Raw genomic sequence first — 115,343 nt, forward strand, 5'->3', positions numbered from 1 at the left:
TCCGCAGATCGGCGACTTCGAGGTGGATGTCCTGAGGAACGCGTCCACGCAGGAAATGAAGGAGTGCATCGAAGGCTTCCTCCTCTCCGACCGCGGCCGTGACGACCAGCTGGTGTTGCACTTCTCCTGCCACGGGATCAAGAGCGAATCCGGCGAACTGTACTTCGCGGCCAGCAACACCAAGCCCCGGCTCCTCGACTCCACGGGCGTCTCCGCCGATTTCGTTCAGCGGTGCATGTCCCGCACACGGGCGGGCTGCACCGTGCTGTTCCTCGACTGCTGCTACGGAGGTGCCTTCTCCCGGGGTGCGTCCGTACGCGCCTCACGGGACATGCACGTGCTGGACGCCTTCGCGGGCGAGAAGCCGAGCGGGGGGCGGGGCTGGGCCGTCATCACGGCGTCGAACTCCATGGAATACGCCTTCGAGGACGCCGAACTCACCGAGGGCAGCACCGCGCGACCGTCGGTGTTCACCCACGCGGTGGTGGAGGGCCTGGAAACCGGTGATGCCGACCGCGACGAAGACGGTGAGGTCTCGCTCGACGACCTGTACGAGTACGTCTACGACCGCGTGCGGGACCAGAACCCGAACCAGAACCCGAGCAAGACCGTCCAGATGCAGGGGACCATGCAGTTGGCGCACGGTCGGCGGCGCCGTATCAGAATCGAGCCCGAGCCCGTCCCGCGCGCCGTGCAGGACGCTCTGCGGAGCCGGAACATCTTCACCCGCCTCGGCGCCGTCGCGGAGGTGCGCTCCCGCATGGCAAGCCCGGCGCTCTCCATGGCCGAAGGGGCGCGCCAGGCCTTGGAGGCCGTGGTCCGCAACGACACCCAGCAGGTCGCGGACGAGGCGCGGCGCGCCCTGGACGACGTCAGCCTCAAGCCCGCCCCGGCCCGTCTGGACTTCGGCCGGGTACCCCGGGACACCGCCGTTCCGCAGCAGACGGTGACGCTGCAGGGCATCCCCCTGGCCCGCCATTGCGTGGCCCAGCCCGCGGGCAAGTGGCTACGGGTCGAGGAGTCCTCGGAGGGTCTGGCCGTCGGTGTCGACACGTCAGCCGAAGGGCGTCTGACCGGTGACATCATGCTGAAGGGGGTCGCCGACGACGCCGTGGTGCGTGTCGAGGCCGAGGTGGTGCCGCCGCCGCCCGACAAGCCCCCCGACACCCCCACGGACAGCGAGGGGAAGGGGCCGACCGCCACACACCGGCCGCCGTCCAGACCCGTGCGTGCGCCCGCAATGGCGGCAGCCACGCTGGCTCTCGCCGTCATCTCGGTGATCATGTTGATCGTGGCCGCCGACAAGGCGGTCAGGGCCTCGATCGACCTGGGGCAGGTAGGAATGACCGGCGAATTCGAGGACTCCGCCGGCAAGTTCTCCCTGCTCCCTCCCCTTATCGTCTCCTTGGTCACCGCGGTGGCGGCGCTCTCCGTCGGCGCCCTCGCCCGGCAAGAACTGCGTTCGAGGCGTCGGCGCTACACGCAGGGAGCGAGGAGCGCCACGCGTGCCCTGGTCTCGCTGGCGAGGCTCTGCGCGATCCCGGTCGTCGTCCTGGGCGCACTCATGAGCATCGCCTACCCCATCGTGATCACCATCTGGTGAGCACGCCGACTACTTGAGCAGCCGCGACAACCTGCGGTCCGCCAGTGGCTTGCCGCCCGTCTGGCAGGTCGGGCAGTACTGCAGCGCGGAGTCGCTGAAGGAGACCTCGCGGATGGTGTCGCCGCAGACCGGGCAGGGCTCGCCCGCCCTGCCGTGCACCCGCAGTCCGCTCTTCTTCTCCGCCTTCAGACGTCCGGCGGCCAGCCCGCGGGAGCGCTCGACGGCCTCGGCGAGCGTGGCGCGCAGCGCCTCGTACAGGCGTCGTGTCTCCTCGGGTGTCAGCGAGGAGGCGAGCTTGAAGGGCGACATCTTGGCTGCGTGCAGGATCTCGTCGCTGTACGCGTTCCCCACGCCGGCGATCAGGCTCTGGTCGCGCAGGGCGCCCTTCAACTGGCGCCGCTCCCCCTCCAGCAACTTGGCGAACCGCACCTCGTCGAAGTCGTCGGCGAGTGGATCGGGGCCGAGGCGGGCCACGCCGGGGATCTCCGCCGGGTCCCGCACCACGTACACGGCGAGCCGCTTCTGGGTGCCCGCCTCGGTGAGGTCGAAGCCCTCCCCGGTCTCCAGCGCGACACGCAGCGCGAGCGGGCCCTTGCCGGGGCGGGGCGGGCCGTCGGGCAGCGTGTCCCGCCAGTGCAGCCAGCCCGCGCGGGCCAGGTGCGTCACGAAGTGCAGGCCGTCCGCCTCGATGTCGAGGAACTTGCCGTGCCGGTGCACAGCCGTGACCTCGCGCCCCTCGAAGGCGGTGACGGGCGGGTCGTAGGTCTTCAGGACACTGATGGCGACGGGCAGCACGCGCACGACCTCGCGTCCGACGAGATGGTCGGTCAGGAAGTCCTTGAGCGCTTCGACCTCGGGCAGTTCCGGCATGGGTCCAGAGTGCCACCCGGCACCGACAACACCATCCGGAATCCCGACGACCCACTGCGCACCGCTGGTCAGTCCCGCTCCGGAACGATGAACTCGCACCACACGCACTTGCCGCCGCCGCGGGCCTCCACGCCCCAGACGTCGGTCAGCCGGTCGACGAGGAGGAGGCCGCGGCCCGATACGCCGGACTCGCCCGCCTCGCGGCGGCGCGGCAGGGCGCTGGAGGAGTCCTCGACCTCGGCGCGCAGCCTGCGGTCGGAGCCGGCGAGGACGCGCAGGGTGACGATGGCGGAGCCCTCGGTGTGCATCAGGGCGTTGGTGATCAGTTCGTCGGCGACCAGCTCGATCTCGTCGGCGCGCTCACGGGCGCCCCAGGCACGGACCGCGGCGCGGATCATGTGGCGCGCCCCGGTGAGCGCCTCTGGGTCACCCGGGGCGACATGCTGCTGGAGCCGTCCTCCGGCCTGTGTGGTGGGGCCCCGGCGGCGCATGAGCAGCAGCGCCACATCGTCTTCGCCGCCGCGCTCCTCGGCCACGTCGATGAGCCGGTCGGCGAGGTCGCAGACGTCCTCGGGGCCCGAGTGGATGAGCCCCTTCAGGATGTGCATGCCCTCGTCGAGGTCGATGCCGGGCTGTTCCACGAGCCCATCGGTGCACAGCAGCAGGGTCTGGCCCGGATCCAGCTCGACCGTATCGACCGGGTACTCGAGGCGGCCGAACTCGGCGGACAGCCCGAGCGGCAGGCCCCCCTCGACGGTGACTCGGCGGCAGGTGCCGTCGCTCTGCCGGATCAGTGGGTCGATGTGGCCGGCGCGGACCAGCTGGACCACTCCGGTGGACAGGTCGGCCTCGGCGTACAGGCAGGTCGCGAAGCGGTCGGTGTCGAGTTCGTCGAGGAACACCGAGGCGCGGGCCATCACGGTGGCAGGGGTGTGGCCCTCGGCGGCGTAGGCGCGCAGCACGATCCGCAGCTGGCCCATGACGGCCGCAGCGTGTGTGTCGTGGCCCTGGACGTCCCCGATGACGGCGCCGACCCGGCCGCCCGGCAGCGGGATCACGTCGTACCAGTCGCCGCCGATGTCCCGCCCGAGCGAGGCGGAGCGATAGCGGACGGCGATGTCGGCGTCGGGGACGCTCGGGATGGAGCGCGGCAGCATGGCCTGCTGGAGGCCCTGCGCGAGATCCTTCTCCTGCTCGTAGAACATGGCACGCTGGAGGCTCTGCGCGATGCTGCTGCCGAGCGCCACGAGGACATTGCGCTCCTCCGCCGAGAAGCCCCGCCGGTCGTTGTAGAGCAGGCCTATCGCGCCGATGGGTCTGGCCTGCACGATGAGCGGCAGATACGCGGCCGAGGTGATGTTCAGATCGGTGATGTTCGGCCACAGCAGCGGGTACGACGCCGAGAACTCCTCCGGCGACTCGATGAAGTGCGGCGCGAGGCTCCGTACGACCTCGTTCATCGGGTACTTCGCGTCGAGGCGGGTGACCCGGGTGCCGGGTACGTAGCTGTTCGCGGGGCCCGTGGCGACCAGGCGGATGCGACCGGCCTCCACCAGGCCCATGACCAGGCTCGTCGCCCCGAGATGGGTGACGCCGTGGGTGTCCTCCAGGACGTCGATGACGTCCTGGACGGTGCTGGCGTGCGCGAGCGCCGCCGTGGTGATCTGGACGACGTTCGTCTGCTGGCGCCGGGCCTCGTCCAGGGCGGCCTGCTCGCGGCGCGCCGCGCTCTCGCTCAGCTCGTCCGTGGCGTCGCGGACTATGCCGATGATCCGGCGCGGCTTGCCGGTCTCATCACGACGTATGTAGCCCTGGGTGTGGGTCCAGCGCATGGAACCGTCGCGGCGGCGGACGCGGAAGTACGCGCCGTAGTTCTCGCTGCCGTCCTTCATGGCCTGGGACACCACAGCGTCGAGACGGTAGCCCTCCACCCGAGGCACCCGTACGGTCAGGCTCTCGGGGTAGCCGTCGTACTCCTCGGGGCGCAGGTCGAAGATCTCGTGGGCCTGGGCGTCCATGTGGAACAGGCCGGTGTCCAGATCCCAGTCGAAGCTGCCCATGCGGTTGAGCGCCAGGATCGGATCCGGGTGGGCGGGCCAGTCGTCCGGGAGTGACAGGGCGCTCGCTCCCCGATGAACCATGGGGCCACCTTGCCAGGGTTTGTCCGATTATTCGAGTGGGGATCCCGTTTTCGAGCCCCTCCCGCCGTGCGGGAGTTCAGCTGTCGAAGACGTCGGTCGGGGCGTCGAAGATGCTGTCCGGGGGCGGCGACTCGTCGGGGATCAGGCCACCGCCATCGGGGACGTCGGGGCCGTCCGGGACAGTGTCGGGACCGAGGTCCTCGCTCGACGGGTCGAGTGGCGACGCGGGCTCCTCGGACGCGGACCGGTCAGGTGCGGCCGTAGGCGACCGAGGAGCGGCGCTCTCGCCCGACGGAGTCCGGTCCGAGGGGGCCGGTACGCTCTCCGGCGCCGTCGTCGGCGGCGCCGTGGCGGTACCAGTGGGGCACTTCGAGTGCTCTGCCGCCGGGTCCCCCGAAGCGTCGGCCGGCGGCCTGAGCCTCGCCGCGTCGAACGGCGGATCCTCGGAGTCGCCGGTCACGCCCGGGGCAGTCTCGGTCGCGCTCGGCGTGACGGACACCGTCGCCGTGGGCGTGACACAGTCGGGCTCCGACGCGTGGGGCCGTGGGCTCTTCCCGGTCGGCGAGGCGCTGGGCCACGGGTCGTCCGGCTGCCGGGGCCGCGTCCAGTCGTCGGACGGCGGTACGGCGTGGTCGTGGTGGCCGTCGTCGCCGATCCTGCGCTCGATCCAGGCGTTGTCGACGATGTTGATGATCGTGATCTTGGTGATCGCGGTGGGCGCCGGGGTCACCACGACCACCTGAGTGGGTTGATATCCGGACCAGGGCCGGCCCCGAGTACCCGGGTTTCCCCGGAGCACGGCCGGTGGGTTCAGCGGGTTGCCGCAGGCGCAGCGGACACGGGGCACGCCCCGGTTGTCGACGAGGACGGCGGTGCCCACCTGGAGCACGGACTGATAGTCGGTCGCCCGTCCGTCGCTGAACCCGTGGTTCGTGACCCGCGTGTCGGCGCGCAGGACGACCGAGGTCAGACCGCGCAGGTAGTCCGGGATGAAGGCCTGGGAGATGCCGGAAGCCTGGGCGAAGGCACGGGCCTTGTCCCGGTCCGCGGCGAGAAACCGGATCTGCTTCTCGACATCACAGCTGCCGACGCTCCGGGTGCCGCCGTAGAGGCCCGGCGTGGAACCCGAGAGGGAGCGCACGCCCTGCGCGGAGCCGTTCCCGGTGGGCTGCGGCATTCGGGTGACGGGCGGCGGGGTCGCCGTGGAGTCGGTGAAGGGGTCGGGCCCCTGCGCCCCGACGGGCTGGAGGAAGATCTCGCCGCCCGATCCGCCGGACGCCACCTGGCTCCTCTCGTTGTCGCCGCCGCACCCAGTGACGAGCAGCGCCGCCAAGAGCGCAAAGGCCGTAACGAGGGTCCTGGTGGGTATGTGCACCACTGTTCTGGCGGGTATGTGCACCACTGTTCTGGCGGGTATGCGCACCACGTTCTCCCGTTCATCCCGGGCAATTCATCCACTATTGTCTGCGTCGCCCAGTTGGCTAACGCAAGCGGAGGCGGTCACCCAGCGTCACAATGGGAGGGAGAGGAGTACCGCCGTGGAGTGGTTCACCGCCCCCGAGTACTGGCTGAGCCGGTTGGTCTTCCAACGGGCCCTGGCCGTCGTGTACCTCGCCGCGTTCCTGGGCGCGGCGCTGCAGTTCCGCGCGTTGATCGGGGAGCGCGGGATGCTGCCGGTTCCCCGCTTCGTGGAGCGCGTGCTGTTCCGCCACGCGCCGAGCGTGTTCCATCTGCGCTACTCGGACCGCTTCTTCTCGGCCTGGGCCTGGACGGGCTGCGCGGTGTCGGTGGGGCTGATCGCGGGCCTGGACTCGCAACTGCCACTGTGGGGCGGGATGTTGCTGTGGCTCGTCCCATGGGCGCTGTATCTGTCGATCGTCAACGTCGGCCAGACCTGGTACTCGTTCGGCTGGGAGTCCCTGCTGCTGGAGGTGGGCTTCCTCGCGGTCTTCCTCGGCAACGACGAGGTGGCCCCGCCGATCGTCGTCCTCTTCCTGCTGCGCTGGGTGCTGTTCCGCGTCGAGTTCGGCGCCGGGCTGATCAAGATGCGGGGCGACGCGTGCTGGCGGAAGCTGACCTGCCTGTACTACCACCACGAGACACAGCCGATGCCGGGCCCGCTGAGCTGGTTCTTCCACCATCTCCCGAAGCCGTTCCACCGGGCGGAGGTGGCCGCCAACCACGTCACCCAACTCGTCGTGCCGATCCTGCTGTTCACCCCGCAGCCGATCGCGACGGCCGCCGCCTCGCTGATGATCCTCACCCAGCTGTGGCTGGTGCTGTCCGGCAATTTCTCCTGGCTGAACTGGATCACCATCGTGGTGGCCCTGTCGGCGGTCGAGTTCCCCACCACTGCCCCGCACGTGGCCGGCCCACCGCTCTGGTACGAGGTCGTGGTCCTCGCCGTGGCCACGGGCCTGTTGGCCCTCAGCTACCGCCCGGCGCGCAATCTGCTCTCCCGGCGGCAGGTCATGAACCGCTCCTTCGACCCGCTCCATCTGGTCAACACCTACGGGGCGTTCGGCAGCATCAGCCGGGTGCGATACGAGGTGATCCTCGAAGGCACGGCGGCTGCGATGCCGTACGAGGAAGCGGAGTGGCGGGAGTACGAGTTCAAGGGCAAGCCGGGCGACCCACGGTACTGGCCGCGCCAGTTCGCTCCGTACCATCTGCGACTCGACTGGCTGATGTGGTTCGTGGCACTCTCCCCGGCGTACGCCGGTTCGTGGTTCACGGCTCTGGTGGAGCGGCTCCTGGAGAACGACCGCGACACGCTGCGACTGCTGCGCCGCTCCCCGTTCCCCGCCGACGCCCCGCCGCACTACGTCCGCGCGCGTCTCTTCCGTTATCGGTACACGACCTGGCGCGAGCTGCGGGAGACGGGTGCGTGCTGGCACCGGACGTACGTGCGCGACTTCCTGCCGCCGACGCGGCTGGAGACGGAGGCCGAGCGTCGCATTCCGTACTAGACGGAACCCTGGGGGTCCACGTACCGCCGGGCACGGGTCGCCCCTTCGGGATTGCCGCGCGTCCACGTCTTCATTCCGCCGATGAGCGACATCGGGGCGGCTCGTCCACCGTCGGGGAATTCCGTCGCTCGCGCGGGTGACCACTCCGTTTTCCGCCATCGCGCGGCCCCGTCCCGGAGGCGTGCGGAGTGACCCGGTGCACGCGTCGCCGCGCGGCGCGCCGCCGCCCTCGCCGTCTGCGGCATGGCAGGGGCGGCAGAGGGACGAGGGTCAGATGCTGTAGACGCGGGTGGCGGTGCCGGAGAAGACGGCCTCCCTGTCGGCGTCATCGAGACCGGCCGTCAACTCCTCGGCGATGCGGACGACTTGGCCGTACGTCGCCGCCGGCGTACACACCGGCCAGTCGGAGCCGAACATCAGACGGTCCGGGCCGAAGGCCTCCAGGACCGTGTCGGCATACGGGCGCAGGGTGTCGGTCGTCCATACGACGGGGGCGGCCTCGGTGACCATGCCCGAGAGTTTGCACACGGTGTTGGGGAGTGCGGCGAGCTCCCTGAGGTCCGACGCCCACGGATCGAGGTCACCCGACGCGATCGGCGGCTTGCCCACGTGGTCGAGGACGAAGGTGAGTCCGGGCAGGGCGGCGGCCGCCTTGGCGCAGGCAGGCAGCTGGTGCGGCACGACGATCAGGTCGTAGACGAGCCCTGCCTCGGCCACGGCGGTCAGCCCCCGTCGTACGTCCGGGCGCAGCAGCCACGCGGGGTCCGGCTCGCCCTGGACCTGGTGGCGGATGCCCTTGAGGTACTCGCCACCCGGCAGCTCCCGCAGCCGTGCCAGCTCGTCGGCCACCTCCGGGCGGGTCAGATCGGTCCACCCCACCACTCCCGCCACCAGCTCGCTCTCCGCCGCGAGGGCGAGGAACTCGGGGGTCTCCTCCGGGATGGTGATCGTCTGCACCAGGACCGTGCGGTCGACCCCGGCTTCCCGCGCCTGCGGTTCGAGCTCCGCCAGCGTGAAATCCCGTCGTAGCGGCCGGAGTTCGGGCCCGGTGATCCACGGCTGGTCGCGGACGGAGAGGTCCCACACATGGTGGTGCGCGTCCACCTTCACGGCAGCTCCCACACAACGGGCAGACCGGCGTCCGCGCCCTCGTCGGAGTAGTCGTGGACGACGTCGAGGAGTTCGGCCATGCGGGCCTGCCAGGCGATGTTGACCGGCAGCTTCTCCAGTTCGGCGAGCATCCGCCCGTAGTCCTCGCACTCCAGGACGTGGAAGAGATCGGTCCCGCTGCGCCAGATGGTCCACGCGGTGGCTCCTGCCGCGCGGATCGCGGCGGTCAGCTCGGCCGGGACCTCGCGGTGCGCGGCCTCGTACTCGGCGACGCGGTCCGCCCGGACCTTGGTGTGCAACGCGATTCTCATGACGGCTCCTGTACGGGTACGGGGGCAGTGGCGGGCAGCAGTCCTTCCGCGAGCAGTTCCCGCCAGAACTCCGAGGGCACCGGTGTCGCGAACTGCCGCACACAATCGCGGGCTTCGTCCGCCGAGCGGGCGCCGACCAGCACGCTCGCGACGGCCGGATGGGCGGCGGGGAAGGTCAGGGCGGCGGCGCGCAGCGTGGTGCCGTGCCGCTCGGCGACGGCCTTCAGACGCAGGGCCCGGTCGAGCAACTCGGTCGGCGCGGCGCTGTAGTTGTACGTTGCCCCGGGCCGTGGGTCGGCCAGCAGCCCGGAGTTGAAGGCACCGCCGATCACGACGGACGTACCGCGCTCCTGGGCGTCGGGCATCAGCTCGGTCAGCGCCCGGTGGTCGAGCAGTGTGTAGCGCCCGGCGCACAGCACCACGTCGACGTCCGTCTCGCCGACGAAGCGGGTGAGCATCTCGGCCTGGTTCATGCCCGCGCCGATGGCGCCGACCACGCCTTCCGAGCGGAGCTTCTCCAAGGCCGGGTAACCCTCGCGGAAGGCCTGCTCGGCATGGTCGTCCGGGTCGTGCAGGTAGACGACGTCCACCCGGTCGAGGCCCAGCCGTTCGAGGCTGGCGTCCAGGCTGCGTCGTACGCCGTCCGCGCTGAAGTCCCAGACGCGGCGGTGCGTGGCGGGCACCGCGAAGCCGTCGGCCAGGTCGTCGCCGCTCACGTCCGTGGGTTCCAGGAGGCGGCCCACCTTGGTGGAGACGGTGTACTCGGCGCGGGGCCTGTCGCGCAGGGCAGCGCCGAGGCGCCGCTCGGAGAGACCGATGCCGTAGTGCGGCGCGGTGTCGAAGTAGCGGATTCCGCCGGCCCAGGCCGCGTCCACCGCCTCGTACGCCTGCTCGTCGGTGACCGCGGTGAACAGATTGCCGATGCCCGCGGCGCCGAAGGACAGCTCGCTGACCTCGACGCCGCTTCTGCCGAGCGTGCTCACTGGCCCACCGGGCGCAGTCGCAGTCCCTGCATGCCGCCGTCGACGGCGAGCGCCGTGCCGGTGGTCGCACCGGACAACGGGCTTGCCAAGTAGGCGATGGCGCCGGCTACTTCGGCTGCCGAGACCAGGCGGCCGGTGGGCTGGCGGGCCTCCAGCGCGGCGCGTTCGGCGTCCGGGTCGGGGGCCGCGTCGAGCAGGCGGCCGACCCAGGGTGTGTCGACCGTGCCGGGGTTGACGCAGTTCACGCGGATGCCCTCGCGGACGTGGTCGGCGGCCATGGCGAGGGTCAGGGAGAGCACGGCACCCTTGGAGGCCGAGTACAGGGCGCGCTGGGGCAGGCCCGCGGTGGCGGCGATGGAGCAGGTGTTCACGATGGCTGCGTGCGCGGATTCCCGCAGATGCGGCAAGGTGGCACGAGCCGTACGGACCATGCCGAGGACGTTGACGTCCAGGACCCGGTGCCACTGCGCGTCGTCGTTGTCCTCGACGGTCCCCTGGGCGCCGATGCCCGCGTTGTTGATCAGTACATCGAGGCCGCCGAGGTCCGCGACCGCCGCGGCCACCGCCGAGCGTACGGACGCGTCGTCGGTGACATCGGCGAGGTAGCCGAGCAGCGGCTTGTCGACCGACGAAGGGGCGAGGTCGAGGACCGCGACCTGCGCACCGCGCGCGGCGAGGAGGTCGGCGGTGGCCCGCCCGATACCGGAGGCGCCGCCGGTCACCAGCGCCTTGAGCCCCTCGAAGTCCTGGACGCCCTGAGTGTCCGTCATGCCGCTTCCCCCTTCTGGTCGGTGAGTGCCTGCTGGGCGAGGTCGGCGGCCCAGAAGGTGCCGCCGGGGTAGGTGAACTCCGCGATGGACTCGGGCCGCATGGTCGACGAGAAGCCCGGCGTGGAGGGTGCCATGTAGTGACCCTCGTGGACCACCACCGGGTCGCGGAAGTGGTCGTGCAGGTGACCGACGTATTCGATGACCCGGTCGTCGGTGGTACCGGACAGCGCCACGTAGTCGAACATCGAGAGGTGCTGGACGAGTTCGCACAGCCCGACCCCGCCGGCATGCGGGCAGACGGGCACGCCGAACTTGGCCGCGAGGAGCAGGATGGCGAGGTTCTCGTTGACGCCGCCGACACGGGCCGCGTCGATCTGCAGGACATCGATGGCGCCGGCCTGGAGCAGCTGTTTGAAGATGATGCGGTTCTGCACGTGCTCACCGGTGGCGACCTTGACCGGGGCGACGGCCCTGCGGACGGTGGCGTGTCCGAGGACGTCGTCCGGGCTCGTCGGCTCCTCGATCCAGTAGGGCAGGAATTCGGCGAGCGCCTTCGTCCAGGTGATCGCCTCGTCGACGTTCCAGCGCTGGTTGGCGTCGATGGCGATGCGGATGTCCGGGCCGACCACGGAGCGGGCCACGCGGCAGCGGCGTACGTCGTCCGCCAGGTCCGCACCCACCTTCAGCTTGATCTGCGTGAAGCCGTCGGCGACGGCCTCGGCGGCGAGGCGGGTGAGTTTCTCGTCGCTGTAGCCGAGCCAGCCGGGCGAGGTGGTGTACGCGGGGAAGCCCTTGGCCCTCAGGGTCGCGGCGCGTTCGGCGGCTCCTTCCTTGCCCCGCCGCAGCAGGTCCAACGCCTCGTCCGGCGTCAGCGCGTCCGTGATGTAGCGGAAGTCGACCTGGCGCACCAGCCATTCCGGCTCGGCGTCGGCGAGCAACTGCCAGAGCGGCTTGTGCGCACGCTTGGCGGCCAGATCCCACACGGCGTTGATGACGGCGCCGATCGCCATGTGCATCACGCCCTTCTCGGGTCCGAGCCAGCGCAACTGGCTGTCGCCGATCAGATCACGGCCGAGGGAGCCCGGGTCGGTGCACAGCTCGTCGACCGACCGTCCGACCACATGCCCCCGCAGCGCGTCGATCGCGGCGACCTGGACATCATTGCCCCGCCCGATGGTGAAGGTGAAGCCGTGCCCCTCGGGGAAGTCCGCGGCGTCGGTGCGCAGCACGACGTAGGCCGCCGAGTAGTCGGGGTCCGGGTTCATCGCGTCGGAGCCGTCGAGCTCGCGCGAGGTGGGGAAACGGATGTCGTAGGTGTCGACCGCGGTGATGCGGGCGGGGGTCGGGGACACGGAGAACCTCTCGGTCGGTAACAGGGAAGGCGCGGGGTCAGTCCTGGGCGCGGCCGGTGGTCAGTCGGGCGATCATCAGGGCGAGCAGGATGATTCCGCCGTAGATGGCCTGGATCCAGAAGGACGGCACCTGGGCGAGCGTGAGCAGGTTCTGTACGACGCCGAGCAGCAGCACGCCGGTGAGGGCGCCGAACATGGTGCCCTTGCCGCCGTCGAGGCTGATGCCGCCGATGACCGCCGCCGCCATCACCGTGAAGATCATGTTGTTGCCCTGGTTGGCGCTGATGGCGCCCACGTAGCCGGTCTGCATGATCCCGCCGACGGAGGCGAGAACGCCCGCGACGACGGACACCCCGAGCACCACCCGGTCGACGCGGATACCGGCCGCACGGGCCGCCTCCGCATTGCCGCCGATCGCGTACAGGGCGCGGCCGATCCGGTGGTACTTGAGGATCAGCCCGGCGACACCGAAGGCGACCGCGGCCAGCCAGACCGACAGCGGGACGCGCAGGAAGGTGGTGGTGGCCAGCGAGAAGAACGCGTCGGGCATGCCGAACAGCGTCTTGCCCTTGGTGGCGCCGACCAGCAGCCCGCGCAGCACGATCAGCATGGCGAGGGTGACGATGAAGGCGTTGAGCTTGAACTTCACCACGAGGATGCCGTTGAAGGCGCCGATGACTCCGCCCACGACGAGGATCGCGAGGAGGGCGAGCGCGGCCGGCCATTCCGTGCCCCAGCCGGACTGCGCGGCGGGCAGCACCAGCAGCGCGCCCACGGCGGGCGCGATGCCGACGACCGACTCCAGCGACAGATCGATCTTGCCGGTGATCAGCACCAGCGCCTCGGCGAGGACCACCATCGCGAGTGCCGCCGAGGCGCCCAGGATGGAAATCAGGTTCCGCTCGGTGAGGAACGAGTCGTTGACGATCGCGCCGAGCACCAGAAGCACCAGCAGGGCCGGAACGAGGGCGAGTTCGCGAGCCCGCCGGAGCAGCACCGTCTTGGCGGCATGTGCGTCGGGCATGCGCACGGAGGTAGGTGTCGAGGCCGACGGGGCCTTCGTGTCAGCCATGGTCCACTCCTTCGATGGAGGCGATCAGCTCATGGTCGTGCCAGCCCGCCGGGTGCTCGGCGACGACACGGCCGTGGAAGAGGACGAGGACCCGGTCGCAGCGGCGCAGGTCGTCGAGTTCGTCGGAGACGACGAGCACGGCGGTGCCGTCCTCGCGGGCGCTGTCCATGCGGGAGAGCAGGGACTCCTTGGACTTCACGTCGACGCCCGCGGTGGGGTTGATGAGGACGAGAAGGCGCGGATCCGAGGCGAGGGCGCGCGCCATGACGACCTTCTGCGCATTGCCTCCGGACAGGTCGGAGACCGGCTGCTCGGGGCCCTCGGTGTGGATGTCGAGTCGTTCGATCAGCTCGGTGGCGAAGCCGCGTTTGCGGTCGGTGCCGATGAACCCGTAGCTGCCGAGCCGCTTCAGGACGCTCATGGTGGCGTTGTCGCCGATGCTCATCGCGGAGACGAGACCCTGGTCGTGCCGGTCGCGCGGAACACAGCCGACGCCCGCCTTGAGCGCGGCCTGCACATCGCCGAACGGGAGCCGCTCGCCGTCGAGTCGGGCGGTGCCGCCGGTCGGCGTGTGCAGTCCGGCGAAGGACTCGGCCAGCTCGATCTTGCCGCTGCCGCTGGAGCCGGCGAGACCGACGACCTCGCCGCGGCGGACGGTGAGGTCGATGCCGTCGTACGCGTCCGAGGTCAGTCCCTCGACGTCGAGCAGCACCGGCGCGTCCGCCGCCACGGACGTGCGTGTGGCCGCGTGTTCGGCGATCGACTCCCCCGCCATGGCCTCCACCAGCGCCGGGCGCGGGAGTTCGGCGACCGGCGCGGTGGTGATCCAGCGGGCATCGCGCAGGACCGTCACCGTCTGGCACACCTCGTACACCTCCTGGAGGTGGTGCGAGATGAACAGGAAGGTGACGCCGGACTCCTGAAGTGCGCGCATACGGGTGAAGAGCCGCTCGATCTCACGGTTGTCGAGCTGTGCGGTCGGCTCGTCGAGAACGATGAACCGGGCGCCGAAGCTCAACGCCCGGACGATCTCCACCATTTGCCGGTCCTCGACCTTGAGGTCGGCGGTCCGCGCGTCCGGGTCGACCCGCACATCCCAGGTCTCCAGGACCTCGGCCGCCTCGGACTTCAGCCGGCGCCAGCTGATGAAGCCGCCCCGGCCCACCGGCTGCCGGTTGATGAAGAGGTTCTCGGCGACCGTCAACTCCGGTACGACGGTGGGCTTCTGGTAGACACAGGCCACTTTGCGGCGCCAGGCGTCGCGGTCGCCGAGCGCGGGCGCGGGCTCGCCGTCGAAGCGGACCGTGCCCTCGTCGGGGGCCTGGAGGCCGGTGAGGAGGGTGACGAGGGTGGACTTGCCCGCGCCGTTGCGGCCGACGAGGGCGTGCGACTCGCCCGGCAGGACGGTGAGTCGGCCGTCTTGGAGGGCGACGGTGGGGCCGTACCGCTTGGCCACCCCCCGCGCCTCCACCAGTGGTGTACTCATTTGACCGTGTTGCCCCAGAGCTTGGAGTCGTCCACGTTGTCCTTCGTCACCAGCGGCGCGGGCAGCTGGTCCTCCAGGATGCCGCTGGGCAGCTTGACGATCTCGGAGTCGTGGTCGGTCGGGCCGGGCTTGAACGTCTTCCCCTGCATCGCGGCCTTGATGTAGTACATGCCGTACTTGGCGTAGGAGTCGGCGGGCTGCGAGACGGTGGCGTCGATCTCGCCCTTGCGGATGGCGTCGAACTCCTGCGGGATGCCGTCGTTCGAGACGATCGTGATGTGGCCCGCCTGGCCGGTCTTCTTGAGCATCCCCTTGGACTTGAGGGTCTGCAGGGTGGGCGCGAGATAGACGCCGCCCGCCTGCATGTAGATGCCCTTGATGTCGGGGTTGGCGTTCAGGAGGGTGTCCAGCTTGGAGGCCGCGGTGTCGGACTCCCACTTGGCGGGGATCTCCAGGACCTTCAGCTTCGGGTAGTTCTTCTTCACGCAGGTGCGGAAGGCCTCCGAGCGCTCTCGGCCGTTGACCGACGCCAGGTCGCCCATGATCTGCACGACCTTGCCGGAGCTGATCTGCTTGCCGAGGTACTCGCAGGCCTTCTCGCCGTAGGCGACGTTGTTGGCCCGTACGACCATGGCGACCTTGCCCTTCTCGGGCGCCACGTCGACGGCGACCACGGGCACGCCCTTGCGCTCGGCCTGGTCGAGGCCCGCGGCGATCGCGGCGCTGTCCAGGGGAGCCACTACGAGGCCCTTCACGCCCTGGTTGAGCTGGTTGTTGATGTCGGTGATCTGCTGCGACGGGTCACTGTTGGAGTTGACGGTCTTGAGCGCGTCCACGCCCTCGGACTTCGCCATCTTGGGCACGTAGTCGTTGTACGACTGCCAGAACGGCGAGGTCAGCAGGGGCAGGATCACCCCGACCTTGCCGGTGCCGCCGCCTCCGCCGCCGCCCGAGGCGACGGTGTCCTTGGTGCTGCCGCATGCCGTGAGCACGAGGGTCACGCAGGCGGCCGCAGCCGCCGCACGTACCGCCCGCGACGAGATTCGCGTGTTCCGCAGTGTTCTGCCGGCCATCTGACGGCTCCTCATCGAGCGTGATCGAGCAGGACGCGTGGCCGGAGGTCCCTCTTCCGACCGGGACGAATATTTATCAGACCACTTCCCCCTCACAACACCCTCCGACGCCAGATTTTCCTACTTCCAAGCCATAGTGGTCCGACCACTCCGGTCGTTAGACTGCGGCGCACCCGACAAACAGGAGGAAGTGGCGTGGACGAGCCGGCCCCGCAGAAGGGCACCGTGACGCAGCGCGCCATCGAGCGGATCAAGGCGATGATCCGCGAGGGCCGACTGGAGCCGGGCCAGCGGCTGCCGACCGAGCGAGATCTGGCGGCCCAGCTGGGGATCTCGCGCAGTTCGATGCGCGAGGCGATCCGTGCGCTCACGGTCCTCGGTGTGCTGGAGGCCCGGCACGGATCGGGCATCTACGTGACGCAGCTCGAAGCCGGCGACCTCCTTGAGACCTTCGGTGTCGTGGCCGATCTCTCGCGTGGCCAACGCCTGGTCGAACTGCTGGAGCTGCGCCGGATCCTGGAGTCGACGGCGACCGCGCTGGCCGCCGCGCGCATCACGCCCGACCAGCTCGCCGAGGTGGAGAAGCATCTGGCGGCGATGAACGCGACGGACGATCCGGAGCAGATCCTCGCGCACGACCTGGCCTTCCACCGCGAGATCGCGGCCGCCGCGGGCAACGACACGATGGCGGCCATCCTGGAGGGCCTGTCCTCACGCACCTTCCGGGCCCGCGTCTGGCGCGGCTACCAGGAGGAGGGCGCCTTCGAGCGCACACGGCGCGAGCACGCGGCGATCCACCGGGCGCTGGTCGCCCACGACCCGGAGGCAGCACGCGCGGCGGCGGCCGCGCATGTGGGTGAGGTGGAGGAGTGGCTGCGGACCCAGCTCCCGTAGGGGGCCGCCGCGACTCACGGCTCAGGGCTCGCGGTCGCTCCCGCCGTAGCGGGTCCGCAGCCACCCCACGCCCACGACTCGGCGTCACGCCCGCCGAAGCAAGCCCGCAGCCACCCACCGCCCAAGACTCGCCGTCACGCCCGCAGTAGCAGGTCCGCAGCCACCGGTGGCTCGGGGCTCACCGTAACCCCCGTCGCGGCGAGGCCCGCGGCGACTCATGCCGCCGCGGGCCCGGGGACCGTGCCGCGTCTCAGGCGCGCTTCAGCCTGAGCGTCACCAGCTCGAACGGGCGCAGCGGCACCGTGACCCGGTCCCCGTCCCGCCCCGGCGCCGCCGCCCCGGCGAGCGGCCGCTCCAGCAGGTCGGTCACCGTGACGGCCGCGACCTCGAAGCCCGCGGTGAGCGTGGCCCGGGTACGGCCGCCGTGGGACTCGTGGAAGCGGACGATCACGTCACCGCTGCCGTCGTCGGCGAGTTTGACCGCCGTCACGGCGACCGCGTCCTGGTCGAGGGTCACCAGCGGGGCGACCTCCCGGGAACCGGTCACCCGCCGTTCCGGCAGATTGATCCGCCACCCCTCGCGCACCGCGTCGCCGATCGCGGCGCCCGGCACCAGGGCGTGCCGGAAGCGGTGGACGCCCTGGTCGGTCTCGGGGTCGGGGAAGCGCGGGGCACGCAGCAGCGAGACACGCACGGTGGTCGTCGTACCGGAGTCGGTGTCGCGTACGGTCCGGGTGACGTCATGGCCGTACGTCGAGTCGTTGACCAGGGCGACGCCCCAGCCGGGCTCCTCGATGTGCACGAACCGGTGGTTGCACGCCTCGAACTTGGCCGCCTCCCATGACGTGTTGGTGTGCGTCGGCCGGTAGAAGTGGCCGAACTGGGTCTCGGACGCGTACCGGTCGGCGTGCACGTCGAGCGGGAAGGCGAGCTTCAGGAACTTCTCGGTCTCGTGCCAGTCCACCTCGGTGTCGATGCCGAGCCGTCGCTCGCCCGGCGCGAGCGACAGCACCTGGGTGACCCGCGACGCGCCGAAGGACCGTACGATCCGGACCGACACGCCGTCCTCACCAGGCACGACCTCGTCCGCGTCCACCAGATCGGTGACCGTGTTGCGGTAGAACTCGTCGACGTCCCAGGCGTCCCACATGTTCGGGAAGTCGGGGTGGATCTGCAGCAGGTTCGCGGCCTGTCCGGGGGCGATCGTCTCGCGGCCGGCGCCGAGGTCGTACGCCGAGACGACCAGCCCCCGCGGGTCGATCTCGATGCGCAGCAGGCCGTTGTCGAGGACGTAGCCGCCGTTCACGCGCGGGGCGAGCGCGGCTTCACCCTCGACGAGGGGCGTACCGGCACCGCCCGCGGGCACACCCTCCCGGCTGTGCGGCGCGGAGTTGAACAGCAGTGCCGTCGAGCCCTCGCCGGCCAGCGCTCGCTGGGCCGCGTCGATGATGCCGTCCAGTTCCTCGGCGACCTTCTCGTACGTCCGGCGCGCCTCCCGGTGCACCCAGGCGATGGACGACCCGGGCAGGATGTCGTGGAACTGGTGGAGCAGCACCGTCTTCCAGATGCGGTCCAACTCCTCGTAGGGATAGGGGAATCCGGTCCGTACGGTCGCGGTCGCCGCCCACAGTTCGGCCTCGCGCAGGAGGTGTTCGCTGCGGCGGTTGCCCTGCTTGGTCTTCGCCTGGCTGGTGAGCGTGGCGCGATGCAGCTCCAGGTACAACTCGCCGACCCACACAGGGGCGTTGGGGTATTCGGCCGCGGCCTTCTCGAAGAACTTCTCGGGGGTCTCCCACACCACGGTAGCGGAGCCTTCGAGGTCGCGGAGCCGGCCCGCCTTGGCGACCATCTCTCGCGTGGTGCCGCCGCCTCCGTCACCCCAGCCGGTCGGCGCGAGGGAGTGCCGGGCGACGCCCTTGTCCTTGAAGTTGCTCGCGGCGTGGGCGATTTCGCTGCCCTTCATGGAGCAGTTGTAGGTGTCGACGGGCGGGAAGTGCGTGAAGATACGGGTGCCGTCGATGCCCTCCCACTGGAAGGTGTGGTGCGGGAACTTGTTGGTCTGCGACCACGAGATCTTCTGCGTCAGCAGCCACTTGGAACCGGCCGCCTTGATGATCTGGGGCAGCCCGGCGGCGAAGCCGAAGGTGTCGGGCAGCCACGCCTCGTCGTTCTCGATGCCGAACTCGTCGAGGAAGAACCGCTTGCCGTGCACGAACTGACGGGCCATCGCCTCCGAGCCCGGCATGTTCGTGTCCGACTCGACCCACATGCCTCCCGCGGGCACGAACCGCCCGTCGGCCACCGCCTTCTTCACCCGTGCCCACACTTCGGGCCGGTGTTCCTTCACCCAGGCCCACTGCTGGGCCTGGGACATGGCGAAGACGAAGTCGGGCTCGTCCTCGATCAGGGCGGTCATGTTGGAGGTCGTACGCGCCACCTTGCGCACGGTCTCGCGCAGCGGCCACAGCCAGGCCGAGTCGATGTGCGCGTGTCCGACGGCGCTGATGCGGTGGGCGGAGGGGACGGCGGGCACGGACAGGACCTCCGCCAGCCGCGCGCGGGCCGCGGCCGCCGTGCCGCCCACGTCCTGGAGGTCCAGCGCGTCCAGGGCCCGCTCCACGGCCCGCAGGATGTCCCAGCGCCGTGCCGACTCCACCGCGAGCTCGGCCATCAGCTCGCCGAGGACCTCCAGATCGATGACGAGCTGCCACACGGTCTCGTCGAAGACCGCGAGGTCCATGCGTTCCAACCGGTACTGCGGCTCACTGCCCGCCGTCTCCTTGTCGCCCAACTGCGTGGGCAGGAAGGGGTGGTAGTCCAGGATGACCGGGTTGGAGGCCGCCTCGATGTGCAGCCGGACCTCCTCGCCGCCCTCGACCGGGGCGCCGATGCGCACCCACTGGTTGCGCGGGTTGAGGCCCTTCACCGGGGTGCCGTCGGGCCGGTAGACGAGCCCCTCGCACTGGAAGCCGGGCATGTTCTCGTCGAAGCCCAGGTCGAGGATCGCCTCGACGGTCTTCCCGGCCCAGCCTTCGGGGACGGTCCCGGTGACCCGGAACCAGCTGGTGCCCCACGGAGCGCCCCAGCGCGCGCCCACCGCGATCGGCTCCGGTGCGGCCGCGAGCCCTTCGGCGACCGGCACGGGCTCGCCGGGCGCGTGCCACACCGCCACGTCCAGCGGTACGGACTCGGGGTACACGGCGGGGCGTATGCGCTCGTCGAGGACGCGCTTGAGGCGGGCTTCGACCAGGGTGCGGTCGTCATGCATGAGAGTGCTCCGTGGGGTGAGGGTGCGAGCTACCAGGTGTGGGTGGTCGTGGCGGGCGTCGAAACGCTGAACAGCTCCCCCACCGCGCGCAGTTCGAATCGCGCGGCCGGCTCACCCTGCTCGGGGGCGAGACCACCGACGTAGAACGCGCGCTGGCAGGTGCCGCCGAGGAAGCGGCGTGTGCCGTCGGGCAGCGTCCGGTACAGCTCGTAGTGGCGTACGGGGCCGGGGGCGCCCTGCCACGCGAAGCGCAGGTTGCCTGCGTCGGCGTCGGTGATGCGCAGGTCGGTGGGCGCGGCGGGGGTCACCACCGCGTCCCGGACGGCGAGTCCGCCGAGGCGCCAGCGGACGGGCCCGGCGGTGGCGGTCAGCCGGACGCCGATCGCGCGCACGCTCCCCGACAGACCAGCGAGCCGGACGGTGGACGTCTTCCAGCCGTTGCCCGGGGTCGCGGTCACGGGGAAGTAGGTGTAGGGCGGCGCGCCACCCGCGGCGCTCGGCTCGGCAGTGGAGACGGCCAGCTCCAGGGACGCGCTGCCCGCATCCGTACGATGCGTCAGCTCGACCACCGTGTCCGCGCCGAGCGGCAGCCGCGTCGCGTACAGGTCCAGCGTGGTCGGCGCGTCGAGGGCGCCGTCGACCAGAAGGCTGCTGCCGCCGCGCCAGGCGTCGGCGAAGTCGAAGCCGACGGAGGGGCGCCCGCCGGTGGTGCGGACGACCCAGCGGCGGGACGGCAGCCGGTCCTGAAGGCCCAGATGGTTCCAGGCGGTGTCCGAGGTGACCTTGCCGTTCTCGTACCACTTCAGTCCGTGGCCCGTGTTGAAGGAGCTGGCGAAGGGCACGGCGGTGACCGTCGAACGGTCGGCGACGGAGACGGCGGGGGCGCGCCAAGAGGCCGTCGTGTCCGGCTTTGCGGGGTCGAGCGAGGCGCCGGTCCAGAACGTGTCGTCGGCGGCGTGGAAGTCGCCGGGTGTGCGGTTCGCGGGGAGGTGGTTGCGAGTCCACTCGGGCCGGTAGAACCCGATGGACGTGACGTGTGCCTTGGTGGTCGGCACGATGGCGTCCCAATTGACCGACGCGTTCGTGCCGTTGGCCTCCACGTCGACGCCCGCCCACAACGCGTAGCGGCTGCGCCCGAGTTGCTGGGCCGTCGTCCCGGAGGACGCCAGACTGCTCTTGGACCAGCGGAAGTCGATGAACATGGAGTCGGCGGCCTGGAAGAAGGTCTTGTTCTGGTTGTTCAGCGCTCCCTGCCAGCTCACCGATCCGTTCACGGTCATCGAGTCGTACCAAGTGACGCGCTGGCCCTTGGCCGTGCCCAGTGTCTTCAATTCGCGCAGGAAACCGAGCATGTCGGTGGCGAGAGCGGCGTTGCCGCCGCCGGTCTCGGCGTTGATGAACCAGCCGTCGAAGCCGTACGCGGCCGCGACGGCGACGAGCTGCGCGGCGAGCGGATAGTGGCCGGTGGAATCCTTCTGGACCAGGTCGCGGGTCCACTGGAGTTGGCCGCCGTAGGCGACGGGTGGCAGGAAGACATTGCCGAGGACGGGGACGCCGTGCCGGTGGGCCGCGTCCACGATCGGCGCGTTCGGCGCGAGGATCAGGCCCTCGCCGGACGAGCCGCCCCAGAAGACGAGCTCGTCGACGTATGCCCAGTGGGTGAGGGCGTAGTAGTCGGCGGTGGCCGCGCCCTGCGAGGGGTTGCTCGACGTGGGGCCGAAGGAGACCAGGGACTGGATGCGGGCCTGGCCGGAGCGGGCCGTGGTGTTCGCGGGGGTCGGAGTGAAGCGCGCGGATAGCGGCACGGACGCCGCGTTGAACGCCAGGTCCGTGTCGCTCTCGGCGCGCCAGGACTTCAGGCTGCGCCAGGTGATGCCCGTGCCCGGGGTGCCCGAGGGCAGCGAGTCGGGATACCAGTAGGAGGCGTACGGCTGCAGGTCGCGGGTGGCCGCGGCCGCCGTTCCCGACAGGCCGGGGACGAGCCCCGCGGCGACGCCGGCTCCGGCGAGCAGGACGGTGCGTCTGCTGAGGTTCACTGTGTGCTCCGTATCGTTGGGGGGACGGACTACGGTGCTTTCGGTGGTGCCTGCGGTCACTGGGTGACCTGATCAGGGGTGAGGACCTCGTCGATGCCCCGGGCCGCGAGGTGCTCCTTGTCGTCGGCGCGGTTCGCGAGAACGGTGGTGGGACGGACCCCGTCGGCGGTCAGCCGGGCGAAGGCCTCGAAGACCGGGCCACCGGGGGCACAGACGGAGCGGCCCGGTCCGGCGTCGACGACCAGCGCCGTGGTGCGCGTGGCGGGCGCGTGGGGCCGGCCCTCCTTGACGATCCGGGCGATCGCCTCCCCGGCGGGCTTGGTCCGCCGGTCGCTCGTCAGGAGGCCGAGGCTGTATTCGAGTTCGGGGAAGTCCGCGAGGTCACGGCTGACGTCGTGCGAGCACCACCAGGTCACGCCCCACACGTCGGGGCAGTCGAGGGCGTTCGCCACGGTCGCCTCCGTGAAGGCGGCCGCGTGCTCGGCCGGGATCAGGGGGGCGGGGGCGCCGACCTCCTGGAGCCAGACCGGGCGGTGCGGGTCGTCCGCCCAGGCCTTGGACAGCTCGATGAGGTACGCGGCGTGATGCTCGGTGGCGACGCCCGTACGACCGTGCCGCTGCGCCGTCCCGTTGAACACCCACGAGTGCACGGCAGTGACCGCGCCGAGCCGGGCCGAGTGCTCGGGCGTGAACGGCTGGTCGTCCTGGTACCAGGCGGCGTCGTACGAGGCGTGCAGATGCAGCTTGCCGGGGGCGCCCTCCTCGCAGGCGTCGAGCAGACGCCGAAGCCAGGCCCCCGCCTGCTCCGGGGTGATGCGGTCCGGGTCGGGGTGCGGCCCGGCGGCGAATTGATTGACCTCGTTCCCGATGGTCATGCCGATGAAGTTCGGCCGGTCGGCGAGCGCCGCGGCGAGGGTGCGCAGGTACGCGGCCTCCCCCTCGACCACCTCCGGATCGGTGAAGATGTTCCGCCGGTGCCAGGTCTGCGTCCACGCGGGCAGGAAGTCGAAGCTCGACAAGTGCCCTTGAAGGCCGTCCACGTTGACGTCGAGCCCGCGTTCGGCGGCCGCGTCGGCGAGTGCGACGAGTTGCTCGACGGCTCGCGGGCGGATCAGCGCACGGTTGGGCTGGAAGTAGGGCCACAGCGGGAAGACCCGGATGTGGTCGAGGCCGAGCGCGGCGATCGAGTCGAGATCGGCGCGCACGGCGTCGAGGTCGAAGTCGAGCCAGTGGTGGAACCACCCTTCACTGGGTGTGTAGTTGACGCCGAAGCGCACGGCAGGGGGCATGGGGGGTCCTTGCGAATCAGAAGTACGGGAGGGGTCAGCCCTTGACGGCGCCCTCGCCCACGCCGCGGAAGAAGTACCGCTGCAGACAGGCGAAGAGGGCGATCAGCGGCGCCACGGCGATGATCGTGCCCGCGGCGACGAGCCGTTCGTCGTTGGCGAAGGTGCCGTGCAGATAGTTGAGTCCGATGGTGAGAGTGAACTTCGACGGGTCGCTGAGCACGATCAGCGGCCACAGGAAGTCGTCCCAGGCACCCATGAAGGCGAAGATCGCGACCACGGCGAGCGTGCCCCTCACCGACGGCAGCGCGATCCGCAGGAACCGCTGCCAGGCGTTCGCCCCGTCGACGAAGGCGGCCTCCTCGATCTCGTAGGGGAGGTTGAGGAAGGCGTTGCGCATCAGCAGCACGTTCATGGCGCTGATGCAGGCGGGCAGCACGACACCGATCAGCGTGTTGTTCAGACCGAGTTCCCGCATGGTCGTGAACTGGGCGATGATGATGCTCTCGGCGGGCACGAGCATCGCCAGGATGAAGACGAGTGTCGCGATGCGTCGGCCTCGGTAGCGCAGCCGGGCCAGGGCGTAGCCCGCGAGCGCCGAACCGACGCAGTTCGTCACGACGTTGGCGGTGGCGACCCTCAATGAGTTGAAGGCGTAGTCCCAGACCGGAATGGTGTCCGCGACTCGCTGGTAATTGTGCAGAGTCGGCTCGCTCGGCAGAAACTTGGGCGGCGAGCTGAAGATGTCCTCGTGCGGCCCTTTGAGGGACGTCGACAGCTGCCACAGGAACGGTCCGACCGTCAGCGCCAGGACGGCGAGCAGCAACAGGTAGCGCAGGGCGACTTCCCAGGCGCGGATGCGGCGGCCGTGCTCATCGGCGATACGGGGATCCCGCGCGGCCACCGGATGCTCCACCGGTCGTGTCTTCTCGGCGACGCTCATGCCTCCTCCTTCCGGTCGGCGCGCAGCACCAGCAGCATCAGGACGACGGTGACGACGAAAACGACCACCGAGATGGCGGAGGCGTAGCCGACACGGCCGGTCAGACCGGTACCGGTGCGCTGGACGAGCATCACGAGGGTGGTGTCCTCTCCTGCCGGACCGCCGTCCGGGCCCGCCATCAGGTAGACCTCGGAGAACACCTTGAACGCGGAGACCGAGGAGAGCGCCCCGACCAGGACCATCGTGGAGCGCACGGCGGGCACGGTGACCGTGAAGAAGCGGCGCACCGCGCCGGCGCCGTCCACCATCGCGGCCTCGTGCAGCTCGCGCGGCACGTTCGCCAGCGCCGCCAGATAAATGATCATGTAGTAGCCGAGGCCCCGCCACACCGTGACGGCCATGGCGCTCAGCAGGAGCAGCCACTGGTCGCTGAGGAAGCCGACCCTGCCGACGCCGATCGTCTCCAACAGCGAGTTCACCAGGCCGCGTTCGTCCAGCAGCCACACCCAGATGAGCCCGACCACCACGATCGACGCGACGACCGGGGTGTAGAAGGCCGACCGGAAGAAGGTGATCCCGGGGATGTTCTTCTGCACCAGCAGGGCGAGCAGCAGCGGCAGCAGGACGAGCGCGGGGACGACCCCGAGGACGTACAGCGTGCTGTTGCGCAGCCCGATCCAGAACATGTCGTCGTGCAGCAGCTCACGGAAGTTGGCGAGGCCCACGAACTTGCCGGGGATCAGGGTCCGACGGTCGGTGAAGGCGTTGACCAGCGTGGAGACGAACGGGTACAGGATGAACACGCCGGTGATCACCAGTCCGGGCGCGGCGAACAGCCAGGGACTGGTGGGCAGATGGCGCCGCACCCGCAGGGGGCGCGGCGCCCGTGACGGACGCCGCGCCCTCGACGGACGCCGCACTTCGGCAGCGGTGGTGGAACTCGCCATGCCGTATCAGCCCTGCTGCTGGAGGAGCCGGTCGCAGGCCTTGACAGCGTTGTCAAGAGCCGCCTTGGGGCTTTCCTTGCCCTGCAGCGCCTTGGCGACCTCGTTGCGCAGCGCGGTCTTCATCTGCTCGCTGAACAGGACCGGCGTGTAATTGACCGCGTTCTTCAGGGACTTGGCGGCCGCGATCCGCACCCGCGTCTCGTCCGTCCCGTCCTCCTTGCTGAAGTACGGGTCGTCGAGCGATCCGGCGGTGCTCGGGAAGATCGCCACCTTCTTGGCGAACGACATCTGGTTCTGGGCGTCGGTGACGTAGTGCGCGAAGGCGACCGCGGCCGGCGTGCGCTTGGTGCGCGAGTTGACCATCACGCCCATCACGTACATGTTCACCTTGCCGGTGCTGGTGATCTGGTCCGTGATGCCGATGTTCTTGTACAGGTTCGGCGCCTGCTTCTTGAAGTTGCCGAGGTCCAGGGCACTGCCCGGGTTCATGGCGACGGCCTCGGTGAGGAACTTCTTGCCGGACGACTCCGGGGTCGCGGTCAGCGCCTGCGGGTCGAGCGCCTTGGCGTCGTACAACTCCTTGTACTTGGTGAGGAGTTCGACCCCCTTGGCGTCGTTGAAGGCGAAGCCGGTGCCCTCCTTGTTCATCAGCTCGACGCCGTAGCGGCCGAAGTCCTCGATGGTGGGCACGTTGGCGAGCGTGGCGACCTTGCCGTTGCTCTTCTTCGCCAACTGCAGGGCGTCGGCGAAGAGTTCGTCGTACGTCGTCGGCGGCTTGGAGGCGTCGAGTCCGGCTTCCTTGAAGAGGGACTTGTTGTAGAACAGCGGGCCGGTGTTGAGGTACCAGGGGAAGGCGTACGTCCCCGTCATGCCCGGGATCTGGTGGCTTGCCCAGGCACCGTCCAGGTACTCCTTCTTGTACTGCGCGGCCGCCTTGTCGAGGTCGAGCGCGAGGCCCGCCTTGGCCAGCGGCGCGACCAGGTCCGGGGAGACGTTGACGACATCCGGCAGGGTGCCGCCCGCCGCGTCCGCGCTGATCTTGTCGGCGTAGCCCTCGGCAGGTTGGTCGATCCACTTCACATGGGTGCCGGGGTACTTCTTCTCGAAGTCGGCGATCACGCCCTCGAAGTACGGCTTGAAGTTGGCCCTCAGGTTCCAGGTCTGGAAGGTGATGTCGCCCTCGACCTTGCCGGAGGCGTCCGTCGAGCCGCCGCCGTCGTCACCCGAGCCGCAGGCGCTCAGCGGCAGGACGAGGGCGACGGCGGCGGCGACAAGTGCTCTGCGGGGTATGGGCACGGTGACACGGCTCCCTTGCGGCGTCGGCGAGTGATGGCGCCAGCGACCTTGCCCGCCGCGCTCGCGGAAAGTCAATGGATTCGTTCCAGCTAATTAAATTCGCACAGCATTAGTGCAGGTCAAGGCCGTGTCCAAGGAGACTTGCAGATCACGACTAATGCGCTTTAGGGTGCCACCACTCAAGCGCATTAGTGCTCAGCTCGGAGAAAAGGGGAGCCAACATGCCAGCCAAGCGGTCTCCCGCGCGCCGGCCGACGATGAAGGACATCGCGCGGCGCGCCGGGGTCTCCCAGAGCGCGGTCTCCTTCGCGCTCAACGACCGGCCCGGAGTCTCCGAGGTCACCCGCGACCGGGTCCGCCGCGTCGCCGAGCAGCTGGGCTGGCGGCCGAGTACGGCGGCCCGCCAACTGTCCGGCGAGGGTGCGGCCACGGTCGGTCTGGTCGTCGCACGCCCCGCCGACACGCTGGGTGTGGACTCGTTCTTCCTCCAGCTGATCTCCGGCATCCAGGAAGTGCTGGCGGAACGTCACCTCGGCCTGCTCTTCCAGGTGGTCGAGGACGTGGACGCGGAGTGCGCGGTCTATCGGCGCTGGTGGGCCGAGCACCGTGTGGACGGCGTGATGGTCGTGGACCCGCGCGTCGACGATCCACGTCCGGATCTTCTCGACGAGCTGGGCCTGCCCGCCGTGGTGACCGGCGGTGCGCCGGACGCCCGGCATCCCGGGCTGTCCGTCGTCTGGGCGGACGACGCGGGCGCGATGGCCGCGGTCGTGGACGAGCTCCACGCGCTCGGCCATCACCGGATCGTACACATCGCGGGCCTGCCGGGCCTCGCCCACACCGAGCGCCGGATCCGCACCCTGCGCGCGGAGGCCGAGCGGCGGGGTCTGACCGAGGTGCGCTCGGTGCCGACCGACTACTCGGACGCGGAGGGTGCGGCCGTCACACGCCGCGTCCTGGAGAGCGGCACACCACCCACCGCGCTGGTCTACGACAACGACGTGATGGCCGTCGCCGGGGTCGCCGCCGCGACGGAACTGGGCTTCTCGGTGCCGGGCGATGTGTCCGTCGTGGCCTGGGAGGACTCCGCCCTGTGCCGCATGGTCAAGCCCTGGCTGTCGGCACTCTCCCGCGACACCGTGGAGTTCGGCCGCACGGCGGCACGGGAGCTGATCGCGCTGCTGGACGGCGGCCCGGCGCGGACGGTGCAGGTGCCGGTGCCGCGGTTGATCGAGCGGGACAGCACGGGGCCCTGCGGGGGCATGAGAACCCACGGGGTGGACGTCGCGGCGACGTCCACCCCTTGAGCTGCGGAGCAGCGGTCCTGGGGTGTCGCATTCGCCCCGTACTTCGCCTGCGCGTAGGCGAGGATCTGCGGGTACTTGGCGAAGTCGGAGCCGGGCATGTACTCGTCGGCGCCCATGCGCCATGAGGACGCCTTGAACACCTGCGCGTACGCGTCGATGAGGCTCGTGTAGTAGGCGAAGGCCTCCGGCTCGGTGATGTCGAGGCGGGCGGGCTGCTTGTTGCCGTCGGAGTCGGTCAGTTGCAGCTCCGGCCGGTTCTCGATCCAAAGGTCCATGTGGCCCGGGGAGTTGATCTCCGGGATGATCTCGACGTGGCACTTCTCGCCGAGGGCGACGAGTCGGCGTATCTCGTCCTTGGTGTATTGACTTGCCCGCCCTCCTGAAAGAGGGCGATTCCGGCCTGCTCGCTCGGTGCTGTGCCGCTACGCGGCACGGGCATCGGGCGGGCTTCCACGGCTTCCTGCTTCACCGCGTCGTGCCAGAACGGATTCTGGTCTTACCGGCGCTCCACGTCGTGCCGTCAGAGAGGACCGCGAAGTGAGTCAGCCCCAGGTCGATGCCGACCGAGGCGTCGCTGTCGGGCATCCGCTCCAGGTCGGTCGCTGGGTCGGTGTCGATGACGAAGGAGGCGAAGTACCTCCCGGCCGCGTCCTTGATCACGGTCACCGAGGACGGCACGGCGGGCAGGGTACGCGACCACATCACCCGCACCTCGCCGATCTTCGGCAGGTTCAGCCGTCCTGCCGACGTGATCGACCAGCGGGCGTTCGCGGTGAACCGGATCGACTGCCGGGCATCCTTGCGGGACTTGAACCGGGGCGCCCCCATCCCCGAACCCTTGCGCTCCCCCTGGAGGGAGGCGAAGAAGTTGCGGTACGCACTCTCCGCGTCCCGCAGGGACTGCTGGAGCACCACCGCCGACACCTCGCCCAGCCAGGCGCGTTCTGCTGTCCGCTTGGCCTGCGTGATCAGTCTCTTCGACAGTTCGGCCGCCTTCGGGAACGACCGGCCCGCCCTACGGGCGTCCTCGCGGGCGCGCACCGCGTCGTTGAAGACCACCCGCGCACCCGAACGCCCGGGCCAGCGCGATGCGTTGGCCCGGTTGCGGGTACAGGCGGAAACGGTACCGAAGCTGCATGCGGCGATCGTACGAATGAGCCCGGCCCGCCACCATCGGGAACATGTGAACGATCCGTCACCGTCCCGGACAGGCGTCATCCGACTCCACCGGGCCAGACACCGCGACGCTCCGCGCCGCCACCACCGGATTCGCTTCACCACCAGCCTGAAGGACTCCGTTGGCAATAGGACAGGGCGGGCATTCCGGCTCGCACTCCAGCTGGGAGTGGATCACTTGACCTGCGGGTCCGTGAGCCAAAGTGACCACCATGGCCAGCGATTCGTCCCTTTCCCAACGGAGTCCCGAAGACCGATGCACCGCGAATGAATCCCGGTCGCAGGCGCAGACGCCGACGCCGCGCTCCATGTACTGGGGGACTGCGGCCGTGCGTCCGCCGGGCAGGCGGTCCCCCCTGGGCGAGGAGCTGGAGTCCCGCGCGACGATGCGCGAACCCCGGTCGAAGATGTAACTTCCCTGCTCCGCACTCCAGTTGGCGAGGGACGGGACCGTGACGGGCGCGGACGGCTCCGTGTCTGCCGCCGCCGGGAGGGGCGCGGCGAACAGCAGCACAGCCGCCGCGACACCGATGAGCCGGGATCATCCCCTACGCGTGTCAGGCATGCCACTCCACCTTGAACACCCACACGTACCGGCCGGACCTGCGGGCCGCCTCCGGGACGTCGATCACCAGCGAGCCGTTGCTCACCGTCCAGGTCAGCGGCCGGTCGTGGCCCAGCATCGTGACCTTGTCCCCGCTGCGGATCGGCACCGGCGCCTCGACGGTCAGCTTGCTGCCGGGCGTGGTCAGCGAGTGGATGTAGAAGGCCTTGTTCTGCCGGACCGTGAACCGCAGGTCCTCGCCGAGCTGGGCCATGCGCGACCAGTACGTGGTGTCGTAGATCGCCTCGCCGTTGGTCTTCAGCCACCGGCCGGTCTCCCGCAGCCGGGTCTGCATGATCTCCGGGATCGTGCCGTCCGCGCGCGGACCGATGTCCAGCAGGAAGTTGCCGTTCTTCGACACGATGTCGACCAGGCTGCGGACGACTTCCTCGGCGGTCATGTACTCGGCGTCGGGCGTCGCCTGGTTGTAGCCGTAGCTGAACGGGTCGAGGCCCCGGCTGGACTCCCACTTCGCGACGACGGTGTTCTCGTACGTCGTGTACTCGGGGGTCGTGAAGTCGTGGAAGCCGATGCCGGAGCGGTTGTTGACGGTCACCTCGTACGGCATCGGCCGGTTCTTGCCGTGGTTGAAGTACTCGGCGAGCACATGAACGCTGTCGTTCGCCCCGCCGATGTCGCACCACAGGACGGACGGGTCGTAGCCGTGGATCAGCTCCAGCATCTGCGGGGCCTGGTAGTCCTTCACATAGTCCTTGCCCGCGGTGTATCCGGTGTACGGAACCGGCGCCAGGGTGTACGGATTGCGCGGCGCGTGGCCCATCCACGGGTTGTCCGGGTTGAACCACTCGGGCATGGAGAAGTACAGCCCGCGGTGCAGCTCGGGCGTGAACTGCTTGGAGGCGTCGAAGAGTTCACGGATCAGGTCCCGCTTCGGGCCCATCTTCACGGCGTTGCGATCGGCGACCTTGGTGTCCCACAGGGCGAAACCCTCGTGGTGTTTCGAGGTCAGGACGTGGTACTGGGCACCCGCGTCCCGGAACAGCTCCACCCACGCCCGCGGGTCGAACCTCTTCGCCGTGAACATCGGGATGAAGTCGTCGTAGGCGAAGGCCTCCCCGTACTTCTCCCGGTGGTACGCGTACACCGCGTTGTCCGGGCTCTGCATGTGGTTCCAGTACCACTCGGCGTACTGCTTGCCGACCGGGGACCAGGCGGGCACGGAGTAGACGCCCCAGTGGATGAAGATGCCGAACTTGGCGCGCTGGAACCAGTAGGGCGCCTGGTGACCGGAGAGGGACTCCTCGGTCGGCCGGTAGTCGGGGATCCCCAGGGTCAGCTTGCGGCTGCTGGAGGTGACGTGCCCGCCGCGTCCGCTGACGACCACCTTGCCGTCCTGTGCGGTGCCGGGTGCCGTGCCGACGCGGTTGCGGATGCCGATACGGACGCGGGCCTGCTCGCCCGGGTCGAGGCGGGTCACCGGCGCGGGCTCGACGGTGCGGGCGCCCGGCACGTCCACGCCGACCGACACACGGTCACCGGCGAGGACGGCGACCGTGCCCGCGTTGACGACCGTGGCCTCGACGCCCTGGGCGCCGCTCGACTCCAACAGGGAGAAGGTCGAGTGCGCGTCCCGCAGGGCCAGCGCACGTCCCTGGGCGGCCGGTTGCAGGGACAGGGCGAAGACGTGCAGGGACGTCTTGTTCTCCTCGGCCGGGTTGACGACCGGCAGGGTGAAGGCGACCGCGTCCCGCCGCGGGTCGATCCAGACCTCCGCCGTGCCGATACCGACGCTGTGCTCGTCCTTGGTGCCGTCCGGCTTGTAGCGGTACGTGGCCGAGAGCGAGCCGCCCGCCGAGTACCAGTCCGCGCCGCCCAGCCCGGCACTGGTGGTCGAGCCGTCGGCGTAGTGGACCGTGGCCTTGCCGGAAGCGTTGCCGTAGCTGCCCGCCGTGAGGAAGAGGGCCGACAGGTAACGGCCCTTGGGCAGATCGATGCGCTGCCCCATGGCCACCACGTTGTTCTTGGCGCCCGCGGCGGACGACGGGAAGAGGAAGGAGATCCCGTCGACCTCCACTTGTCCGGCGGGGAGTTCCTCGCCCGGGAACGTGTAGCCCGAGCCGTCGAAGTTCCCGCCGCGCGCCGCGGCGGTGTCGATGCCGTCGTTGTCGAGGTAGGCGTCGAGCGGCACGGCTATCGGGTCGGGGACGGGCACCCACGGGCCCTGCTGCTCTGCGGCGGTGCCGGCCCGCACTGCGGACGCGGTCCCTGCCCGCGCTCCGGCTGCCGCCCCGGCCCGCGTTTCGGCCGGGGCGGCGAGGGGAAGAGTGGCCGCGACGGCGGCTCCGGCCGCGGCTCCCAGTACCTGTCGTCTTGGACGCATACTCATGAGCGGCTCCCATTCATCGGAGGTCTGATGATTGAGCGGCCGCGAAACGCTGTCAATGGGGCCTGCAGTCAAAGAAGTTGAGCCAGTGATCGGATGATCTCTCGCTCTGGGGAGATACCGGACAGCCCTCACACGAAAGTCCAAGAGGACCGCACCGAATGTCCGAGCAGGCGAGCTCTCGACGCGGCACCCCACCCCCGGGCAGAGTGCTCCTCGTACTACTCGCGAGTACGACCACGAGGACCACCGAGTACGACAAGGAGCGCCCGTGACCACCTGGGTCGGCCGGACCGCCGTCGAGATCGCCGCAGCCGTACGTGCGAAGCGGGCCACGCCCCGCGAAGTGGTGGCCGAACACCTCGAGCGGATCGAGCGGCTCGACAGCCGCGTCGGCGCCTTCCGCACCCTGCGGGCGAAGGCGGCCCTCGCCGAGGCCGACGAGCTGGCCACGAGGAATCTCGACGAACTTCCCCTCGCGGGCGTGCCCGTGGCGGTCAAGGACAACCTGCCGGTGCGCGGCGAGTCGAACCGCAACGGCTCCGCCGCGACCCCGGACACGCCCGCCGACCACGACCACGTGACCGTGGCCCGGCTGCGTGCGGCGGGCGCCGTCGTCGTGGGCCTCACCAATGTGCCCGAGCTCTGTGTCTTCGGCACCACGGACGGCGTGCACGGCACCGCCCGCAACCCGTGGGACCTGACCCGCACGGCCGGCGGTTCGTCGGGCGGCAGCGCGGCCGCGGTCGCCGCCGGAATGGTGCCGATCGCGCTCGGCAACGACGGGATGGGCTCACTGCGCATCCCGGCCGCCAACTGCGGTCTCGTCACCCTGAAGCCGGGCCACGGCGTGGTGCCCGCCGGGATCGGTCACGGCGACTGGTTCGGCATGTCGGAGAACGGTCCGCTGGCGACCACGGTCGAGGACGCGCGGCTGATGTTCTCGGTCCTCGCGGACGCCGAGGTGATACGCCCCTCGGAGACCGTCACCCGGAAGGTCGCCCTCTCCGTGCGCAGCCCGCTGGCCGGCGTGAGCGTCAGCCGTCCGTATACGGCCGCCGCCCGGGCAGCGGCCGCGCTGCTGGCCGGGGCGGGCCATCAGGTGCGGCCCGCCGAGCCGCCGTACCCGCTCTGGCTGAGCACGACCTCGCTCGCGCACTGGACGGCGGGCACGGCGGTGGACGCCGAGGACCTCGATCCGCGCCGGCTCACTCGGCGCACCCGGGTGCACGCCGCCGTCGGTCGCCGTTTCCTGGCCGGCGTCCGCAAGGGTGAGCGCCGCGAGCAGCTGCGGGGGCGCCTGGAGCCGTTCTTCGAGGAGCACGACATGCTCCTCACCCCGGCGCTCGCCCGCCGCGGGCCCGCCGCCACGGCCTGGCACGAGCGGGGTTGGCTGCGCAACCTGGTCGTCAACACGAACTACTCGCCACTGACTCCGCCGTGGAACCTGACTGGCTGGCCCGCGATGTCGGTGCCGTTCGGGACCCTGCCGAACGGCGCCCCGTGCGCCGTACAGCTCGTCGGCCGTCCGGGAACCGAATCGGCTCTCCTGGAAGTGGCGGGACAGCTGGAGGAGCTGCGCCCCTGGCGACGTACGGCACCGCTCGACCAGTGAACGGCCTCGCTGGAGGAGAGAGCCGGGCAGGGAGTCTCGCTCGTCCCGGTCAGAGCGCCCGGTACATGATGTGCAACCCCACCAGCCCGTGCCGCGGGTGCTCGTACGCCGCCGGCACGGTAGCCAGGATGGTGAAGCCGAGCGAAGTCCACAGCGTGACGGCCGGGTTGGTCTCCACGACGGCGTTGAACACCATGCCCCGATAGCCGTCGGCCTTCGCCACGGCGAGGATGTGTTCGGCCAGTGCACGGCCGATGCCCTGTCCGGACCGCTCCGGGTCGACCATGAATCCGGCGTTGGCGATCCGGGCGGCGGGACCGCCGTAGTTCGGGGTGACGTAGGCGGAGCCGACGATCGCTCCGGTGTCGTCCTCGGCGACGTACACCTGCTTTCCCGGGCCCGTCCACAGGGCGCGGGCGGCCTCCTCGGAGGTGTCCGGGTCCCAGGCGTAGGTCTCGCCGGCGGCGACGATCCGGTGCCAGAAAGGCCAGATCCGCGGCCAGTCGTCGGTCTCGGCTTCTCTGATCAGCATGGGCGCGATTCTCACACGCCCATGCCGTCAGCGATCGCGATGGGTCCTACCGGGGGTCGATCGCGATGGTTCCTGCTCGGTCAGTCGACGCTGGGCAGGATGTGGGGCTCGGCGAGGTCGTCCTCGTAGCCCGCGAGACGGATCGGGGCGGACCTGGCCCACACGTCCAGGCTGCCGAGCTCCTTCTCGGGCCCACGGCCCGCACGCTCCGTGCGTTCCTTGGGGCGCTGATCGCGATTCGTCTTCTCCGGTGTCACCGCGCACTCCTTATGTGTCGGGTCACCCTCGGGACGTACAGGGCCGGTGCGCTCCGGTCGCCTGACGCCCGCTCGGGTCTGAGTCGAAGGCAGTGAGAGGACGCGGTGGCGCCGGTAACTCGTATGAGAGCAGGCCGTGGTGACCGGCATGTCCCGGGACGGACCGTGGGTGTGGGTGGAACCCAGAAAAGCTGTCCGTCTGGTACAGGGTAACCAAATGAGCGGGTGCCCGCTCGATGGGGCTGAAAACAAGAGGTTACTGTCTCGAGTCGCCCAGCGCCCATCAGGCCCCGATCTGCGGCGATTTGAAACACGATGCCCTGTTCGACGCCGCCCATTCGGCTCAATACCGACCGTGGGCAGGGTCACTGAACCGTCCACGGGTCATGCCTGATCCCACCGACCGGGAGAGAGTCGAACCGATGCACGCGATCCTGCACGCACTGTCCCTCACAGGATCGATGACCTGGGAGATCACCTGGGCGCTGATCCTCGGCTTCGGCCTGTCCGCCGTGGTCCAGGCGGTGGTGCGGCGGACGACGGTGGTCCGGCTGCTCGGCGACGACCACCCCCGGACACTCGCGCTCGCCGCCGGGTTCGGAGCGGCGTCCTCGTCCTGCTCGTACGCGGCCGTCGCGCTCGCGCGCTCACTGTTCCGCAAGGGCGCGGACTTCACGGCGGCGATGGCCTTCGAGATCGCCTCGACCAACCTGGTGGTCGAACTCGGCGTGATCCTTGCCCTGTTGATGGGCTGGCAGTTCACGCTCGCGGAATTCGTCGGCGGACCGGCCATGATCGTGCTGCTGGCCTTGCTGTTCCGGCTCCTTCTGCGCGAGCGGCTGCTGCGGCAGGCCCGGGAGCAGGCGGAGCGCGGCGTCGCCGGGTCCATGGAGGGGCATGCGGCCATGGACATGTCAATCCAGGCGAAAGGGCCGTTCCTGCGGCGGCTGCTCTCCGGCGACGGCTTCACCTCGGTCTCGCACGTCTTCGTCATGGAGTGGGCGGCGATCCTGCGCGACCTGGTGATCGGTCTGCTGATCGCGGGCGCGATCGCGGCCTGGGTGCCCGACGCGTTCTGGGGCTCACTCTTCCTGGACGGCCATCCCCTCGCCGCGAAGCTGGTCGGCCCGCTCGTCGGACCACTGGTGGCGATCGCCTCGTTCGTCTGTTCCATCGGGAACGTGCCGCTGGCCGTGGTCCTCTGGAAGGGCGGCATCAGCTTCGGCGGCGTGGTCGCGTTCATCTTCGCGGACCTGCTGATCCTGCCGATCCTCAACATCTACCGGAAGTACTACGGGCCACGCATGACCGTCTTCCTGCTGGTCACCTTCTACGCGGCCATCGTGCTCGCCGGATACCTCGTGGAGTTCGTCTTCGGCGGCCTCGGGCTCATCCCCGACCAGGCCGACGCGCAGATCCCCATGGAGGGCGTCTCCTGGAACTACACGACCTGGCTGAACATCGCCTTCCTGCTGGTGGCGGCCGCTCTGGTGGGGCGATTCCTGCGTACGGGAGGGCCGGCCATGCTGCGGATGATGGGCGGGGCGCCGGAACCGGCGGACCAGCACCACCGGCACTGAACACGGGTGTGCAGTTCAGGTCCCGTTGGCCGATTCGCAAGGCGGCCATGATCTGCTGACGCCCGGCAACGGCTTTTCTCGCGGGAGGACTGACGTATGGAGCTGCGCAGCGTCGAGGAGCTGATGGATCTGCTGCACGCCTGCCGGGGAGCCTGGGACGCCCCAAACCTCCCCCACTCTCGGCTTCGCTCGAGCGGGGGGACCCCCATGGGCGGCCCGGTCGATCTGCACGATCATGCACTGCAGACCGCCGCGCTACTGCGCCGCGGGCACCCCAGCGACAAGGAACTCCAGGTGGCGGGCCTGGTGCACGACATAGGACATCTGCTCAGGCCGGGCGACGACGCGGGACACGCTGACCACGCGGCCGATGCGGTACGTCCCCTGCTCGGCGAACGGGTCTCCCGCCTCGTACGGCTGCACGTGGCGGCGGAGCGCTATCTGGCGACCACGTCGCCGGGCCGCGGGCTGTCCCCGCAGAGCGCGCTGACCCTGACCGTGCAGGGCGGCGCCATGACACCGCGGGAGGCGGCCGCGTTCGAGCACGATCCGCTCTCGGAGGACGCCGTGACACTGCGGCAGGCCGACGACGCGGGCAAGGTCGTCGGCCTGGACGCCGGGATCATGGAGGACTGGCGCACGGTGCTGGAGCTGGTGGCGGCGCAGCACTCACGGCTGGGGGCTTGACCGGCTGCATGCACGGCGCCGAGGAAACCGGCTGTCATGGCGCCGAGGACACCGCATACAGGGCGCCGGCTTTACAGCCGGAGCTGTGGGCATGCACGACCGAGGGCTGTCGGCTGACGGTCCGTCATGAGACCGTACGCGGATGACGTCGCCGTACGGGCTCGAAGGCAGGGCCGCCATCGTCACCGGGGCCTCGCGCGGGATCGGCCTCGCCGTCGCGGCCGCACTCACCGAGGCCGGAGCGCGCGTGTGCGTGACCGCTCGGGATCCCGACGAGGTGGCCCGGACCGCGCAGCGGCTCGGCGGCGTCGGACTCGCCGGCTCGGTCGCCGACCCCGCGCATCTGTGGGAGCTGACCCAGCTGGCCCTGCGGGAGCTCGGACGCATCGACGTCGTGGTGAACAACGCGGCGACCAACCAGCCGTACGGCCCGCTCATGGACGCCGACCCGGACCGCTGGCGCGAGGCGTTCACGATCAACGTCGAGGCACCGCTGCGGCTGGTGCAGTGCGCGTGGCGGGCGTGGATGAGCGAGCACGGCGGCGCGGTGGTGAACGTCTGCACGGAAGGCGCCGGACATGTCGGGCCGCAGGTGGGCGCGTACGGCACCAGCAAGGCCGCCCTGCTGCACCTGACCCAGCAGCTCGCGGGTGAGCTGGCCCCGAAGGTGCGGGTCAACTCCGTCTCCCCCGGCCTGGTCCGCACCGAGATGGCCCGCTTCGTGTGGGAGCACTCCGAGGACGAACTGGGCGCCGGCCTGCCTCTGGGCCGCATCGGGCGGCCCGAGGACATCGCCCGGGCCGTGACGTGGCTGGCCTCGGACGCGGCCGAGTGGATCACCGGCGCCGATCTGCTGGTCGACGGGGGGACCCGGGTCAGAGCCGCGCACGCCGCCGCACGCGGCCACGCCGTACACGAGCGGCTACGGACACGGGCTCCGGACGACAGGCCCTAGGTCCTGTCGTCAAATTCCCGTCGTCCGCCCGGAGGGCGGGCCCTGCGGCGTCAGGTGCGTGCTCTCGGCGTGCCGGGCGCAGGCCCTCGTACTGGATGTACTTGGGTCTGTGCCCGGTGCGGCGAGAGTGCGTGCATGGCGTCGCGGGGCAGACGGGAATGTGACGACAGGGCCTAGGGGCCCCGTCGGCTCCGCCGGACGACATCCAGGAGCCTCGACTCAGCAGGACAAAGACCGCGACCGCGGGTTGAATGGTCACCATGAGTGTTCGGCGGCAGGCGTGCGACTACAGCGAGCCACCGGAAGGGCGGCGCTGACGGCGGCCGTGGTGGTCTCCGCGCGCTCCACGGGCCACGCGGTCCGGATCCGCCGCCGTCGCGGCCCCACCGCCCCGGCCCGCCCGGACCAGGCACGCGCCAGGAGACGCCGATCTACTGGTGGAGGGCGGCAAACAGGCAGGAGAGCGGCACACGGGGCAGGACGGCGGCACACGGGCCAGGACGGCCAGGACGGCGCACTCGGTCGAGTACGCCGTCCTCGAGTCTCTGCGGTCATACGCACCACCTCACTCATGACGGTGGCCCGGTATCCCTCAGGGGAACAGAGCGATCCCTACCAGGATCAGCAGGATGATGCAGGCGACGAATCCGACCGTGGCCCACGTCCCCCGGTGCTTGACCGGAGCCGTGCCGCCGCCTCCGCGGGGCCGGTCCTCAGGCAGCACGGGATGGGCCGGACGGCCGCTCGCGTAGAACTCTTCGTCGCTCGGGTAGCGGTTGCGCGGATCGTCGAAGGCCCGCGGATCGATGTCGTGTGGACTGCCCATGGGAACTCCCGGCGCGGTACTCACCAGGGTCCGGGATCCCCATGGGCGCCGGGGCACGCGTCACGGCCGGTGGATCACCACTTGCCGGGCGCGTAGTCCTTGAGGAAGACGCCGTAGAGATCCTCGCCCTGCTCTCCGCGCACAATCGGATCGTAAACCCGTGCGGCCCCGTCGACCAGGTCGAGCGGTGCGTGGAAGCCCTCTTCGGCCAGGCGCAGCTTGTCGTAGTGGGGGCGCTCGTCGGTGATCCAGCCGGTGTCGACCGAGGTCATGAGGATGCCGTCGGTCTGGAACATCTCCTGGCCGCTGGTCCGGGTGACCATGTTCATCGCGGCCTTGGCGGCGTTGGTGTTCGGGTGGCCCGCGCCCTTGTAGCCGCGGCCGAAGACGCCCTCCATCGCGGAGACGTTCACGATGTACGCGCGTCCACTCCTCGCCTTCCTGGCGGCCTCGGCCATGGCCGGCCGCAATGCGCTGATCAGGATGAACGGCGCCGTGTAGTTGCACAGCTGGGTCTCGAGGAGCTCCACCGGGGAGATCTGCTCGATGGTCTGCACCCAGGTGTTGGTGTCGACGACGTCCGGGACCAGGCCGCCCGCGTCGATGGCGGTGCCGTCGAGGTGCCGGGCGACGCTGGCGTTGCCCGCGACAAGCGCGAGGTCGGCCACCTTCTGGGCGTCCAGGCCGCTGATGCCGACGGGCAGCGCGGCGATGCCGTCCACGGCGCCGGAGCCGAAGGCGCCGATGACGTGGTGGGCGGGCAGCTCCCCGGCGGGCAGCGGGGCGCTCTCGCCCTCGACCAGGGCTGCGTAGGCGGAGGGCAGACGGCGTACGGTCTGCGTCGCGTTGTTGACGAGGATGTCGAGCGGTCCCGCCTCGGCGATCTGGTCGGCGAGGGCCACGGCCTGGGCCGGGTCACGCAGGTCGATGCCGACGACCTCGAGACGGTGGATCCAGTCCGCCGAGTCGTCCATGGCCTTGAAGCGGCGGATGGCGTCCTTGGGGAAGCGCGTGGTGATGGTGGTGTGGGCGCCGTCACGCAGCAGCCTGAGCGCGATGTACATGCCGATCTTGGCGCGGCCGCCGGTGAGCAGCGCGCGCTTGCCGGTGAGGTCGGCACGAGCGTCGCGGCGGGCCCGGTTCTCGGCGGCGCAGTTCTGGCAGAGCTGGTGGTAGAAGTAGTCGACCTCGACGTACCGCGTCTTGCAGGTGTAGCAGGAGCGCGGGCGCTGGAGTATCCCGGCGATCTCCCCCGCCTCGGTCACGGAGGAGGGCAGGATGCCCTCCGTCTCGTCGTCGATGCGCTGGGCGGAGCCGGTCGCGGTGGCCTCGGTGACCGCCTTGTCGTGCGCGGTCTTCGCGGCACGGCGCTCCTGGCGGCGGCGCTGCTTGACCGTGCGGTAGATGCCCGCGGTGGCGCGGCGCACCGCGATGGCGTCGGGGTGGTCGACCTCGATCTTCTCGAGTTCGTCGAGCACGCTGAGGCAGACGGCCAGCCGCTCGGGGTCGATGCCGGGCCCGTAGGAGACCTGCGCCGTGTCGACGGCGGAAGTCGCCCGGTCGTCCTCTGCCGTGTCCACGGCGAGAGCCGCCTGGCCGTCCTCTGTCACCGTCATCGCCGTTGCCGTTCCTCGGGTTGTGCGCCGCGTTCGAACCGCGCTCGCTTTCGAAGGCGGAATTTTACGGAGCAATGGTGCGCGGCACCAAACCCGAGATGATCAACGGCCGTCAGGAACCGCAGGCAGCGGTCAGTGTCTCCACCTCCTCGGACAGTGCACGGGCGAGCAGATCGAGGTCCGGCACGGCCTCCGCGTCGGCGACGAGCCCGTAATGGACGCGCCCGCGGTACGTCGAGACGGCGACCGCCAGCGCCTGCCCACGGGCCAGCGGGGCGAACGGATACACCTCGGCGAGCGGGCAGCCGCCGAGCTTCAGGCCGAGGCTGGGCAGCGGCACGCTGGTGACGAGGATGTCGAACAGCAGCCGGGCGGCCTGGCCGACGACGGGCCCACCGAGCCGGTGCCCGAGCGGCGGCACATGGTCGGCGAGCAGCGCCACGGCGCCCGCTCCCCTGTTGGGCCCCGCGTCCTTGTTGCGGTCCATCGCCATGCGCACCGTACGCAGCCGTCCGAGCGGGTCCGGGTCGTCGACGGGAAGCCGTATCAGGTACCCGGAGAGCCGGTTGCCCTGTGGATGCGCGGTGCGCGGGCGGCGCTTGGAGACGGGGATCAGCGCGCGCGGCGCGACCCCGTGGCTGCCGTCGCCACGCTCGTCGAGCCAGCGGCGCAGAGCGCCCGCGACGACGGCGATCAGGACGTCGTTGACGGTGCCGCCCACGGACTTGCGGACCCGGTGCACCTCATCGAGGTCCAGGATCACGCCCGCGGTGCGCCGGGTGCCGGTGGGCTGCGAGGTGAGGGCGGGCGAGGACCGTACGCCCAGGGTCGCGCGGGCCACAGAGGTGCCGATGTCGAGGGCGCGGCCCACGTCGGAGAGGGTGCCGCGGACCAGGCCCGGCAGCTTGCGCACGTCCGGAAAGAGCCCCCGCGGCGCCTCCGCCGGGCGCGGGCGGGGCTCCGGCATGTCCATCGGGTCCATGATGGCGGCCGCGAGCATCAGCGCCCTCAGTCCGTCGGCCAGCGCGTGATGGAACTTGAAGAGCACGGCGAAGGACACGCCGTCCTCGCCGGGCAGTACATGCGCTTCCCAGGGTGGCCGGCCGCGCAGCAGCGGGCGTTCCATCAGCCGGCCGGCCACCGCGTGGAAGTCCGCGGTCGGCGCGTGCAGCCGGACATGGTCGAGCGGCTCGAAGTCGGGCGCGGGCTCACGGGTCGCGCTCCCGAAGGCGAGCGGGGCCAGTGGCTCCCACACGTCACGGATCCGCATGCGCAGTCCCGGCACCGCGACGGCGCGGGACGCCAGCAGATCGGCCGCGTGCGCGCCCGCCGTGGGCGAGTGGGCCACGAAGACACCGAGGGCGCCCAGGTGCATGGGGTGCTGGGCGGACTCGATGTTCCAGAACGCCAGGTCGAGTGGTGCGAGGAGATCAGAAGTCAAAGCCTTGCTCTCGCGTCGACGGTGGGTGGGCAAGCAGTCAACCTCCGAGAAGCGATTACGGTCAAGTACGATCAAGCTACGCACAGTTAACAGCAGATTAAGTCCCGCCCCTCACGTGAGGGGCGGGGCTCGTGTGCCTCAAGGGGTGTCTGAGGTGTGGCCGATGTGCGCCCGAGGCGCGGCGGATGTGCGTCCGAGGTGCGTCCGAGTATGTCCGGGCCGTCCGCGGTCAGTTGAGGACGGGCGGCGCGGCCGCGGCGGAAGTCCCCCATTCGGACGGCTCGGCACCGACCGTGAAGGAGAGCGAGCGCAGACCTCGCAGCGCTTCGGTCGTCAGATACGTACGACCGTACGAAGCCCCGTCCACCCGTGCGGACTGGATGTACCGGTCGCTGTCCGAACTGCCCGGCGCCGTCACCGTCAGAGCGCCGCGCGGGTAGGAGCGCCGGTCGAGGGTCAGGTCCACCCGCTCGAAGACCGGGGTCGACAGGCCCCACGTGTCGTAGCCGGGCTGGACCGGGAAGATCCCGATGGACGAGAGCACGTTCCAGGCGGACATCGTGCCCAGGTCGTCGTTGCCGGTCATTCCGGTCGGCGCATCCGTGAACAGCGTCAACGCGGCATGCACCACATCGGTCGTCTTCCACGGCTGACCGGTCGACAGGTAGGTGTACGGGGCGATCAGGTCGGGCTCGTTCTGAGGGTTGTACTTGTCCGCGTTGTAGTAGTCGTACGGGCCGTTGACCCACACCTCACGGGCGGTCTTCGCCGGGTCCTTGAGCAGTTGCTCGTAGGCGAAGAACGAGTCGAGCCGGTCGTTGGCCGTCTGCTTGCCGCCGATCAGGTCGACCATGCCCGGCAGGTCCTGCGGCACGAGCCACTGGTACTGCCAGGACGTGCCCTCGTGGAAGCCCTCGCTCAGGGCCGGGTCCGCCGGTCCGGTGAAGGCGCCGGCGGCGTCCCGCGCACGGAAGAACCCGGTCGAACTGTCGTAGATCTTGCGGTAGTTCTGGGCCCGTGCGGCATAGCGCGCGGCGTCCGCGTCATGGCCCAGATCCCGCGCCATCGCGCCGAGCATCGCGTCCGACAGGGCGTACTCCAGGGTCGCGGACGCGCCGTGGTCGTAGTCCGAGTCGCCGGGCTTCGCGTGCGGGCGGTCCTTGATGTAGGGCGCGAAGCCGTCCGCGAGGTACTCCTTGTTGGCCTCGCGGCCCACCGCGGGCGAGTCGGCGGGCGGCACCCCGTCGGCGTTCCTCTTCAGGGCGCGGTAGGCCCGCTGCTCGTATCCTTCGAGCAGGCCCTGCTGGTAGGCGTTGGTGAGGAACGGGGTGACGGGGTCGCCGGTCATGATGTTCGTCTCGACCGTGCCGTAGCCCCACTTGGGCAGCCAGCCGCTCTCCTCGTCGATCTTGATGACGGAGATCGCCATGTCCCGCGCCTCGCGCGGCGCGAGCAGGGCCAGGAGCTGCGACTGGGTGCGATAGGTGTCCCACAACGACCAGTTCTGGTAGTACGTGAAGCCCTGAGCGCGGTGGATCTTCTGGTCCCAGCCGGTGTAGCGGCCGTCGGCGTCACTGCCGATGTTGGGGGCGAGGAAGGACCGGTAGAGCGACGAGTAGAACGTGCGGCGCAGGGTGTCGCTGCCACCCTGCGCCCGTACGTCGTCGAGCCGGTTCTCCCAGGCGCGGCGGGCCCCGCCGCGGACGGCGTCGAAGGAACGGCCTCCCTCGGAACGGAGATTGACGGCCGCGCCGCCGGCATCCACGTACGACAGGGCGGTGGTCGCCTCGACCGTACGGTCCTTGGTGGTGTCGAAGCGGACGAAGGCGCCGTTGCGGCCCGTGCTCACCGACTCCTTGGAGCCCTCGGTGACGGTGTCCGCGTTCCAGGTGCCCGAGGTCGTGAACGGACGGTCGAAGCGCGTGATCGTGTACACCGTGTACGGCTTCGTGGCCTGGCAGAAGCCGCTGCCGGTGATCGCCGTGCGCACGGTCCGGCTGTCGAGGATCTCGACCTTGGTGGACAGGGTCTTGTGCAGCGACTGGCCGGCGTTCAGCAGGACATTGGCCTTGTCCGTGGCGGGGAAGGTGTAACGCTGCACGCCGGTGCGCTCGGTGGCCGTCAGCTCGGCGTCGATACCGGTCCTCAGGCCGACCCTGTAGTAGCCGGGGCTCGCCTTCTCGGAGTCGTGGCCGAACTCGGCCTCGTACTGGGCGTAGTCCGTCCGGGTGACGTCACCGACCGTCGGCAGCACGGGCAGGTCGCCGCCCAGGCCGCAGCCGACGCCCGACAGATGGACGAGGGAGAAGCCGCGGATGTGGTTCTGGGAGTAGTCGTAGCCGGTGTTGTGGCCGGTGTCCGGCGAGAACTGCACCATGCCGAAGGGGACGGCGGCACCGGGGTAGGTGTTGCCTTCGTTCTCCGTTCCGATGAACGGGTTGACCAGATCGGTGAGTTGACCGTCGCGCGGCTCGGCGGCGTGGGCCACCGGGCCGGCGAGCGTGCCACCGAGGAGCACGGCCACTGCGACCGCCGTCCCCGCACCGCGTAGCCGTTGGGTCCATCTCATGGGCGGAAACGCCTCCTCAAGGCTCAGACAACGTTGTCAAGCGCAGGGCGCGCTCATTCTTCGCCGTGTGCGTGTACACGTCAAGAGTCAAGGCCGGGAGGGCAGTTCGGCGGGTCACGCGAACCGCCACAGGTGATCCTCGGTGCCGTTGTCGTCGAACTGCACCACCTGAGCGCTGTTCGACGTCGACATCTGGTCGACACCGAGCACCTTGCCGCTGTGCCGGTTGCGCACCAGGAACCAGCCGTCGCCCCGGTCGTCGAAGGTCCACAGGTGGTCGTCGGTGCCGTTGTCCTCGTACTGGACGACGTGGGCGCTGTTCTCGGTGGACATGCCGTCCACGCCGAGCACCTTGCCGCTCTGGCCGTTGCGCACCAGGAACCAGCCGTCCGACTTGTCGATCAGCTGCCAGGCGTGGTCGCCCGTGCCCGAGTTCTCGAACTGCACGACCCGGGCGCTGTTGGCGGTGGACATGTTGTCGACGGCCAGGACCTTGCCGCTGTGCTTGTTGAGGACACGGCGGAACGGGGGCTCGGGTGTCCACGGCGTGCCGTCCGGTCCGGCTGTCGGGAAGGCTGCGATCCGCAAGCGTGCCGCGCCCAGCGGAATCAGCGTGACGGTCTCGACCGGCTCCGCGCTGCGGGCCGGGCTGTGCTGGAGCGGGGCGACGACGTGCTCGTCGTCGGCGACCCACTCGGGGAGGCGGCGCGCCTCGGCCAGGATCCGGACCGGACTGCCGTCCTGGGTGAACGGATCGTCGGCGAGCGGGCCATCCGCGCGCCGGAAGACCGGCGAAGTGCCGGACACCAGACCGTAGTTCCAGGGCGTGGTGGCATGCACCTCGTACTCGGGAAAGGTGTCGGTGCCCGCGGAGCGGACGTACCTCTCCCCGATCCGCAGCCCGTACGCGAGGGGTCCGTGGGTGACGCTCACGGAGTCGTGGTTGCCGTGCCAGGTACGCACGGTGGTGTGCTGCGGCAGGCGCAGGGTCACCCGGTCGCCGTTCGACCAGGTGCGCTCGACGCGGACGAACACAGGCCCCTTCCCGGCCGGCACCGTCCTTCCCTTGACACGGAGTTGTGGCGCCGTGCACCAGCCCGGGATCCGCAGGTGCAGCGGGAAGGCGACGGGGCGCGAGGCGTGCACCGTGAGGGTGATCGTCTCGCCGAACGGATACTCGGTGTCCTCGGTGACGGTCACCGACGTACCGCCCACCTGTGCGGTGACGCGGCACGGGGCGTACATGGCGGCGGCCAGGCCATGGTCGGGCGTGGCCAGCCACAGCTCCTCGCTGAAGTAGGGCCATCCCATGCCGTAGTTGTGCGGACAGCAGCGGTACTGGTCGACGCCCGGCAGGTACGCCTGCATGGCGAAGCCGTTCTGGAACTGGCCCTGCGTCTTGCGGGCGTTGTCCAGATCGACGCTGTTGGCGCTGGTGATGTAGTGGACGGCCTTGCCCTCGGGGTCGAGGGCGGCGGGCAGCATGTTGAAGGCGAGGTCCTCGCAGCGGTCCGCCCACACCGGGTCGCCGGTGATACGGGTGAGCAGTTCATGGCTGGCCATGAACTCGACGACGCCACAGGTCTCGAAGCCCTGCCGGGGGTCGCCGAAGCCGGGGCGGATGTTCTCGTCACCCGCGAGGCCGCCGCCGGGGAACTGGCCATAGCCGCCCATGACCTGTTCGTACGTACGGTAGGTGGCCTGCGTGAGGTCGACGGTCCCCGAACGCCGGGCGTACTGGGCCGGTTCGCGAAACCCCTGCGCGATGTTGACGTTGTGCGCGCTGGGCAGAGCACCTGTCCAGTCGGCTCCGTAGGTGTGCATCTTGTCGACGAGATCCAGCAGGAAGCCCTCGCCGGTGCGGCGGTGGAGCCACAGCGCCACGTCCATGCCGTCGCCCCAGCGCAGCGAGACCCAGCTGGTGTCGAAGGCTCCCCGGCCCTGGGCGTTCATGAAGCGCAGGAAGCGGGTCAGGAAGGGCACGATCCGCTCGTCGCGCGCGTACTCCTCGTAGCTGCGCAGAGCTTGGAGCAGCGGGAGGAAGGGCCAGAAGTCGGGGCCGCCGCCCAGCGAGGTGCGCAGGGCTCGCGGGCCGAAGAAGCCGTCGCTCTGCTGGGTGGCGAGGATGGCGTCGATCCAGCGGCGGGACTGTTCGAGCGCCGTGGTGTCGCGGGTGGCGATGGCCAGGGGGACGTATCCGCGCAGCCAGTAGGGCAGTTCCTCCCAGCCGCCGTTCTCCGGGTGGACCCATCCGCTGGTGGCGAAGTCGAGGAAGTGGGAGCGCTCGGCGTAGCGGCCGCACAGGCCGGCCAGCTGCTGCCGCAGTTGGCCGTCGAGCCAGCCGCGCGGGGTGATGCTGCCGGGTGGCAGGCGGGTGAAGGCGTCCGGCAGGGGGCCGGTCGCGGCGGATGCCGGGAAGGCCGTGCCGAGCGTGAGGGCTCCCAGGGCCAGGGAGCCTGTTTGCAGGAAGAGGCGTCGGTCGAGGGGCATGCGGGTGCTCCTGTGAGGGGGTGAGTGAGTGCGGCCCGCCCGCTCCCGTGGGACGGGGCGGGCCGCACGAGGACCCGTCGGCGGGTCAGGACGGGGCGCGCGGGCAGAGGCGGGGAGGCGTCGTCCGGGTGCGCCCCGCCGTCAGGAGCAGCCCGCCGGGATCGCCTGCGACGCGTGGTGAATGAGCGCGTCGTGGGCCGCCTTCAGGCGCTTCACATCGGGCTTGACCACCTTGCGGTCGTAGGTCACCAGCCCGTTCAACTCGCCCTCCACATCGGAGATCTGGGTGTAGACGGCGCCGTTGCTCCCCTTGCAGGAGAGCTTGCGCACCTCGTCCAGCCGGGCGAGATAGTCGTCGGTGTACGTCGAGGGGTCCACGTCCACGTACGACTGCTGCACCGACCAGGCGTGACCGGGCACCGCGAGGCCGAGACCGCCGTACTCGCCGCTGACGAGAGCCCGTTTCCCGTCGGGGGCGGGGGGCAGCGCGGGGCTCGGATAGCCGTGCTCGTCCATGATGTCGCCGGTGCCTCCGTCGGCTCCCAGATTGAGACCCGACATGTTGTTGACCAGCCGCGTCGGGTCCCAGGCCTTTGCCTGGGCGGCGATGCGACCCACGTCGTACTGGCCCCAGCCCTCGTTGAACGTCACCCACATGACGATCGACGGGCTGCTGATGTGCTGGTCGATCATCTGCTTCATCTCGTGCTCGTACTCGGCACGGGACGCGGCGTCCGGGTTGACCCCGGCGGTCATCGCGGGCATGTCCTGCCAGACCATCAGGCCCAGCCGGTCCGCCCAGTAGAACCAGCGGTCGGGCTCCACCTTGATGTGCTTGCGGACCGCGTTGAAGCCCATCTGCTTGTGCAGCTCGAGGTCGTACGCGAGGGCCTCGTCGGTCGGCGCCGTGTGCAGTCCGTCGGGCCAGAAGCCCTGGTCGAGGGTGGCCATCATGAAGACGGGCTTGCCGTTGAGGACCGTGCGCGGCGTTCCGTTCACCTGCTCGACGGCGATCGACCGCATCCCGAAGTAGCTGCCGACGCGATCGGCGCCGACGCTCACCTCGAGGTCGTAGAGGAACGGGTCGTCGGGCGACCACAGACGCGGGTTGTCGATCTTCAGGACCAGCGGCTGTCCGGTCCGCCCTGTCACCGTGCCGACCTTGCGTTTCCCGGCGTACGCCGTGGCCGTGACCGCCATTCCGTCACGCACACCCTGGGGTTCGATGGTGAGCCGACTGTTGCCGACGTCGGGTGTCAGCTTGAGCGAGTCGACGTGGTCGGCCGCGACCGGCTCCATCCACACCGTCTGCCAGATGCCCGAGGACGGCGTGTACCAGATGCCGCTGGGGTCCAGGCGCTGCTTGCCGAGCGGCGGGTTCTCGCCGCCCTGCGCGTCGGTCGGGTCGTAGACGCCGACGATCAGCTCCTGGGTGCGGCCCGGCTTCAGCGCGTCGGTGATGTCGGCGCTGAACTTGTCGTAGCCGCCCTTGTGTTCGGCGACCTCGGTGCCGTTGACGTACACCTCGGACTGCCAGTCGACGGCACCGAAGTTGAGCCGCAGGCGTTTGCCGGAGCCGACCTTCCAGTCGGCCGGCACGGTGAAGGTGCGGCGGTACCACATGCGGTCCTCGTGCCGTTCGATGCCGGAGAGCTGGGACTCCACGGGGTACGGGACGAGGATCCTCTCGCCGAGGGTCTTGCCGACCGGGGGCTGCTCACCGGCCCGGGCGGCGGCGAACTGCCACGAGCCGTTGAGATTGCGCCAGTTGTCGCGGGTCAGCTGGGGTCGCGGGTACTCGGGGTGGGCGTTGGCCGGTCCGACGTCGTCCGCCCACTTGGTGCGCAGTTCGTAGGTGGAGTGGTTGGGACCGCTGCTCCAGAAGGCGCTGACAACGTTGCCGTTCGCTCCGGAGAGGCCGCCCTTGCCGTCGTAGCGCAGATCCGCCGTGCCCTTGGCCGTGCCGGTCTTGTTGCCGACGACGGGTTCCCCCAGCCCCACGAGCAGGGCCTTGGGATCGGACGGGTCCAGCTTGGCGCTCTTCAAGGGCCACTTGGCGCCGCCGATCACAGCCTCGACGTGGTCGGTGAACCCGGCCGGGGGCGCGGTCAGCGCCTGCGCGAAGTCGAGACGCAGCGTACGGCCGTCCCGGGCGACCGTGGTGGCGATGGCACCGTCGTACGCGTATCCGTCGGGCAGCCGGAGCGCCGACTGCGGCACCGCCGTCTTGCTGCCGCCGGGGGGTGTCCAGCGCAGATGGAGGTTGGAGCCGCCGTAGTGCTCGAAGTACTCGACCTTGATGTCGTAGGCGTGCCCCGCGGTCAGGTCGACGGGGCCGGACGTCTGCTCCCGGTCCCAGTCGTCGACCCAGTGGTCGATGACGAGCTTGCCGTCGACCCACAGCCGGAAGCCGTTGTCGCCGATGATCGAGAAGGTGTGGGCGCCGGTCTTCTCCGGCACGATCCTGCCGGTCCAGCGGACGCTGACGTCGTCGGACTGTCCGGTGGCGAAGTTCAGGCGCGGCTCCAGGTTGTCGAAGTCGAGGCTGGGGTCGAATCCGGTGGCCTTGAGCTCGTGGAAGTCGAAGGCTCCGGGGGCGGACTGGGTGTAGTAGTCGCCCTTGAGCCCGTGGACCTCGACGGGTTCGTCGGCCGCGGTCGCGGCGGGTGCGGCGGTGAGTCCCGCGATGCCGAGTGCCGCGGCGAGCAGAAGGGCCAGTCTGTTCTTGAATCGTCTGGTGCGCACGAATCCTCCTTGGCTGAGGAAGGGTGGCGGCTCGCTGCTTCAGTCTGTACAACGTTGGAAGGAACGGCAGTTGGCATCAGAGCACGGCTCCCAGCCTCTGTCCAGGGCCATGACAAAAGCCCTGGCGGAGGGGGTGCACATCGATGAAGAGGAGATCCCTTGCGGGTCAGCCTGAAGGACGTCGCCGAGCGCGCGGGCGTCTCGATCAAGACCGTCTCGAACGTCGTGAACAACTATCCGCACGTCACTCCGGCCATGCGGGCGAAGGTCCAGGAGGCCATCGACGAGCTGGGCTACCGACCGAATCTCACGGCACGTCATCTGCGCAAAGGACGTACCGGGATCATCGCCCTCGCCGTGCCGGAGCTCGGCAACCCCTACTTCGCGGAACTGGCCGGAGCCGTCATCGACGCGGCCGCCGAGCACGAGTTCACCGTGCTGCTGGACCACACCCGGGGCGACCGCGAGCAGGAGGTCCTGGTCAGTCAGGGGTTCCGGGCGAATGTGATCGACGGCCTGATCCTCAGCCCGCTGGAATTGGAGGCCGACGACCTGCGCGGCCGCGCGGACGACGTCCCCCTGGTGCTCCTCGGCGAGCGTGAGTACGACGCGCCCTACGACCACATCGCGATCGACAACGTGGCCGCCGCTCGGACCGCGGTGCGCCACCTGCTGGGCCGCGGCCGCTCGCGGATCGCCTATCTGGGGGCCCGCACCGACTCGGCCAACCGGCCCGCCCATCTTCGACTCGCGGGCTGGCGCGAGGAGTTGACGGCCGCGGGGGTGCCCGCGCCCGACAGCCTGGTGGTGCCGGTCGGCGGCTGGAGCCGCGACGAGGGCGCACGGGCGATGGCCCGGTTGCTGGACTCAGGGGTACGCCCGGACGCGGTCTTCGCCTACAACGACCTGGTCGCGATCGGTGCGATGCGGGTGCTCCACGAGCGGGGACTGAGAGTGCCGTGGGACGTGGCGGTGGTCGGCTTCGACGACATCGAGGAGGGCCGGTTCGGGGCGGTCACACTGACCACGATCTCGCCGGACAAGCAGGTCATCGCGCGGATGGCGGTGGCCTCGCTGCTGCGCAGCCTGTCCGGCCGCACGGAGCCCGGTGGGCGTGAACTGACCGCGGATTTCCGGCTCGTGGAGCGGGAGAGCACACTGGGCCGGCGCTGACGAGATTTCGGACGGAAGGGTTTACAGCCTCCTTCCAACGATGTAAAAACCTCCCCTGAACGACGTGCACAGCGAGTTGACCGCAAGAGCCGAACTTCCCCGGGAGCGCTCTCAGCGCCGGGGCGTGCCGTTTGGGGACTCCATGAAGCCGACCGTCATCCTTCGCCGAACCTCTGTCCGGACCCTCCTCGCCACCGGCCTCGTCACGAGCCTCACGCTCGTCTCCGGATGCGCCAAGTCGGAGGACGACTCCGACAAGGCCAAGAACTCCACCAGTCAGGGCGACTCCGGGCAGGTCGTCGCGTCGCCGAGCGCGGGTTCCGGCCCGACCTGCACCATCGACGCCTACGGCGGCAAGAAGATCGACCTCAAGAGCGCCACCGTGGGTTTCTCCCAGTCCGAGAAGGAGGCCAACCCCTTCCGGATCGCGGAGACCGCGTCGATCAAGGCCGAGGCGCAGAAGCGGGGCGTGAAGCTCCTGACCTCCAACGCCCAGTCGCAGTTCTCCAAGCAGATCAGTGACGTCCAGGACCTCATCGCCAAGGGCGCCGACCTGCTGGTCATCGCACCGCTCAATTCGGACGGCTGGGAACCGGTGCTGCGCTCCGCGTCGGCCAAGCACATCCCGATCGTCACCATCGACCGCAAGATCAACGCGACCGCCTGCAAGGACTATGTGAGCTTCATCGGCTCCGACTTCGTGGAGCAGGGCAAGCGGGCGGCCGACCGGATGATCGAGGCGACGGGCGGCAAGGGCGAGATCGCCATCCTGCTCGGCGCCGCGGGCAACAACGTGACGACCGAGCGCACCAAGGGCTTCGAGGACCGCGTCAAGGAGAAGGCACCCGGCCTCAAGATCGTCTTCAAACAGACCGGTGAGTTCGCCCGGGAGAAGGGCCAGTCCGTCACCGAGAACCTCATTCAGTCCAAGCCCGGCATCACCGGGATCTACGCCGAGAACGACGAGATGGGCCTCGGCGCGGTCAACGCCCTGAAGGGGGCGGGCAAGAAGCCCGGCACCGTGAAGATCGTGACGATCGACGGCACCCGCAACGCCGTACAGGGAATCGTCGACGGCTGGATCAACGGCGTGATCGAGTCCAACCCGCGCTTCGGACCGCTCGCCTTCCAGACCCTCGACTCCTTCACCCAGGGTGACAAGGTGGCTCAGGACATCGTTATCAAGGACAGCGCGTACACGACGGACAACGCCAAGTCCGACATCGGCAAGGCGTACTGACGTGCTGTCAGTGACCGGTGTGTCCAAGACCTTCCCCGGCGTACGGGCCCTGTCCTCGGTGGACTTCACGGCCCGCACCGGGGAGGTGCACGCGCTCATCGGCGAGAACGGCGCGGGCAAGTCCACCCTGATCAAGGTGCTCACGGGCGTCTACCGGCCGGACGAGGGCCAGGTGACATACGACGGCTCCCCCGTTCGCTTCGCCACCCCCCTGGAGGCCCAGCACGCGGGCATCTCCACCATCTACCAGGAGGTCAACCTCGTCCCGCTGATGACCGTGGCGCGCAACCTCCTGCTGGGCCGGGAACCCCGCAACCGACTCGGGCTGATCGACTTCCGGCGCATGCACCGGACGGCCGACGAGGCGTTGCGCGGGCTCGGCATCCGCGTCGATGTACGCCGGCCGCTGCGTGAACTGGGCGTCGGCGCCCAGCAGATGGTCGCGCTCGCCCGCGCCGTCTCGGTGGACGCGCGGGTCGTCGTCATGGACGAACCGACCTCCTCGCTCGAACCCCGCGAGGTGCGGACCCTGTTCGAAGTGATCCGCACGCTACGCGAGCGCGGCATAGCGGTGATCTACGTCAGCCACCGTCTCGACGAGCTGTACGAAATCTGCGACACGGTCACCGTGCTGCGCGACGGCAAGGTGGTGCACACCGGGCGGATCGCCGACCTGGACCGGCTGAGGCTCGTGTCGCTGATGCTGGGCCGGGAGATCGGCGTCGTGCGGGACGAGGGGCTGACCAAGTTCACGGGGAGCCACGACACCGCGGTCGAACCTGTTCTGCAGGCCGAGGAGTTGACGGTTCGCCACCTGCTCGACGGCGTGTCCGTGGCCGTTCGCCCCGGTGAGGTGGTGGGGCTGGGCGGGCTGCTCGGCTCAGGCCGCACCGAGACCGCGAAGGCCATCGCGGGTGCTCTGCGCACCGACTCCGGCCGGGTCGTGGTGGCGGGCACGACGGTGCGCACCGGCTCGACGCCGGCCGCGATCCGCGCGGGCATCAGCCTGCTGCCCGAGGACCGCAAGGCGGAGGGCGTGCTCCCGGGACTCTCGGTACGGGAGAACATCGCGCTCGCCGCACTGCCCGGCCTCTCCCGCTTCGGCCTGGTCGACGAGGCGCGCATCGACCGGATCGTCGACACCTTCATGACACGGCTGCGCATCAAGGCGGCGGGCCCCCATCAGAAGGTGGGCGAGCTCTCCGGCGGCAATCAGCAGAAGGTCCTGCTGGCCCGCTGGCTGGCCATGCACCCCAAGGTCCTCCTGCTGGACGAGCCGACCCGGGGCATCGACGTCGGCGCCAAGGCGGAGGTGCAGAAACTCATCGACGAACTCGCGGACGACGGCCTGGGAGTCCTGCTCATCTCCTCGGACACGGAGGAACTGATCGAGGGCAGCGACCGGGTCGTCGTGCTCAAGGACGGCGCGGTCGTGGCGGAACTGACCGGCGACGCCGTCACCGAGGACCGGCTGATGCGCGCCATCGCCACCGCTCCCTCGGCGTCCACCGCCGCCGGAGGCCCTGATGACTGATCTGACGCTGGGCCGGGCGACCGCGGATCGCGACCGGCTGCTGCGCCTGCTCCAGGAATACGGCGTCTATCTGGGCGTCGTGGTCCTGCTGCTGCTGAACACCGTCTTCACCCCGCACTTCCTGTCCGCCGAGAACTTCCGCACCCAGGCGGTCCAGGTCGCGCCGGTGCTGATCGTGGCGCTCGGGATGGCGCTGGCGATCGGCAGCGAGGGCGTGGACCTGTCGGTGGGTTCGGTGATGGCCCTGTCCACCTCGCTCCTCTCGCTCTACCTCGGATACGGAGCATGGATCGCCGTACTGGCGGCGGTGGCGGGCGGAATCGTGGTCGGCGTCGCGAACGGTGCGCTGATCGCCTTCGTCGGCGTCCAGCCGATCGTCGCGACGCTCGCCCTGATGGTCGCCGGACGGGGACTGGCCCTCGTCCTGCTCCCCCAGCTCAAGGACGTGCGCAACCCGGGCATGGCGGAACTCGGCTCGGGCGATGTGCTCGGCGTGCCGTACCTGGTGCTCATCGCCGTCGCTCTCGCACTGCTCGTCGGCTTCGTCGTACGCCGCACGACGTTCGGCCGACAGCTGCTGGCCCTGGGCGACAGCCGCCCGGCAGCCCGGCTCGCCGGGCTCCCCGTGCGCCGTGTACTGATCGTGGTGTACGTCTGCTCCGGCGTCCTCGCCGCGATCGCGGGCGTCCTGGCCACCGCGCGCCTGACGGCGAGCGACCCGACCTCGCTTGGCACCCTGATGGAACTGTCCGCGATCACAGCCGTCGTGGTCGGCGGCACTCCGCTCAGCGGCGGCCGGGTCCGCATCGGCGGCACGGTCGCCGGCGCGGTCCTCATCCAGTTGCTCACCACCACGCTCATCAAGCACGATCTGCCGCCGTCGTGGACCCAGATCGCGCAAGCAGTGGTGATCGTCCTCGCCGTCTACGCGGCACGGGAACGGGGGAAGCGATGACGGCCGACGTGGAGAGTCCGGTGCACACGGTGAGCACACCCGAGGAAGAAGCCCTCGGCGCCGGCCGCTCGGAGCGGCTCAGCGCCCTCGCCCAGCAGCACGGCGCCCTGGTCACGCTCGTGGTCGCCGTGATCGCGGCCTCCCTGAGCTTCGACACGTTCCTGACCGGCGACAACCTGGAGAACATGGCGCTGTCCTCCGCGTTCCTCGCGGTGGTCGCGCTCGGCATGACCTTCGTGATCGTCACGGGCGGCATCGATCTGTCGGTGGGCTCCCTGTTCGCCCTCGGCGGGGTACTGGCGGCCTGGGGATCGCGGTACGGCACGGTGGTCGCGCTGCTGCTGCCGCTGGCGGTGTGCGGGCTGATCGGTCTGGTCAACGGCCTCCTGATCGCCCGCTCGAGGCTGGCCCCGTTCATCGTCACGCTCGCCTCGATGCTGGGCGCCCGGGGCATCCTGCTCTCCCTCACCGACGAGGGCTCCACCACCTATCTCGTCGACAAGGACTCCTTCTTCGCGACGCTCGGCCAGAGCACGGTGCTCGGCATCGGTGCGCCCGTCTGGATCACCGTCGCGCTGTTCGTGCTCGGCGCTGTGGTGCTGCGGCGCACCCGGTTCGGGCAGTACGTGTACGCGGTCGGCGGCAACGAGGACGCGGCGGCGCTGATGGGTGCCCCCGTGGCCCGCACGAAGATCTCCGTGTACACGTTGTCCGGGCTGTGCGCCGGGTTCGCCGGCGCGCTCAACGCGGCCTGGCTGGTGTCGGGCGTGACGATCCTCGGCACCGGCATGGAACTGGACGCCATCTCCGCCGTTGTCATCGGCGGGACACTGCTCACCGGCGGATTCGGCTTCCTCAGCGGCTCGTTGGTCGGCGTGCTGCTGCTGAAGGTCATCCAGAACGTCATCAACCAGATCGGCTCACTGGACTCGGCGTATCAACAGGTCGTCAGCGGCGCCTTCCTGGCCGTCGTGGTCATCGCACAGACATGGCTGGGACGGAGACGCCGGGTGCTCTGACCGCTCCGCTCCGGCCGTCCGCCCCGGCGGACCCGCTCGAGGGACCCGATCAGGAGACGAGCTGTCCCTTGCCCAATGCGATCACCCCGGCCTTGGAGACCGTGTAGAGCTCCGCGTCCCGCGAGGGGTTGACGCCGATCGTCGCGCCGGGCGGCACCTCGACGTTCTTGTCGAGGACCGCGCCGCGCACGACCGCGCCCCGCCCTATGTGGACGTTGTCGTGCAGGATGGAGCCCTGGACGACAGCTCCCGGGTCGACGACAACGCCCGGCGAGAGCACGGACCTCGTGACCTGCCCGCGGATCAGGCAGCCCGCGCTGATGATGGACTCACCGGCGATGCCACCGGCGTTGAATCTCGCCGGCGACAGCTGCCCGGAGTGGGTGTAGATGGGCCAGCTGCGGTTGTAGAGGTTGAAGGCGGGGCGCTCGGCGATCAGATCCATGTGGGCGTCGTAGTAGGCGTCGAGGGTTCCGACATCGCGCCAGTAGCCCTGGTCGCGGGTGGTCTCGCCGGGTACGTGGTTGTCGCTGAAGTCGTAGAGCTGCGCCTCGCCCCGGTCGGTGAGCATGGGCAGGATCGAACCGCCCATGTCGTGCACGGAGTGCTCGTCCTCGGCGTCCCGCTGAAGCGCCTCCACCAGCGCTTTGGTGGTGAAGATGTAGTTGCCCATGGAGGCGAACACGCACTCGGGGTCGTCGGGCAGTCCGGGCGGATCGGCGGGCTTCTCCAGGAAGCCCTGCACGGTCTGGCCGTCCGAGCCGGGGCTGATGACCCCGAAGGAGGAGGACTCGGCGCGCGGCACCCGTATCCCGGCCACCGTCACACCCGCGCCGCCCTCGATGTGCTGGGCGACCATCTGCCGCGGGTCCATCCGGTACACGTGGTCGGCGCCGAACACCGCGATGTAGTCGGGCTGTTCGTCATACACGAGGTTCAGCGACTGCAGGATCGCGTCGGCGCTGCCCAAGTACCAGCGCGGGCCGAGCCGTTGCTGGGCCGGGACGGGAGTGACGTAGTTGCCGAGCAGGCTCGACATCCGCCAGGTCGTGGTCACATGCCGGTCCAGCGAGTGCGACTTGTACTGCGTCAGGACGCAGATGCGCAGGATGTCGGCGTTGACGAGATTGGAGAGTACGAAGTCGACGAGGCGGTACGTGCCGCCGAAGGTGACCGCGGGTTTCGCGCGGTCCGCGGTGAGGGGCATCAGACGCTTGCCCTCTCCACCCGCAAGTACGATTCCCAGCACCGAAGGTCCACCGCGCCGCATGCCGCCGCCCCTCTACGCCCGGTCGAGCCCTGCCCTGTCGCGGGCCGAACCCGTGTCGCTGAACTACGCCTGTCCGATGGCTACCCCTGTTTGAGGACTTCCTCGTAAACCTGGACGGTCCGCCGGGCCACCGCGTCCCAGCCGAACTCCCCCACCGCGCGCTCCCGCCCGGCCTCGCCCATGCGCCGGGCCGCCTCGGGCTCCGCGAGCAGCGAGTCGAGAGCGCGCGCGAGCCGCGCTTCGAAGTCGCCCTCGACCGGCACGAGGAGCCCGGTCCGTCCGTCCTCGACGACCTCGGGGATACCGCCGACGCGCGAGGCAACGACGGCCGTACCACAGGCCATCGCCTCCAGGTTGACGATGCCGAGCGGCTCGTACACCGAGGGGCAGACGAACACGGCCGCGTGCGTGAGGAGTTGGATCACGTCCGGACGCGGCAGCATCTGCGGGATCCAGTGCACTCCCTCCCGTACACCCCTCAGCTCCCGGAAGAGGTCACGGAACTCCCGGTCGATCTCAGGGGTGTCGGGGGCGCCCGCGCACAGCACCACCTGGGCGGCCGGGTCGATGTCCCGCACCGCGCGCAGGAGTTGGGGCACACCCTTCTGGCGGGTGATGCGGCCGACGAACAGGACGTACGGGCGGCTGGTGTCCAGACCGATGCGGTCGAGGACGTCCGTGCCGGGGTCGGGCCGGTAGAGGGTGGTGTCGATGCCGTTGTGCACGACGCGCACCTTGGCCGGGTCCAGGGCCGGATAGCAGCTGAGGATGTCCTCGCGCATCGCGCCGGAAACCGCGATCACCGTGTCCGCGGCCTCGATGGCGGTGCGTTCCGCCCAGCTGGAGAGGGCGTAGCCGCCGCCCAGCTGCTCGGCCTTCCAGGGGCGCAGCGGTTCCAGCGAGTGGGCGGTCATGACGTGCGGGATGCCGTACAGCAGCTTGCCGAAGTGGCCCGCGAGGTTGGCATACCAGGTGTGCGAGTGGACGAGTTCGCGGCCTTCGAGGGCGGCCGCGATGGAGAGGTCCACGGAGAAGGTGCGCAGCGCGTCGTTGGCGCCGTCGAGCAAGGGCCAGGGCCGGTGGCGCACGACGCCGCCCGCGGCGCCCTCGCCCCAGCAGTGCACGTCCAGCTCCGTGAGGCTGCGCAACTCCCGGGCGAGGAACTCGACATGGACGCCCGCGCCGCCGTACACGTCCGGCGGGTACTCCCGGGTCAGCAGTCCCACGCGCACACAGAACCCCCCGTCATAGCGGCTGGTGCCCCTCATGGTCACTCAGATGGGGCAGTTGGGGAAGACCACGCGGAGACGACGGTTGTCAGGAACGGCCGGCCTCGGACCGCGGCGGGCGGTCGAAGCAGCAGTCGCCGCACAGTCCACCGCCGGGAAGGCGGTAGTAGAGACAGCAGCTGCGGCGGCGCAGTGTGTGGGGGTCGAGGGTGCCGGAGAGGTCGGGGTGGGCGAAGAGACGGGAGGCGAGTGCGTGGGCCCGATCGGCCACGTCGGTACGACCGTTGGCCCGCGCCCAGCGGTCGAGCCCGCGTACCGAGCCGGCCAGGGCGGAGCCCGCGTTGCCCCACAACAGACGTGGTGAGATGCGGTACCGGGAGTGCAGGGCGGCAGCCAGCGGGGCGAGGTGACCGGCTCGCACCACCTCGTCGACGGCCGTGGCGGGCAGGGCGCGCACCTCGGACAGCCACAGGTCTGCCGGGACACTGCCGTCCGGATCCCAGCACAGCAGTTCCGGATCGAGGTCGGGCACCTGCCCGTACAGCGCGGCGGCGCCGAGCGCGATCGACCACAGCCGGGCGGCGAGAGCCTGGTGGGCGATCGAGACCGCGATCCGAGGTTCCGGCGCATGGAGACTTTGCGTGACCTTTCGCACACGAAAAGTTATCGGATCCGCGTAAACATCATCCCGGGCCTCGAGTCGTGGCGTTGCGTACGTTCGCGCGAGGGTGGGCAGCGGGCCGCGCGTCGGTACGCCGGTGCGTAGTACGAAGAAGTCGCCGAGCGCGCCGAGCGCTCCGAGTTCCGGGTCGAGGTCCACGAAGAGCAGTAGTACCAAGCCCCCTAGGGGATTCCACCAGCGGGTCGGCCGTCCGTGTAACCCACCTTGGGGAGGACGGTGGGCGATTCGTACTCCATCGGCAGTAGGACTCAATGCCTGCTCAGGTACGACGACGTGAACTAATTCGCAGGGCATCGTTGTTTGCATGGAAGCCGACCGTTCGTCGCACCGGGCACAACGCGCCCGCCGTACGCAGAGGAGGGACTCATGAGCGCCCTCGCTTTGTCCGTGCTGCTCTCGTTCGTCTCCGCCGTCGCGTACGCAGGTGGCGCGATCGTCCAGGAGCAGGTCGCCCTGACCTCCCCCGGCCAGACCTACGCACCACTGCGCAGGCCGAGCTGGTGGGCCGCCGTGGCGTTGAACGGCCTCGGCGGGCTGCTGCACGTGGTGGCCCTCGCCTACGGCCCGCTGAGCCTCGTACAGCCGCTCGGCGCGCTGACCATAGTCTTCGCCCTTCCGATGGCAGCTCTCTTCGTCGGCCGCAAGGCCGGAACGACCGCCTGGCGCGGCGCGATCATGGCCACGGTGGGCCTTGCAGGCCTGCTGTCGCTGGTCGGCGCCTCCGAGGCGCAGTCGCTCGGCGGCACCCAGCGGGTGGCGCTGGCCGTGGTGGCGGGTGGCTCGGTGGCGGCCCTGATGGTGGCGGGCCGCGCCGCGCACCGGCACCCGGCGGTGCGCAGTGTGCTGCTCGCGGTCGCCGCGGGCATCGCCTTCAGCATGTCCTCGGTGTTCACCAAGACGGTCGCGGTGGACTGGTCACAGCAGACCTCGCTCTCCGACGTGTCCAGCCTCGCCGTGATCGGTGTCTTCGCGACGGGCGGCATGCTGCTGTCGCAGGCCTCCTACCGAGGTGGCGGCCTGGCGGCGCCGCTGGCCACGCTGACGGTCGTGAACCCCGTGGTGGCGGCCGCAGTCGGCATCACGATGTTCGGCGAAACCTTCCGCTACGGCTCGACGGGCACCGCCCTGGCGCTGGGCTGCGGAGTCGTCGCCGCCGGCGGTCTGATCCTGCTCACGACGGAGCGGCTCGGCGGCACGCGGCCGGCGAGCGTACCGGCCGAGCCCGCGTTCGCCGTCGGCACGCCCGGGACGGTTCCGTTCGCGTTCGAGCCGGTCCCGGTCCCCGCCGGGGCCGGGTCGCCGGACCTGGCCGCTCTCACGACCGCCGAATCGGATGTGGAGGGGCTGCTCGTAGGCCTTCCCGACCAGCCGGTCGCCAGGATCCGCGCGGAGGCCTTCGGACCCGCCGACGGCATCCTCGTAGCGGGTGAGGACGTCATCGGGCCGGACGGGGATGTGTTCGCTCCGGACCAGGAGGTCTTCGTACCCGGGCCCATGCCGGTGCCGGCCGCGGAGAACACCTCGCAGGACAGTGCACCGGTGGACGAACTGCCGTACTACACCGTCCTGTGCGGCGCGCCGTATGTGCCGATGGCCTTCGTCAACCACCACCGCGCGAGGGTCACATCCTGACCCCGCCCGCCCTCAGGTAGGCCACCGGGTCGATGTCGGATCCGAAGCCGGGCCCCGTCCGCACCTCGAAGTGCAGATGTGGGCCCGTGCTGTTGCCCGTGGACCCCGAGCGGCCGATGCGCTGGCCGCTCACCACGCTCTGCCCCGTCTTCACGGAGATCGCGGACAGGTGGCCGTACTGCGTGTAGCGGCCGTCGGCGTGCCGGATCACCACCTGGTAGCCGAAGGAACCGCCCCAGCCCGCGCTGACGATCTGACCGGCCGCGACCGCCTTCACGGAGGTCCCGGTGGGCACGGGGAAGTCGACACCCGTGTGGTAGCCCTTCGACCAGGAGGAACCGGCGGCACGGTAGGGCGTGCCGGTCGCAGCGTTCACGGGGGCGACGAAGGAGGGCGCCTTCTTGGCTCTGTCCGAGGAGGTCCGGTCGGCCGAGGGCTTCTTCGTCGGCGCCGGCGCGGTCTGGGTGTGCACGGGCGCCTGGGCCTTGCCGTGCAGGTTCAGCCGCTGACCCGGCAGGATCAGATCCGGGTCGGAGCCCACGGTCTTGCGGTTGGCGGCGTACAGCCGCTGCCAGCCGCCCTGGACATGCCGGGAGTCGGCGATGCCGGAGAGCGTGTCGCCGTGCACGACCGTGTACATCTCGGCGGTGCCCGCCTGCGACTGGGGCGTGGTGTGCGGCTGCACGTCCCGCACGGAGCGTTTCGTCGTCTGGGGCGTGGTGCCGGACGGGCTGATGTCGGGGGTGTCGCCGCCTCTGGTCAGCCCGGCACGGACCGAGCACACCGGCCAGGCGCCGGGCCCCTGGCCCCTCAGCACCTTCTCGGCGACGGCGATCTGCTGGTCCTTGGTGGCCTGATCCGCGCGCTGCGCGTACACCTTGCCGCCGTAGGCCTCCCAGGTGGACCGGGTGAACTGCAGGCCGCCGTAGTAGCCGTTGCCCGTGTTGATGCTCCAGTTGCCGCTTGACTCGCAGGCGGCGACCTTGTTCCAGGTGCCCACATCGGCTGCGTGGGCAACACTGGTTCCGACGAGCGGGAGCGCTATACCCGCGCCGCCGGCCGTGACAGTGAGTGAGGCGCGGTTGATCCTGTTGGGCTGGTACCGGCGGTGCCGGCCGCGTACGGCCATGAGCGAGCCCCCCTCGACATGCGTCAGGAGCGGCAAAAGTATGCGCTGCGAACAGGCCATGACAAGAGGGCAATCGGCCGTCCCGGCGCCCCAAGTGACCGGGAATCACCACGCGTTCCTCGGGTCACTGAGGCAGGTGGGGCACCTTCTGCGTACACACCGTCGGCAAGTCAGGATACGTGGACGGCGAATCGGTGAGTCGGGGTCGCGGTGGCGTAATACTGGCGGGCAGACCGGCATTACCGATTTCCAGGAGCTTTGGGAGCCAACCGTATGAGCACTTCAGCCCAGATCGGCGTCACGGGTCTCGCGGTCATGGGGCGCAATCTCGCCCGCAACTTCGCACGCAACGGCTATACGGTCGCCGTGCACAACCGCACCGTGGCACGGACGAACGCGCTGATGGAGGAGTTCGGTCACGAAGGCGAGTTCGTCGCGACCGAGACGGCGAAGGAGTTCGTGGCGGCGCTCGAGCGGCCGCGACGCCTGATGATCATGGTCAAGGCGGGTGAGCCGACCGACACGGTGATCCAGGAGTTCGCTCCGCTCCTGGAACCCGGCGACATGATCATCGACGGTGGCAACGCGCACTTCGCGGACACCCGGCGCCGCGAGCGCGCACTGCGCGAGCAGGGCATCCACTTCGTCGGCACGGGCGTCTCCGGCGGCGAGGAGGGCGCGCTGCACGGGCCCAGCATCATGCCGGGCGGCTCGAAGGAGTCGTACGAGTCCCTCGGGCCGATGCTGGAGAAGATCTCCGCGAAGGCGAACGACGGCGCTCCGTGTGTGACGCACGTCGGTCCCGACGGCGCTGGCCACTTCGTGAAGATGGTCCACAACGGCATCGAATACGCCGACATGCAGCTGATCGGCGAGGCGTACCAGCTGCTGCGCGATGTGGCGGGCTACTCCCCCGCGCAGATCGCGGACATCTTCCGCACCTGGAACACGGGCCGGCTCGACTCGTATCTGATCGAGATCACCGCCGAGGTGCTGTCACATGTGGACGCGGCGACGGGCAAGCCGTTCGTGGACATCGTCGAGGACCGGGCCGAGCAGAAGGGCACAGGCCGCTGGACGGTCCAGATCGCGCTCGACCTCGGTGTTCCGGTGTCCGGTATCGCCGAGGCGGTCTTCGCGCGCTCGCTGTCCGGGCACGCCGATCTGCGGGCCGCCTCGCGCGGACTCGCCGGCCCCAAGGCCACGCAGCTCGGCGAGGCGGCGGCCTTCGCCGACCGGGTGGAGCAGGCGCTGTACGCGTCCAAGATCGTCTCGTACACGCAGGGCTTCCACGAGATCACCGCGGGCAGCACCGAGTACGACTGGAACATCGACCTCGGTGCCGTCGCCTCCATCTGGCGCGGCGGCTGCATCATCCGCGCCGCCTTCCTCGACCGCATCCGCGCCGCCTACGACGCCCGGCCCGACCTGCCGAGCCTGCTGTCGGACGAGACGTTCGCGCAGGAGATCGCGGCGGCCCAGGACGACTGGCGCGAGGTGCTCGTCGCCGCCACCCGCCAGGGCGTGCCCACGCCCGGCTTCTCCGCGGCCCTCGCCTACTACGACGCCCTGCGCGCCGAGCGTCTGCCCGCCGCCCTCACCCAGGGGCAGCGGGACTTCTTCGGGGCGCACACGTATCGCCGTACGGACCGGGAGGGGTCGTTCCACACCCTGTGGGGCGGCGACCGGTCGGAGGTCGAGGCGTAGGCGCCTGCTCTGCCGAAGCCGTCACGTCCCTGGAGTCGGGGCGTGACGGCTTCGTCGTGGTCGGGAGCGGCCGGCGCGTCGGACGCGCCGGCCGCGTTGTCGTTGGATGTCTGCTCGGATGCCTGCTCAGGAGATCGGCCCCGGCTGGGGCTCCGGCTCCGGTACCGGGTCGGGGCCCGGTGGCTTCGGGATCGGGGACGGCGGCGGGACGGGCTCCGGGGAGGGGTGGGGGCCCGGGTCCGGGGTCGGGTTCGGGAAGGGCTCCGGGCGGTCGGGGCCCGGGCCCGGGGTGGGGCCCGGTTTCACCGGGTCTGGGAACGGATGCGTCATGGTGTCCTCCAGCCAGTCGGTACGTCGGCCCTGGACTTGTCCCACGCGTACCCTGCCCCCGCGCACCCACTCACCCCGTCGCGCGAGGGATGGAGACCAGGTGGTCCTACTCGGCGTGCGCCGCCGCGGCCGACCGACCGCCCCACACCGCCTCCGCTCCGGCGGCGAGCCCCGGGCGGGGGCTGGACAGCACCGGAGTCGAGGTCGCGGTCAGGCGCTGGGCCGCAGCCATGGACGCCTGGGCGAGGACGATCGCGTCAGCATCGGTGACCGCGTCGGCGGCTGCCGCCACCGCACGGACGTACCCGTCCGTGTCGCCCGCCTCGAAGAGGGCCCACGCGCCCTCGGCCGACACGGTGCGAACGTCGACAGGGCGCCCGGCGCTGCGGGCCTCCTCCTCGACGAGGGCGACCGTCGGCCCCAGGGTGCTCTCCAGCGCCGCGAGGACGACGACACGCGGCCCCATGGCCACCGCGGCGGCGGCCATCGGGCGGTCCACGCGGAGCACGGGAACGCCGACGGCGGTCCGCTCGGCGACGGCGCCGATGGTCGAGCAGGTGCAGAGCACCGCCCGCGCGCCCTGAGCGACGGCCTGGTCGAGCAGCGCCCGCACAGCGTCGGCCACCGCGTCGGGGCCCTCGCTCCGGGCGCGGGCCAGCAGCTCCTCGGCCACCAAGTGCCGCAGTTCCAGCCCCTGGTGGGCCTCGTCGCGCAGCGCGTCGAAGACGGGGACGTGGACGGACGAGGTGTGCAGCAGGGCGAGCGGGCCGGACCGGGGCATCAGGACACCGTCCTCAGAAGCGCCCCGGGTGGGCCTTGAGCCACTCCACCGCCGCGTCCAGCAGCTGCGGATCGGCCGCCGGAGCCTCCTCGGGGTGACGCGCCGCCCACTTCACGACGTACGGGCACAGCGGTGCGACCACGATGCCCTCGCGCGCGGCGATGGCGTACAGCTCACGGGCGAGGGAGCCCGCGATGCCCTTGCCCTCGTGCTCCGGTTCCACGATGGTGTGCACGGGAACGAGTGCCCGCGCGGGCGCTTCGAGCACGAAGTACTCGATGTGGCCGACCACTTCATCCCCGGCGAACGCCTCCAGGCGGCCGCCCGCCCGGTCGTCACGGATCTCGATGTCGCTCATGGGCACTCCTCGGGTTCTCTGGTCCACGCGTCCACGGGTCCGCCTTGCTCCGCCGAGGTTCAGACGGTGACGGCCTGCGGACTGCGCTCCTGGTCCGAGCCCGGCACCGGCTCGGACGGATCCGCGCCGAGGGCCACGATCCGGTTGTCACGGTCCACGTGCACGACCCGCGGCCGCAGCGCCCGCGCCTCGGCGTCGGAGACCTGAGCGTAACTGATGATGATCACCAGATCTCCGGGATGGACGAGATGGGCCGCCGCTCCGTTGATGCCGATGACTCCGGAGCCGCGCTCACCCTCGATGACGTATGTCTCCAGGCGGGCACCGTTGGAGATGTCGACGATGTGGACGAGCTCGCCCGGCAGCAGATCGGCGGCGTCCAGCAGGTCCGCGTCGATGGTCACCGATCCCACGTAGTGCAGGTCGGCCTGGGTGACGGTGGCTCGGTGGATCTTGGATTTGAACATGGTTCGAAGCACGGAGAAACTCCCGATTTGTCTGCTCCCTGCCCGCTTTTTGCAGGTCAAGGGCGGTCTCCGGAGCGTACATCGATTCGCCTGTTCGGTCAGCTGTCGCCGAGTGTTCGAGGACTCACACTGACCCGTTGCTGACCTTTCTGACGCCGCGCCAGTCACGTGAGCCCGCGCGTCATGGGTTCTCGGCGAGTTTTCCCTTCCTCGTCGTGCCCGGCACGTGCGGCATCGTGTGCCGGATGGCCTTGATCAGCCGGCTTGATCATCCGTCCTGGTGCAGTACGACGGGCGGACGCAGCCGGGATGCTCACTGCAGTGGGCAGTCGGCGGGGGCCGCCCGTGGCTTGGCCACGGACGCCCCCCTTCGTGCGAGAGGTGATCACTCAGTGGCAACTGGTAGTGCCGCTGTCGGCGTAGGTCTTGCCCGCCTCAGGCACGAACTGCCAGTCGTAGCTGTTGGCGTGCAGGGTGAACTTGAGCACGCCGTAGGTGTCACTGTTGCGGGCTTCGCTGTTGGGCATGATGGTGCCGAAGCTGTAGTGGCTGGCGCCGCCCATGCCGGCGACGAAGTGCCGGATGCCGCGGGTGGTGTCGAGCTGGCCGCCGGGGTTCATGGGAGCGAACCGCTCGTACTGGTGGTTGTGGCCCGCGACGATCACGTCGGCGTTGTTGTCGTACAGCGCCTGGACGAGGGGTCCGGTCGAGGTGTCGGGAGCGTGGTTGGCGCCGGAGGTGAACCGCGGCTTGTGCCAGTAGGCGAGGGTGCACGGCTTGGTGCTGGCGGCCAGGTTAGAGCGCAGCCACTGCTCCTGCGGGGAGCCGACGGCCATGTTGACCTCGGAGTTCAGCGAGACCACATGCCAGTTGCCGAGGTCGTAGGAGTAGTAGCCCTGGCCGGACGGGCCGGCGTTGGCGCCGAAGTAGTTGTAGTAGCCGGTGGCGCCGGAGGTGTTGTAGTCGTGGTTGCCCGGTGCCGGCCTGGTGCGGGCCTTGTGCCGGCCCCACGTCGGGTCGTAGTAGGTGGCGAACTCCGTGGCGGTGCCGCTGTCGTAGACGTTGTCGCCGGCGGTGAACACGGTGCCGGGGATGTTGTCCAGCAGGTTGGCGGTCGAGGTGTCGCCCGTGCCGGAGTTGGAGATGTCACCGGCGCCGACCAGCACCGGATCACCCGAGGGCGGCGGGGTGGTGGTGGGCGGCGGGGTGGTGCCGGTGGTGATCACCAGCTGCGGGGCGTCGGCGCCGCTCTCCCGCGAGTCGTAGTAGGCGCCGTCGTTGTTGGGGGAGGTCGCGCCGACGCTGAACGTGCCGTTGCCGGTCACGAGCGAGGTCACATCGATCTCGTACCAGCCGTCAGGGACGACCGAGCCGAGGGTGCCCAGGGTGGCGCCGTCGATGGCGGGCTTGTTGTTCCAGGTCGTGCCGGTCTCCGACCACGTGGTGTTGGTCATCGCCTTGAACGTGCCGCCGTTGCTGCTGCCGTTGTTGTTGGTGATGGCACGGATGCGCAGCTTAGCGCTGGTCACCGGGTCGGTGACGCCGCTCACGGTGAACTTCAGGAACGACTGGCGCACCGGGGAGTTGTCGACCACGAACTGGGTCGAGGTGCCGTAGTTGGTGGACGCCGTGTTGGACTGCACGTAGGTGTCGGCGACCGGGGTGAACGTGGTCGTGGCCGCGGTGGCCACGGGAGCGGTGGTGAGCAGGCCTGCGACGGCTACGGCCGTCAGCGCGACTGCTCCTCCCGCCAACGTTGATCTCCGGAAGCGGCGGTTGCCCATCGGGTGGTCCCTTCTGAAGTGAGGGCTGTGGAGGGCGATTCGGGAACTTAGGGACCCACCGATGCCGCCGACACCCCCCTTTGAATGAACTGTGAGTGAGCTGTGAATGAGCGCTTTTCGCGCTCGCTCACGTGTTCTGACGGGCTGTCAGTACGCCATCCGTTGTTCAGCTACTGCATGCCCGCTCGCCGACTGCCAGGGGTGGTTCACGCGCTGCGGGCACCCGACGATGGGCCGTCGTCATCGCGATCGAGTTCCGCTGCATACGGACGCTCCCGTGAGCGTCCGCCGACGCGGCGGCACCCCCCACCCGCTCGCCCAGCGCAAGCAGCAGGAGGTGTGCAACCGCGTGTACCTGTCGACAATCGGCTGGTCCAAAAGGGCCGTCGGCACAGACGGAGCCGACAGGCGCCGGCTGACCACGATCAGCGCCAACGTCTTCGCTCTCGGCGCGGTCAGCCTGGTCACCGACATCTCCGCCGAGATGGTCACCGCAGTGCTTCCCCTCTACCTGGTACTCGGCCTCCAGCTCGGCCCGATGGCCTACGGAGTGGTCGACGGGACCTACACCGGCGCCACGGCGCTGCTGCGGATCGTCGGCGGTTACGTCGCCGACCGGACGCGCAGCCGCAAGGCGGTGGCGGGCATGGGTTACGCGCTCTCGGCCGTCGCCAAGCTCGGCCTGCTCGCGGCAGGCCGGTCGGTCGCCGCGATCGGGCTGGTGATCGCGGTCGACCGGACCGGAAAGGGACTGCGCACGGCACCTCGGGACGCACTGATCACGTTGTCGACGCCACCGGACACCCTGGGCCGGGCCTTCGGCGTGCACCGGGCGATGGACAGCCTCGGCGCCTTCCTCGGCCCGCTGGTGGCCTTGGCGGTGCTCGCCGCCGCCGGCCAGTCCTTCGACGCGGTCTTCGTCACCAGCTTCTGCATCGCCGTCCTCGGTGTTGTGCTGCTCGTCCTGTTCGTCCGCGACCGGCGCGATGTGAAACCCGCAGCCGCGACTGTCTCACCGCGCGACGCCGTGTCGCTGCTGCGCGACGCGCCCGTCCGCCGCCTCGTCCTCGCGGCCTGCCTGCTCGGCCTGGCCACCGTCGGCGACGGCTTCGTGTACCTGCTTCTGCAGCGACGCGAGGAGCTGAACGCAGGCTGGTTTCCGCTGCTCGCGGTCGGTACCAACCTCGGCTACCTGCTGCTCGCCGCTCCCATCGGCACCCTGGCCGACCGGGTCGGCAGGCTGCGGGTCATGCTGGGCGGCTACACGTCGCTGGTCGCCGTCTACCTGTTGCTGTTCGGGCCGCTGGGCGGGTGGCCGCTGATCGTCCTGACACTCGGCCTCTACGGCATCTTCTATGCCGCCACCGATGGCGTGCTCATGGCTCTTGCAGGCCCACTACTGCCCGAGCGGCTGCGCACCACCGGCATCGCGATCATCCAGACCGGCCAGGCACTGGCCTACCTCGTTTCCTCGGTCCTGTTCGGGATGGCCTGGCAGGCATGGGGTCCGGTCACTGCCACTCGGGCGGCCGCCGGAGGCGTAGTGGTGGCGATCACCGCCACCGCCGTGCTGCTTGCACGCCCGGCCATTGCTGCCACCAAGGAGGTATCCAGTTGAGCGCGCTGAGCGACCTGACACCGCGGGCCCGGATCGCCATCGTCATGGCTACCACTGCGGTGCTCGCCGTCGCCGCCGTAGGCTACATCCGGCTGGCCCCCCACCAGACCACCACCGGCGCCACAACTGATTCGGTCACCACCAGAGCGGACCGTATGACGCTGGCTCCCGGTCCGCGACTGCTGGTGGTCAGCAACCGCCATCTCGCCACCGTCTCGCGGGGCGACCCGAGCGGCCCGCGTGCGGTCGCCCCGCTGGAGTGCGTCCGCGTCTATGCCGCGGCAGGCACGGGCGTCTGTATCCGTCCCGACTCCCCGTGGGCCTACCACGTTGTCGTCCTCGACCAGAAGCTCCATGAGAAGCGGGCGATCTCCGTCCCCGGCCTGCCCAACCGCGCTCGTGTCTCGGCCAGCGGCCGCATGGTGGCATGGACCACCTTCGTCGGCGGCGACTCGTACACCAGCAGTGGCTTCTCCACCCGGACCGGCATCCTCGACACCCGCACCGGCGCGCTCGCGAGCACACTGGAGACGTTTGCAGTGACCAAGGACGGCCGGCCCTACCGGGCCGCTGACGTCAACTTCTGGGGCGTCACCTTCGCCGCCGACGACAACCGGTTCTACGCGGCCATGTCCACGGGCGGCCGCCGATACCTCGTCGAGGGTGACTTCGCCGCCAGAGCCGTTCGCACGCTCAAGGAGAACGTCGAGTGCCCGTCGCTGTCCCCCGACGGCACCCGCATCGCGTTCAAGGAGGCCATCGGGGCCGATCCCACCCGCGGCTGGCGGCTGTCCGTACTCGACCTGGCCTCGATGCGGGTGAGGCGGCTGTCCGAGACCCGCAGCATCGACGACCAGGCTGCCTGGCTCGACGACGCCACGATCGCCTACACACTGCGAGACAGCAGCGGCGACCCCGACGTCTGGTCCGTGACGGCTGACGGCTCCGGCAAACCTCACCTGCTGATACCCGGGGCAGAGTCACCCGCCGCCCTGGGATGACCCTGGACCAGCCACGTAGGAGAGGCACTTGGGCGATCGCCGCCGTCCGGAGCAACCAAGAGGCCGTACCGGCAAACTCCGATGCGGCCTCTGCCCGAAGTGGGCCTGACCCGGCGGACGATGGGGCGGCGCCTGCTGCCAGGGGCAGCCGGAGCCGTCCGCTTCTCCTTTTGTTCATTGGAAATTGACAGGTTGACGCGCGCGTAGGTGCGGCTTTCGCTGCCAAAGTTCCCGGCGTCGGTTTCGCCTGCAGTCGGGAGGAACACAGTGGAGTCGGAGAGAAGTGGAAGAACACGCCGATGGGCGGCGGCCGCGGTTGCTTCGGTCGCCGTCGGCGGTCTGCTGGTCCCGTCCCAGGACGCCGCGTACGCGGCCTCGTCGGACATCGTGATCAGCCAGGTCTACGGCGGCGGAGGCAACTCGGGAGCCCCGTACACCCATGACTTCATCGAGCTGTACAACCGTGGCACGAGCACGGTGTCCGTATCGGGCTGGACCGTGCAGTACGCCTCGGCATCCGGCTCCGCCTGGTCGAAGACGGCACTGTCGGGCAGCATCGCGCCGGGCCAGTACTACTTGGTCCAGGAGGCCGCCGGTGCCGGCAGCGCCGCGTCGCTGCCCACGCCGGACGTCACCGGCACCATCGCGATGAGCGCGACCTCCGCGAAGGTGGCCCTGGTCACCAGCACCACCGCGCTGACCTGCGCCACCGGCTGCGCGAGCCAGGCCGGGGTGCGGGACTTCGTGGGCTACGGCAGCAGCGCCAGCTCGTACGAGAGCGCGCCGACCGGGACGCTGTCGAACACCACCGCCGCCGTGCGCACCGGCGGTGGCGCGACCGACACCGACAACAACTCCGCGGACTTCACCGTCACCGCGCCCGTCCCGCGCAACTCCAGCTCCGGCGGTGGTGGCGGCGGTGCCACCCGTATCCGCGACATCCAGGGCACCGCTCACATCTCACCGTTGAACGGCCGGCAGGCCAGCGGTGTCTCCGGCGTGGTGACCGCCAAGTCGAGCAACGGATTCTGGATGCAGGACCCGCAGCCCGACACCGACCCCGCCACCAGCGAGGGGATCTTCGTCTACACCGGCACCGCCCCGACGGTCGCGGTCGCCGACTCGGTGACCGTCGCCGGGACTGTCAGCGAGTTCCGCCCCGGCGGCACCAGCGGCACCAACAACCTCACCACCACCGAGATCACCGCCCCGACGATTACTGTTGTGGCGAGCGGTGCGACGCTGCCCGCACCCACCCTGGTCGGCCCCGGGGGACGCGTCCCACCGGCCGCCGTGATCGAGGATGACGCCACCGGAGACGTGGAGAACAGCGGCGTCTTCGACCCGGCGAGCGACGGCATCGACTTCTGGGAGTCGATGGAGGGAATGCGCGTGGAAATCGACAACGCCGCAGTTGTCGGCCCGCGCAACAGCTACGGCGAGGTCCCGGTCGTCCCGCAGGACAGCACCACACGCACCAACCGCGGCGGCATTGTGCTGCAGTCCGGCGATCCCAACCCGGAGCGGGTGCTGCTGGACGACTCGCTCGCGGCCACCCCGACCGTGAACGTCGGCGACACCCTGTCCGGCGCCACCACCGGCGTACTCGACTACTCCTTCGGCAACTTCAAGCTGCTCGTCACCAGCACGCCCTCGGTGACCAGCGGCGGCATCACTCCCGAGACCACCCAGACGCCCACTGCCGGCGAGCTGTCCACCGCCACCTTCAACGTGGAGAACCTCGACCCGTCCGACCCGCAGTCGAAGTTCGACGGCCTCGCCGGGCAGATCGTGGGCAGCCTGAAGTCGCCCGACCTGGTCGCCCTGGAGGAGGTCCAGGACAACAGCGGCGCCACCGACGACGGCGTTGTGGCCTGCGAGCAGACCATGAGCAAGCTGATCGGGGCCATCACCGCGGCGGGCGGCCCGAGTTACACCTACCGGCAGATCAACCCGCAGAACGACGCCGACGGCGGCGAGCCCGGTGGCAATATCCGCCAGGTGTTCATGTACCGCACCGACCGCGGGCTGGCCTTCGTCGACCACTCCGGCGGGACGGCCACTCGGGCGAACGCGGTCGTGAACACCCTCGGCGTGCCGTCGCTGAAGTACTCGCCCGGCCGTATCGACCCGGCCAACTCGGCCTTCTCCTCCAGCCGTAAGCCGCTCGCCGGTGAGTTCACATGGAAGGGCAAGACGGTCTTCGTCATCGCCAACCACTTCAACTCAAAGGGCGGTGACCAGCCGCTGTTCGGTCACTTCCAGCCGCCCACCCGCTCCTCGGAGACCCAGCGGCACAACCAGGCCACCGTGGTGAAGAGCTTCGTCGATCAGATCCTGGCCGTCGACGCGAGCGCCTCGGTGATCGTGCTGGGCGATCTGAACGACTTCGAGTTCTCCCAGACCGCCGACATCCTGACCGCGAACAACAGCCTCGTAGACCTGCCCCGCACGCTTACCGCCGCGGAGCGGTACACCTACGACTTCGAGGGCAACTCGCAGGTGCTGGACCACATCCTGCTGTCGGCCGGCCTCGCCGCCACGGCGTACGGCTATGACGTCGTCCATGTCAACTCCGAGTTCGCCGCCCAGCTCTCCGATCACGACCCGCAGGTTGTTCGTATCCCGCTGCCCTGACCCTCGGCTCCGGCCGTCGGGGACGCCTCCGGAGGCGTCCCCGACGCGCGTACGAGGGCTTCTGGCACGAGGCCCCGACGAACCGAGGGAGTCTTCTGGGACGCGGACCCACCACTGACGTTCGAGGAGTCACACCGACCCGTTGCTGACCTTTCTGACGCCGCGCCAGTCGATGCCGAGCTGCCTGGCGCGCCGTATGTCTGCATCGGCGTCGAGCGCCTTGTTGTCGGGGACCTCGCGGGGTGGCTGCTCTGCCCTTCCGCGGTCATGCCCCCGTGACCGGCCCAGTCTTCCTGCCTCCGAATTCTGCGAACCAGTCCAGCATGTGGCCGTCCGTGACGGCGCCCGGACCGGCGACGTCGCACACGCGCGCGCCCTGCAGCAGCCGTTTGACCGGCACCTCGAGCTTCTTCCCAGTCAGCGTGCGGGGCAGCGCGGGCACCCGTACGATCACGTCGGGCACATGGCGCGGGGACAACTGCCGCTTGATGGCCGTTGTGATCCGCTGCCGCAACCGGTCGCCGGTTTCCTCGCCATCGTCGGCCACGACGAACAGCGGCATGAAGTAGCCGCCGTCCGCCTGTTCGACACCGACGACAAGGCTGTCCGAGATGCCGGGCAGTTGCTCCACCACCGCGTAGATGTCGGCCGAGCCCATCCGCACCCCCATGCGATTGAGCGTGGAATCGGAACGGCCGGACACGACGACCGACAGGTCCGTTTCGATGGTCACCCAGTCACCGTGCCGCCACACACCCGGATAGGTGTCGAAGTAAGTGGCCGTGTACCGTGCGTCACCGGGGTCGTCGACGAAGCGCAGTGGCATGGACGGCAGTGGGGCGGTCACCACCAGCTCTCCCTGCTCGCCGATCACAGGTCGTCCTGCCTCGTCCCACGCGGACAGCGCCACGCCGAGCGCCGGGCACTGAATTCGGCCTGCACGTACGGGGAGGAGTGGGGAGCCGCCCGCGAGCACGGAGCAGATGTCGGTTCCGCCGCAGATCGACTGCAGCCACCCACCGGGGGCGAGCCGTTCATGGGCCCACCGCCATGTGCTCGATGCCATGGCCGACCCTGTCTGCAGGACCGAGCGCAAGGCACCGAGGTCCAGGTCGGCTGCCGGATGCAGACCGGACTTCTCCACGGCCGCGAGATAGGCCGCGCCCACCCCGACCATCGTCGCCCTGGTCCGTTCGGCGACACGCCAGGCGCCGGCGGCATCGGGAAACGTGGGACTGCCGTCGTAGAGGACGATCGTGCTGCCGTGCAGCAGACCGCCGACCAGGAAGTTCCACACCATCCAGCTGGTGGAGGTGACGAACATGTACCGGTCCTCGGGGCGCAGGTCGGCGCCGAGCCCCAGCGCCTTCAGCAGTTCGACGACGATGCCGCCGTGGCCCTGCACGATTCCCTTGGGGACACCGGTGGTTCCCGACGACCAGAGAATCCACAGCGGGTGGTCGAAGGGTACGTCCGCGAAATCCGGCGCCCTGTTGGTGGGCGGCAGTGCGGACCAGGCGTGCACGGTGACGCCGGACCGTACGGACCATGCGTCCGTCTGCGGTGGGAAGACGTTGTCGACGGCCAGGAGGTGGCGGACGGTCGGCAGTCCGTCCAGGAGTTCGGTGATCGTAGAGCGTCTGTCGTGCTCCCTGCCTCCGTAGCGGTAGCCGTCCGCGGCGATGAGGACCGTCGGCCGGGCCTGCCTCAACCGAGCGAGCACGCTTGGGGTGCCGAAGTCGGGTGAGCAGGCCGTCCACACGGCACCGATCGCCGCGGTGGCGAGCAGTGCCACCACCGCCTGCGGCAGGTTCGTGAGATACCCGGCGACGCGGTCGCCGGGCCTCACCCCCATCCGCCGGAGAGCGGCCGAGACGACCGCGACCTCGCGGCGCAGCCGGTCCCACGACATCTCGACAGGTTCGCCGCCCTCGGTCACGCTCACCAGCGCCGGACGCTCGTCGGTTGCCTGGGCGAGGCACCGTTCGGCGAAGTTCAGGCGCGCGCCGGTGAACCAGCGGGCTCCCGGCATGGTGGCGTCAGCCAGCACCTCGTCGTATCCGGTGACGGCATCCAGTCCGTAGTACTCCCACACCGCCGACCAGAAGCCCGCAAGATCGGTGGAACTCCACCGCCACAGCTCGGCGTAGTCGGGGAAGCGCAGGCCGCGTGTCTCTTCCAGCCATTCCATGAACAGCGCGACGTTGGAGTCCTCCAACTCGCGGGGCCCCGGTGTCCACAGCAGTTCGGTGTCCGGCCTCATGGGTGCTCTCCGGTAGGTGTCGCCCCGAGCGGTGCGCTGGTGGAGCCGGACTCCAGCATGTGAATCAGTTCCTCGGCCATGGGCCACTCGCCGTATCCCGAGGCGGGGTTCAGGTGGCCGACCGCGCCCAGCTCCACAAGGCGGCTGCCCCAGCTCCGGGCCAGCTCGGCGACGCGTTCCGGTGCGCCGAGCGGGTCGTCGGCGCTGGCGGCCAGGAGGCTGGGAAAGGCAAGCGGCGCGCGGGGCACGGGCGTCCAGCCGTGGTCCGCAAGTTCGGCAGGAGTGGGATAGCCGTCCGGCAGCGGTGTCTCGAAGTCCGGTGGGGTGGCAAGGAGCGCGCCGCGTACGTCGGCGCGGTGGCGCTGGGCCCAGTGCACCGTGGTGATGACGCCGGCGCTGTGGGCGACCAGCAGGACCGGCCCGTCCAGGGCCGCCAGCGCCGCGGCCAGGTTGCCGACCTGGACGTCCAGGCTGAGCCGCTCGCCCGTCACCGGGGGAACGGTGCGGACGGCGCGGCCGGCCTCGGCGAGCTGTTCGGCCAGCAGGGTCTGCCAGTGGTCCGCGACGTGATCGCGCAGACCGGGGACGATGACCACGGTGGGTTCTGCGGTCGAGCTCATGAGGCAATCTCCGACGGGTGCTTGGGCTCCGCCTTCGTGGCTGGGGCGTCGAGGCGGAGGAGGTCGCGTTCGTACCAGTGCCGGCCGACCAGGAAGGCCACCATGGCCGCGACCGCGACGAGGGGCACGACACGCAGGGCGCCCAACAGGCCGAGGCGGTCCGCGAGCGCGCCCGTGACCGCGGGGCCCGGGGCCAGGCCGAGCAGGCTGTTGGCCAGGGTGAGGGTGGCGAACGCGGTCGCGGCGACGGCGGCGGGGGTCAGGTTCGCCACCATGGCCGCCGCGGGTCCGGCAGAGCCGGCTGACAGCAGGGAGCCCAGGCCCAGCGTCAGCAACTGGGCAGGTCCAGTGGGCAGTTGGAAAGAGAGGGTCAGCAGGAGCAGCGAGCCGAGGCTACAGCCGAGGGCGACGGCCCACTTGCGGATCGGGGCCGTAGAGCTGATGCGGTCGGAGACGACACCCCCGAGGATCATCCCCAAGCCGATGATCAACGCAAAGCCGCCGGCGGCCCCACCCGCCTCGGCCGGTGCCATGTGGTAGTAGCGGTTGAAGAAGCTGGGCAGCCAGGACAGGAGCGCGGCAGCGATGAACAGTTGGAGTCCGCTGCCGACGTAGGCACTGACGACGGAGACGGAGGAGAACAGGCGGGGCAAGTGGGCACGCAGCCTTTCGGGCGCTGCCGCGCCGTCCTCGCCGGCGGTGGGCCGTCCGCGCGGCGCCAGCCTGCTTTCCTTGACCACGACGCCGTACACCGCGGCGAGCACCAGGCCGAAGATCCCCATCGCGGCGAACGCCCAGCGCCAGCCGGCCGCCTGGGCCACGGCGCCGCCGACGGCGACGCCGAGCACCGAGCCGAAGGCGCCGCCGGCGATGAAGGCGCCGGAGAGTGTGGCCCGCAGGGCGGCCGGGAAGATGCTGAGGACCACGGCGATCCCCACGCTGCCGTACGCTGCCTCGCCGATGCCGACGAAGAGCCGGCCGACGAACATCTCGCCGTAGTTCGCCGACAGGGCGCACCCGAGGGTGGCCAGGCTCCACAGCGTGGCGGCGATCAGCAGACTCCGCACCCTCCCCCACCGGTCGGCCATGAGGGACATGGGGAAGGTGAGCACGCCAACCGCCAGGGCCACGACACCGCTGAGCGACCCCAGGGCGGCGTCGGACAGCAGCCATTCGGCCTTCAGCATCGGGAAGACGGCGTTGAGTACCTGGCGGGACATGTAGTCGGAAAGCAGCAGGCCGAAACTGAGGGCGAAGACCGTCCAGGCATAGCCTTTGGAGACGGGCCAGGCCGACGCGGTCGGGGCCGTGGACTGCGCAGGGGTGTGAAACTCCATTGTCATCACCTCGACTGCTTGGGAAGTAGCAGGTCAGAACGGTCTGTCGCCGACGATTCCGGCGCGCTCCATCTTGCGGACGGCGGGCCAGTAGTCCTGGACGGCGTAGTGCTGGGTGGAGCGGTTGTCCCAAATGGCCACGCTGTTGGGAGTCCAGCGCCAGCGCACCTGGTACTCGGGAATCGCGGCCTGGCTGATCAGATAGGTGAGCAGATGGCTCGCGCCGGGCGCGTAGTCCTGGCCGAAACGCACGTTCTCGGGCGTGTGGTAGTTGACGAAGTGCGTCGCGAACGCGTTGACGAAGAGGATCTCCTCGCCCGTCTCCGGGTGCGTGCGCACGACCGGGTGCTCGGCGTCCGGGAACCGCTCCTTCAGCGCGTGGCGCTGTTCCTCGGGCATGACGGCGCCGAAGGTGGCTTCGATGCTGTGTCGGGCGCGCAGCCCCTCGATCCGGGTCTTGATGTGGTCGGGGAGCCGGCGGTACGCATCCACCATGTTGACCCAGATCGTGTCGCCGCCGACCGGGGGCGATTCGACGCAGCGCAGTACGGCGCCCATCGACGGGTTCACCCGCCAGGTGCCGTCCGTGTGCAGGGCGTTCTCGTAGTGCTCCGGGGGGCTGTCCAGGTCCTTGTAGATCCGGACCAGTCCGGGGTGGTCGGGGTCGCTGCCGGCGACGGGGTGGTCCTCCAGCGGGCCGAAGCGCGACGCGAACGCGACGTGGTCAGCACGCGAGATGTCCTGGTCCCGCAGGAAGAGGACCTTGTACTGCAGCAGCAGGCTCTTGATCTCGGCGAACAGGTCGTCGTCACGGGCCGCGTCGGCGAGGCTGAGACCGTGCAGTTCGGCTCCGATGGTGCAGGTCAGCGGTTCGACGTCGATCGAGGTGTACCGCGCGCCGAGGCGCGGCGCGGACGAGAGGGTGTCGGGCATGGGTGCTCACTCCATGGAAGGGAAGGTGGAGGGTGCCGTGCTCACAGGACGAAGACAGAGGACCCGGTGGTCCGTCCGGCTTCCAGGTCTCGGTGGGCCTGGACGGCGTCCTCGAGCCGGTAGCGCTGGTTGATCTCGATGGCGATGCGCCCCGAGGAGACGTGGTCGAACAGCTCTCCTGCCAGAGCATCGCGTTCGGCGGGGTCGGCGATGTAGTCGGCGAGGGCAGGTCGAGTGACGAACAGCGAGCCTCGGACAGCGAGTTGCATGGCGTCGATCGGTGGCACGGGGCCGGAGGCGGTGCCGAAGCAGACCAGCAGTCCCCGAGGTGCCAGCGAGGCCAGCGAGCCGGCGAAGGTGTCCTTGCCGACGCTGTCGAGCACCAGCGGTACACCGGCGCCGTCGGTCAGTTCCCGCACCCGCTCGGCCACGTTCTCGTGCTGGTAGCGGATGATGTGCTCGCATCCGTGTGCGCGGGCGAGCTCCGCCTTCTCCGCGGTGGAGACCGTTCCGATCACACGGATGCCGAGCAGTGCGGCCCACTGGGAGACGATCAGGCCCACGCCGCCCGCGGCCGCGTGCAGCAGTACCGTGTCACCCTTCCGCAGCGGGTGGATCCTGCGCAGGAGGTAGGCCGCCGTCAGGCCGCGCATGGTCATCGCGGCCGCCGTCTCGCAGCTGATCCCATGGGGCAACCTGATCAAGTGCGAGGCGTCCATGACCCGTTCGGTGCTGTAGGCACCGAGGGGGCTCCCGGTGTACGTCACCCGGTCCCCCGCGGCGACGTTGGTGACGCCCTCGCCGACCGCCTCCACCACGCCGGCGGCCTCGACGCCGATGCCGTCGGGCAGCCGGACGGGGTAGAGCCCGGTACGGAAGTAGGTGTCGGCGAAGTTGAGGCCGACGGCTTCGTGCCGGATGCGCACCTGGCCCGGTCCGGGGTCACCGACGGGCACCTCCTCCCAGGTGAGGACGTCTGGGCCACCGGTTTCGTAGAAGCGGACGGCATGTGCCACAGGGAGCTCCCGGAGGGATCGTGGGGTGGGTAAGGGGGCCGGGTCAGGCCTGGACGTCGCGCAGCATGAAGCCGCGCTGTCCCGGGCGGCGGTTGGGCACCATGCCGAGCCGGGCGAGGGTCTCGTCGGCGTCGGCGTAGTACTCGCCGAGCTGGTAGATGCGCTTGGCGTCCGCTCCGGTGGCGATGTCGCGGCCGAGCGCCTCGGAGATCTTCACCATCTGCTCGACCTGGGCCACGGAGGACATCCGCTCGCCCTTGCCGCGCCAGAGGTTGTCCTCGTTGCCGACGCGCACGTGCTGGCCGAGGGCGATGGCGACTGCGTTCATCGGAGCCACGGCGCGCATGGAGCTCTCGATGGTCAGAACGGCGCCGTCCGGCACGCGGCGAATGAACTCGACCAGGTCGGCGGGGTGCCGGCCGGCGAAACCGCCGCCGATGGCCACGTAGTTGAGGATCAGCGGGCCGGTGTAGACGCCCGAGCGGATCAGCCGCTCCACGGTCTCCAGCTGTGCCAGGTGGGCGAGCTGGAAGTGCGGCTGGATGCCGTTCGCGCGCAGGCGCTCGAGGTGCTCCAGGTAGAAGTCCGGGCCGGCCTCGACGACCATGTCGCGGTAGGCCCGGTAGTAGTCGGGCTTCGCGATGGACGTGCCCTCCAGGTCGTCGTCGTTCATGATCTCGACGATGTTCATCTGGCTGGTGTTGATCGCGATCGTCACCTGGTCCGGCGCGGGGGTGAGTTCGGCCAGCAGGTGGCGGGTGTCGTAGGCGAGCCACTTGGCATCGCCGCCCTCACCCTCGGGGGCGAAGGAGATGGAACCGCCGATCTGGAGCACCATGTCCGGCACGGTCTCGCGCAGCCGCCCGAGCAGTTCGTTGAACATGGACATCCGCTTGGAGCCCTTGCCGTCGAGCTCACGCACATGGATGTGGAGCACCGTCGCGCCGGCGTTGTAACAGTCGACGGCCGCCTGTACGTGCTCGTCCATGGTCAGGGGCAGGTCGTCCGCGTCCCCGGGAAGCCACTCGGGGCCGTACGGCGCGGCCTGGATCACCAGCTTCTCCTGGTTCTCCGGGAAGAGGGAGTCGTCGTGGAAGTGCACGGTGCTTCTCCTTGGCGTCGGGGACATGGCGTCCCGGAGCGGGCGGCCGACGGGACGACATGTCCTGCGGCAGCGGTCGTCCGGGCTGGTGGCAGCACGTGGCCCAGATGGTCGCGGGCCGGTCCGGAGGGAGTGCCCTCAGGGGAGTCGAAGGGTCTTCCCTCCGGAGGCCGGCCGCCTGCGCGGTGGTGCCACGGTAGGGCGGGCGGCAGGTGCCCGCTTTGCCTGTGGTGACAGGTGACTTGCCAATCGGGGACACACGTATGGGTACAGCGGCGCTACCGTCCGCGTGCGTCCCGCGGATGCGGCGGCGCTACCGTCCGCGTGCGTCCCGCGGATGCGGCGGCGCTACCGTCCGTGTGCGTCCCGCGGGTTCAGCTTCCGTCGAGCGTCGCCGAGCCGGTCCGGCTCTTGCGCCAATCCCGCGGACCGGTGCCGAACTGTTCGTGGAACCAGCGGGAGAACGCACTCAGCGACGAGAACCCCAGCAGGGTGGATACCTCGGTCAGGGAACGGCTGGGATTGGCGACGAACTGCTCCGCGAGCGCTCTGCGGGTCGTATTGAGCAGGGAGGAGAACGTCTCCCCGCACCGGGCCAGATGGCGGTGCACGGTGCGCCGGTCGACGTCGAGGCTGCGCGCGATCTGCTCGATGGAGCAGCGCCCGGTCGGCAGCAGCGCCTCGATCAGGTCGCGCACCCGGTCGGCCTCGGAGGCCTCCTTGGGGGCCGCGAAGGGCTCGAAGTACTGCCAGGTGTAGCTGCGCAGTTGTGCGTCGGCCATGGCGTTGGGGGCGTCCAGGTCCTCGGCGTAGAAGACGATGCCGTTGAAGCCGCGGTCGAACTCCACCACCGGCCCGAACAGGCGACGGTGTCCGGCGGTGTCGCGCGGCGCCCGGTGGGTGAAGCAGACCGACGACGGACGCCAGCGCGGGCCGAGGAAGCCGCACAGCACGCGGTGGAACGCGCCCACGGCGAGCTCCGTGCCCTGCCGGGCCGGCTGCGGCTCGCCGAGCCGGAGGTCGACCTTGAGCGTGGCCACCCCATTGCCTTCCGAGAGCCGGGCGTGCAGTACCTCGTTGTACGTGTGCTGATGGCGGATCAGCAGGGCCAAGGCGCTGCGCACGTCGGGCTCTTCACGCACGAGCAGGCTGATCGGACCAAGGTTGGAGAAGCGCCGCAGCTCCGCCAGGTGCAGCCCGAAATCCTCGCGCCCGGAGGCGGCGGCCGACAGCTCCAGCAGGCTGACCACCGCCGTGCCCGAGATCCACCGGTCCTGGACGGCAAGGTCCGCGGTGTCCAGGCCGACGCTCCTCATCATCTCCCGCGGATCCAGACCGAGGGAACGACTCAGCTCGACGTAACCGTTCAGCGCGGCGGTGCGGGCAAGGGGCCTCATGGGCACGCTCCAGGGGCTGCGGGTCCCCAGAAGTTAAGTTTCCCGTCTCCTTACGTCAAGCATGACGGACGAGTGATTCGCAGCATCCCCGTTCGACGCGGCCCTGCGGCGACGGCATGGCTGCGTGCCCGGCGTGGAGCTTGGTCGCTTGCCCGACGCGGGGGCACGGCCGGGTGCGCGGAGCATGGTCGCCTGCCTGGGGTGGGGCCTGGCCGGGTGTCCGGTGCGGGACGTGGTCGTCTGCCCGGCGTGGAGTACGGCCAGGTGCCTGGCGCGCGTAGGCGGACAACAGCCGGGGCACACGGGCACCCTGCCGCGGCAGGCACGGCGAGGCAGGCGCCGCCGTCTCAGCTGTCTCCAGGCGTTTCAGGACGCACACTGACCCATTGCTGACCCTCCTGACGAATGCTCAGGCCGACTTCCCGACGTGAGCGCACTTCTGTGCGGTCGACACCGGTGTGGCGATGGGATCACCGGGTGCGGATCCAGACGGTCTTCTCCCGGGTCCACTGGTCGAAGGCGTTGGTCGATTTCTCCACGCCGCCGAACCCGGACTGCTTCCAGCCGCCGAAGGGTGTGGTGATGTCGCCCTCGCTGTAGGCGTTGACGGAGACGACGCCGGCCTGGATGTCGCGTGCCAGCCTGAGGGCGGCGTCGAGGTCGCGGGTCCACACCGAGGCGGCGAGCCCGTATTCGGTGGCGTTCGCCAGGTACATCGCCTCGTCTTCGGACGTGAAGGTCTGGACGGTGACGACGGGCCCGAACAGTTCCTTGGTGAGTACATCGCTGCCTTCGGGAGCGTGGGTGATCACGGTGGGCGGGTAATAGGCCCCGCGCTGCGGCAGGCCGTGCGGCAGCCCTCCGGTGTGAATGCGGGCTCCATCGGCCCGGGCGGCTTCCACCGCCGCCGCGACCCGGTCGAAGGCGGCCCGGTTGATCAGTGGCCCCACCTGCGTGCGAGGGTCCGCGGGATCGCCGATGACCAGGCGCTTCGCGGCGGTCGTGAACCGCTCCAGTACCTCGTCGGCGATGCTGTTGTGGATCAGGACGCGGGAACCGGCCGTGCAGTTCTGCCCCATCGTCAGGAATGCGGCCTCGATCATGTGATCGATGAGCTCGTCCCCGTAGGCGAGCGCGTCGGCCATCAGCACCTGGGGGCTCTTGCCGCCCATCTCCAGCGAGACGCGTTTGAAGTTGCTGTCGGCCGCGTCCTTGAGGATGCGGCGCCCGGTCCCCGTGGAGCCGGTGAACGAGAGGGCACCCACGACGGGGCTGCGGGCCAGGGCGGCGCCGGTGACGGAGCCGTGGCCGGTCAGGACCGTGAGGACCCCCTCGGGAAGGCCGGCCTCGGCAGCGAGTCCGGCCAGGTGCAGGGCCGAGCGCGGGGTCGCCTCGGCGGGCTTGACCAACAGGCAGTTGCCCGCGGCGAGGGCGGGGCCGACCTTCCACGCAGTCATGGCCAGCGGGTAGTTCCAGGGCAGGATCGCCGCCACCACCCCCACCGGTTCCCGGCTCATCAGGCCCAGGCCGTCCTTCCCGCCGGGGGCGATCCTGCCGAACACCTTGTCGGCCGCTTCGGCGAACCAGCGGATCGACTCGACAGCGCCGGGTACGTCGCTGGTGAGGCACTCCGTGATCGGCTTTCCCGCGTCCTCGCTGTCCAGCCGGGCCAGGATCCCGGCGTCGCGTTCCATCAGGTCGGCGAGTCGCAGCAGCACCGCGCTGCGCTCCCGGACCGGCAGCCGCGACCACACGCCGGATGCGAAGACCTGCCGGGCCCGCTCAACCGCCTTGGCGACTTCTTCGGCGCTGGTGGCGGGCACGGTGGTGATCAGCTCCCCGGTGGCCGGGTTGACGACGCTCAGCGTGGCGGGGCTCTCGACTGTGGTCATTTCTCCTCCACCAGTTCCCAACGTCCATCGATCTGCCGTGCCAGTCCCCGGCGGCGCAGCTCCTCCAGATAGCGGGCCATGCCGCGCTCACCCCTCTGACGGAACAGCGGGAGCACCTTTGGCAACAGGTTCGGCGCCAGCATCGCGAACCGGACCAGACGGGACTCACCGGTCCGGGGGTATGCCTCCAGACGGGGCTTGTCGAGCAGGCTCACCACGGCCGCCACGACGTCGGCGGGCTGCTGTGGCGGATCCTGGAACTGCATGGAGTTCCCGCCGTCCACGGCCTCCTGGCGCAGCATCCGGGTGTCGGTTGCCGACGGCAACACCGACCCGGCCAGGATGCCCTTGCTCCGCAGGTCGAGCCCGAGGGCGAGCATCGCCCCACGCAACCCGAACTTCGAGGCCGTGTAGATCGGGGTCTCGCCCAGCGGGAAGATCCCGCCGAGGGAGACGGTGGTGACCACGCGGGCATCCCGGGAGGCTTGCAGCAACGGGACAGCGATCCTGGTGGCGACCAGCGGCGAGGTCAGGTTGAGGGTGATCTCCTGCTCGATGCTCTCGACGCTGCGCACGTCGAAGCGTTCGGCGCTGGTCATTCCCACGTTGTTGACGAGCACGTCGAGACGGCCGTACGCGTCGGCAACCTGATCGAAAAGGTGCTCCACCTGGGCCCGGTCCACCAGGTCGCAGCCGAGAGCGGTGTGGCCGGCACCGGGAAGCTCGACGGCGACCCGCTTGGCGCGGGCCTCGTCGATGTCGACGACCACGCAGCGGGCACCCCCGGTGGCGAAACGACGGCACACCGCGCTGCCGATCCCGCCGGCGCCGCCGGTCACCAGCATGACCTTGTCACGGAAGTCGAAGCCGCTCACGACACCGCCTCCGCGTCCCGCAGGGACCGCACGCGCGGCGGCCGGCCTTCGGTGCGCCAGCCCATCTCGGCCGCGATCCTGGCGAGGTGCTTCACGAGGGCCGCGCTGTCGACGTAGCCGGTGTGCCGGGGCGAGTCGACGAACTTGATGCCGCCGGACAGGTCCGGGCGGTCGGTACGGATCATGCTTGCGAATCGCTCCGCGTTCGGCAGCCGGTGCGCCGCATCGTGGATGTGCCCGGCGATCAGCTGAGCCTGGGTGTCGAAGAGCTGGTACGCGCCGGAGTTGGTCTCGACGAAGCCGACTCCGCACAGGCCCTGGTGCTCGCGGGAGAACGACGACAGGTACAGGTCGGGGTGCTGCTCGTCGCCGAAGTACTTCTGCGCGACCGGCACCTTGTGGACGTAACCCGTGGCCAGCAGGATCAGGTCGAAGTCGTCGCGGGTGCCGTCCGTGAAGTGGACCGTGCTGCCCTCGGTGCGGGCGATCCCCGGTCTGGCGCTGATGTCGCCGTGCTGGAGGTGGTGGATCAGCATCGAGTTGATCGCGGGGTGGGTCTCGAACAGCTTGTGGTCGGGCTTCTGCAGGCCCAGGCGCGTCGGGTCGCCGTTGATGATGCGCAGGAGGGTGCCGAAGACCCGCTGTGCCAGCCACATCGGCAGATGCGGCCCGTTGTTGGCGATGGTGTCCACCGGCCGGCCGAAGAGGTGCTTGGGGATGAACCAGTAGCCGCGGCGCATGCTGATCACCGCGTGGTCCGCGCTGCGGGCCGCGTCGCAGGCGATGTCGCAGCCGGAGTTTCCCGCTCCCACGACCAGGACCCGCTTGCCGCGCAGTTCCTCCGCGCTGCGGTAGCCGACCGTGTGGCGGACCTCGCCGGTGAAATTCCCGGGCAGTTCCGGGACGTTGGGGTGCCACTGGGAACCCGTGCACACCACGACCTGGCTGTGCACGGTTTGCCGTCCGTCGGTCCGGGTGACCGCCCAAGTGCCGTCCGCGTTCTTCTCGACGCTTTCGACCTCGACGCCGAACCGAATGCGCTCCGTCAGCTCATAGGCGTCGGCGAAGGACCTCAGGTACGAGAGGATCTGCCGGTGCGGGGGATAATCGGCGAATTCGTCGGGCATGGGAAAACCTCCGAAGCCCGAGAGGGTCTTGCTGGAAATGAAATGGGCCGACTCGTACATCGGGCTGCCGGGGTTGTCGATGTCCCAGATGCCGCCGGGCCCTGTGTGCCGTTCAAGATGCGTGTACGGCAGATTCCGCTCCATCAGGGCTCTGGCGACTGCCAGCCCGGCAGGTCCCGCTCCGATCACGCACGTGTCGTACTGGATATTTCCCATAAACCAGATCCCTTTTCCAGCCGTTTGCGGTCCCATTTCTGAAGGGCTGAAAAGAACTTATTCATCTGCAGTTCAGCGGGAAATGGTCCGTGCGGTCAAAGAGGGGGCTTGGGCGGCCAGGCGCTTGCCGCCCACGCTGCCCAGTCGTCCGGCTCCGGCCGGAACAGGGCGCGGGCCCGGCAGGGCTCACCGCAGCACGCCGGCTCGTGTTGCCGGCCGCGTGCTGGGTCGTACCGCTTGCACGTGCCGGTAGGTGCACAGCCTCAACTGGGCGGGGTGTTTCCGGCGGCGTCGCGGTTACGCCACTGCGCTCGGGAAAGCCCGGCAGCGGCTACACGCGCCCTACGACCTGAACCGGTGGTGGAAGGATCGTGCGGTCGTCAGGAGCGCGAGGACGAGTGCGGCGGGTATCCCGTAGGCGAGTCGGAAGTGGCCGGTGGACCCGAGGATTCCGCTGGCGGCCCCGCCGGTGAGCACACCGATGTAGTTGAAGACGTTCATGCGGGCCAGGACCGCTTCGATCGCCCCCGGTCGCAGGCGTCCGGCGGAGGCAAGGCACAGGGGGACGAGTGCGGAGACCCCGAGCCCGGTGCACGCGGCGGCCAGGACCGCGTACGGCCAGGAGGGCGCGGCTGCCAATCCGGCCAGGGCCGTGGCGGTGAGCAGGGCGGCGGCACGGATCACGGCCGCCGGGCCGATCGCGCGTACCAGATGGTCGGCGCAGGCCCGCCCGGTGACGGTGCCCACCTGGTAGGCCGCATAGGCCAGAGGTGCGAGGGACAGGGCGGTGTCCAGGGTCTGGTGGAGATAGAGCGTGGACCACGACGAGACCGTGGAGTCGATGACATAAGCGACCAGGAGGACAAGGCCGAACGGGGCGAGTTCGACCCACAGTCCGCGGCCGAGCACGACAGACTCCCCATGGGACTCCCCATGGTCGGACACGGCGATCGGTGAGCCTGTGGGAAGCGCGTGCGAGCGGACGGTCAGGGCGAGGGCCAGGACGAGGCCGGCCTGTGCGGTCAGGGTGTACTCGGCGGGCAGGCCGAGGTGAGCCGTGCCCGCGGTCAGCAGGGCGGCCGCGACGCCGGCTGCGCTCCAGGCGGCGTAGAAGGAGGCGAAGATGCTCCGGCCGTAGTGGCGTTCGACGGCCGCGGCCCGGGTGTTCGCCGACACGTCGATGCAACCCAGCGTCATGCCGAACAACCCGTAGGACAGCGCGACCACGGCCCGGTCGGGAGCCCAGCCGATCAGCAGCAGAGCCGCGGCGGTCGCCACGACGGCGGCCCGCATGGCGGCGACCAGCCCCAGACGCCGGATCACGGCCAGTCCGGCGAAGCTGCCGACGCCCGCGCTCAACGCGACTGCCACAACGAGCACGGTCATCGTCAGCGGAGAGAGCGAGAGACGCTCCTTGACAGCGGGCACCGTAGTGGACACCGCGGCCACCGCTGCTCCCTGAGCGGCGAACACCGTCGCCACGCCCCGTCGGGCCGCCGCAAGCGGGCTCCGGCGCACAAATCGTCGCCGAGCCGGGGTCTGAAGAGGTGCAGTCATGGTGAGCCTTCGTTTCTGGCGCTCTCGCGTCGATGTCCCATGCGTCACGGACGGCAAGCTGGGCAAGCCGGGCGGGTTCCGCACAAGGTAGGGAGGGCGAAAAGGCCGCGTGCAGCGCGCCAGAGGCCGAAATGGGGGCCTTGGCGGCCACGCCCGCGACAGGCGGGGGCCGGCTGCTTACAGTGAAGCGAGAAACGCCCTGGTGAGAGGGAACGCGATGCCCGATGCTCCCGCCCCGGTCACCGCTCCGGGAACGAGTCGCAGCACCTCGGCCACCATCGCGCCCAACATCCTCCGCTACCTCGCCCGGGTCGCCGAAGAGCACGGCGTCGACCTGCAGCCGCTGCTGACCCGGGTCGGGCTGGACCCGACGGTGATGGGCTCCGCCGCGCTGCGGGTCTCCTACCGGCAGGGCAGTGACGTCATCCGCCAGGCGGTCGGGCTGACCGGGGACGAGCACCTGGGGCTGCGCGTGGGCGCGGCGCAGCACCTGACCGCGTGGGGGCTGATCGGCTTGGCCATGATGGCAGCCGACACTCTTCAGGACGCCATCGAGACCGGCGTGCGCTATCAGAACGTTTCCGGGGCGATGACGGTGTGGTCGGCCCGCTGGGAGGACGTCGGCTACGTGTTGCGCGCCGATCTGCCGGACCCCGCACTGGATCCGACGGTCGCCGCCTTCCTGGTCGAGGAGGCGTACTCCAGCGTCGTCACCCTCACCCGTCTGAGCGTCGGCGCCACATTCGCCCCGCAGACGGTCGAGTTCGCCTTCCCCGCCCCACGCGACACGCGCCCGTTCGACGAACTGTTCCGCTGCCCACTGCGCTTCGACGCCGCCGGCAACCGCATGGTGATCCCCACTCGGTGGGCCCGTGCGGCCATGCCGGGGCGGGACCCCATCACCTACGCCTCGGTGCTTGACGTGCTGGAGACGGAGATGGCGTCACGGCGCGACCAGCAGGACCTGCTCGAGGTGCTGGAGATCTCCATCGCGCAGAGCCTTCCGGCCGTCCCCTCGTTCCCCGAGCAGGCCCGCAGGCAGGCGTCCAGCGAACGCACCCTGCGCCGTCGCCTGGCCGAGTGCGGCACCACGTACGAGGCGATCGTCGACGGGGTACGCCGTGAGCAGGTCGAACAACTGCTACGGCGACGGGAACTGACGCTCCGTGACATCACACGCCAGGCGGGCTTCGCCGACGTGAGTGCACTCCGGCGGGCGGTGCGCCGGTGGCATGGAGTCACCCCGCTCGAGTTGCGCACGGGACTGCTGGAGCGGGAGGCGCCCACCGGTCGCTGATCGCCCCAGCGGTGCTCGGCTGCCCGACTGTCAGGCCGGACAACAGTCCACGTCGGATCCGTCGGCGCGCAACACAGCCGCCCATCGCCGGTTACCGAACCTGAATGAGTGATGTCGGGAGGATCGGCTGAGCGCGGGTTGCCTCGGACCCGGCCTCCCGGCGCCTTCTTGGGCCCGGCACGGGACGGGCAGGGTCATCGGCGGCGGCGTGGGGCGGACAGAGCGGCGGTGAAGTCGTCCAAGGCCGCGAGGTTGTGGGCGCTGACGACGGCGTCGCAGTAGGGCAGTGCCGCAGCCATGCCGGCCACGAGCGGACGGTAGCGCGGGCTTGCCGTGCGCGGGTTGACCCATACGACGCGGTAGGCGACCCGGGACAGCCGCGCCATGTGGGTGGCGAGGTCGGCGGGCGCGCCGGTGTCCCAGCCGTCGGAGATGATGGCGACCACGGCGCCGTGCGCCATACCGCGCCGGCCGAACCGCTCGTTGAACTCCGCCAGGCACTCCGCTATGCGGGTGCCCCCGGACCAGTCCGGGGCCGCCCGTCCGGCCCGTGCCAGCGCGTCGTCCGGCCCGGTCCGCCGGAGGGCGGGCGTGAGGCGTGTGAGCCGCGTGGCGAAGGTGAAGACCTCCGCGCGGGCGGCACGGGCCGCGCAGTAGAGCAGTTGCAGCATCGCGCGGGCATAGGGCTCCATCGATCCGGAAATGTCGCAGAGCACGACGAGGTCGCGGGGGCGGGCGCGAGGCACGAAGCGGCGTAGCCGCAGCGGGTATCCGCCGGTGCGCCGACTGTCGGAGAGGGTGCGGCGCACGTCGATGCGCGCACCGTGGTGCGCGGTGCGGCGCCGACGGGACGGCCGGGTCGGGGTGCGCAGCACAAGGGTGCGCATCACCTCGGAGAGCCGCGCCAGTTCCTCGGCGGACAGGTCCGCGAAGTCGCGGCTCGCGAGACGGTCGAGCGGACTGGCGGCGAGGGGTACGGGAGCCTCCCGCGGCTGCTCGTCGGTCTCCCGGCCGCGTCCGTCCGGGGTGGCCTTCCGGGTGCCGGGGACGCGATGGGCAACGGTGTGCGCGGGCGATCGGGCCGGGTCGCCGGGCTGCCCACGCTGTGCTCCACGGTCGGCCGAGCCGCCGAAGACCTCACGGAAGACCGCGTCGAACGGCTCGATCTGCTCGCGGTCGGACACCAGGGTGGCGAGCGCGCAGTTCCGCAGCTCGCGCGTCGTCGACGGTGCCAGCAGGGTGAGCGCCCGAGCGAAGCTCCGGGTACGGTCGGGGCCCACCGCGATCCCCGCGTCGTGCAGGGCGGCGGTGAACGAGGCTGCCAGTTCCGGTAGGTCAGGAGGCATCGGAGCCTGCCTCCGCGTCGATCAGCTCCGCAAGTCCGGCCCGGCGCACGGCCTCCAGGTCCTCGGCGTACTTGAGCACCGCCCCCAGGGTGCGGTCGGCGGCGTCGGCGTCGAGAACAGTGAGCCCCAGCGCGTGCAGCGCGCCCGCCCAGTCGATCGCCTCGGCGATGCCGGGCGGCTTGGTGAGCTCCTGCCGGGCACGCAGGCGCGCCACCCCGCGGGCCACGCGCGGGGCCAGCCACTCGGCCGACTCCGGCACCCGTCTGCGGATGATCGCGGCGACTCGTGCGGTGTCGGGATACTCGATCCAGTGGTAGAGGCAGCGGCGTTTGAGCGCGTCGTGCAGATCCCGGGTGCGGTTGGAGGTCAGCACGGCCACCGGGGGTACCGCGGCCGTGCGGGTGCCCAGTTCGGGGATGGTGACCGCGGCATCGGCGAGCAGCTCCAGCAGGAACGCCTCGAACTCGTCGTCGGCGCGGTCCACCTCGTCGATGAGGAGCACGGCCGGTCGTGGTCCCGGGTGGGAGATCGCGGCGAGCAGCGGCCGTGGCAGCAGGTAGTCCTCGGTGAACAGGTCGGCGTCCCGCAGGGGCTCCCCACGGGACTCGGCCAGCCGGATGGCCAGCAGTTGCCGGGGGTAGTTCCACTCGTAGAGGGCCTCGGCCGAGGACAGGCCCTCGTAGCACTGCAGCCGGATCAGCGGGGTGTCCAGCACGGCGGCGAGCGCGCGGGCCGCCTCGGTCTTGCCGACGCCGGGCTCGCCCTCCAGCAGGATCGGCTGCCGCATGCGCACGGCCAGCAGCAATGCCGTGGCCAGGGCGTCGTCGGCCAGGTAACCGACTGCGTCCAGACACGAGCGCAGGGCGGGGACGTCGGGTACGAGGGGGTCGAGGTCAGGCATGCGCGTAACGGGAGGGGTCGTCGGCGAAGGCGTGCTGGCACCCCGGCCCGCAGAAGTACACCGTGGTGCCGGCCCGGTCCAGTGAGAGAGTGGCGGGCGTGATCGCCACGGTCATGCCGCACACGGGATCCACGTCCTCGGCCACGGCCTGCGGCGCGGTGGACTCTGCTCCAGGTTGCGCGGCCCGGGCCGCCTGCGGCCGCAGTGCGACGATCTCGGCGTACACCGACAGCGCGATCTCCGCCGGGGTCCGCGCGCCGATGTCCAGCCCGGCCGGGGTGTGGATGCGCGCGCGTTGCTCCTCGGTGATGTCCAGCCCGGCGAGCACCGCCGCGCCTCGCTTCGGACTGGCGACCAGACCGATGTACGGGACCCCGGCACGCGCGGCTTCGATCAGCACGGTCTCCTCGTCGCGACCGTGCGTGGCGATGACGACGACGTCGATATCGGGTGGCAGCGGCTCCCCTGGCGAGGCCGTCCGGGCGTCGAGGCCGAGCACACGACCGACGTCGAGCAGGGCTCGGGCGATGGGGGCGTGTCCGTAGACGTACGCCAGCGCCGGGGGAAGGTTGGCCTCCAGGAAGATGTCGAGCGTCCCGCCCGACAGGCAGGGATTGGCCACCGTGACCAGGCCTTCGCCGGGCTCCTGTGCGCCTCCGGCCCCGGTGTCCGCGGTGGGCGTGATCCTCAGCAGCAGCGACTCGCCGGTCTCCAGCACCCGCAGGCCCTGCAGCTGCACCGTCGTCTCGGCGCATGTGCCGCCCACGAAGCCCTCGACGGTGCCGTCGGGCAGCACCAGCGCGCTGTCCCCGGGCTTGGCGCTCGTGGGCCGCTCCGCGTGCACGACGGTGGCCAGGACGAACGGGGTCCGGCCGTGCCGGAGCACGTCCGCCCGGGTCAGCAGTTCGGTGTTCGTCATCGCGGGGGCCTCAGGTGATCGCCAGGTCGGTGCGCAGCGGCCGGCCCTGGGCGGCTCGCCACACTGCGGCGGGCGTCAGCGGCATGTCGACATGGCGTACGCCGAGCGGCTTCAGCGCGTCGACCACGGCGTTGACCACCGCGGCGGGCGAGCCCACCGTCGCGGACTCGCCGACGCCCTTCGCACCGATGGGGTGGTGCGGGGAGGGGGTGACGGTCTCGCCGAGCTCCCAGGACGGGCACTCGACCGAGGTGGGCAGGAGATAGTCCATGAACGACCCGCCGAGGCAGTTGCCGTCCTCGTCGAAGGCGATCACCTGCATGAGTGCCATGCCGAGGCCGTCGGCGAGCCCGCCGTGCACCTGGCCCTCGACGATCATGGGGTTGATCCGGTTGCCGCAGTCGTCCACCGCGACGAACCGGCGGACCTTCACCTGGCCGGTGGCCGCATCCACGTCGGCCACGCAGATGTAGGCACCGAAGGGGAAGGTGAGGTTAGGCGGGTTGTAGACGCAGGTCGCGTCCAACTGGCCCTCGACACCCTCGGGCAGCTCCAGATTGGAGTGTGCCGCGAGGGCGATCTCGGCCATGGTCCTTCCCTGGTCGGGGTCTCCTGTGACGAACCAGCGGCCCTTCTCCCATTCCAGGTCGTCCGGGTTCACTTCGAGCATCGCCGAGGCCACGAGCCTCGCGCGCTCGCGTACCTTGCGCGAGACCATCGCCGCCGCGGCTCCGGACACCGGCGTCGAACGGGAGCCGTAGGTACCGAGCCCGAACGGGGTCTGGTCGGTGTCGCCGTGCACCACCTCGACGTCCTCGGGCGGGATGCCCAGCTCCTCGGCGACGATCTGCGCGAAGGTCGTCTCGTGCCCCTGGCCCTGGGTCTGCACGGAGATGCGCAGCACCGCCTTGCCGGTCGGGTGAACGCGCAATTCGGCACCGTCGGCCATGCCAAGGCCGAGGATGTCCATGTGCTTGCGCGGGCCGGCGCCGACGGCCTCGGTGAAGAAGCTGACCCCGACACCCATCAGCTCGCCGCGCTCGCGCTTCTCCGCCTGCTCCCTGCGCAGGTCCTCGTAGTGCGCCATGTCCATCGCCAGCTGCAGGGCCCGCGGGTAGTCGCCGGAGTCGTACTCCCACCCGGTCTGCGTCCGGTACGGGAACTGCCCCGGCCGCAGCAGGTTGCGCATCCGCAGCTCGGCCGGGTCCTCGCCGAGCTCGGCCGCGAGCAGGTCGACCATCCGTTCGACCAGGTACACGGCCTCGGTGACGCGGAACGAGCAGGCGTAGGCGACACCGCCGGGCGCCTTGTTGGTGTAGACGCCGGTCACGGCGCAGTGCGCGGCGGCCAGGTCGTACGAGCCGGTGAAGACGCCGAAGAAGCCGGCCGGGAACTGGGTCGGCTGCGCGGTGGCGTTGAAGGCGCCGTGGTCGGCGATCACCCGGACCCGCAGGGCCTGGAGCTTCCCGTCCCTCGTCGCCGCGATCTCGCCGTGCATGTGGTAGTCGCGGGCGAAGGAGGTGCTCATCAGGTTCTCCGAGCGGTCCTCCACCCACTTCACCGGCTTGCCGGTGACGATCGAGCCGACGACCGCGCACACGTAACCGGGGTAGATGCCGACCTTGTTGCCGAAGCCGCCGCCGATGTCCGGCGAGATGATCCGGATCTTGTGCTCCGGGATGCCGGCCACCATGGCGTAGATCGTGCGATGGGCGTGCGGGGCCTGGGTGGTGGACCACACCGTCAGCTTCCCGGTGATGGCGTCCATGTCCGCCACGGTGCCGCAGGTCTCCAGCGGCGCCGGGTGCACCCGCGGGTAGAGCATGTCCTGCTCCACCACGACGTCGGCGGCCGCGAAGACCTCGTCGGTTCGCTCCTTGTCGCCCGCCGACCAGTCGAAGATGTGGTTGTCGGTCTGCTGGTCCTTGTCGTCGCGGATCACCGGCGCGTCCGGGTCGAGCGCTCGGCGGGCATCGACGACCGCCGGGAGCGGTTCGTACTCCACGTCGATCAGTTCGAGGGCGTCCCGGGCGGCGTAACGGTCCTCGGCGACGACGAAGGCGACCTCCTGGCCCTGGAAGCGCACCTTGTCGGTGGCGAGCACGGCCTGCTTGTCGTACGAGAGCGTGGGCATCCAGGCCAGCCCGAGACCGGCCAGGGTCTCTCCGGTGATCACGGCCTTGACCTTGGGGTGCGCCTCGGCGGCGCTGGTGTCGACGGACAGGATCCGGGCGTGCGCCAGCGGGCTGCGCAGGATGGCGCCGTGCAGCATCCCGGGCAGCCGTACGTCGTCGACGTAGGTCCCGTGGCCGCGGACGAACCGCGCATCCTCTTTGCGGGGCATCCGTCCGAAGCCGACCGGCCGTTCCTCGGTGGTCGTCATGCCCGCACCTCCTCGCGGCCGGGCTCCGACTCGGTGGCCGCGTCGGCGGTGCGCGCCCCGCCGCCGTGCTCGGCGGCCCAGCGGATGGAGCGCACGATGTTCTCGTAACCGGTGCAGCGGCAGACCTGTCCGGAGATGGCCTTGCGGATGTCCTCCTCGGACGGATCCGCGTTGTGGTCGAGCAGCCAGCGGGCGGTCATCATCATCCCCGGCGTGCAGAAGCCGCACTGCAGCCCGTGGCAGGCTACGAATCCCTGCTGCACGGGGTCGAGTTCGGCTCCGTGCGCCAAGCCCTCGACGGTCCGCACCTCATGGCCGTCGGCCATCACCGCGAGCACGGTGCAGGACTTGACCGGCGTCCCGTCCAACCAGACGGCGCACACCCCGCAGTTGGAGGTGTCGCAGCCCCAGTGGGTACCGGTGAGCCCGAGTTCGTCGCGCAGGAAGTGCACGAGCAGCAGCCTGGGCTCGACGTCCCTCGTGTGCTGCTCGCCGTTCACGGTCACGGTGATCCGCATGTCACGCCTCCTGCCCCTGGGCACGGGCGGCGGCGGCGCGCAGCGCCCGTGTGGTGAGCTCCCCGGCCAGATGCCGCTTGTAGTCGACCGGGCCGCGCTGGTCGGCTGCCGGCCTGCACTCCTGCGAGGCGATCCGGCCCGCCTCGGCGAAGCCCTCGTCGTCCGGCCGTCCGCCGCGCAGGAAGTCCTCGGCCTCCTCGGCCACGAACCGTGGGGCACCCACCGCGGTCAGCCCGATCCCGGCCTCGGTGATCACCCCGTCGGAGATCTCCAGTACCGCTCCCGCGGCGACGACCGCCCAGTCACCGACCCGGCGCTCGACCTTGCGGTAGGCGCTGGCGTGCGAACGGATGGGCACTCGGACCTCCACCAGAAGCTCCGCTTCGTCCAGCGCGGTCTCGTACGGCCCGAAGAAGAACTCCCGGATCCCGATGGTGCGCCTGCCGCCGGGCCCCTGGGCGACAAGGGTCGCGCGCAGTGCCGAGAACGCCGCGGACAGGTCCTCCGACGGATCGGCCTGGCAGAGCGAGCCGCCCACGGTGCCGCGGTTGCGTACGAGCGGATCGGCGATCACCCGTTCCGCGTCCCGCAGGATGGGGAAGTGCTCGCCGACGACCGGTGAGGCGAGCAACTCCGCGTGGCGGACCATCGCTCCCACGGACAGTTCGTGCCCGTCCACCCGGATCAGCGCCAGCTCGCCGAGGCCGTTGATGTCGATCAGGGCTTCGGGCTGGGCCAGCCGCAGCTTCATCATCGGCAGCAGGCTGTGTCCGCCCGCCACCACCCGGGCGTCGGGGCCGTACCGGGTGAGCAGCTCGATCGCATGCTCGAGGCTGGTGGCCGTCTCGTACTGGAACGCGGCTGGAACTTGCATCGGGCCCTCCTGGAACGCTGTGCCCGCTGTGCAGTGATGCTGCGCTCTTCCGCACCGGCCGTGCAATGGGCCAATAAGTATTCACTTATCAGTCCAAACGCAGGAAAATCGCATAGTGACCGTCACACAGCTCAGCACCTTCGTGCTGGTTGCCCGGCTCGGTTCGGTGGGCGCCGCGGCACGGACTCTGGGCGTGAGCGAGTCCGCGGTGTCGCAGGCGCTCACCGCGATGCGCACCCACTTCGGCGATCCGCTCATCCGGCACTCCCCCAGCGGTGGGATGCGCCTGACGCCCGCGGGGGCGCGGCTGTTGCCGGTCGCGTCGCGGATGGTCGCGTTGAGCGCGGATGCCGAGGCGGCGGTGCGGGCGGCGCGGGGTGCGCCTGACGAGCTGCGGGTCGTCGCCACGAGCACGCTGGCCGAGTTCGTGCTCCCGGCGCTGATGGAAGCCTTTGCCGGCCGCGCGGGGCGCAGGACCGAGACCTCCTTCGGGGTGGCCAGCGGCAAGGAGATGCGCGTGCTCGTGGAGAGCCGGCTGGCCGACGTCGCGCTCGGGCCGGATCTGGGTGCCAGCCGTGAGGGCGAAGTGGTCGGCGAGCCGCTGTTCCGCACCCAGCTGGTCGTGGTGACCGGCGCAAGGGCACCGCGGCCGGCCGGTCCGCCGCCGCTGTGGTCGTGGCTGGTCGACGCCTCCGGTACCGATCCGGACGCGGACTCCGGGCGGTTGCTGCGTCGGCTGGGTGTGACCGAGCGACACGTGTGGGTGTTCCCCAACCAGACCGCGACCTGGGCGGCCGCTGCCGAGGGCGCGGGGGTGGCGCCGGCGTTGGCCCATCTGGTGTCGCCCCGTATCCGGCGTGACGAGCTGCGCATGCTGGAGACCCCGGCCACGCCGTCGGACGCCACGTGGCACGCCACCGTCCTGCGACCCGAGCACCGTTCCCCGGCCACCGACGCGTTCCTGCACTTCCTGCACACCCCCGCAGCGACCCGCATCATGCGCGCGCCCGGCGCGGGTGTCCCACCGTCCCGGTTCCGGCCCCCGGTGTACGTCACGCTCTGGGGCGCGTGAAAGAGCAGGCGATGGGCCGACGCAGGCCAGTAGGGACGCTCTGCCGCCATCCGAGCCCTCGGACGTCGGGCCCGCCAACCCGGGTCGCGGCGCAGGTGCCTCAGGCGGAACGCTGGGTTGGGGCGGCGCGGCAGTTCTACGGCCTCGGGGGCAGTGGCGGCTTGGACACGGGGCTTCCTCCCTGCTCAGGCGGACGGCTTCTCGCCGGAGTCGAAGCTGGCGAAGTACGCGGCGGCCATGTCCTCGTCGGCGTGGCCCTGCGCGGCGGCACGCTCCAAGCGGTCGGCGCTTGCGGCGGCCACGTCGAGGCGCACGCCGTTCTGCTCGCCGGCCTCGACGATCAGGCGGGCGTCCTTGGCGGCGGTGGCCACCGCGAACTGGGCCGGAGACAGCTGCTCGTTGAGGATCAGTGCGGACTTGGCGCGCAGGTACGGCATGTCGAGCGGGCCGCCGCCGATGGCGTCGAAGAAGCTCTGAGGATCGACGCCGAGCGCCTGCGCCAGGGCCAGTACCTCGCCGGCCGCGGCGGTGGTGGCGATGACCCAGCTGTTGGCGACCAGTTTCAGCCGCGTCGCGCTGCCGGCCGCGCCGTCCTCGCCGGTCCACACGGTGCGGGCGCCGACCGCGTCGAGGACCGGGGTCACCTCGTCACGGTGCACGCTCGGCCCCGCGGCGATCACGAGCAGCTGACCGGCCTCGGCGGGCTGACGGGTGCCGAGAACCGGAGCGTCGTAGAAGACGAGTTCGTGCTCGTGGGCGAAGGCGGCCAGGTCGGCGATCGCCAAGAGGCCCGCGGTGGTCGACTGCACCCAGGCGGTGCCGGGGCGAAGGGCGGGGGCTGCCTGCCGCATGACGTCCAGGGCGGCCGGGCCGTCGTAGAGCATGGTCAGCACCACGTCGGCGCCCTCGACCGCGTCCGCGGGGTTCTCCGCGATGTACACGCCGTCCGCCGCCAGCGGCTCGGCCTTGTCCCGGCTGCGGTTCCAGGCGCGCACGGAGTGTCCGGCCTTCGCGAGGTTGCGGGCCATCGCGGCGCCCATGATGCCGGTGCCCAGGACGCTCACGGTGAGCTTGTCGGTCATGACGTCAACTTCCCTGTTCCTACGGTGCGGTGGGGGCTCGAGCTCGATCGCGCCCCCGAAGGCCGGGGGCGCTCCTGGAGTGCGGTTACCTGGAGGCGGCGGAGACGAGGCCGTCCAGCCACGCCTGGTGGCCGTTGAGCATCGGGTTGGGCCGCTCGCCCGCGAGGGCCGCGGCGGGCTGCCCGATCTGGGTCTCCTGAGTCAGGATGCGGACCCGGCCGCCGGGCAGATCCTCGACCAGCCAGGCGTGCAGCACGTCGAGCTGTTCTTCCGGCCTGCCGTCCTGCTGCGCTGTCCAGGACAGGCGGCCCGGGACGCCCTCGGCAGGGGCCTGGAACTCCACGACGTGCGCGGCCAGGGGCGGAAAGCCGAAGGTGCCGAAGCTGAAGACGAGGTCGTCCTTCAGCTCGGGGCCGCCGCCCTGCGGAAAGGAGATGTCGGCGACGTTGTCGTAGTAGCCCTCCCACTCGGAGGTGTCGATCAGGTGGTGCCAGACCTGGGCGGCCGTGATGCCCTGGACGATCATCTCGTTGGAGACGAAGTTGTCGCCGGTACCGGGGAGGTACTTCTCGGGCCAGTTGATCGCGTTCTGCGTGGTCATGAAGGGGTCCTTTCGAGGGGGCCCGCGTACGGGGATCAGGCGTGCTTCTTGAGGGGTTGGTCCACGAGCGGGCCGGAGGCGGCGGGTTCTGACCGGTGACGACGTTGCGGCCGGCCGAGTTGAACGCCTCGTGAGGGACGACGGCCTCGTCGGCCCGGAAGCCGGTGGCGCGCGCGATGCCATCGGCCGGCGTCCACTGGTCGACGCCGGTCACCACGAAAAGGATCTTCGCCAAGTGTGCTCCTTGTGGGCTCTGGCTGAAATCGTCACCGGTCCCGCCGGGCGCCGCGACCGGGCGGCCTCGTGGCGACATCCACGACGTTAGGTGCGCGGATCATCGGATTACCAATAGAAGAGCCGATCACAGCAATCGGAACTCCGATGCCAACGGTGGCTACGATGGTGGTCATGAAGAACCGGACGCCCGACACGGCGGCGACCACGCCCGGCGCCGGCAGGCAGCTCCCGGCGCACGCCGACCTGAACCTGCTGCGCACCTTCCTGGCCGTCTACCGCGCCGGTACCTTCACCGCCTCCGCGCCGATGCTCGGGCTGTCCCAGCCGACGGTGACCGCACAGATCCGCACCCTGGAGCAGCAGACCGGCCGCGAGCTGTTCACCCGGCTGCCCCGTGGTGTGGAACCGACACCCCTCGCACACGAACTCGCCGCCCAGATCGCGCGTCCGCTCGACACACTCGCCGCCCTCGACGGCGGCGGCGGCCCGCTGGCCGGGCACACCGCGCCCGTGCACCTCGCCGGCCCCTCGGAGCTGCTGTGCGTGCGTGTCCTGCCCGCCCTGGTCCCCCTCGTCGCCGACGGTGTGCAGCTACGAGTCGGGCAAGGGCTGCCCGAGCCGCTGCTGGAGGAGATGCGGGCGGGCCGGCACGACCTGGTCATCGCCACCCGGCGGCCCCGCGGCCGCGCCCTGGAGTCCGTGCCGCTCGCCGACGAGGAGTACGTGCTGGTCGCCGCCCCCTCCTGGGCGCAGCGCGTCGCCGCACATGACCAGGCCGACGATCTGTGCGCCGCCCTGCGCGAGGTCCCCCTGGTCACCTACGCCGAGGACCTGCCCATCGTGCGGCGCTACTGGCGGAACGTCTTCGGCAAACAGCTGGCCGACCGCGCCGCGGTCACGGTGCCGAACCTGTACGGGGTCCTGTCCGCGGTCAACGCCGGAGCCGGCTTCAGCGTGCTGCCCCGTTCACTGTGCCAGGAATACCTGGACTTCGGCCGTCTCACCCTCCTCCATGAACCGGAGGAGCCGCCGCTGAACACCCTGTTCCTCGTTCAGCGGCCGGGCTCCGAAGCCAACCCGGACGTGATACGGGTCCGCGACATCCTGCAGCGCGCCGCCCGTGACTGGTAGCGGGGCGCTGACACGGGAACTCCGAGTCCGTCCCGGAAGGCCGGACTTCGCATGGCCCGAGGCAATGCCTCGTACCGTCGCCAATCCGCAACAACTCCCGCTCCCCCTCGGCCACTTCATGAAGCGCGCAAACGAAACCTTCGCTTGTGACCCACGGGCCGCCGAGCAGGCGCTGCCGGCCTGGCGCGACACCAGCCCCGCCCGGCGCGGCGAACTCCTCCACCGCTGGGCCGAATCGCCGGTGTGCGGCACGATGCGCCATGAGCGGTCAGGCGTCGCGCGGCGACGCCTGACCGTGACGCCGGACCCCGCAGCGGCCGGCAGCGGTGGCGTGCCGGACCCGCGATCCGGTGGTCATGGACTGCCGGCACCGGGAAGAACGGGTGCCGTGCAACGGCCTCTCCGGCAGCCGCGGCCTCGGTCAAGCCACCGCCTCGCCCGCCGTGGCGATGTCCGTCACGTCGGCGGCGTGCGCCGCGTCGCGCGTCCCGGGCTTGCTGAACTGCGTCCGGTAGAGCTCCGCGTACCGCCCCTCGGCCGCCAGCAGTTCCTCGTGCGTACCTCGCTCCACGATCCGCCCCGCCTCGACGACGAGGATCACGTCGGCGGCCCGGACGGTCGACAGGCGGTGCGCGATCACCACGGCCGTGCGGCCCTCCAGCGCTTCGGTGAGCGCTTCTTGAACGGCCGCCTCCGAGGTGTTGTCGAGGTGGGCGGTGGCCTCGTCGAGGATGACGACGCGCTGGCGGGCGAGCAGCAGCCGGGCGATGGTCATGCGCTGGCGCTCGCCGCCGGAGAGCCGGTAGCCACGCTCGCCGACCACCGTGTCGAGGCCGTCGGGCAGGGAGCGTACGAGGTCTTCGAGGCGGGCACGGCGCAGTACGTCCCACAGCTCGTCCTCGGTCGCGGACGGGCGGGCGAGGAGCAGGTTCGCCCGTACCGAGTCGTGGAACAGGTGCCCGTCCTGGGTGACCATGCCGAGAGTCTCGCGCATCGACTCGGCGCTCAGCTCGCGGACATCGACGCCGCCGATGCGTACGGCGCCCTCGTCGGTGTCGTACAGCCGCGGCAGCAGCTGCGCGATGGTCGACTTGCCTGCGCCGGAGGAGCCGACGAGCGCGACGGTCTGGCCGGGTTCGGCGCGGAAGGAGACGCCGCGCAGGACGTCCGTGCCACCTCGGGTGTCCAGCGCGGCGACTTCCTCCAGGGAGGCCAGGGACACCTTGTCGGCGGAGGGGTAGGCGAAGCGGACGTCCTCGAACTCCACGGCCGCCGGTCCCTCCGGCACCTCCCTCGCGTCCGGTTTCTCCTCGATGAGCGGCTTCAGGTCCAGCACCTCGAAGACGCGCTCGAAGCTCACGAGGGCGCTCATGACCTCGACGCGCGCCCCGGCGAGCGAGGTGAGCGGCGCGTACAGACGGGTCAGCAGCAGGGCCAGTGAGACGACGGCTCCCGGCTCCAGGGTGTCGCGCAGCGCGAACCATCCGCCGAGCCCGTACACAAGGGCGAGCGCCAGGGCCGACACCAGCGTCAGGGCCGTGATGAACGCCGACTGTGCCATCGCCGTACGGACCCCGATGTCCCGCACCCGCCGGGCGCGCTCCGCGAACTCGGCGGACTCGTCCTCGGGCCGCCCGAAGAGCTTCACCAAGGTGGCGCCGGGCGCCGAGAAACGCTCGGTCATCCGGGTGCCCATCGAGGCGTTGAGGTTGGCCGCCTCCCGCTGGAGCTTGGCCATCCGACTGCCCATCCGCCGGGCGGGGATCACGAACACCGGGAGCAGCACCAGCGCGAGCAGGGTGATCTGCCAGGACAGGGTGAGCATCACGACGAGAGTGAGCAACAGCGTCACCACGTTGCTGACGACTCCGGACAGCGTGTTGCTGAAGGCCCGTTGGGCGCCGATGACGTCGTTGTTGAGTCGGCTGACGAGCGCGCCCGTACGTGTACGTGTGAAGAACGCGACCGGCATGCGCTGCACATGATCGAACACAGCCGTCCGCAGATCGAGGATGAGTCCCTCGCCGAGCGTCGACGAAAGCCAGCGCCCGAGAATCCCGAGCGCCGCCTCGGCGAGCGCGATGACGGCGATGAGCACGGCAAGACGGACGACGGTGTTCTCGTCGCCGCCGGACACGATCGCGTCCACGACGTGCCCCGCGAGCACCGGCGTTGCGACGGCCAGCAGCGCGGTCACCACGCTGAGCACCACGAACTGCCCGATGCGGCGGCGGTGCGGGCGGGCGAAGGCGGCGATGCGGCGCAGGGTCGCTCGGGCGAAGGGGCGGCGCTCCTGCTGCGCGTTCATGACGCTGTGCAGCTGTGTCCAGGCTGTGGTCTCCATGCTCATGCGAGAGACACTAGGACCTCAAGCAAAGTTGGGGTCAACCGTCGGGTGACATCTCCCTCCCCTTGCCCGGCGTGTCAGCCGCCGTCTCCACGCCCGCAACCCCACGTTGGTGCGGTGTGGAAAGCCTCTCCCGATGTGACTGCCGTACGCCTCCCTCAGGGACTCCCCAGGCTCCCCCGGCGCTTCTCCCTCCGGCCTGCCGTCCGGCCGGTCCTGTGCCTGCTCCCGCTCGCTCTGGTCCTCGTGGTCGCGGTGCGCCACCGGTCCGTGCTCATCGAGGGCTTCGGCCATCTGAGATCGGCGGAGTGGCCCTGGCTGCTGGCCGCGGCCGGCGCGACCTGTCTGACCTGGGTCGCGGCGGCCTTCACCCGCCAGGGCGCGGTGATGGAGCGGCTGCCGCCGCATCGACTGCTCGCCACCCAGTTCGCGGCGGGCGCCGCCAACCATCTGCTACCCACCGGCCTGGGCGCCGGCGCGGTCAATCTGCGGTTCATGACCGTGTGCGGCGTGCCGCTCGCCCGCTCGTCGGCCGCGCTCGCGCTGTACCTGCTGGCGGAATCGATCACGCGGGTGGGCCTGCTGCTCGGCCTGCTCATCGCGTTCCCCGGGGCACTGCGGATCGGGACGCTCCTGCCGGACGGGGCGATCGGCCCTCTCCTGCTCGGCCTCGGCGTGGCGCTGGTCGCGGCGGTGACCGTTCTTCTCCTCGTACGGCGGCTGCGTACGGCCGTCTTCTCCTTCCTGTCCACCGCGCTCGGCGAGGCGCGCTCGGTGCACACCCGGCCGACCCGGGCCCTCGCCCTGTGGGGCGGATCGCTCGCGTTCCCGCTGCTCCAGGCGGCCGGACTGGCCGCCGTGGGGCAGGCGCTGGGGCTGCCGGTGTCGCCGGCCCACATGATGGTCGCGTACCTGGCGGCGACGGTCGCGGTCGCGCTGGTGCCCACGCCGGGCGGCATCGGTTCGGTGGAGGCCGCGCTGGTCGTCGCCCTGGTCGCGGCGGGCGGTCCGGTGGCCGTGGCGACGGCGGTGGTGCTGGCGTACCGGATCATCACTGTGTGGGTGCCGCTGCTGCCGGGGGCTCTCACCCTCGGGGCGCTGGTCCGCTGGAAGGTGATCTAGGCGAACTCCGGATGTGCGGCCCGCCCCTCGGACGACCCCGGCCGTCACGTCCCGGGGCCGGAGTCCGACGATCCGTTCCCGGCCCGGGCCGTCCATGCCACCGGCAGCCGCGATACCGAGGGGTAACCTCGGCGTACACCGTCGGAGAGAGGACAGCACGATGCCGGTCCGGATCGAACGCCAGGGTTACGTCACCACGGTCGTCCTCTCGCGCCCCGAGGCCCGCAACGCGGTGGACGGGCCGACGGCCGCCGAACTCGCCGACGCCTTCAAGGAGTTCGAGGCGGACGATGCGGCGCGGGTCGCGGTGCTCTGGGGCGAGGGCGGCACGTTCTGCGCGGGCGCGGACCTCAAGGCGATCGGCACCGAGCGCGGCAACCAGGTCACCGAGGACGGCGACGGGCCGATGGGCCCCACCCGGCTGCGCCTGGCCAAGCCGGTCATCGCGGCGGTCGCCGGGCACGCCGTGGCCGGCGGTCTGGAACTGGCCCTCTGGTGCGATCTGCGGGTCGCCGAGGAGGACGCCGTCTTCGGAGTCTTCTGCCGCCGCTGGGGCGTGCCGCTCATCGACGGCGGCACGGTCCGGCTCCCCCGTCTCATCGGTACCAGCCGTGCGATGGACATGATCCTCACCGGCCGCCCTGTCCCCGCTCCGGAGGCGTACGAGATAGGGCTCGCCAACCGCCTCGTCCCGGCCGGCCGCGCCCGCGCGGAGGCGGAGCGTCTGGCCGCCGAGATCGCCGAGTTCCCCCAGTCCTGCCTGCGCAGCGACCGTGCCTCCGTCCTCGACCAGGAGGGCCTGGTCGAGAAGGTGGCCATGCGCACCGAGCTCCGGTACGGCATGGACGTGTTGGCCGAGAGTCTGGAAGGCGCCGCCCGCTTCGCGTCGGGTGCCGGTCGGCACGGTTCGTTCAGCGAGCTGTGACGCGGACGGGGCCTCCGGCCGGATCGACGGAGCCGACCCAGCGTCCGTCGAGACTGAGGGCTCGATTCGGTACGGCGGTGGTGAGGAGGCGCCGTCGGTGCAGGACCCGCCCGTCCTGGGTGACGGTCAGGACCGGCCGGGCGAGGAACTCCGCCGTGCGGAGTACGAAGGGGTCGTACGTCGTCGCGGGTGCGAGCCGGTTCGGGGCGATCCAGCGCAGCGGCGGAGCCACGAGGAGCGGAACCGCCGGGGGCCAGGACGCGCCCGCCAGGTGATCTCGTACGTGCCGAGCCGCCCGTACGCCCTCGCGGGCCACGGCGGCGGCGCTCTCGACGGCGTGCAGCACGTTGCCGACGGCGAACACGCCCTCGCGCGACGTGCGGAAGGCGCCGTCGACCGCGGGTCCGCGCGTGCCGGTGTCGAGGGCGAGGCCGCCGCGCCGGGCGAGTTCGTGGTCCGGCACGAAGTCGCCGGTGAACACGACGGTGTCGCAGGCGAGGGTCGTGGTCCGTCCGTCGCGGTGGCGCAGGGCGACTCCGGTCAGGCGTCCGCGCCCCCGCAGCTCGGTGACGGTCGTGCCGGAGAGGAGCGGAATCCGCTGCCCCAGACGGGAGTTGACCGCCTTCAGCCGGTCGCCCTGGTGACGCGCCAGGTCGGTCACCATCGCGACGACGTCGACTCCGGCACCGAGCAACGTGCCCACGGTGGCGTAACTGACGGCTTCGGCGCCCACGACGACCGCGCGGTGGCCGATGTACTGGCCGTACAGATGGACGGCCTGCTGGAGCTCTCCCGTGGTGAACACCCCGGCGGGTCTGGTCCCGGCCACCAGCCGTGCGCTGCGCGGCCGTTCACGGGCGCCGGTGGCGAGGACGACGGCCGTGGCGGTGATTGTCTCCCGCCCTGCCGGCCCGACGGTGTCCAACGCCGGCGGTTCGCACCAGCCGAGGGCGGTGACCCCGGTGCGGACGATGGCACCGGCCCGGACCGCGGCCTCGGCGTACCGCCGCGCGAAGCCGGGCCCGTCGAACTCTCGGCGACGGCAGTGGCGGGGCACGCCGCCGGCTTCCTGTTCACGCTCCAGCACCTCGACGCGGTTCACTCCCCAGGCCGCGAGCCGGGCGGCGAGGGCGAGACCCGCGGGCCCGGCGCCGACGACCAGGACGTCCACGTGGCGCCGGCTCATGACCGCCCCTCGAACAGCTCTCGTACCGCGGCACCGCAGTAGAACCCCTGACAGCGCCCGCCCCGCGCACGGGTCCGGCGCCGTAGCCCCTCGAGGCTGTGCGGCGGGATCGTACTCGCGAGGGCGTCGCGGATCTCGCCGCGCGACACGCGCTCGCAGTGACAGACGAGGGTGCCGTACTCCGGGTCGGCGGCGATGAGTTCGGGGCGCTGGTAGGGGCGCGGAAAGGCCTCGCCGAGGTTGGGCATGCGGACGGGTTCCAGGTCGTCGGCCTCGCCGAGGTCGAGGCCGCAGTCGGCGAGGAGGCCGGTGACGTGCGAGGCGATGGCCATGGACGCGGTCAGGCCGGTGGAGCGGATGCCGCCGACGGTGACGTATGCCTGGTCGGGATGGGCGCGGATCCGGTAGTCCTCGTACGCGGTGGCGGCGCGGAGCCCGGCGTAGACGGCGGTGACCTCCTCGTCGAGCAGTGCCGGCAGGATCCGGCGCCCCCTGTCGCGCAGCAGGGCGAGGCCTTCCTCGGTCGATCCGGTGGCCGTCCTGTCGTCCACCTCTTCGGCCGTGGGCCCGAGCAGCACGTTCCCGTACACCGTGGGGGCCACCAGTACGCCCTTGCCGAGCGCCGTCGGGACGGGCAGCAGGATGTGCCGGACCAGTTCGCGGGCGAACTTGTCGAAGACAAGGAGCTGCCCCCGGCGCGGGGTGACGGTGAAGTCGCGGTGGCCGAGCCGCCGGTCGAGTTCGTCGGCGTACAGGCCCGCGGCATTGACGAGGTGGCGCGTGCGGAGAGTCCCACGACTCGTGCGCAACACCCCGTCGTCGGCCCTCTCCACACGGCAGTCGAGGTGCACGTCGGCCCCATGGCGTACCGCCTGGGTGGCGTACGCGAGCGTCGTGGTCCACGGGCAGATGATGCTCTCGCCGGGGATGTGGAGTGCGCCGAGTGCGCCGGGCCCCAGGTGCGGTTCGCGTGCGTACAGCTCGTCGGGTCCGAGGATGCGAGCCTGCCGGTAGTCGTTCTTCTCCGCCTTGGCCGCCAACTCCGGCAGTACGGCGAGCTGTTCACGGTCCCAGGCGACGAGCAGGGCGCCCACGGGTTCGACGGGAATCCCCGACTCGGCCGCATACAGGGCGAGTCGACGGGAGCCCTCTCGCACGAGGCGGGCTTCGAGCGAGCCGGGGACGGCGTCGAAACCCGTGTGCAGGATGGCCGTGTTGGCCTTCGACGTGCCCTGCCCGACGTCGTCCTGCGCCTCGACCAGCGCGATGCGCAGCCGCCGGTGGCGGGCGAGTTCACGGGCGATGGCACAGCCGACGACACCCGCGCCGACGATCACGACGTCGTACGTCACGTCCGGCAGCGCGCCGTGCGCCGTGACCGTCATGCGGGGGTCCGGTCGAGCAGTGCGGTCACGGCCGCGCGGAAGCCGGCGAGGCGTTCGGTGGCCTCGTCGCGGCTGATGCGCGGCTCGTACACGGCGGAGGGTGTCCGGTCGGGGAGCGCCTCGTCGACGGCCAGTGCCGGGTCGAGGCCCAGCCGGGCCACGGCACCCACACCGAGGGCGGTGGCGTCGGGCAACGCCGATACCTCGACGGGGAGCTGGAGGAGATCGGCCTGGGTCTGCATGAGCAGCGCCGAGCGCGTCAGACCGCCGTCGGCGCGCAGCGCGGTGAGCGGTGCGCCGAGGTCGGCGGCGGCCGCGTCGGAGAGTTCGACGACCTGGGCGGCGATGCCCTCGCACAGGGCGCGCACCAGATGCCCGGGCGTGGTGTCGAGGCCGAGCCCGGTGAGCGAGCCGCGCAGATCTCCCCGCCACCAGGGTGCGGCGAGCCCGGCGAGGGCCGGGACGAACGTGACACCACCGCTGTCGGGCACCGCGCCGCCGACCGGGTCGAGGTCCGCCGCCCCGGAGATGACGCCGAGGTCGGTGAGCCAGCGGACGGCGGACGCGGCCGTGTACACCTGGCCGTCGAGGCAGTAACTGGTCCGGCCGCCGAGCCGCCAGGCCACACAGCTCACCAGACCCGACCCCCCGCGCCGGGGTGTCGCACCCGTCTGCGCGAGGAGGAACGCCCCTGTCCCGTACGTGCACTTGGCGGCGCCGGGCTCGGTCACCCGCTGGGCGAGGAGTGCGGCCTGCTGGTCGACGAGCAGACCGGTGACGGGAAGCTCCGGCCCGAAGACGGAGGTGGTGCCGATGCGCGTGTCCGGGTCGACGACCTCCGGCAATCGCTCGCCGGAGAGCCCGAAGACGTCCAGCGCTCGGGGCGACCACTCCACCCGTTCCAGGTCGAGGAGTTGGGTACGCCCTGCCGTGGCGGCGTCGGTGACGTAGGCGCCGGTGAGCCGGTGCAGGAGCCAGGCGTCGGAGGTCGTGACGACTCCGTCGCGGGTGAGGTGCCGGCGTATCCAGGCCATCTTGGGTGCGGCGAAGTAGGGGTCCAGGGGCAGGCCGGTCAGATGCCGTAACTCCTCCGCGTGCGGGGCGAGTTCGGCGCACACGCTCTCCGCCCGCCGGTCCTGCCACACGAGCGCGTCGGTCAACGGCTCGCCCGTCGAGCGGTCCCAGGCGAGGACCGTCTCACCCTGGTTGGCGAGCCCGACGGCCGCGACGGGCTCCGACGCCTCCGCGAGCGCCCGGCGCCCGGCGGCGACGACGGACTCGTACAACTCGACCGGATCGACCTCGACCAGCCCGCCCGGCAGTGGGCGGGGGCGTACGGGAGCGTGGGCGGCACCGATCACACCCCTCTCCGGGCAGATCACCAAGGCCTTGGTCCCGGACGTCCCCTGGTCGATCGCCAGCACCGAACCCGTCATGGCCCTCCCCTGTGATCACCGCGTGCCAGCCTGCTTCAGGGGGCGCCCGGCCGTCAATGGCGGATCCGGCGAGCCGTGGCGCCGCCCCAATGGCGGGTCCGCGCAGGCCTGGTGACGGACGGGCACGCGGATGCGGCAGGATGAGCGGTCACCCCGGACGACGAACACCAGTCCGGGCGTGATGATCGTGCATTCCCGGATTCGAGCAGGTGGCAAGTGACGACACAGCACATCCGGCCCACGGGCCTTCTCGTCGGTCGCAAGGGAGGTCACCGGTGAAGCGCTCCCTCACTCTGGACGACCTGATGGTCGCAGGAATCGCCGTCGCCGCGGGACTTCTGGCGGCGTTTCTGCTGCGCATGCTGCTGCGCTGGCTGGGCAAGCACGCCAAGCGCACCCGGTGGAGCGGCGACGACGTCATCGTGGACGCGCTGCGCGCGCTGGTGCCCTGGGCGGCGATCGCCGGAGGGCTCGCGTCGGCGGCCGCGGTGCTGCCACTGACCACGCAGGTCGGCCGCACCGTCAACCGGTCGCTGACCGTCCTGCTGATCCTGGCGTCGACCATCACCGCGGCCCGGGCGATCACCGGCCTGGTCCGGTCCGTGACCCAGTCCCGCTCGGGGGTCGCCGGCTCGGCCACCATCTTCGTCAACATCACCCGCGTCGTGGTGATGGCGATCGGCTTCCTCGTCGTGCTGCAGACCCTGGGCATCTCGATAGCCCCGCTGCTCACGGCGTTGGGCGTGGGCGGTCTGGCGGTGGCCCTCGCCCTCCAGGACACCCTCGCCAACCTCTTCGCGGGCGTGCACATCCTCGCCTCGAAGACGATCCAGCCCGGCGACTACATCCGCCTCAGCAGCGGAGAGGAGGGCTATGTCGTCGACATCAACTGGCGCAACACCACAGTCCGTCAGCTCTCCAACAACTTGGTCATCATCCCCAACGCCCAGCTCTCGGGCACCAACATGACCAACTTCACCCGGCCCGAGCAGCAGATGACGCTCACCGTCCAGGTCGGCGTCGGCTACGACAGCGACCTGGAGCACGTCGAGCGCGTGACCAACGAGGTCGTCACCGAGACGATGACCGAGATCACCGGCGCCGTCCCGGACCACGAGCCCGCCGTCCGCTTCCACACCTTCGGCGACTCCCGCATCGGTTTCACCGTGATCCTCGGCGTGGGCGAGTTCAGCGACCAGTACCGGATCAAACACGAGTTCATCAAGCGCCTGCACAAGCGCTACCGGGAGGAGGGCATCCGGATTCCGTCGCCCGCGCGGACGGTGGCGCTGCAGCCGGGTGGCGCGGAGCTCCTGGAGTCGGGCATCCCCCAGCAGCGCGACGCCGCGGCACGCCCGTAGAGCACGACACGGCGTGGCGCCGGGCGAAGCGACTCCGCCCGGCGCCACGCCGTGCGCCGTGCGCCGTGCGCCGTGCGCCGTCAGAGGGTGGCGGTGGAATCGGGGTAGTGGCCGGGCTCGCGGTGGCGAGGTGCGACCAGGCTCGGGGTCACCGGGGTGACCGTCCAGTCGGGGTGGTTCGGCATCCGCGGTGTCTTCGTGCCGTACAGCCAGTCCTTCAGGAAGCCGGACTGGTCCTGGCCGGAGATCTCGGAGGCGACCGCGATGTAGTCCTCGGTGGTCGCCGCGGAGTTGCGGTGGCGCTCCAGGAAAGTGCGCTCGATAAGAGGGAAGACGTCCCCGCCGACGGCCTCGCGCAGCGCGTAGAGGACCAGGACGCCACCCAGGTACCGCTGGCTGTCGAAGAGGTTGGCGGCGTTCGGCGCGGCGACGGGGCCGGATGACTGCCGCCACAGGTCGCCCTTGGCGTACGTGTCCTTCATCCGGGCTTCCATGCTGGTGAGGCCGAGCGAGTCGGCCCAGCCCCGCTCGTAGCGGTAGAGCAGCCCGTAGAAGTCCGCGTGACCCTCGTTCAGCCACAGGTCGGCCCACGTGGCGAGGCTGACGCTGTTGCCGAACCAGGAGTGGACCAGCTCGTGCATCATGTGCGAGCCGATCTTCTTCTCCTCCTGGAGCAGGAAGTTCGGCTTGTAGAGCGTCAGGGTCTGCGTCTCCAGGCCCGTGAAGTCGAAGGCGTTCGGGTTGTCGGAGTTGCACGGCAGCAGGCCGTACGTCTCGAAGGGGTAGGCGCCGAGCCGCTGCTCCAGCCACTCCACCAGCCCGGGAGTCAGGGCGAGCGCGGGTTCGAGGGCGCCGGCCCGCGCGGTGGGGACGACATCGCGCAGCCCCAGTCCGTTCGGACCCTGCCGGTCCTTGACCGTGTAGTCGCCGACCGTTATCTGCACCAGCTCGGTGGCTATCGGGAAGCGGGAGCGGTACGTGTACGCGGTCCGGTCGCCGTCCAGGCTCTCCGTGCGGACCAGAGTGCCGCTCGCGACACCGCGCAGGCCGTTGGGGACCGTGATGCGGAAGCTGAAGGCCGCCTTGTCCGTGGGGTGGTCGTTGCACGGGAAGACGGTGTGCGCGGAGTTCGGCTGCGGGCACACCGCGAATCCGTCGGTGGTCGGGACCCATGCGGTGTGGGCGAGCGCCTTGCTCGGGTCGGCGACGTAGTCGACGCAGACCGTGACCCGGGCATGCTCGGGCAGGGTCCGGTCGGGCGTGACGCGCAGCTTTTCGTCCACCTGCTCGAAGGCGGCCGGGCGACCGCCGACACGCACGGCACGGATGTCCAGGCCGAGCGCGTCGAGCGAGAAGCGGGAGAGGTCCTGGGTCGCGCACAGCGTCAGGGTCGCGGTGGCGTCGACCAGGCGGGTCGTCGCGTCGTACGAGAGGGCGAGGTGGTACGCGGTCACCCGGTAGCCGTCATTGCCCAGGGCCGGGAAGACGGGGTCACCGAGGGTCTCCGCGCCCGGGGTGCCCTCACCCCGTAAAGCCCGGGTTCGCGCGTACGCCGAGGGCGCCGCGGCCAGCGTCGCGGCCGTGCCGATCAAAGCGGCCGCGGGGGCCGTCACTCTGGTGCGATATCTCATGGTTCGCTTTCGTTCGGACAGCCGGGGCCGACGGCCCTGGCGTCTGATCAGGTGGGTGATCTACTTGAGGTACGAGCGAGCGGTGTGGTTGCCCGCGGCGCACCACTTCCCGCTTTCACTTGGGCTTCTGTTTTTCACTCGCGCCTCGGCCGACCTGATCAGCGGCGGCCAGAAGGTGCCCTCCGCCCGACCCGGCGCGGACCCCTGTCGAGTCGGGGTCGCTCACGAGATATCTTGATGTCGAGCAATGTTGCAGACGTGGAGCGGAGCACCCGGTGACTGACTCGACCATCATTTACACGCACACTGACGAGGCCCCGGCCCTGGCGACGTATTCGTTCCTGCCGGTGATCCAGGCGTACGCCTCGCAGGCGGGTGTCGCTGTGGAGACGCGTGACATCTCGCTGGCCGGGCGCATCATCGCCCTCTTCCCCGAGTTCCTGCAGGAGGGCCAGCGCATCGCGGACGCCCTTCACGAGCTCGGTGAGCTGGCCAAGACGCCCGAGGCCAACATCATCAAGCTGCCGAACGTCTCGGCGTCGATCCCGCAGCTGAAGGCCGCGATCGCCGAGCTGCAGGAGCAGGGCTACGCGCTTCCGGACTACCCGGACGACCCGAAGTCGGACGAGGAGCGCGACATCCGCGCCCGTTACGACAAGGTCAAGGGCAGCGCCGTGAACCCGGTGCTGCGCGAGGGCAACTCCGACCGCCGCGCCCCCGCGTCGGTCAAGAACTACGCCAAGACCCACCCGCACCGCATGGGTAAGTGGACGCCGGAGTCGAAGACGAACGTCGCCACCATGGGCGTCGACGACTTCCGCTCCACCGAGAAGTCCGCGGTCATCACCGAGCCGGGCGCACTCCGTATCGAGCTGACCGGCGACGACGGCTCCACCACCGTGCTGCGCGAGTCGGTACCCGTCCTCGCGGGCGAGGTCGTCGACGCGTCCGTCATGCACGTCGCGCCGCTGCGCGAGTTCCTCACCGCGCAGATCGCCCGCGCCAAGGCCGAGGACGTGCTGTTCTCGGTGCACCTGAAGGCCACGATGATGAAGGTCTCCGACCCGATCGTCTTCGGTCACGTGGTGCGCGCCTTCTTCCCGAAGACGTTCGCGAAGTACGGCGAGATCCTCGCCGGCGCCGGTCTCACCCCGAACGACGGTCTCGGCGGCATCTACAAGGGTCTGGAGGCGCTGCCCGAGGGCGCCGAGATCAAGGCCTCCTTCGACGCCGAACTCGCCGAGGGCCCGGAGCTGGCGATGGTCGACTCCGACAGGGGCATCACCAACCTGCACGTCCCGTCCGACGTCATCGTCGACGCCTCCATGCCGGCCATGATCCGCACCTCCGGCCACATGTGGGGCCCTGACGGCCAGGAAGCCGACACCCTCGCCGTCCTGCCGGACAGCAGCTACTCCGGTGTCTACCAGGTCGTCATCGACGACTGCCGCGCCAACGGCGCCTTCGACCCGGCGACGATGGGCACGGTCCCGAACGTCGGTCTGATGGCGCAGAAGGCCGAGGAGTACGGCAGCCACGACAAGACCTTCGAGATCCCCACCACCGGTACGGTCCGCCTCGTCGACGAGGCCGGGAACGCCGTCCTGGAGCAGGTCGTCTCCGCCGGAGACATCTTCCGCGCCTGCCAGACCAAGGACGCCCCGATCAAGGACTGGGTGAAGCTGGCCGTCACCCGCGCCCGCGCGACCGGCGACCCGGCCGTGTTCTGGCTCGACGAGACCCGCGCGCACGACGCCGTGCTCATCGAGAAGGTCAAGCAGTACCTGCCGGAGCACGACACCGACGGCCTGGACATCCGCATCCTGTCCCCGATCGAGGCGACCAAGCTCTCCGTGGAGCGCATCCGCCGCGGCGAGGACACCATCTCGGTCACCGGCAACGTGCTGCGTGACTACCTGACCGACCTGTTCCCGATCCTGGAGCTGGGCACCAGCGCCAAGATGCTGTCGATCGTCCCGCTGATGGCGGGCGGCGGCCTCTTCGAGACGGGCGCCGGCGGCTCCGCGCCGAAGCACGTGCAGCAGCTGGTCAAGGAGAACTACCTGCGCTGGGACAGCCTCGGCGAGTTCCTCGCGCTGGCCTCCAGCTTCGAGCACCTCGCGACGACCACGGGCAACGCCCGCGCCCAGGTCCTCGCCGACACCCTCGACCGCGCCACGGCGACCTTCCTCAACGAGGACAAGTCCCCGACCCGTCGCGTCGGCGGCATCGACAACCGCGGCAGCCACTTCTTCCTGTCCCTGTACTGGGCGCAGGAGCTGGCGCAGCAGACCGACGACGCGGACCTCGCCAAGGCGTTCGCCCCGCTCGCCGAGACGCTCGCCGCGCAGGAGCAGACGATCGTCGACGAGCTGATCGCGGTCCAGGGCTCCCCGGCCGACATCGGCGGCTACTACCAGCCCGACCCGGCCAAGGCCGCGGCGGTCATGCGCCCGTCGACGACCTGGAACGAGGCGCTGGCGACCCTCGCCTGACGCACGCACCACCCCGCGGACCCCGGTCCGTGACTGTGCCGCCCCGGCCGGATCTTCCGGTCGGGGCGGTTGCGTATGACGGATGCTCGGTTGGCCACATGTCTCCAACCGTGTGCACCGCATGACACGGGAGTCGCACCCGTCCGGAGTGCGGTCCCCGGGTCCGAGGCGCGCCCTGGGTTCGTACGAACCGACCTTCGTGCAGAGTCGGTTGCAGACCGAGGGCGAGGTCCGTCAGATCGGGCGGATGTTCTCGGCCTGCAGGCCCTTCTGGCCCTGGACGACGTCGAACTCGACCTTCTGGCCCTCCTGAAGCTCCCTGAAGCCCGTAGCGCTGATGTTGGAGTAGTGGGCGAATACGTCAGGGCCGCCCTCGTCCTGGGCGATGAATCCGAATCCCTTCTCGGCGTTGAACCACTTCACGGTGCCTGTAGCCATGATCGTCTCTCTTTTCACCCGAAGCGGTGCCGACGACTCGGCATGTGGCCGCTCCGGGGGTGCTCACGCGATGCATACCACTCGGCGTCCCGTTTTCTCACCGCGTCACCGCCCTGGCTCTGGCTCTGTGACAGGGGCTGCCCACCTGGGTGATCAGCGGTGGCGAGCCGGAACTCCCGCTCATAGCTTCGGCCTATGACTAAACGACAGATGGCCTACCTCGCTTGCACCGCGGCTGTCGTGGCGTCGGGGCTGGGTGCCGCCCCGTCGGCCGACAACTGGACGGTGCACCGGGTCAGCGCCGGCGAATCGATCCAGAAGGCTGTGAACGCCGCCAAACCGGGGGACACCATCGTCCTGTCCCCCGGCACCTACCACGAGAGCGTCACCATCACCGTGTCGGACCTGACGCTGCGGGGCTCGGGCGCCCAGTCCACCGTCATCGTGCCCGGCCCCGCCTCCGCCGACAGCGCATGCGCGAAGGCCGGCAACGGCATTTGCGTGACCGGGACCGACAGCAGTCGCGTCGCGCGCGTCACCGTACGCTCGCTGACCCTCAGAGGCTTCGCCAAGAACGGCCTGTGGGCGTCGGGAACCGATCGGCTGACGGTGCGGAACGTGACCTCCGAGAAGAACGGTCAGTGGGGCATTGCCCAGGAGAGGTCCGTCCGCGGCGTGTTCCGCCACAACACCGCCCAGAACAACGGCGACGCGGGCCTGTTCCTGTCCAACACGGTCAGCACCGAGGAGGGCGCCCGCGACTCCAAGGGAGCGGTAGTCAGTCACAACCGACTGGTCGGCAACCGGATCGGCGTCACGGTGCGGCGGCTGCGGAACCTGACCGTCGATCACAACGAAGCGACGGGCAACTGCACCGCGGTGTTCGTCGTGGGCGACGAGAACAAGCCGGCCGTCGGCGCCCTGAGCGTGAACCGGAACTACCTCCACGCCAACAACAAGAACTGTCCGAAGACCGCCCGACTGCCCTTCCTGCAGGGCTCGGGGATCGTCCTCACCGGCGCCGAGGACACCCAGGTGACGAGGAACGTGGTCGAGGACAACGTGGGCGCATCCCCCCTGTCGGGCGGCATCGTGCTGTTCAAGAGCTTCGTGGGTGCCCACAACCAGCGCAACGAGATCCGCGACAACGTGGTGCTGCGCAACGGCAAGGCCGATCTGGCCAACCGGGACACCGGCAAGGGCAACACCTTCCACGGCAACCAGTGCACGCTCTCCGAGCCCGCCGGAATGTGCTGACCGTTCCGCTCCCCACTCCCCACTGACAGCACGACAGCAGAAGCGAGGCAACAGATGACGACCGTTGATCCGGCTCCCCCGCCGCCCATGCGGCTGCGCGAGCTCGTTTTCGGGGCGGCGTGCGCCGCCGCCGTACGGGCGGCCGCCCGCCTGGGTGTGGCCGACGCCCTGGAAGAAACGCCCATGAGCGTGGACGACCTGGCGGCAGCGGTGAAGGCTCAGCCGCGGACACTGCGTCGACTGCTGCGCGCGCTGTCCTGCCAGGGCGTCTTCATGGAGCACCCCGACGGCACCTTCGCGCACACGGAGATGTCCCGGCTGCTGCGCGAGGACGATCCGAACAGCCTGCGGTACATCGCGCTGTGGTGCACCGAGCCGTGGACATGGAACGTCTGGCCCAAGCTCGACGAGGCGGTGCGCTCCGGCCGGAACGTCTTCGAGGACGTGTACGACAGGGAGTTCTTCGAGTACCTCAACACAGAGGCCCCCGAGTCGGCGTACGTCTTCAACCGGGCCATGACCACGTCCAGCGAGCAGTCGGCGCGGGACGTCGCCAACCTGCTCGACCTGCGGAACGTGTCGTCGGTCGCGGACATCGGGGGCGGTCAGGGGCAGGTCGTGGCCAGTCTGCTGGAGAAGCACCCCAAGATGCACGGCACGCTGCTCGACCTGCCGGGTGTGGTGGAGAACGCCGATCCGCGTCTGCGGAGCGGAGGTTCACTCGCCGACCGGGTGCGCATCGTCGCCGGGGACTGCCGCGAGGACATCCCGGTCCAGGCGGATGTGTACATCATCAAGAACATCCTGGAGTGGGACGACGAGAGCACGCGCAGGGCGCTGGCGAACGTCCGGAAGGCGGCGCGGCCCGGCGCCCGCGTCGTCGTCATCGAGAATCTCGTGGACGACACCCCGTCGATGAAGTTCACGACGTCCATGGACCTGCTGCTGCTTCTCAACGTCGGCGGCGCCAAGCACACCCAGAAGAGCATGGTCGAGCGCCTGACGGATGCCGGGCTGGTCATCGGCGAGATCCGCCCGGTCAACGCCTATCTCCACGCTTTCGAGTGCACCATCCCCAGCTGAGCCTTCTCTCTCCGGAGAAACCCGAGGCCGCCGGTTCCGCGTCTGTCGCGGAGCCGGCGGCCTCGGGTTTCTCTCGGGGAGCCGCTCAGGAGGCGGCGTCCCTCTCCCAGCGGTAGAAGCAGTGCGCCATGGCGTCCTTGGGGCTGCGCCACGTCTGCGGGTCGTACGCGCTGACGTACGCCGACAGTTGCTCACTGATGCTCCGGAACTCGGGGTGTCCGGCCACCTTGGCGATGGCGGGCGCGGGGTCCTGGTCGGCTTCGATGAGGTGCATGTACACG

Annotated in this window: 87 protein-coding genes and 2 pseudogenes (2 of these 89 only partly in view); 27 read left to right on the plus strand and 62 right to left on the minus strand. The window is 70.3% G+C overall.

Annotation, left to right across the window (positions count from 1 at the left end; all coding sequences use genetic code 11):
• Nucleotides 1-1,603 carry the 3' portion of a caspase family protein gene (locus tag IEY95_RS10405; protein ID WP_189185647.1) on the plus strand. Its footprint begins 116 nt before the window's first position, so 1,603 of the gene's 1,719 nt are visible here — the last part of the coding sequence; the start codon falls outside the window, past its left edge; the stop codon is at nucleotides 1,601-1,603.
• Between the two features lie 9 nt (nucleotides 1,604-1,612).
• Here the strand turns inward: IEY95_RS10405 and IEY95_RS10410 are convergent, their stop codons facing one another.
• The 3 genes from IEY95_RS10410 to IEY95_RS10420 form a co-directional block, all read right to left on the minus strand.
• A complete protein-coding gene (locus IEY95_RS10410) occupies nucleotides 1,613-2,473 on the minus strand; it encodes an Fpg/Nei family DNA glycosylase (protein WP_189185648.1) in 861 nt (286 codons plus the stop codon).
• Nucleotides 2,474-2,541: 68 nt separating this feature from the next.
• On the minus strand, nucleotides 2,542-4,614 hold the full coding sequence (locus tag IEY95_RS10415) for a SpoIIE family protein phosphatase (RefSeq protein WP_189185649.1): 2,073 nt from the start codon (nucleotides 4,612-4,614) through the stop codon (nucleotides 2,542-2,544).
• A gap of 76 nt (nucleotides 4,615-4,690) precedes the next feature.
• The gene (locus IEY95_RS10420) at nucleotides 4,691-5,896 is read right to left on the minus strand and encodes a DUF6777 domain-containing protein (RefSeq protein WP_308429299.1); all 1,206 of its coding nucleotides are present in this window, start codon (nucleotides 5,894-5,896) and stop codon (nucleotides 4,691-4,693) included.
• A gap of 256 nt (nucleotides 5,897-6,152) precedes the next feature.
• Here IEY95_RS10420 and IEY95_RS10425 point away from each other — a divergent pair, with 256 nt between their 5' ends.
• On the plus strand, nucleotides 6,153-7,583 hold the full coding sequence (locus IEY95_RS10425; RefSeq protein WP_189185650.1) for a lipase maturation factor family protein: 1,431 nt from the start codon (nucleotides 6,153-6,155) through the stop codon (nucleotides 7,581-7,583).
• Between the two features lie 270 nt (nucleotides 7,584-7,853).
• Here IEY95_RS10425 and IEY95_RS10430 read toward each other — a convergent pair whose 3' ends face one another.
• Genes IEY95_RS10430 through IEY95_RS10465 form a run of 8 tightly spaced genes read right to left on the minus strand, consistent with a single transcriptional unit; the run spans nucleotide 7,854 to nucleotide 15,740 of the window.
• Nucleotides 7,854-8,693, minus strand: a complete 840-nt coding sequence (locus tag IEY95_RS10430) for an amidohydrolase family protein (protein ID WP_189185651.1) — start codon at nucleotides 8,691-8,693, stop codon at nucleotides 7,854-7,856.
• Entirely contained in the window at nucleotides 8,690-9,004 is a 315-nt protein-coding gene (locus tag IEY95_RS10435; protein WP_189185652.1) for an L-rhamnose mutarotase, read from the minus strand. Before IEY95_RS10435 ends, IEY95_RS10430 begins: the two co-directional genes overlap by 4 nt.
• Nucleotides 9,001-9,987, minus strand: a complete 987-nt coding sequence (locus IEY95_RS10440; RefSeq protein ID WP_189185653.1) for an aldo/keto reductase — start codon at nucleotides 9,985-9,987, stop codon at nucleotides 9,001-9,003. Before IEY95_RS10440 ends, IEY95_RS10435 begins: the two co-directional genes overlap by 4 nt.
• Entirely contained in the window at nucleotides 9,984-10,757 is a 774-nt protein-coding gene (locus tag IEY95_RS10445) for an SDR family NAD(P)-dependent oxidoreductase (RefSeq protein ID WP_189185654.1), read from the minus strand. The genes IEY95_RS10440 and IEY95_RS10445 overlap by 4 nt, the downstream gene beginning before the upstream one ends.
• On the minus strand, nucleotides 10,754-12,109 hold the full coding sequence (locus IEY95_RS10450; protein WP_189185655.1) for an L-fuconate dehydratase: 1,356 nt from the start codon (nucleotides 12,107-12,109) through the stop codon (nucleotides 10,754-10,756). The genes IEY95_RS10445 and IEY95_RS10450 overlap by 4 nt, the downstream gene beginning before the upstream one ends.
• A 37-nt stretch (nucleotides 12,110-12,146) precedes the next feature.
• Nucleotides 12,147-13,181, minus strand: coding sequence for an ABC transporter permease (locus IEY95_RS10455; protein ID WP_189185656.1), 1,035 nt, complete (start codon nucleotides 13,179-13,181; stop codon nucleotides 12,147-12,149).
• A complete protein-coding gene (locus tag IEY95_RS10460) occupies nucleotides 13,174-14,667 on the minus strand; it encodes a sugar ABC transporter ATP-binding protein (RefSeq protein WP_189185657.1) in 1,494 nt (497 codons plus the stop codon). Before IEY95_RS10460 ends, IEY95_RS10455 begins: the two co-directional genes overlap by 8 nt.
• Complete coding sequence (locus IEY95_RS10465; protein WP_189185658.1) at nucleotides 14,664-15,740, minus strand: sugar ABC transporter substrate-binding protein; 1,077 nt, start codon at nucleotides 15,738-15,740, stop codon at nucleotides 14,664-14,666. The genes IEY95_RS10460 and IEY95_RS10465 overlap by 4 nt, the downstream gene beginning before the upstream one ends.
• A 195-nt stretch (nucleotides 15,741-15,935) precedes the next feature.
• Between IEY95_RS10465 and IEY95_RS10470 the strand changes: the two genes are divergently transcribed.
• A complete protein-coding gene (locus IEY95_RS10470; protein ID WP_189185659.1) occupies nucleotides 15,936-16,634 on the plus strand; it encodes a FadR/GntR family transcriptional regulator in 699 nt (232 codons plus the stop codon).
• A 250-nt stretch (nucleotides 16,635-16,884) separates the two neighbouring features.
• Here the strand turns inward: IEY95_RS10470 and IEY95_RS10475 are convergent, their stop codons facing one another.
• Genes IEY95_RS10475 through IEY95_RS10500 form a run of 6 tightly spaced genes read right to left on the minus strand, consistent with a single transcriptional unit; the run spans nucleotide 16,885 to nucleotide 26,410 of the window.
• The gene (locus tag IEY95_RS10475; RefSeq protein WP_189185660.1) at nucleotides 16,885-19,902 is read right to left on the minus strand and encodes an alpha-mannosidase; all 3,018 of its coding nucleotides are present in this window, start codon (nucleotides 19,900-19,902) and stop codon (nucleotides 16,885-16,887) included.
• Nucleotides 19,903-19,931: 29 nt separating this feature from the next.
• Nucleotides 19,932-21,938: an endo-beta-N-acetylglucosaminidase gene (locus tag IEY95_RS10480; RefSeq protein WP_189185661.1), complete on the minus strand. Its 2,007-nt coding sequence runs from the start codon at nucleotides 21,936-21,938 to the stop codon at nucleotides 19,932-19,934.
• 56 nt (nucleotides 21,939-21,994) lie between these two features.
• Nucleotides 21,995-23,227: a glycoside hydrolase 5 family protein gene (locus IEY95_RS10485; RefSeq protein WP_189185662.1), complete on the minus strand. Its 1,233-nt coding sequence runs from the start codon at nucleotides 23,225-23,227 to the stop codon at nucleotides 21,995-21,997.
• Between the two features lie 34 nt (nucleotides 23,228-23,261).
• On the minus strand, nucleotides 23,262-24,167 hold the full coding sequence (locus tag IEY95_RS10490; protein WP_189185663.1) for a carbohydrate ABC transporter permease: 906 nt from the start codon (nucleotides 24,165-24,167) through the stop codon (nucleotides 23,262-23,264).
• Entirely contained in the window at nucleotides 24,164-25,114 is a 951-nt protein-coding gene (locus tag IEY95_RS10495; protein WP_189185664.1) for a carbohydrate ABC transporter permease, read from the minus strand. The genes IEY95_RS10490 and IEY95_RS10495 overlap by 4 nt, the downstream gene beginning before the upstream one ends.
• A gap of 6 nt (nucleotides 25,115-25,120) precedes the next feature.
• Nucleotides 25,121-26,410, minus strand: a complete 1,290-nt coding sequence (locus IEY95_RS10500; RefSeq protein ID WP_189185665.1) for an ABC transporter substrate-binding protein — start codon at nucleotides 26,408-26,410, stop codon at nucleotides 25,121-25,123.
• A gap of 221 nt (nucleotides 26,411-26,631) precedes the next feature.
• Between IEY95_RS10500 and IEY95_RS10505 the strand changes: the two genes are divergently transcribed.
• The gene (locus IEY95_RS10505; RefSeq protein ID WP_189185666.1) at nucleotides 26,632-27,717 is read left to right on the plus strand and encodes a LacI family DNA-binding transcriptional regulator; all 1,086 of its coding nucleotides are present in this window, start codon (nucleotides 26,632-26,634) and stop codon (nucleotides 27,715-27,717) included.
• A gap of 14 nt (nucleotides 27,718-27,731) precedes the next feature.
• Here the strand turns inward: IEY95_RS10505 and IEY95_RS10510 are convergent.
• From IEY95_RS10510 to IEY95_RS10520, 3 genes and pseudogenes are all read right to left on the minus strand, one after another.
• Nucleotides 27,732-28,079 (minus strand): annotated as a pseudogene (locus IEY95_RS10510) (family 20 glycosylhydrolase); the annotation flags it as partial.
• 151 nt (nucleotides 28,080-28,230) lie between these two features.
• Nucleotides 28,231-28,855 (minus strand): annotated as a pseudogene (locus IEY95_RS10515) (RNA-guided endonuclease InsQ/TnpB family protein); the annotation flags it as partial.
• A 595-nt stretch (nucleotides 28,856-29,450) separates the two neighbouring features.
• Nucleotides 29,451-31,844: an alpha-L-fucosidase gene (locus IEY95_RS10520; RefSeq protein ID WP_189185667.1), complete on the minus strand. Its 2,394-nt coding sequence runs from the start codon at nucleotides 31,842-31,844 to the stop codon at nucleotides 29,451-29,453.
• A 268-nt stretch (nucleotides 31,845-32,112) separates the two neighbouring features.
• On the opposite strand from IEY95_RS10520, the gene IEY95_RS10525 reads away from it, so the two are divergent.
• Nucleotides 32,113-33,456 carry an amidase gene (locus tag IEY95_RS10525; protein WP_189185668.1) on the plus strand — a complete coding sequence of 448 codons (1,344 nt, stop codon included), beginning with the start codon at nucleotides 32,113-32,115 and terminating at the stop codon, nucleotides 33,454-33,456.
• Between the two features lie 49 nt (nucleotides 33,457-33,505).
• On the opposite strand, the gene IEY95_RS10530 is transcribed toward IEY95_RS10525, so the two are convergent.
• Both IEY95_RS10530 and IEY95_RS10535 read right to left on the minus strand, forming a co-directional pair.
• Nucleotides 33,506-33,988, minus strand: coding sequence for a GNAT family N-acetyltransferase (locus IEY95_RS10530; protein ID WP_189185669.1), 483 nt, complete (start codon nucleotides 33,986-33,988; stop codon nucleotides 33,506-33,508).
• 80 nt (nucleotides 33,989-34,068) lie between these two features.
• Nucleotides 34,069-34,245 (minus strand): hypothetical protein, encoded by a 177-nt coding sequence (locus IEY95_RS10535; protein WP_189185670.1) that lies wholly within the window; start codon nucleotides 34,243-34,245, stop codon nucleotides 34,069-34,071.
• A gap of 422 nt (nucleotides 34,246-34,667) precedes the next feature.
• Here IEY95_RS10535 and IEY95_RS10540 point away from each other — a divergent pair, with 422 nt between their 5' ends.
• From IEY95_RS10540 to IEY95_RS10550, 3 genes are all read left to right on the plus strand, one after another.
• Entirely contained in the window at nucleotides 34,668-35,825 is a 1,158-nt protein-coding gene (locus tag IEY95_RS10540; RefSeq protein WP_189186004.1) for a permease, read from the plus strand.
• A gap of 96 nt (nucleotides 35,826-35,921) precedes the next feature.
• Complete coding sequence (locus IEY95_RS10545; RefSeq protein WP_189185671.1) at nucleotides 35,922-36,512, plus strand: HD domain-containing protein; 591 nt, start codon at nucleotides 35,922-35,924, stop codon at nucleotides 36,510-36,512.
• 142 nt (nucleotides 36,513-36,654) lie between these two features.
• Nucleotides 36,655-37,467: an SDR family oxidoreductase gene (locus tag IEY95_RS10550; RefSeq protein WP_189185672.1), complete on the plus strand. Its 813-nt coding sequence runs from the start codon at nucleotides 36,655-36,657 to the stop codon at nucleotides 37,465-37,467.
• A 592-nt stretch (nucleotides 37,468-38,059) separates the two neighbouring features.
• On the opposite strand, the gene IEY95_RS10555 is transcribed toward IEY95_RS10550, so the two are convergent.
• From IEY95_RS10555 to IEY95_RS10580, 6 genes are all read right to left on the minus strand, one after another.
• Nucleotides 38,060-38,293 carry a hypothetical protein gene (locus tag IEY95_RS10555; protein ID WP_189185673.1) on the minus strand — a complete coding sequence of 78 codons (234 nt, stop codon included), beginning with the start codon at nucleotides 38,291-38,293 and terminating at the stop codon, nucleotides 38,060-38,062.
• Between the two features lie 74 nt (nucleotides 38,294-38,367).
• Nucleotides 38,368-39,909, minus strand: coding sequence for an SDR family NAD(P)-dependent oxidoreductase (locus tag IEY95_RS10560; protein ID WP_229702794.1), 1,542 nt, complete (start codon nucleotides 39,907-39,909; stop codon nucleotides 38,368-38,370).
• A 112-nt stretch (nucleotides 39,910-40,021) separates the two neighbouring features.
• Entirely contained in the window at nucleotides 40,022-41,350 is a 1,329-nt protein-coding gene (locus IEY95_RS10565) for a wax ester/triacylglycerol synthase family O-acyltransferase (RefSeq protein WP_189185674.1), read from the minus strand.
• Nucleotides 41,351-41,579: 229 nt separating this feature from the next.
• A complete protein-coding gene (locus IEY95_RS10570; RefSeq protein WP_189185675.1) occupies nucleotides 41,580-43,919 on the minus strand; it encodes a GH92 family glycosyl hydrolase in 2,340 nt (779 codons plus the stop codon).
• 114 nt (nucleotides 43,920-44,033) lie between these two features.
• Nucleotides 44,034-46,409 carry an RICIN domain-containing protein gene (locus IEY95_RS10575; protein ID WP_189185676.1) on the minus strand — a complete coding sequence of 792 codons (2,376 nt, stop codon included), beginning with the start codon at nucleotides 46,407-46,409 and terminating at the stop codon, nucleotides 44,034-44,036.
• 141 nt (nucleotides 46,410-46,550) lie between these two features.
• Nucleotides 46,551-49,154 (minus strand): PA14 domain-containing protein, encoded by a 2,604-nt coding sequence (locus IEY95_RS10580; RefSeq protein ID WP_189185677.1) that lies wholly within the window; start codon nucleotides 49,152-49,154, stop codon nucleotides 46,551-46,553.
• Between the two features lie 159 nt (nucleotides 49,155-49,313).
• Here IEY95_RS10580 and IEY95_RS10585 point away from each other — a divergent pair, with 159 nt between their 5' ends.
• The 5 genes from IEY95_RS10585 to IEY95_RS10605 all read left to right on the plus strand — a co-directional run bounded on the left by IEY95_RS10585 (nucleotide 49,314) and on the right by IEY95_RS10605 (nucleotide 55,075).
• Entirely contained in the window at nucleotides 49,314-50,327 is a 1,014-nt protein-coding gene (locus tag IEY95_RS10585; protein ID WP_189185678.1) for a LacI family DNA-binding transcriptional regulator, read from the plus strand.
• A gap of 142 nt (nucleotides 50,328-50,469) precedes the next feature.
• Nucleotides 50,470-51,567, plus strand: coding sequence for an ABC transporter substrate-binding protein (locus IEY95_RS10590; RefSeq protein ID WP_189185679.1), 1,098 nt, complete (start codon nucleotides 50,470-50,472; stop codon nucleotides 51,565-51,567).
• 1 nt (nucleotide 51,568) lies between these two features.
• The gene (locus tag IEY95_RS10595) at nucleotides 51,569-53,101 is read left to right on the plus strand and encodes a sugar ABC transporter ATP-binding protein (protein WP_189185680.1); all 1,533 of its coding nucleotides are present in this window, start codon (nucleotides 51,569-51,571) and stop codon (nucleotides 53,099-53,101) included.
• Nucleotides 53,094-54,056 (plus strand): ABC transporter permease, encoded by a 963-nt coding sequence (locus tag IEY95_RS10600; protein ID WP_189185681.1) that lies wholly within the window; start codon nucleotides 53,094-53,096, stop codon nucleotides 54,054-54,056. The genes IEY95_RS10595 and IEY95_RS10600 overlap by 8 nt, the downstream gene beginning before the upstream one ends.
• Nucleotides 54,053-55,075 (plus strand): ABC transporter permease, encoded by a 1,023-nt coding sequence (locus IEY95_RS10605; RefSeq protein ID WP_189185682.1) that lies wholly within the window; start codon nucleotides 54,053-54,055, stop codon nucleotides 55,073-55,075. Before IEY95_RS10600 ends, IEY95_RS10605 begins: the two co-directional genes overlap by 4 nt.
• A gap of 49 nt (nucleotides 55,076-55,124) precedes the next feature.
• Here the strand turns inward: IEY95_RS10605 and glgC are convergent, their stop codons facing one another.
• The 3 genes from glgC to IEY95_RS10620 form a co-directional block, all read right to left on the minus strand.
• On the minus strand, nucleotides 55,125-56,345 hold the full coding sequence (glgC, locus tag IEY95_RS10610; protein WP_189185683.1) for a glucose-1-phosphate adenylyltransferase: 1,221 nt from the start codon (nucleotides 56,343-56,345) through the stop codon (nucleotides 55,125-55,127).
• Nucleotides 56,346-56,425: 80 nt separating this feature from the next.
• Nucleotides 56,426-57,577, minus strand: a complete 1,152-nt coding sequence (gene glgA / locus IEY95_RS10615; RefSeq protein WP_189186006.1) for a glycogen synthase — start codon at nucleotides 57,575-57,577, stop codon at nucleotides 56,426-56,428.
• Nucleotides 57,578-57,662: 85 nt separating this feature from the next.
• The gene (locus IEY95_RS10620; protein ID WP_189185684.1) at nucleotides 57,663-58,412 is read right to left on the minus strand and encodes a (2Fe-2S)-binding protein; all 750 of its coding nucleotides are present in this window, start codon (nucleotides 58,410-58,412) and stop codon (nucleotides 57,663-57,665) included.
• A 210-nt stretch (nucleotides 58,413-58,622) separates the two neighbouring features.
• Between IEY95_RS10620 and IEY95_RS10625 the strand changes: the two genes are divergently transcribed.
• The gene (locus tag IEY95_RS10625) at nucleotides 58,623-59,888 is read left to right on the plus strand and encodes a DMT family transporter (protein ID WP_189185685.1); all 1,266 of its coding nucleotides are present in this window, start codon (nucleotides 58,623-58,625) and stop codon (nucleotides 59,886-59,888) included.
• On the opposite strand, the gene IEY95_RS10630 is transcribed toward IEY95_RS10625, so the two are convergent.
• Nucleotides 59,878-61,017 (minus strand): transglycosylase family protein, encoded by a 1,140-nt coding sequence (locus IEY95_RS10630; RefSeq protein ID WP_189185686.1) that lies wholly within the window; start codon nucleotides 61,015-61,017, stop codon nucleotides 59,878-59,880. The genes IEY95_RS10625 and IEY95_RS10630 overlap by 11 nt on opposite strands.
• Nucleotides 61,018-61,290: 273 nt before the next feature.
• Here IEY95_RS10630 and gnd point away from each other — a divergent pair, with 273 nt between their 5' ends.
• Nucleotides 61,291-62,724, plus strand: a complete 1,434-nt coding sequence (gnd, locus tag IEY95_RS10635) for an NADP-dependent phosphogluconate dehydrogenase (protein ID WP_189185687.1) — start codon at nucleotides 61,291-61,293, stop codon at nucleotides 62,722-62,724.
• A gap of 436 nt (nucleotides 62,725-63,160) precedes the next feature.
• On the opposite strand, the gene IEY95_RS10640 is transcribed toward gnd, so the two are convergent.
• The 4 genes from IEY95_RS10640 to IEY95_RS10655 all read right to left on the minus strand — a co-directional run bounded on the left by IEY95_RS10640 (nucleotide 63,161) and on the right by IEY95_RS10655 (nucleotide 66,414).
• A complete protein-coding gene (locus tag IEY95_RS10640) occupies nucleotides 63,161-63,835 on the minus strand; it encodes an aspartate/glutamate racemase family protein (protein WP_189185688.1) in 675 nt (224 codons plus the stop codon).
• Nucleotides 63,836-63,848: 13 nt separating this feature from the next.
• Nucleotides 63,849-64,193, minus strand: coding sequence for a GNAT family N-acetyltransferase (locus IEY95_RS10645; RefSeq protein WP_189185689.1), 345 nt, complete (start codon nucleotides 64,191-64,193; stop codon nucleotides 63,849-63,851).
• A gap of 59 nt (nucleotides 64,194-64,252) precedes the next feature.
• Nucleotides 64,253-64,672 (minus strand): aspartate 1-decarboxylase, encoded by a 420-nt coding sequence (panD, locus tag IEY95_RS10650; protein WP_189185690.1) that lies wholly within the window; start codon nucleotides 64,670-64,672, stop codon nucleotides 64,253-64,255.
• A 377-nt stretch (nucleotides 64,673-65,049) separates the two neighbouring features.
• Nucleotides 65,050-66,414, minus strand: coding sequence for a CBM96 family carbohydrate-binding protein (locus IEY95_RS10655; protein ID WP_229702798.1), 1,365 nt, complete (start codon nucleotides 66,412-66,414; stop codon nucleotides 65,050-65,052).
• A 307-nt stretch (nucleotides 66,415-66,721) separates the two neighbouring features.
• Between IEY95_RS10655 and IEY95_RS10660 the strand changes: the two genes are divergently transcribed.
• The 3 genes from IEY95_RS10660 (at nucleotide 66,722) to IEY95_RS10670 (ending at nucleotide 71,700) form a co-directional block, all read left to right on the plus strand.
• Nucleotides 66,722-68,062, plus strand: coding sequence for an MFS transporter (locus IEY95_RS10660; protein WP_229702800.1), 1,341 nt, complete (start codon nucleotides 66,722-66,724; stop codon nucleotides 68,060-68,062).
• Nucleotides 68,059-69,063, plus strand: coding sequence for a TolB family protein (locus tag IEY95_RS10665; protein ID WP_229702802.1), 1,005 nt, complete (start codon nucleotides 68,059-68,061; stop codon nucleotides 69,061-69,063). The genes IEY95_RS10660 and IEY95_RS10665 overlap by 4 nt, the downstream gene beginning before the upstream one ends.
• A 267-nt stretch (nucleotides 69,064-69,330) precedes the next feature.
• On the plus strand, nucleotides 69,331-71,700 hold the full coding sequence (locus IEY95_RS10670; protein ID WP_189185693.1) for a DUF8508 domain-containing protein: 2,370 nt from the start codon (nucleotides 69,331-69,333) through the stop codon (nucleotides 71,698-71,700).
• 265 nt (nucleotides 71,701-71,965) lie between these two features.
• Here the strand turns inward: IEY95_RS10670 and IEY95_RS10675 are convergent, their stop codons facing one another.
• The 11 genes from IEY95_RS10675 to IEY95_RS10725 all read right to left on the minus strand — a co-directional run bounded on the left by IEY95_RS10675 (nucleotide 71,966) and on the right by IEY95_RS10725 (nucleotide 86,035).
• Nucleotides 71,966-73,963 (minus strand): acetoacetate--CoA ligase, encoded by a 1,998-nt coding sequence (locus IEY95_RS10675; RefSeq protein ID WP_189185694.1) that lies wholly within the window; start codon nucleotides 73,961-73,963, stop codon nucleotides 71,966-71,968.
• Nucleotides 73,960-74,583, minus strand: coding sequence for an RBBP9/YdeN family alpha/beta hydrolase (locus IEY95_RS10680; RefSeq protein ID WP_189185695.1), 624 nt, complete (start codon nucleotides 74,581-74,583; stop codon nucleotides 73,960-73,962). Before IEY95_RS10680 ends, IEY95_RS10675 begins: the two co-directional genes overlap by 4 nt.
• Nucleotides 74,580-75,920, minus strand: coding sequence for an MFS transporter (locus tag IEY95_RS10685; protein WP_189185696.1), 1,341 nt, complete (start codon nucleotides 75,918-75,920; stop codon nucleotides 74,580-74,582). The genes IEY95_RS10680 and IEY95_RS10685 overlap by 4 nt, the downstream gene beginning before the upstream one ends.
• Before the next feature lie 33 nt (nucleotides 75,921-75,953).
• The gene (locus IEY95_RS10690; RefSeq protein ID WP_189185697.1) at nucleotides 75,954-76,853 is read right to left on the minus strand and encodes a TauD/TfdA dioxygenase family protein; all 900 of its coding nucleotides are present in this window, start codon (nucleotides 76,851-76,853) and stop codon (nucleotides 75,954-75,956) included.
• A gap of 41 nt (nucleotides 76,854-76,894) precedes the next feature.
• Nucleotides 76,895-77,869 carry a quinone oxidoreductase family protein gene (locus IEY95_RS10695; RefSeq protein WP_189185698.1) on the minus strand — a complete coding sequence of 325 codons (975 nt, stop codon included), beginning with the start codon at nucleotides 77,867-77,869 and terminating at the stop codon, nucleotides 76,895-76,897.
• 43 nt (nucleotides 77,870-77,912) lie between these two features.
• Nucleotides 77,913-78,971: a beta-keto acid cleavage family enzyme gene (locus IEY95_RS10700; RefSeq protein WP_189185699.1), complete on the minus strand. Its 1,059-nt coding sequence runs from the start codon at nucleotides 78,969-78,971 to the stop codon at nucleotides 77,913-77,915.
• A 374-nt stretch (nucleotides 78,972-79,345) separates the two neighbouring features.
• Nucleotides 79,346-80,368: an AraC family transcriptional regulator gene (locus IEY95_RS10705; RefSeq protein ID WP_189185700.1), complete on the minus strand. Its 1,023-nt coding sequence runs from the start codon at nucleotides 80,366-80,368 to the stop codon at nucleotides 79,346-79,348.
• Nucleotides 80,369-80,838: 470 nt separating this feature from the next.
• Nucleotides 80,839-82,260 (minus strand): aldehyde dehydrogenase family protein, encoded by a 1,422-nt coding sequence (locus tag IEY95_RS10710; protein WP_189185701.1) that lies wholly within the window; start codon nucleotides 82,258-82,260, stop codon nucleotides 80,839-80,841.
• A complete protein-coding gene (locus IEY95_RS10715; RefSeq protein ID WP_229702804.1) occupies nucleotides 82,257-83,135 on the minus strand; it encodes an SDR family NAD(P)-dependent oxidoreductase in 879 nt (292 codons plus the stop codon). Before IEY95_RS10715 ends, IEY95_RS10710 begins: the two co-directional genes overlap by 4 nt.
• On the minus strand, nucleotides 83,132-84,478 hold the full coding sequence (locus IEY95_RS10720) for a flavin-containing monooxygenase (RefSeq protein ID WP_189185702.1): 1,347 nt from the start codon (nucleotides 84,476-84,478) through the stop codon (nucleotides 83,132-83,134). Before IEY95_RS10720 ends, IEY95_RS10715 begins: the two co-directional genes overlap by 4 nt.
• A 342-nt stretch (nucleotides 84,479-84,820) precedes the next feature.
• Nucleotides 84,821-86,035 (minus strand): MFS transporter, encoded by a 1,215-nt coding sequence (locus IEY95_RS10725; protein ID WP_189185703.1) that lies wholly within the window; start codon nucleotides 86,033-86,035, stop codon nucleotides 84,821-84,823.
• Nucleotides 86,036-86,252: 217 nt separating this feature from the next.
• On the opposite strand from IEY95_RS10725, the gene IEY95_RS10730 reads away from it, so the two are divergent.
• Nucleotides 86,253-87,332: an AraC family transcriptional regulator gene (locus IEY95_RS10730; protein ID WP_189185704.1), complete on the plus strand. Its 1,080-nt coding sequence runs from the start codon at nucleotides 86,253-86,255 to the stop codon at nucleotides 87,330-87,332.
• 194 nt (nucleotides 87,333-87,526) lie between these two features.
• Here IEY95_RS10730 and IEY95_RS10735 read toward each other — a convergent pair whose 3' ends face one another.
• From IEY95_RS10735 to IEY95_RS10760, 6 genes are read right to left on the minus strand one after another with little or no spacing between them, the layout of a single operon-like run.
• Nucleotides 87,527-88,678, minus strand: coding sequence for a vWA domain-containing protein (locus tag IEY95_RS10735; protein ID WP_189185705.1), 1,152 nt, complete (start codon nucleotides 88,676-88,678; stop codon nucleotides 87,527-87,529).
• Nucleotides 88,668-89,579, minus strand: coding sequence for an AAA family ATPase (locus IEY95_RS10740; RefSeq protein WP_189185706.1), 912 nt, complete (start codon nucleotides 89,577-89,579; stop codon nucleotides 88,668-88,670). The genes IEY95_RS10735 and IEY95_RS10740 overlap by 11 nt, the downstream gene beginning before the upstream one ends.
• Nucleotides 89,572-90,498 (minus strand): XdhC family protein, encoded by a 927-nt coding sequence (locus IEY95_RS10745; protein WP_189185707.1) that lies wholly within the window; start codon nucleotides 90,496-90,498, stop codon nucleotides 89,572-89,574. Before IEY95_RS10745 ends, IEY95_RS10740 begins: the two co-directional genes overlap by 8 nt.
• Nucleotides 90,499-90,508: 10 nt before the next feature.
• On the minus strand, nucleotides 90,509-92,881 hold the full coding sequence (locus IEY95_RS10750; protein WP_189185708.1) for an aerobic carbon-monoxide dehydrogenase large subunit: 2,373 nt from the start codon (nucleotides 92,879-92,881) through the stop codon (nucleotides 90,509-90,511).
• The gene (locus tag IEY95_RS10755; protein ID WP_189185709.1) at nucleotides 92,878-93,399 is read right to left on the minus strand and encodes a (2Fe-2S)-binding protein; all 522 of its coding nucleotides are present in this window, start codon (nucleotides 93,397-93,399) and stop codon (nucleotides 92,878-92,880) included. The genes IEY95_RS10750 and IEY95_RS10755 overlap by 4 nt, the downstream gene beginning before the upstream one ends.
• A 1-nt stretch (nucleotide 93,400) precedes the next feature.
• Nucleotides 93,401-94,273 carry an FAD binding domain-containing protein gene (locus IEY95_RS10760; RefSeq protein ID WP_189185710.1) on the minus strand — a complete coding sequence of 291 codons (873 nt, stop codon included), beginning with the start codon at nucleotides 94,271-94,273 and terminating at the stop codon, nucleotides 93,401-93,403.
• Between the two features lie 115 nt (nucleotides 94,274-94,388).
• Between IEY95_RS10760 and IEY95_RS10765 the strand changes: the two genes are divergently transcribed.
• Complete coding sequence (locus IEY95_RS10765) at nucleotides 94,389-95,345, plus strand: LysR family transcriptional regulator (protein WP_189185711.1); 957 nt, start codon at nucleotides 94,389-94,391, stop codon at nucleotides 95,343-95,345.
• A 185-nt stretch (nucleotides 95,346-95,530) separates the two neighbouring features.
• On the opposite strand, the gene IEY95_RS10770 is transcribed toward IEY95_RS10765, so the two are convergent.
• Nucleotides 95,531-96,427 (minus strand): NAD(P)-dependent oxidoreductase, encoded by an 897-nt coding sequence (locus IEY95_RS10770; RefSeq protein WP_189185712.1) that lies wholly within the window; start codon nucleotides 96,425-96,427, stop codon nucleotides 95,531-95,533.
• A gap of 85 nt (nucleotides 96,428-96,512) precedes the next feature.
• Nucleotides 96,513-97,028 (minus strand): SRPBCC family protein, encoded by a 516-nt coding sequence (locus IEY95_RS10775; protein ID WP_189185713.1) that lies wholly within the window; start codon nucleotides 97,026-97,028, stop codon nucleotides 96,513-96,515.
• Nucleotides 97,029-97,436: 408 nt separating this feature from the next.
• Between IEY95_RS10775 and IEY95_RS10780 the strand changes: the two genes are divergently transcribed.
• Complete coding sequence (locus IEY95_RS10780) at nucleotides 97,437-98,396, plus strand: LysR family transcriptional regulator (protein ID WP_189185714.1); 960 nt, start codon at nucleotides 97,437-97,439, stop codon at nucleotides 98,394-98,396.
• A gap of 421 nt (nucleotides 98,397-98,817) precedes the next feature.
• On the opposite strand, the gene IEY95_RS10785 is transcribed toward IEY95_RS10780, so the two are convergent.
• Nucleotides 98,818-100,740, minus strand: coding sequence for an ABC transporter ATP-binding protein (locus IEY95_RS10785; protein ID WP_189186009.1), 1,923 nt, complete (start codon nucleotides 100,738-100,740; stop codon nucleotides 98,818-98,820).
• 141 nt (nucleotides 100,741-100,881) lie between these two features.
• Here IEY95_RS10785 and IEY95_RS10790 point away from each other — a divergent pair, with 141 nt between their 5' ends.
• Together IEY95_RS10790 and IEY95_RS10795 are read left to right on the plus strand one after the other, a co-directional pair.
• A complete protein-coding gene (locus tag IEY95_RS10790) occupies nucleotides 100,882-101,865 on the plus strand; it encodes a lysylphosphatidylglycerol synthase transmembrane domain-containing protein (RefSeq protein WP_189185715.1) in 984 nt (327 codons plus the stop codon).
• Nucleotides 101,866-102,025: 160 nt separating this feature from the next.
• Nucleotides 102,026-102,790 carry a crotonase/enoyl-CoA hydratase family protein gene (locus tag IEY95_RS10795; protein WP_189185716.1) on the plus strand — a complete coding sequence of 255 codons (765 nt, stop codon included), beginning with the start codon at nucleotides 102,026-102,028 and terminating at the stop codon, nucleotides 102,788-102,790.
• On the opposite strand, the gene IEY95_RS10800 is transcribed toward IEY95_RS10795, so the two are convergent.
• From IEY95_RS10800 to IEY95_RS10810, 3 genes are read right to left on the minus strand one after another with little or no spacing between them, the layout of a single operon-like run.
• Entirely contained in the window at nucleotides 102,777-103,976 is a 1,200-nt protein-coding gene (locus tag IEY95_RS10800) for an NAD(P)/FAD-dependent oxidoreductase (protein WP_189185717.1), read from the minus strand. The genes IEY95_RS10795 and IEY95_RS10800 overlap by 14 nt on opposite strands.
• Complete coding sequence (locus IEY95_RS10805) at nucleotides 103,973-105,361, minus strand: FAD-dependent oxidoreductase (protein WP_189185718.1); 1,389 nt, start codon at nucleotides 105,359-105,361, stop codon at nucleotides 103,973-103,975. The genes IEY95_RS10800 and IEY95_RS10805 overlap by 4 nt, the downstream gene beginning before the upstream one ends.
• Nucleotides 105,358-106,797 carry an FGGY family carbohydrate kinase gene (locus IEY95_RS10810; protein WP_189185719.1) on the minus strand — a complete coding sequence of 480 codons (1,440 nt, stop codon included), beginning with the start codon at nucleotides 106,795-106,797 and terminating at the stop codon, nucleotides 105,358-105,360. Before IEY95_RS10810 ends, IEY95_RS10805 begins: the two co-directional genes overlap by 4 nt.
• Nucleotides 106,798-107,072: 275 nt before the next feature.
• Between IEY95_RS10810 and IEY95_RS10815 the strand changes: the two genes are divergently transcribed.
• Nucleotides 107,073-108,158, plus strand: a complete 1,086-nt coding sequence (locus tag IEY95_RS10815) for a mechanosensitive ion channel family protein (RefSeq protein ID WP_189185720.1) — start codon at nucleotides 107,073-107,075, stop codon at nucleotides 108,156-108,158.
• Between the two features lie 80 nt (nucleotides 108,159-108,238).
• Here IEY95_RS10815 and IEY95_RS10820 read toward each other — a convergent pair whose 3' ends face one another.
• Nucleotides 108,239-109,789, minus strand: coding sequence for a M1 family metallopeptidase (locus tag IEY95_RS10820; RefSeq protein ID WP_189185721.1), 1,551 nt, complete (start codon nucleotides 109,787-109,789; stop codon nucleotides 108,239-108,241).
• 275 nt (nucleotides 109,790-110,064) lie between these two features.
• On the opposite strand from IEY95_RS10820, the gene IEY95_RS10825 reads away from it, so the two are divergent.
• Complete coding sequence (locus IEY95_RS10825) at nucleotides 110,065-112,284, plus strand: NADP-dependent isocitrate dehydrogenase (protein ID WP_189185722.1); 2,220 nt, start codon at nucleotides 110,065-110,067, stop codon at nucleotides 112,282-112,284.
• Nucleotides 112,285-112,518: 234 nt separating this feature from the next.
• Here IEY95_RS10825 and IEY95_RS10830 read toward each other — a convergent pair whose 3' ends face one another.
• Nucleotides 112,519-112,722 (minus strand): cold-shock protein, encoded by a 204-nt coding sequence (locus tag IEY95_RS10830; RefSeq protein WP_189185723.1) that lies wholly within the window; start codon nucleotides 112,720-112,722, stop codon nucleotides 112,519-112,521.
• 195 nt (nucleotides 112,723-112,917) lie between these two features.
• Between IEY95_RS10830 and IEY95_RS10835 the strand changes: the two genes are divergently transcribed.
• On the plus strand, nucleotides 112,918-113,979 hold the full coding sequence (locus IEY95_RS10835) for a right-handed parallel beta-helix repeat-containing protein (protein WP_189185724.1): 1,062 nt from the start codon (nucleotides 112,918-112,920) through the stop codon (nucleotides 113,977-113,979).
• Between the two features lie 54 nt (nucleotides 113,980-114,033).
• A complete protein-coding gene (locus tag IEY95_RS10840; RefSeq protein WP_189185725.1) occupies nucleotides 114,034-115,062 on the plus strand; it encodes a methyltransferase in 1,029 nt (342 codons plus the stop codon).
• An 85-nt stretch (nucleotides 115,063-115,147) separates the two neighbouring features.
• Here the strand turns inward: IEY95_RS10840 and IEY95_RS10845 are convergent, their stop codons facing one another.
• A protein-coding gene (locus tag IEY95_RS10845; RefSeq protein WP_189185726.1) for a TcmI family type II polyketide cyclase crosses the window boundary here: on the minus strand, nucleotides 115,148-115,343 show its 3' portion. Its footprint extends 137 nt past the window's final position; 196 of the gene's 333 nt are visible here — the last part of the coding sequence; its start codon lies beyond the right edge, outside the window; it ends in the stop codon at nucleotides 115,148-115,150.

The organism is Streptomyces albiflavescens, assembly GCF_014645835.1.
Taxonomy (GTDB): domain Bacteria; phylum Actinomycetota; class Actinomycetes; order Streptomycetales; family Streptomycetaceae; genus Streptomyces; species Streptomyces albiflavescens.

Excerpts from the sequence above, each read along its gene's own strand:
- IEY95_RS10410 (WP_189185648.1), bottom strand. The coding sequence starts at position 2,473 with ATGCCGGAACTGCCCGAGGTCGAAGCGCTCAAGGACTTCCTGACCGAC.
- IEY95_RS10415 (WP_189185649.1), bottom strand. The coding sequence starts at position 4,614 with ATGGTTCATCGGGGAGCGAGCGCCCTGTCACTCCCGGACGACTGGCCC.
- IEY95_RS10435 (WP_189185652.1), bottom strand. The coding sequence starts at position 9,004 with ATGAGAATCGCGTTGCACACCAAGGTCCGGGCGGACCGCGTCGCCGAG.
- IEY95_RS10445 (WP_189185654.1), bottom strand. The coding sequence starts at position 10,757 with ATGACGGACACTCAGGGCGTCCAGGACTTCGAGGGGCTCAAGGCGCTG.
- IEY95_RS10455 (WP_189185656.1), bottom strand. The coding sequence starts at position 13,181 with ATGGCTGACACGAAGGCCCCGTCGGCCTCGACACCTACCTCCGTGCGC.
- IEY95_RS10460 (WP_189185657.1), bottom strand. The coding sequence starts at position 14,667 with ATGAGTACACCACTGGTGGAGGCGCGGGGGGTGGCCAAGCGGTACGGC.
- IEY95_RS10465 (WP_189185658.1), bottom strand. The coding sequence starts at position 15,740 with ATGGCCGGCAGAACACTGCGGAACACGCGAATCTCGTCGCGGGCGGTA.
- IEY95_RS10475 (WP_189185660.1), bottom strand. The coding sequence starts at position 19,902 with ATGCATGACGACCGCACCCTGGTCGAAGCCCGCCTCAAGCGCGTCCTC.
- IEY95_RS10485 (WP_189185662.1), bottom strand. The coding sequence starts at position 23,227 with ATGCCCCCTGCCGTGCGCTTCGGCGTCAACTACACACCCAGTGAAGGG.
- IEY95_RS10490 (WP_189185663.1), bottom strand. The coding sequence starts at position 24,167 with ATGAGCGTCGCCGAGAAGACACGACCGGTGGAGCATCCGGTGGCCGCG.
- IEY95_RS10495 (WP_189185664.1), bottom strand. The coding sequence starts at position 25,114 with ATGGCGAGTTCCACCACCGCTGCCGAAGTGCGGCGTCCGTCGAGGGCG.
- IEY95_RS10505 (WP_189185666.1), top strand. The coding sequence starts at position 26,632 with ATGCCAGCCAAGCGGTCTCCCGCGCGCCGGCCGACGATGAAGGACATC.
- IEY95_RS10520 (WP_189185667.1), bottom strand. The coding sequence starts at position 31,844 with ATGAGTATGCGTCCAAGACGACAGGTACTGGGAGCCGCGGCCGGAGCC.
- IEY95_RS10530 (WP_189185669.1), bottom strand. The coding sequence starts at position 33,988 with ATGCTGATCAGAGAAGCCGAGACCGACGACTGGCCGCGGATCTGGCCT.
- IEY95_RS10540 (WP_189186004.1), top strand. The coding sequence starts at position 34,668 with ATGCACGCGATCCTGCACGCACTGTCCCTCACAGGATCGATGACCTGG.
- IEY95_RS10545 (WP_189185671.1), top strand. The coding sequence starts at position 35,922 with ATGGAGCTGCGCAGCGTCGAGGAGCTGATGGATCTGCTGCACGCCTGC.
- IEY95_RS10550 (WP_189185672.1), top strand. The coding sequence starts at position 36,655 with ATGACGTCGCCGTACGGGCTCGAAGGCAGGGCCGCCATCGTCACCGGG.
- IEY95_RS10555 (WP_189185673.1), bottom strand. The coding sequence starts at position 38,293 with ATGGGCAGTCCACACGACATCGATCCGCGGGCCTTCGACGATCCGCGC.
- IEY95_RS10560 (WP_229702794.1), bottom strand. The coding sequence starts at position 39,909 with ATGACGGTGACAGAGGACGGCCAGGCGGCTCTCGCCGTGGACACGGCA.
- IEY95_RS10570 (WP_189185675.1), bottom strand. The coding sequence starts at position 43,919 with ATGAGATGGACCCAACGGCTACGCGGTGCGGGGACGGCGGTCGCAGTG.
- IEY95_RS10575 (WP_189185676.1), bottom strand. The coding sequence starts at position 46,409 with ATGCCCCTCGACCGACGCCTCTTCCTGCAAACAGGCTCCCTGGCCCTG.
- IEY95_RS10590 (WP_189185679.1), top strand. The coding sequence starts at position 50,470 with ATGAAGCCGACCGTCATCCTTCGCCGAACCTCTGTCCGGACCCTCCTC.
- IEY95_RS10600 (WP_189185681.1), top strand. The coding sequence starts at position 53,094 with ATGACTGATCTGACGCTGGGCCGGGCGACCGCGGATCGCGACCGGCTG.
- IEY95_RS10605 (WP_189185682.1), top strand. The coding sequence starts at position 54,053 with ATGACGGCCGACGTGGAGAGTCCGGTGCACACGGTGAGCACACCCGAG.
- glgC (WP_189185683.1), bottom strand. The coding sequence starts at position 56,345 with ATGCGGCGCGGTGGACCTTCGGTGCTGGGAATCGTACTTGCGGGTGGA.
- IEY95_RS10625 (WP_189185685.1), top strand. The coding sequence starts at position 58,623 with ATGAGCGCCCTCGCTTTGTCCGTGCTGCTCTCGTTCGTCTCCGCCGTC.
- IEY95_RS10630 (WP_189185686.1), bottom strand. The coding sequence starts at position 61,017 with ATGGCCGTACGCGGCCGGCACCGCCGGTACCAGCCCAACAGGATCAAC.
- gnd (WP_189185687.1), top strand. The coding sequence starts at position 61,291 with ATGAGCACTTCAGCCCAGATCGGCGTCACGGGTCTCGCGGTCATGGGG.
- IEY95_RS10640 (WP_189185688.1), bottom strand. The coding sequence starts at position 63,835 with ATGCCCCGGTCCGGCCCGCTCGCCCTGCTGCACACCTCGTCCGTCCAC.
- IEY95_RS10645 (WP_189185689.1), bottom strand. The coding sequence starts at position 64,193 with ATGAGCGACATCGAGATCCGTGACGACCGGGCGGGCGGCCGCCTGGAG.
- IEY95_RS10675 (WP_189185694.1), bottom strand. The coding sequence starts at position 73,963 with ATGAGGCCGGACACCGAACTGCTGTGGACACCGGGGCCCCGCGAGTTG.
- IEY95_RS10680 (WP_189185695.1), bottom strand. The coding sequence starts at position 74,583 with ATGAGCTCGACCGCAGAACCCACCGTGGTCATCGTCCCCGGTCTGCGC.
- IEY95_RS10685 (WP_189185696.1), bottom strand. The coding sequence starts at position 75,920 with ATGGAGTTTCACACCCCTGCGCAGTCCACGGCCCCGACCGCGTCGGCC.
- IEY95_RS10690 (WP_189185697.1), bottom strand. The coding sequence starts at position 76,853 with ATGCCCGACACCCTCTCGTCCGCGCCGCGCCTCGGCGCGCGGTACACC.
- IEY95_RS10705 (WP_189185700.1), bottom strand. The coding sequence starts at position 80,368 with ATGAGGCCCCTTGCCCGCACCGCCGCGCTGAACGGTTACGTCGAGCTG.
- IEY95_RS10710 (WP_189185701.1), bottom strand. The coding sequence starts at position 82,260 with ATGACCACAGTCGAGAGCCCCGCCACGCTGAGCGTCGTCAACCCGGCC.
- IEY95_RS10720 (WP_189185702.1), bottom strand. The coding sequence starts at position 84,478 with ATGGGAAATATCCAGTACGACACGTGCGTGATCGGAGCGGGACCTGCC.
- IEY95_RS10725 (WP_189185703.1), bottom strand. The coding sequence starts at position 86,035 with ATGACTGCACCTCTTCAGACCCCGGCTCGGCGACGATTTGTGCGCCGG.
- IEY95_RS10730 (WP_189185704.1), top strand. The coding sequence starts at position 86,253 with ATGCCCGATGCTCCCGCCCCGGTCACCGCTCCGGGAACGAGTCGCAGC.
- IEY95_RS10735 (WP_189185705.1), bottom strand. The coding sequence starts at position 88,678 with ATGCCTCCTGACCTACCGGAACTGGCAGCCTCGTTCACCGCCGCCCTG.
- IEY95_RS10740 (WP_189185706.1), bottom strand. The coding sequence starts at position 89,579 with ATGCCTGACCTCGACCCCCTCGTACCCGACGTCCCCGCCCTGCGCTCG.
- IEY95_RS10745 (WP_189185707.1), bottom strand. The coding sequence starts at position 90,498 with ATGACGAACACCGAACTGCTGACCCGGGCGGACGTGCTCCGGCACGGC.
- IEY95_RS10750 (WP_189185708.1), bottom strand. The coding sequence starts at position 92,881 with ATGACGACCACCGAGGAACGGCCGGTCGGCTTCGGACGGATGCCCCGC.
- IEY95_RS10755 (WP_189185709.1), bottom strand. The coding sequence starts at position 93,399 with ATGCGGATCACCGTGACCGTGAACGGCGAGCAGCACACGAGGGACGTC.
- IEY95_RS10760 (WP_189185710.1), bottom strand. The coding sequence starts at position 94,273 with ATGCAAGTTCCAGCCGCGTTCCAGTACGAGACGGCCACCAGCCTCGAG.
- IEY95_RS10770 (WP_189185712.1), bottom strand. The coding sequence starts at position 96,427 with ATGACCGACAAGCTCACCGTGAGCGTCCTGGGCACCGGCATCATGGGC.
- IEY95_RS10775 (WP_189185713.1), bottom strand. The coding sequence starts at position 97,028 with ATGACCACGCAGAACGCGATCAACTGGCCCGAGAAGTACCTCCCCGGT.
- IEY95_RS10780 (WP_189185714.1), top strand. The coding sequence starts at position 97,437 with ATGAAGAACCGGACGCCCGACACGGCGGCGACCACGCCCGGCGCCGGC.
- IEY95_RS10785 (WP_189186009.1), bottom strand. The coding sequence starts at position 100,740 with ATGGAGACCACAGCCTGGACACAGCTGCACAGCGTCATGAACGCGCAG.
- IEY95_RS10795 (WP_189185716.1), top strand. The coding sequence starts at position 102,026 with ATGCCGGTCCGGATCGAACGCCAGGGTTACGTCACCACGGTCGTCCTC.
- IEY95_RS10800 (WP_189185717.1), bottom strand. The coding sequence starts at position 103,976 with ATGAGCCGGCGCCACGTGGACGTCCTGGTCGTCGGCGCCGGGCCCGCG.
- IEY95_RS10805 (WP_189185718.1), bottom strand. The coding sequence starts at position 105,361 with ATGACGGTCACGGCGCACGGCGCGCTGCCGGACGTGACGTACGACGTC.
- IEY95_RS10810 (WP_189185719.1), bottom strand. The coding sequence starts at position 106,797 with ATGACGGGTTCGGTGCTGGCGATCGACCAGGGGACGTCCGGGACCAAG.
- IEY95_RS10820 (WP_189185721.1), bottom strand. The coding sequence starts at position 109,789 with ATGAGATATCGCACCAGAGTGACGGCCCCCGCGGCCGCTTTGATCGGC.
- IEY95_RS10830 (WP_189185723.1), bottom strand. The coding sequence starts at position 112,722 with ATGGCTACAGGCACCGTGAAGTGGTTCAACGCCGAGAAGGGATTCGGA.
- IEY95_RS10835 (WP_189185724.1), top strand. The coding sequence starts at position 112,918 with ATGACTAAACGACAGATGGCCTACCTCGCTTGCACCGCGGCTGTCGTG.
- IEY95_RS10840 (WP_189185725.1), top strand. The coding sequence starts at position 114,034 with ATGACGACCGTTGATCCGGCTCCCCCGCCGCCCATGCGGCTGCGCGAG.